Origin of the sequence: Pseudomonas moraviensis subsp. stanleyae, from assembly GCF_036283065.1 — a bacterium.
In the GTDB taxonomy this organism is placed as follows: domain Bacteria; phylum Pseudomonadota; class Gammaproteobacteria; order Pseudomonadales; family Pseudomonadaceae; genus Aquipseudomonas; species Aquipseudomonas stanleyae.
This window is the reverse complement of the sequence record NZ_JAADJI010000012.1, coordinates 112,500-225,003: the sequence shown is the minus strand read 5'-3', so window position 1 is coordinate 225,003 and position 112,504 is coordinate 112,500. Positions and strand designations below refer to the sequence as shown.

Here is a 112,504-nt window from a genome sequence, read left to right as displayed (position 1 = left end):
ATCAGTGTCGGAGTTTGCAGACCGGCTACGTCATCGCGGTTATCCGACATGAACGTCACTCGGGCAAATTGCTTGGCGATTTCCGGATCAGTCCGGCAAAAGCTGTTCGTCAGGGTTTCAGCAAGAGCCGGTTGGCCGGGGGCGCCCATGATCACGGGGGCCATGGTGCTCGACCAGCCGAGGTAATTGCTGTCGAGTGTATCGAGCAATGAGTGGATGTCCTCCAGCTTGAACCCCCCGACGTAATCCCCGGAGTCGACATAGCAAGGCGAGGGGCCAATCATCACATGAGCTGCGATACGAGCCTGATGCGCTCTGTCTGTCAATGCGCCGATCATGGCACTGACAGAGTGGCCGACCACTATGACCGGGCCGATCGCGAACTCATCGATGATTTCAGCCAGATCTTGCGCGTAGCCGTCCAGCGAACTGTACTTCTGCGATTGATAAGCCGTGAGATCAGACTGTCCCGCACCGACAAGATCATAAAGGACGACCCTGAAGCGATCGGTAAAATGCTCGACGAGGTAACACCACATGGTTTGATCGCAGCCAAACCCGTGGGAAAAGACCAGCGTTGCCGGGCCATCGCCTACTACTTGCACATTATTGCGATGCTGGACAGACATGCGGGACGCTCCGAATGACCCGAAGGACTTTCAGGCGCAGCGCGCAGTGTAGACGGCTGCGCACTGCGCGTCACCGACAAGGGCTTGCCCAGCACGAAAGTTCAGATTCAGACCTGCTGACACGGACCTTGACTCCAGGCCAGAGCGGCCCTCCGATAGCTCAACCGCTCGTCTGAGAAAGTATTGAAGTCTGTGCAGCGAATGGCTTGCTGGAGAGAACAAACACGTCAATTGATTGTTGCAAACGATCAGGCGCTCCATCTTGTGTATATGCTGCTGTCTGCAAAATCAGGATAGATATCTCCTAAACGTTCGAGACAGTAGCAATGATCTCCGATCCCGGAACACCAACGCTTGATCAACTCAAAGTATTCCTGACGGTTGTCGAAGTGGGCAGTTTTGCCGCTGCGGCCAGGAAACTGCATCGCGCAACATCGGTGGTGAGCTATTCCATTTCCAATCTTGAGATGCAGCTCGGGGTGACACTGTTTGATCGCAAGACAACGCGAAAACCGCAGCTGACGGACGCAGGTCGAACCGTCCTTGCTGAAGCACGCACTATTACCAATGGCGTGAATGGACTGCGCGCAAAAGTCTCCGGTTTGCTGCATGGACTTGAGGCAGAAGTTCACCTTGCGCTGGATGTAATGCTCCCTGCCGAGCGAGTAGTCGATGCGTTAAGGACCTTCAGGGAAGAATTTCCTACAGTCACTCTGCACTTGCACATGGAAGCCTTGGGGGCAGTGACCCAACTAGTGATGGAGAAGAAAGCTGGAGTCGGCATCAGCGGTCCGCTGGATATTGGCCTGGACGGCATCGAGCGCATCGGCGTCGGCAGTGTTCCGTTGATACCGGTCGCAGCGCCTGCACACCCGCTGGCAACCGAGTGTTCCAAATCGCCTGGCGCTGCCAGAGAGTTTGTTCAATTGGTGCTATCGGATCGCTCAACACTTACGGGCGACAAGGACTTTGCCGTCGTCAGCAATCGCACTTGGCGACTGGCGGATCTGGGCGCCAAACACATGCTTCTCAAAGAGGGCATCGGATGGGGGAATATGCCCGTGCCCATGGTTCAGTCTGACCTGGACGAAGGACGCCTGGTCGAACTTGATATGCCCGACTGTAAAGGCGGCACCTACACCTTCGACGCGATTTATCGAACCGACTCGCCGCCCGGTCCGGCTGGGCAGTGGCTGATCAAACGGTTCGGCGCACAGCCTTTTGCGACTTGAAAGTGGCGATTCAGAGAGAAAAGAACAAAAACCCGACAGCCTGAGCAAGGCCGCCGGAGAGGTGCACGTCAAGAAGCAGGAAAGTTGAATCGTCGACAGCGACTGACAACAACTGTTTATGCTTTTTTGACCCACGGAGGCGCCATGACCGCATTTCGAAAATCCGACTTCCCTCTGAGCGAGGTTCGCCAGCACTTGGAAACCGGCCCCATCGTGCTGGTGACCTCTGCGTGGCAAGGTGAAACCAACATAATGACCATGGGCTGGCACATGATGATGCAGTTCTCCCCCGCCCTGTTTGGCTGCTACATCTGGAGTGCAAACCACAGCTACGAGTTGATCCGCAACAGCGAGCAGTGCGTAATCAACGTGCCCACCGTCGAGTTGGCCGATCAGGTTGTTGCCGTGGGCAACAGCAGCGGTGGCGCCATCGACAAGTTTGCCCAATTTGCCCTCACCGCCGCCCCCGCAGAACGGGTGACTGCCCCGTTGATCAAAGAGTGCTACGCCAATTTCGAGTGCAAGCTGTTCGACTCGAATCTTATCGGCGAGTACGGTCTGTTCGTATGGGAAGTGGTCAAAGCGCACGTGGCCACGTCGGTGAAAAACCCTCGGACTCTGCATTACCGCGGGCAGGGGAAATTTATGGTGGCGGGCGAAACTCTGGACTTCCGCGAGCAATTCCGCCCGCAGAATCTGTAATACAACACCAATAAAAAAGCCGGAATTTTCATTCCGGCTTATGCGTCAGCGCTCGGGATATAACACCATGCCCGCGTGATACAGCACGTTATTTCGAAACTGTCCGTCTGCGGTGAAGCCAGTATCGTCCACATACTCGATGTGGTCGCCTTCCAGCCAGTAGCGCCCTTGATAAGCGCTTTTTTGCCGACCGCGAGCCTCGTCATATCGCCCTCCTGGCAGTAATTCATGGCGAATATGACCGTCGGCTGTCACCCACATGCCAACGTACTTGCCCTGATCGCCGGCTGAATTTGCCGTGGCGTGTTCTTGCGCATCAGGGGCTACGCGAATTTCGACATCGGACATTTTAGAACTCCTGTTTTCAGATCAGAGTTTCCTGCCGTTCAGCAGGACTTGAAGCAAGAGTAAAAAGTCGCGGCGCGGTGCCGTTATGCAATTCCTGCACAGGTTTTGCCCAATGCTCCAGGCGCTCGCAGAACGTCTAAGCGACGGACTACGCGAACTTCTGCAAAGGAGAGAAGGCCCGCGCATCTTTCAGCGCCCGTGCCCACCAGGCCAGCTGGATCAACAACTGCGCCATCGAAACCCGTGCTTGCGCAAAGTGCTCCAGTCCGAAGCCTTGTTCGAGACGCTCGGCAATCTCAGCGAACTTCACATAGCCACCAACAGGCATGGCCTGCAGCTTCAACAACTCGCATCCAAGCTCGTCGACCTCATCCTCCCCGCCGGTCGTGGTGCCATAACCAACAAATGAACAAGGTCGTCCCTGGAGGTGTTCAGGCCAGCGCGCCATCAAGACTTTCAATCCATGCTGGTAACCAAGGTGACGTGCGGGCACCAAGACGATATAGGCATCTGCTGCCGCTAGCGCTCTCAAGCACACTCGACGACCGGGTTGTTCCGAAAAATCGTCTATAAATCTCAGGTCAAACGGCTCTACCACGCTCAACGCAAATTCGCTGCGGTCTTGCACCACGGCGGTAATCCATTGCACCAACGCCGTGTCTACGCCGTTGGACTGGTTGCTGTTATGGATCAGTACTAATTGCAGTGTGTGAGTCATTTCAGCCTCCGAGCAGCTATCAACTTGGCATTGTTCTACGGTTAGAGAAAACAACGTGACAGCAAGAGCGCGATGGTTGGAACTGGCCACTTCTTTGCTTGCAAAGTCGGCAACCGTTCCATATCGCGTTGGCAAAATATTAGGCGCGCGAAATGGTAGATAAACAGCCCGTGCCCAGGCACACGATTTATGACGTGAGTTCACATGCGACGACTGGATATCAATTGCTTCGCCGAGATGAGCGTGTTCGTTAAAGTGGTGGAACGCGGAGGTTATTCAGCGGCCGCAAGAGCTTGCGCGATAACCCCCTCTGCCGTGAGCAAGCTCATGACGCGCCTGGAAAGCCGTCTTGGCGCACGTTTGCTGAACAGGTCCACGCGCAAGCAACTGCTGACGCCAGAAGGAATGGCTTTTTACGAACGCAGCGTTGCCATACTGGCCGATCTTGACGAAGCGGAACGCGAAGCATCTGCCAGTTCTGCACCGCAGGGCGTGGTCAGAATCAGCTCTAATGTGGGTATCGGCCGCCAGCTTTTTCTTCCCATCATCAACTTGTTCATGAATCAACATCCTGGGGTCAGCGTCGAACTTTTCCTCACCGATGAGGTGGTCGATCTCATCGAAGCACGTGCGGATATCGCCATCCGCACCGGAGCGCTCAAGAACTCCAACCTTGTGGCGAAACGACTCGGGCAATCCAGAGGGCTGATCGTAGGATCTCCTGACTACCTGGCGGCCAAGGGCACTCCGCTGGTGCCTCAAGACCTTGCCGATCACAACTGTCTGGGTTTCACCTTTTCGCCTCCCGCCATGGAGTGGGCCTTGCTCGACGAGAGCGGCGAGCAACGTATGTACCCGGTAAAAGGCAATCTGCGCGTCAGCGATGGCGACGCCTTGCGTGAATTGACGGTGCTGGGCGCAGGGCTAGCCAAGCTGGGGTTCTGCCAGGTTGCAGATGACCTGGCTGCCGGAAGATTGGTTTGCGTCCTGCAACCATTCGTGCCTGCAAGCGTCACGGAGATTCATGCGATTTACGTCGGCCAAGGCGGACATCTGCCCGCACGCGTAAGAGCCCTGATGGATTTCCTCGCCGCCCATTTGCATGTTCATTGAACCGCAACGCGGGCAAAGGGCCGTTCCTTCAATGCATAGGCCAGCTCAAGAGCCGCGGGCAAAGCAGCGCCCAGTAGGCACAGCCCTTCCCAGCCGACATACCGAATACCGAAACTTGCAACTGCGGAGCCAATAGCGCCGCCAACAAAGTTGATACTGATAAACACCGCGGTAATCCGTGAGTTGGCTGCGGGGGCCAGTTTGTAGATGACCGATTGATGGGTGATCTGCAAGCCCATTACGCCAACGTTCAAGGCCATTGCGGCAGCGATAATTATCCAGAGCCCTGTCGCCGCAAAGCTCAGCACTGCCCAGGCCAGTATCATCAACGAGGCCAACCCGAATGCCAGCGCGTGCCGGTAGCCATGATCACAGAGCCGGCCAACCACACCGGGAATCAACGCGCCAGTCACTCCCGTGAGCCCGATCAGTCCGATGCTCGAAGTCGAAAAATTGAACGGCGGTTGCGACAACAGTATTGGTAATCCAGTCCACAACATGCTGAAGCTGGCCATTCCCAGCGCACCGTAAAGCGCCCGGCGAGCAAGCGCTGGGTACTCGAGGATGAGTTGCCACAACGAGCGCATCAACTGCTCATAACGCACGGGCTGGCCTCGGCGCTCGGGCTCGGTTGGCAAGGTGATTCTGAGCAGCATGAGCAGGATCAGCGCCGCGCACCCGGCGCTGGCGTACACCAAGCGCCAACCTGCCGCGTTGCCGATACCGCCGGAGACCAGCCACGACAGCGGTATCGCGAGCAAGGCCCCGGTCATCACCACGCCGATCACTTGACCGCGCCGATGCTCGGCTGCGATGGACGCTACGTACGGCACAATCAACATGGCAGCCGATGCCGTGACTCCACTGATCAACACTGCGGCGCAGAACAGCAAGAAATTCGGGCTGGCCGCAGCCACAAACAGCGCTAATGCGTTGATGGTAAACATCCGGCTCAGAAGCGCTCTTCTTTCGAGGACGTCACCGAGCGGGACGACCAGCACAATGCCCAGCGTGTAGCCAAGTTGAGCGCAACTCACCAGCAGGCCGGACGTGGCGAGCGGAATATCAAATGTCCCCGTTACCAACGACAGGATCGGCTGCAGATAATAGAGATTAGCGATCATGGCCCCCGCTGCGAATGCGCAGAGCCACATGAAAGGTCGGGACGGGGACGACGAATTCATACAAATACTCCTCGGTAAATGCCGTTCAAAATTGGGCGAGTCAACCCACTCGCCCGGTTTCTCCCGCACCGCGCCGTCCCCGTTAACTCACTCCTCTCAGGTGTTTGCCTGATTCTGTAGCGGCCATACCATCAGTGCGGGCTTCGCGTTTCAGGCCGTTGGGAAGTCCGCGCCACGGGCGGTAGATTCCCATGCGCTGAACTCGCGGCCCATGGCGGCAAGCTTCGCCTGCGCTGCCTCATAGGCTTCATTGCCCAACAACAGGCGCGCCGGCGGCGCTGCGCAGCTAACGGCGGCGTAAATTGCCGCTGCCGCCCTGGCTGGGTCGCCGGCCTGATTGCCAACAGATTGCTGGTAGGCGTGCATCGCGGCACCGGCGGTTGCCTGGTAATCCTCAGTCACCGTTTGCGCGGCGCCCGAAGCCCCTGCCCATTGGGTTCTGAAGGCGCTGGGCTGAACGGTCATCACACCGATGCCCAGTGGCGAAACTTCGGCGCGCAGACTTTCCGACAGGCCCTCCACGGCGAACTTCGTGGCGCAGTAATGGCCGACCGCTTCGAACCCGACCAGACCGCCTATTGATGTGAGGTTGACGATCATGCCGGCGCGCCGTTTGCGCATGCCTGGCAGTACCGCGCGAATCATATGGGCCGTGCCGAAGTAGTTGACCTCGAACATCCGCCGAACAGCTTCATCGTCGCTGTCTTCTACCGATGAGAAATAGCCAATGCCGGCATTATTGATCAGCACGTCCACGCGCCCGAAGTGATGCTCGGAGGCATCTACGACCTGCATCGCCTGCGCCGGATCGGTCACGTCCAGAGGCAGAACCAAGGCATCACCCAGCGCGGCCAGATCCTCAATCTGCTGTGTCTTGCGCGCCGTGACCACCACACGCTCGCCCTCATTCAGCAGCGCCGTGGCGATGTGGCGACCGAACCCGGTGGAACAGCCTGTAACCAACCAAACCTTAGTCTCGTTCATTGCAGTACTCCTCTTGATAGGGGCGGTTCAGGATTACGCTGAACCGCGTTCGAGACCAACGTACCGAATCAGCCCCGCGGCTGTTATCTGATTAATCCGCGAGATTTGCCTGATCCTGCTCAGCAACACGTAGCCCGGACCACAGATGAACGTTCACTTCGATTTCCGCTGCATTTCTATTTTTTCGAACCTGATCATCGAAACTTGTCGGCTATTGCGCAAAGCTGCGCGGTGACATCATCTGCTCCACAACGGCGCTTCATGGTGAAGCGCTGAAATCAGCGGAATCCACGTCATGTCCCAGGCAGCCACAATTTCCAGCATCACTGCGTCAACATCTTCCAACCTCAACAGCAGCGTTTCCTTGATCGGGCGGATTCTTCTGAGCGCGATCTTCATCCTTTCGGGCCTGTCGAAAATCGCGGCACCGGCCATGATGATTGGTTACATCGGCTCTGTTGGGTTGCCCTTTCCAGCACTGGCGTTGGGCGTGGCGATTGCTGTCGAGATTATCGGCGGCGTAGCGTTGATCGCCGGTTATCGCACACGTACCACCGCAGCGGCGTTGGCGATTTTCAGCGTACTGACCGCGCTGATTTTCCATAACGCTCTGGCGGACCAGAATCAGTTCATCCATTTCTTCAAGAATATCGCCATGGCCGGTGGGCTCTTGCAGATCGCTGCTTTCGGCGCAGGGCGTTTCAGCCTCGACGCACGTCGCCACTGATCAAATCGCCGGCACGTCCAATTGTTCCGACGAGCCTTGACCATCAAAACGGAGAGAATCATGAAAGCTGTCCAAGTAGCGCAGTACGGCCAGGCAGAAGCGCTGGTGCTCAAAGAAGTTCCGGATCTGAAACCCAATGACGATCAGGTGTTAATCGATGTTGCCGGCAGTGGGATCAATCCGATCGATTGGAAAATCCTCTCCGGTGCCATGCAGCAATTCATTCCTCTGCCACTGCCCTACACGCCTGGCGTGGAAGTCTCGGGCACAGTCGCCGCGGTGGGCAGGAACGTCAGAGACTTTGCCGTTGGCGACAAGGTATTCGGGTTTATCGGGATTACCGGCGGGTATGCGACCCAGGCGCTTTCAACGCCAGATCGTCTGGCCCACACGCCGACAACCCTGTCGCTGCAAGAGGCCGGCGGCGTACCGGCGGCAGCACTGACCGCGTGGCAAGCGCTGTATGAACACGCCGCGATCCAGCCAGGCCAGAAAGTCCTCATTCACGGCGGCGCAGGTGGCGTGGGCAGCTTCGCAATCCAGCTCGCCCACCTTGCCGGCGCCTATGTGATCGCGACCAGCTCTGCGAAAAACCACGACTATCTGCGTTCGCTTGGCGCCGACGTGGTGATCGACTACACCACGGCAAAATTCGAAGACAGCGTTGCTGAGGTCGATGCGGTCATTGATCTGGTCGGCGGCGAAACTCAGAACCGTTCATGGAGTGTCATCAAGCGCGGGGGCGTTCTGGTTTCGCCGGTCAGCGCACCCTCTGCACAGAGGGCTAGTGAGCACGGCGTGAGTGGCAAAAACTTCGCCACCCGCTCCGATGGCAGCCAATTGGCCGAGATCGCCGCGCTCTTCACATCGGGCCAGCTCAGCCTTGCGGCTCAAGTGGTACCGCTGACAGCAGTTGTCGACGCGGTAAAACAAAGCTGGGCCGGGCACACTCGCGGAAAAATCGTCCTCGATGTCAGCGCTCAGGCCGAATCCTGAACCAGATCGCATACATCGCCGGCAGAAACACCAGCGTGATGATGGTGCCAACAAACGTGCCGCCGATGAGTGTGTACGCCAGCGTGCCCCAGAACACCGAGTGGGTCAGCGGAATGAACGCGAGAATTGCCGCGAGCGCAGTCAACAACACCGGCCGCGCCCGTTGCACTGTCGCTTCGACCACGGCATGGAACGGCGCCAGCCCTTCCTGCTCGTTGTGATGAATCTGCCCGATCAGGATCAGCGTGTTGCGCATCAGGATTCCTGACAGCGCAATCAACCCGACCAGCGCGTTGATGCCGAACGGCTGGTTGAAGATCAGCAGCGTCGGCACCACACCGATCAGGCCTAACGGCGAGGTGAGGAAGACCATGATCATGGCCGAGATCGAACGCACCTGCACGATGATGATCAGCAGCGTCATGGCGATCATGATCGGCAGCAATGGCAGGATTGCCTTGCCGGCCTTGCCGGATTCTTCGATGGCGCCCGCCTGTTCAATCCGGTAGCCGGAAGACAGGTTTTCGAGGATCGGCTGCAACTGCTGGATGATCGCGCCTGAGACGTCCGGCGGCTGCAAGCCTTCGGCGATGTCGCCACGCACGGTGATAGTCGGCGTGCGATCGCGGCGCCGCAGGATCGGGTCTTCCATGCGCACCTCGACCTGGCCGATCTGCGACAACGGGATGCGCTGCCCCGCCGCGCCGACCAGGGTGAAGCCTTCGATCTGCGAGGGATCCAGGCGAATATTGCCAGCTGCACGGCCAATGACCTGCACGGAACGGATGTCCTCGCGCACCGCCGTGATCGGCACGCCGCTGAGCAGAAATTGCAACTGCTGGGCCACCGCGCTGGACGTCAGCCCCACCGCCTGCAAGCGATCCTGATTCAGGTTGAAATGCAGCGTCGGCGTCAGCGGCCCCCAGTCCGTGTTGACGGTTCTCATCATCGGGCTGTCCTGCATGACGCTGCGCACCTGCTCGGCGATGTCGCGCAATTTCGCTGGATCAGGCCCCATCACCCGGTAGGCCACCGGGAATGGTGAATACGGACCGAAAACAATTTGCGTCGCCCGAACACGCGCCTCCGAAGCAAGACCTTCAGCCACCGCTTCGCGCAAACGCAACTTGAGGGTTTCGCGAGCGTCCTGACTGTCGGTCAGCACAACGATCTTGGCGAACGATGGATCCGGCAACTCCGGGGCCATCGCCAGGAAAAACCGTGGTGCGCCCTGGCCAATATAGGCCGTGACGATTTTGGCCTCTTCCTGCTTTTGCAGCCAGGCTTCGACCTTGGCCGTAGCGGCGCTGGTCTGCTCGATGGACGTGCCGTAGGGCATCTGCACTTCGATCATCACTTCTGGGCGGTCAGAGGTCGGAAAGAACTGCTTCTTCACCAGCCCCATGCCCGGAATCGCAACGACAAACAGCGCAACGACCATGCCCGCCACCAGCCATTTGCGCGTTATCACCCATGCCAGAATCCGCCGGAAACGGTTGTAGCGCGGTGTGTCGTAAATTGCCGCGTGCCCGCCTTCGACTTTCTTGATGTCAGGCAACAGTTTCACGCCCAGGTACGGCGTGAAAGCCACGGCGACGACCCACGACGCAATGAGCGCGATGCCGACAATCCAGAACATGTTGCTGGTGTATTCGCCCGCCGTGGATTGCGCGAAACCGTTCGGCAAAAAGCCTATCGCCGTGACCAGCGTACCGGCCAGCATTGGCGCTGCGGTATGGCTCCAGGCATAGGCCGAGGCCTTGATGCGGTCGTAGCCCTCCTCCATTTTCACCACCATCATTTCAATGGCGATGATCGCGTCATCGACCAGCAGCCCGAGCGCCAGAATCAGCGAACCCAGGGTAATCCGGTCAAAGTTCTTGCCGGTGGCCGCCATCACCACAAACACGATCGCCAGGGTCAACGGCACCGCCGCCGCAACCACGACGCCGACGCGCCAGCCCATGCTGAGAAAGCACACCAGCATGACCACCAGCAGCGCGACAAAGAACTTGACCATGAACTCGCCGACGGCCGAGTCGATATTCACCGCCTGATCGGTGACTTTCGAGAGGGTCATGCCCAGCGGCATTTCGCCGTTGATTTTGACCGTCTCGGCATCCAGCGCCTTGCCCAGATCGAGACCGTTCCAGCCCTCGCGCATGATCACGCCGAGCAATAACGCTTCCTCGCCGTTGTTGCGTACCAGAAAGGTCGCCGGGTCCTCGTAGCCGCGCTCGACCGTCGCGACATCAGACAGCTTGAGAGTTCGGCCCTGAGCGACAACAGGCGTGTCACGGATTTTCTGCAATGTATCGAACGCGCCATCGACGCGCAGAAATACCTCTGGCCCTTTGGTTTCGACCGACCCGGCGGGCGTCAGCACGTTCTGATTGTTCAGCGCGGCGAAAATGTCCTGCGGCGACAAGCCCAGCGTCGCCAAGCGATCATGGGAAAACGAAACGAATATCCGCTCGGCCTGCTCGCCGATGATGTTGACCTTTTTCACCCCCGGCACATGCAACAGGCGCTGGCGTAACGTCTCTGCGTCGCGCACCAGCAAACGCTGCGGCTCGCCCTTTGCTTTCAGGGCGAACAGCGCAAAGGTCACGTCGGAAAACTCATCGTTGACCATCGGCCCGATGACACCCGCCGGCAGCTTGATTGCTTCGTCGTCGAGCTTCTTGCGTGCCTGATAAAACTCTTCCTGCACTTGCGCTGGCGGTGTGCGGTCGAGCAACGAGACCACGGTGAACGCCAGTCCCGGGCGGGTGTAGGTTTCCGTGCGGTCGTACCACTTCAATTCCTGCAAGCGTTTTTCGAGGGGTTCGGCGACCTGGTCCTGCATCTCCTGCGCGGTCGCCCCCGGCCACGCCGTGATGACGGTCAGTTGCTTGACCGTGAACGGCGGATCTTCCGCACGGCCCAATTTGAAGAACGACAAAACACCTGCCACAGCGATCAGAAAAATCAGAAACACCGTGATCGCCCGTTGGCGAACGGCGATGGCGGAAAGGTTGAACCGGCCCTCGCTCATGGACGACTCCCGGCAACCTGCTTGTCTTCGCGGGCAGGCAATCGTACTTCTTCGCCATCGCGCAGCAGATGCGCACCCAGCGCCACAATCGGCTCACCGACGATAAGCTCGCCAGCGATGCGTGCCGAATCGTCACTCAATCCGAGCACCTCGACCGGTCGCCAGGAGACTTTCGCCGGTGTGCCTGCGATCACCCAAACGCCGGGGCCTTTGCCGGGGTTGTAGATCGCGGCCATGGGCACCTTCAGCGCCTGTTTTGGCGCAGAACTTTGCGGGATTTCAATGGTGACCGTCGAGCCGATCGGCGCATCGGCCAGTTTGCCTTCAAGCACATAGCGCGCTTCAAAGGTGCGAGTGGTGCGGTCGGCCGAGTCGGAGAGCAGACGCAGTTTTGCGCTGACGGCAGCCGACGTATCGCCATACAGTTTGGCCTGAGCGGTTGAACCCGGTGCGGGGCGCAGGGTTTCGGGCAGATGAACGATGGCTTCACGCTGACCGGCGCGCGCCAGTCGCACCACCGGTTCGCCGGGGCTGACGACTTGCCCCGGTTCGACAAGGGTTTCCACCACCACGCCATCAGCGTCCGCCACCAGCACCGCGTAACCGGAAGCGTTGCGCGCAACGTCCGCCTGCGCGACAGCGGCATTGAGTTGCGCCCTGGCGGTGTCGGCCGCGGCTTTGAACTGATCGTAGGCCGATGCCGAAATAGCGCCGGCGGCGACGAGTCGGCGATTGCGCGCTTCGTCACCGGCTGTCTGTGTGGCTCGGGCGCGAGCGGCGGTAACTGCCTCTTGCTGGGCTCGCGCCTGCAGGCCGAGGTCGATCGGGTCGAGGCGCATCAGCGGCTGGCCACGCTTGACCGTCTGGCCGGTATCAACCAGACGCTCAAGCACCTTGCCCGAGACGCGAAAGCCCAGATCGCCCTGCACTCGCGCGGCCACGACACCGGTGAACGATCGGGCCCCGTCCTCTGCAAGTTGCACCGCAGCTGACCTCACCAAGGGCGCCAGGGTGCGCGGGTCTTTTGCGCTGGAAGAATCACCACACGCCGTCAGGGCCAAGGGCAACAAACATACCGCGAGGGGGAAAGGTCGGAGCCGGCGCATGGAATTCCTTCACTGAAATAGGATGATCATCATATTCTCAGTCTTGTGACCGATATCGTCAACAGTCACAAATTCGCCGGCCCGATTTTCAACGCTGAATCAGAAGCGATAGCTGACAGAAGTGCCGAGGCCGCTGGCGCTGTTCTTGTATTTGGCGCTGTACGAACCCTTGCCTGCCGAGGTGTCGTTGATCTCAACGCTCTCTTCCCACAGATAGGAATAGGCGACGTCGATAGTGACGTTCTCTGCTGGGGTCCAACCGGCGCCGACACTGAACACCTGGCGATCGCCCGTAGGAATACGCGGTCCGCGGTTGGTGTTGTTCGCGGGCGATTGATCAACCGAGAACCCGGCACGCAGCACCCACTGGCTGTTCAACTGATACGCCGCGCCGATGGCGTGGGCCCAAGTGTCATGCCAGTTCTGTTCTTCGCTGATCGTGCCCAACTGGCCGCTGAGCAATGGCGGCAATCCGCTGTTCTCGATGGTCAGCTCTTTGAAGCGACTCCAACGCGTCCAGGTGCTGCCGGCATACAGCGTCCAGTCGTTGTTCAGTTGATGGGTGACCGAGAAGTCCACCGACTCCGGGGTGTCGACGTCCAGCGACGCGTCATAGCTGCGACCGCTGACGCCGAGCACATTGAAGATGCCATCGCTGAGTTTGCTTTTCGCGTCGAGGTGGTAACTGACTTTCGAGTGATAAGTCAGCCCCAGACGGGTCTGCTCGGTGGCCTGGACCATGATCCCGGCGTTGAAGCCCAGTGCGGTATCGTCGCCCGTGCTTTTGACTTTGCCGTCGTTGCGCCCGGGACTCAGCGGGTTGGCGACCATCCCCGACAGCTCGCCGCTGATGCGGTTGATGGTCGGGCCGAAGCCGATCGACACTTTGTCGTTGAAGGCATAGCTGATGGTCGGCTGGAACGTCAGCGTGGTGACTTCGCTTTTGTTGGCGTAATAGCGCCCGGCGAAACCGCTGCCGTAGTCGGTGATCAGGCCAAACGGCACGTAAAACCCGACACCGAACGCCCAATGCTCGTCGATCGGCTTGACGTAATAGCCCATCGGCACCGTGGTGGTCGGCACCATGTCGCCGTCTTCCTCGCCGCCAAACGTGCTGCGGGTCTGGCTGATATCGGACTTCGCAAACAGCGTCGCCTGCCCGACGCTGGCCTGCTCGCGCTTGAGCCGTGCCATGCCCGCCGGGTTGCCGAAAACGGTGCTGGCGTCTTCCGCCGAAGAAGAGCGACCGGCGAAACCCGACCCCATGCCGCTGACGCTTTGCTCATTGAGCGCAAAACCGCCCGCCAGAACATTCGATGACGCAAGAACGACAGCCAGCCCCACCGGGCGCTTGAGCATTGTTTTTTTCATTGTGTGGACTCTATGGGTGTCTCGGAAATGGAATACCTGAATGGCGGCGGCCATGTTATCCGAGTGACCATATCAGTCAACAGTCACGTTTTGGGCAAACGAAAATTTGTTGTTCATAGAGAGAGATGAATTGAAGGGAGTGATCCGAGTATTCGGATCAGCAGAAGGTCAAGGCATCAAGCTGCGCAAGATGAGGTTCGAAGTCAGCGTGGGCGCCACTTCGATGAAATCCAGATTGTGCTGCAGCATGAGTGGATTGACGAAGGGCCGCAGCGCCAGGTGGATCGATTCGACGGTCTCGTCCAGCGGCGTCCTGCGCTCGAACTCACCGGCCTCGCGCCCTTCACGGACAATGTCGGTGATAAAGCGCTTGATCTGCGCATCGTAACGCTGCGCACTCGGCCAGTTTTCGCCAGCGGCAAAGGCTGCGATGTCGTAAAGCTTGCGGTCGTTGAAGAACAGGTTCACACCCGTGGCGATCACGGTTTTCACCAAACGGCGGAAACGCTCGGTGGGCGTCAGGTCTGCTTCGTTGATCGCCTGCTCGACTGCCGCAACGATTTGCGCCAGACAGTTCGAGCAAATGGCCTCGCCAATCGCCTGCTTGGAATCGAAGAATTTATAGATGTACGCCTTGGAGAAACCGATGGCCTTGGCCAGATCGGACACCGTGGTCTTGGCGTAGCCGTACTGGCTGAAATGCTCGTTGGCAGCCGCGACAATCTGATCACGAATGTCGTGATCGACTGGCCCACGCGGGCCGGGGAAGGATGGGGAAACTGAAGTCTGATTCATGTCGGCAGCTTACTCACCCGACCGCCGACTGACAATGCGTGTTGGTTTATGAATGTTGCCAGCTCGCCCACCACTGTGGGAGCGAGCCTGCTCGCGAATACGCCCGCCCAAACAACACCAATCCCCCAAACTGCCGCACTACCCGGCCTTACTGATCGCAGAAAATTTGATACGAGAAAAGCCATGCAGCAACATCCCAACAATGATCAACGCCCCCGCCCGCAACCACGTCTCCCACCCCTGCTGACTGAGCAACACCAGACACGACACGATCGCCAGCACGGGAACGAAGGTCGGCACGCGAAAGTGATCCTCCTCGACCCTGTCGCGACGAAGCATCAGCACCGCCACATTGGTACTCAGAAAAACGAACAGCAACAGCAACACCACCGTCTCTGCCAGCGTGGCCAAAGTACCCGTGAGTGTCAGCGCAATGGCCACCACCGTAGTTGCAACAATTGCGGCCCATGGAGTTTTTCGTTCAGGCAGCACCGCGCCCAGAACGCCCGGCAACAGCCCCAGGTTAGCCATGCCATAAGTCAATCGGCTGGCCATGATCATGGTTAACAACGCACCATTGGCCACAGCGATCAGCGCAATAAAGGAGAACAGCGCCGGCGGGATTGCGAGGGTCGATGCGCGGACAACTTCAAGCAAAGGCGCTGAAGTGGCCACCAGTTTCTCAGTAGGCAAAACCGAAGAAGCCGCCACACCCACCGCCATGTAAACCACGCCAGCCGTGAGCAAAGCGGCGAACAAGGCGCGCGGGTAGACCTTGCGCACGTCCTTGATTTCCTCGGCCAGATTGGCCGAAGTTTCGAAACCGACGAAGGAATAGAACGCTAGCAATGCCGCTCCCAACACCGCCAGCATGGGACTGACGCCAGGCTTGAACGTGAGCGTCCGCCCCAGATCCGCCTCTCCCGTGCCGAAATACCAGACAGCAGCGACGATCACCAATAGCAACCCGGACAGCTCAATCACAGTCATCACCAGGTTCGCCCCAAGCGACTCCTTGATCCCCCGCGCGTTGAGCAGGCCGATAGCCAAAAGAAACACCAGCGCGGCAATCTGCGGAGATACGTCGACGAAGGCGTTCAAATAATCACCGGCAAACGCCAGCGACAAACCCGCAGCGCTGGTGACCGCAGCCGCCAGCATGCAAAAACCGACCAGGAAGGAAATGAGCGGTGACTTGAACGCCTTTTCCGCGAACACCGAAGCCGCGCCGGCGTGGGGATATTTTGTCACCAGCTCCGCGTAGGAACCCGCCGTCAACATGGCGAAGAACAGCGCAATCAGCAGCGGCACCCAAATCGCGCCGCCCACCTCCCCCGCAATTGTTCCGGCGAGTGCATAAACACCCGCCCCCAGAACATCGCCGAGAATAAACAGAAACAGCATCGGGAAAGTGATAGCCCGGCGCAGAGAAGTTTTATCAGTGGGAGCCGTCACGGTCATTCCTTGGTTCAGGTGTGGAGGAGCTGTAGGGTTGTCACCTCAAACAATGGAAATGGAGCGCAAAGCAAAGTTCAAAATCTGTGACGGCCCGATTGGCACGGCGCTATAAACATTGCCCACTCGACACTTGTGGGAGCGAGCCTGCTCGCGAAGCCCCCAGCCCGATCAACACCAAACCTCAGCCAAAACCATTTCCCTAAACACCTCGTTTAAAACCGATATCCAGACCATGCCAGCAAGCTACAACGCCTTGCGCCATTGCCTACGACTACGCCAGAATCCGCCGGCTTGTGCGCCTCGGGCCGGGGTTCTACCGTTGGCCGGTCACTGAAAAACAGTGATCGGGTTTGGTAGCCCGGGTATACGAGGTGCGCAATGACACCGTTTGGCGAAGTCTTCGCCTGGCTTCTATGGTGGCTATGCGCAGGGCGCTTTCGAGCGCGCCGGTTTTGCCTCGTGTCCCGGTCTACCAACCTGTGCATGGCCGCCACCCTTCGTTTGGTAGCGAACGGGTGATGGCTCCTTTTAAGCGGCATGAGGAGAAACATCATGTTCAAGGTCACACCAAATCCCCCGAACACCGACACCTCCCCCTACGAATCCCTCGACTCAAAAAAACTCCACGAAGCCGCCGACCGCGCCCTCGACCACTACCTCAAACCCACCGACACCATAAAAACCACGCCCTACCAAACCAGCAGCATGTTCCTCGCCAACCCGAAAATCGCGACTGAAGAATTGCTGGTCAACGCCAGCGAATCGCTGGGCTCGGCCTCGGTGATGTTGAGTGATGTGATTGGGATGGTTGAAGGATCGGCTCGCAAGACACTGCAAGGTATCGCGCAGGTAGTGATGCTCGGCGAGCTGGCGGTTAATCAGGCGTTGGATAACGTCGTTCCGGTGGATTAATCGATACCGCCCTGTGACGGCTATGGACCACGTCCCCGGACGCCAACCGCTTTAGCCAGCAGGGCAACCGTCGCCCGGACATGCGCTCGACACCTCAACCGCCCTGCGCAGCCGCCAAGCGTCCTTCGCCGGCGGCATACCGAACAGGCGGGCGTAGTCTCGACTGAACTGCGAGGGACTTTCGTAACCGACTGCATATCCCGCCTCTGCGGCATCTACTGCTTCGGTGACCATCAGTCGGCGTGCTTCCTGTAGCCGCAACTGGTTACGAAATTCCAGCGGGCTCATTGAGGTGATCGCCTTGAAATGCGCATGAAACGAGGAACGGCTCATCCCGGCGATACCGACGAGGTCATCTATCCGGCACGCTTCGTTGTAATGGCTGCGCAGCCAGGCAATGGCCTTGGCGATCTGGTTCAAGCGGCTGCCTGCCTGCGCCATCTGCCTGATGATGCTGTTGCCGTTCTCGGTGAGAAGGCGATAAAGCATTTCGCGAATCACCAGCGGGGCGAGCGCTTCGATATCCCGTGGTCTGTCGAGCAGCCCGACCAGCCTAACCGCGGCATCCAGCAGTTCTGGAGTCGTATCGTTGAGCGTAATGCCTGCCGGCGGTGCACTGACGCTCTCTTCTCTTAGCGGATGGCGCAGCACAAGTTCGGTCAACACAGTGGTATCGAGATCCAGCGCCAGGCACAGATAGGGAACTGCCTCACTCGCCTCGGTGACCGAGCCCATCACCGGAAGGTCTACCGATGCAATCAGGTACTTGGCCGGATCGTAAACATAAGCGGTAGTACCCAGCATCGCCTGTTTTCGTCCCTGAGCCACAAGGCAAAGCGTTGGCTCGTAAACCACCGGCATAGGCATCGTGGGCGTAGCCGAGCGAATCAGGCTGACACCCGGAATCGCGGTGCTGTGAATGCCGTCATTCCGGGCGTGACGACCAACGATATCGACAAGCTTGGAAAGGGAATTCAAACGCAACTCCATAACGAGGGCATGCGGCGGTTAAACAACTGGTATCGGATAATCAAGCAAGAAATCAGGACGATCCTGCAACAGCCCTCCTCCGCTCGTAAGTCACACTTCAGATGAAGCCCAGAGGTACTGCCGTCCACTCCATGTCCCGCGTCGATGGCTCTTTGCCGATGCCCCATATAGAGCAACGGCGCGGGAAAACGCAACTAGCGGCTTACAGATAACAACAACCGCCCATCCAACTCGACGGGGCTCATCCGACAGATTAAGGAGCACAGGAAATGACGCTTGTTCAACGCCTCTCTACAGCGCTAGCACTAGTCCTCACTACACTCATTGCAGGGCCGGCGCCCGCCGTGGCCAGCGAACCGACTACGGAACGCAACCGCCAATTCATTGCGCAAGCGTTCAACCAGTGGGCTCAAGGCGGCCGGACGTTCTTCACAGATGTCCTGGCTCCCGATGTGATTTGGACAATTAAGGGCACGAGCCCCTCGGCGGGTACTTATCGGGGCCGAGATGACTTCCTGAAACGCGCAGTCCAACCCTTCGCAAAACGGCTCGCCTCGCCAGTTCGCCCGACGGTGGCGGATATCTGGGCTGAAGGCGATGACGTCGTCGTGCACTGGGACGGCACCGCCACCGCAGCCGACGGCGCGCCTTATCGCAACAGCTACGTATGGATCATGCGCATGCGAAACTTGCAGGCAGTCGAGGTCGTAGCCTTTCTCGACCTGGTGCCTTACGACGACGTTATCAGGCGAATTCCGCTTGAAGCAGGCGATGGTGAATAAATAAGCCCGCCAAGAGCGACTGAAGTATCTGCCCGCAAGAAGCTACAAGATATACGCAGGGGCCAGCTACCGAATGTCGGGTTTCGGCCAAAAGCAGACGTTCGTCTCGGTTAGCTCGAAGCTGCCTTTGGAATAGATTTAGCGAATGTTTGGTGTAATTTCCTGGAAATTGCTTCGGTGGAGATAGACGCTTTCTAACCGCGCCGTAGACCCATTGCTGCTTACAATCTCGATTGGACGACATTACACGGCAGAGTGAAGGACCGCTAGCAAGCAGGCTGAAACACATACACCCTTTGTTTTTTCGACTAGCCTTACATAAGCACCGTGAAATCATCCCCACCTAAAATTTCAGAGCAAATGCAACAACACATTGTTTGTTTTACCTAGACACCCACTCGCAGCTAGGTTCGCAAATTTAATTAGGATGGCCCACATGGCAGCAGAGGAATTCGCTCAGACTCAGTTGGTACTAGCCCAACTCCAGCTATGGGTAACGGCTATAGCTATTTTTGCCGGACAGATCACTGGAGTCTTCTTCACAATCTGGTTCCAATCAAGAAAAGACAAGCTTGAGGCAAAACGAAAACTATTTCTCACTCTTGTTGGCGAGAGGAAAGGTTTGATTATATCGCAGCAAGTTGCTCAGGCGCTCAACATGATAGATGTGGTGTATGCGGACAGCGCAAGCATCAAAATCCTCTGGCACAAGTACTATGCGTTATTGTCTCACCCCCCTAGCCAGGAACGCGACCATACTTGGATTGAGCTAATCGGTACAATGGCAAAAGAGTTAAAATATTCAAATATTAGTCAGACTGACATAGACAAATTTTACATCCCTCAAGGCCACGCGGACGATATCGAATTCCAAAGAAAAATATCACAACAATGGTCTCGAGTGTTGGAAAATCAGAGCATTTTCTCGTCGCCAAAAGAGAGGAAAATAACACCCCTTCTGATGGGCAACTTTAAAAATTAAATAAATGGTTTCGAATATCAGTCTCGTTGAGATTGAGTCAATATCATTCCGTAGTAAAGTTTGCGCAATAAAGGAGTATGGAGATGGGCGGTGTAGGCATAGAGTTACGCATGGGAATTTTACGTGATGCAGCCAAGCAACAAATACTTGGCCCTCTCTTATCCCATGGCTGGGTAGCTGCCATAAAAACCGAGTCAGAAGATGGTGAGTATTTAGTCATAGATGCTGAGAAAAAGAGCATTAAGCACTCAATAGCTCTCATGTATACGTCAGCTACAGACAATCGGCACTACAAGAATTTAGAAAAAACGGTCAGCCACATCTTCACTAATGGACAGCTGTATAATGTTGAAGCCTATGCAAGAGGCATAACTGTTCCAATCGCTTCGATTGGTGATTTTTTTCCGTTGCTTGTAGAGTGGAATAGTGAAATTGCACCGGCCAAGCCAATTAAACGAATAAAAACCACCAGCACTATTCTAAGAATTGTTTCAGAAAATCCGTTGGCAGGAATTTGGTCTCGACTCAGCCAATTCTCAAGCGCAGAACTCGCAAAAAAGCTAGTTCTGAAACGTGCCAATGCTGATGGAATTTTGCTTACAGACGTGCAAGTCCACTCAAAAGCTTCTGGAATTGCGTTTTCTTTGAGTAATGCTTCAGATTACTACAAGGGAGCGCCCAACGAAAGCTTAAATAAACGTGTTCTAAGTCTATATTATGGCACTCTGAGTCTTGCTTTTGCGGAGATGCTTGCGTCCCCCAATGGACCAGCCAACCTTGATGAACTAGAGGGCATGACTAAACAAGGCCACGGTCTCTTTGCTCTACCATCAGTGACTGGCAACTTCGGAGACTTGAAAGTAGGGGTTATCGCCACCGGATTCTATCCAAACTGGGTTAGCTTTCTGGGATATGACACGAGCTTCTATCCTCGAGCCAAAGCGAAATCAGTAAGCGATTTAGAAAATTTAACTAAGTATCCGTCACAATCTTTTGCAAACATGTCGGCTCTATTATCAGCGATACCAGAATTGGGTGACCTTTTTACGCGGGTCTACGAAGATGAGCCTGCATGGTTGATACCATATATTGATATGGCATCATACCGCGCGCTGAAAGGCTCGGCACCCTCAAGTAGCTACATATTGCTCAAGGATCGATCAAATAAAATTTCAGAGTCTAGAATCGTTTCGCAGGATTGGCCATTTTCTGAGTTAACAAAGATGGACACAACAGATGATGGTGAGGTTTTCCGAGTTCGAATTGATCATTCAGGATTGGAAACTTGGCACGAGGCACTGCTATTACACAAGAGTCCTTACTTGAGTAGTTCGACATTGATCATGCCTGTATTAGGCGGAGTGGCTGACTATAGAGTTACATCTCTTGCGATTCTATATTCTTTATCAATTCTAGTGAGATATATGCCAGGTGCTTGGCGTCGTGTAGAGGGAGGAGACTGGGATCAACATTTAAGTGTCATGCGCGCCGTACTTGATGTCTTGGAGAGGATTCTACCGCAGCAATTCCTAGAAAGTATTTCAGGAGAACGTGTTCATACGAGTATGCCAGGTTCGCTTATTTGAAGACTCTTCATAGCGCATTGCACCAGAGGAGCGTGATCATGGGAGCTAATTTTGCTAGCTTTGAGCCTTATCTGTGAGTCTGCCCTCGGCCGAAGCGGCTCCACACGAGCGACTGCTAATGGCCAGCAGCGGTCGCTTGTTAGAGGTCGCTAACGGCCAATAGCGGCCCCCCGGGAAAATGGCTGACGCGTCGCCACTAGGAATGGCAACCGCCCCGGAGCATACCTGCCACAGTCTGTTATACGTACAAGCAAAGCGTATCTCGTTTGCGCCTGCCCGCCTTATCTTATAAAGACAAACTCCTATAATCAGAGAGGGCTAATTTTTTCTCTTTCCGTTTTGAACCCCTAAGCGGGACATACTTGAATAGTGAGCGACCAGCAGATCTTTATGTGATCGGCGGTAGTCATAGATCACTATTCGCTTTTCCTGTTGAGCAGCTTTCGTCAAAACATCTGCCAGCAGACCTGTTATGGTGCCCGGCAGACCTGTAAGCACCTTATCTGCCAGATTTTTGGTTATAGGCATCAGCGCAAGGGTTAGACTCTTAAGATCAACGGTGTTAGAGAAGCGCTGCCAAACGGATTTAGCTTTTAACGAGACGTTATTCAATACAGCCACGTCCGACTCTCGATTATTCTCAAGACTGCTATGCGCATTAGAATATACAGAAAAAATTTGGCTTCCCAGAAGCTCTTCAAATATTCCCACTTCGCTAGCCTTCACGCTTAGTTGTGGAATAGGTGTTAGCACTTCTATGGGGGTGACGCCGGGCAACAGATTCCCAACAGCTGAAAGTATATGAGGCGAAATTATTCCATAGTAGTCTTCGAGTTTAGGGATAGGCAGAACAACCAGCATCGCCGAATTAGTTTTCAGCGCGTAAATAAGGTCAGTCAGAAAAAGGCTCAACGAGATATATTTACTCTGCTCTTTTCCTAGGATCCCGCCAATAGCGTGCTTTTGTAGCATTTCTTGGATGGTATGGAGAATATTGTAATACTCAGTGCCGTCATGAGCAGTAATGCGCTCCTTACCAACCAAGCCCGGCAGATCTGAACTCACACCATCTATGCTTCTGATGGAGTGCACGCCAGCCTGAATCAGAGCATGGTATACGACCTTGTCATGATACTGGCCAACCTCTATACCGAAGCTATCCCTTATCCCACTTTCCAAACCAGCCAAACCAGCTAGGTGGACCATACTGACGTTCGCCGTTCGCTTTAACACAGACGTCCTCCCACAACTGAAGCAACAGAAATTAGGTGCCGCAGACAGAATACTCGATCCTTACGCTCAGCTCTCCCGAAAGTCATTTTAGCTAATCGCGCGAGTGGCGAGAGGCTGTTGCAGCCGACGCGTCTGACCCAGGCTGCCGAAACTCATTGATCTACCCAAATATTCAGCGGATGACGTCTTTACGTGGGGTTTCACAGGCCGCATATAGTCAGGCAAAATCAACGTCCTGGCTCAAGTCGTATCAGCGCCAACAGGTCGATACCTTCGAGGACGAAAAGGGGACGGATTTATTTTTTCGGACAATTAATCCTTCCCCATTTTCTGAGCCTTAAGCTGCCAAGCCCCCCCGTTTATAGCTGAAAATGGTCGGTGGGGGCATTACGCGTGCAGAGGTTGTCAGGGAACAGATAGTCCTCTTTTCCATTGCTCAGAAAATAAATCAGCCCCCTTTTTTCCTCTGGGGCCTATGAAGGTAAAAGCTTCAGGAGGATTTGCAGTTGCCGCTCGCTGGTTGCATAGACGTCTAAGTCTGAGCTTTTCACACGGAGCCTATTCAATGAGAGAACCCTTTGCTTATCCAGAGTACCGAATTCTATTCGTTCACTGCCATCAGATGATAGGTATAAACGCATGTTTATTTTTGGGGAGAGAGCTATTTGCCCTTTGAATGATCTGATGTCATCGCGATGCGCCCGAGGCTCAGAAAACCCTAATGTTGGCGAACTACTGGTGGCTAAATCTATGTTACTAACGTTATAGTCAAGTGAGATTCTGAATTTTGATCGGGATAGTTTGTCGGCAAACCTGATCGACTCAACATAAAGGTGGATTTTTGTAACAATATCAACTTGTTGAGGTGAGAGTTTGTGTTTTTCATCTTGGCCACGTTGAAGATACATGTCTTTTGTTATTTCATTTATTTTTTTTCGTGCCTGCATGGTTCTGAAGTGTTGGGTTGCAAAAAAAGTATAAGGTTGTTGTAATGTTTTTCTTCATCCTCTTCTAAAGCTTTCGATAGCTTGCTCTTGCTGCCGGTTTCGGAAACTTTCTTTAGAGTGTGATTGAACAAGCTTTCAAGGTCTGCGTAGAGATCTTCTAAGAGGTTTGTTTCTATTACGACCAGCTTTTCGTGGTTTTCAGGCTTGTTTTTCCGGTATTGGTTTATCAATAGTAGTGGGTTGAGTGTGCGCATAGTCCTCGCTACGAAAGGCTCGTGCTCTAGCGGGGCTAGCAAATATTCCAGCATGTCCCAAACGATGTCATCAATGACAACCTTATAAAATCGGTTTTTCTGGGAGATATTAGAAAGGTTAGTAGTTTTAAAAATATTTCCCCTGATTTTATTTAGTGACCATATAGATATGTTTTCAGTGGCTTCCACTGTTGTCCAACTGTCAAGGTAGAACCGACTCACATAGTGCTGCCTGATTTTTTCTTCAAGATGCATCAGAGAATTATCCGTGTCCAGCGCCAGGTAGTGGCATAGTGGCAGTGCTTTATAGCCTACACTAGGTTCTGTTGAAAACCTCGGCGTCACCGTCTGCTTATGGCCGAAAGCAGCCATCGAACTGTGCCCTACTTTTGACCGAAGCAGAGCTATAGCTATCGCTATTCGAGATCCAGAGTCAACTCTAGGCTCCTGATCCACTCCTCAGATGCGGAATATCTTGCGTAATAAGCGGTTCTTTCTGCTGGACTTAGCGATGAAAAAAACGGAAAGAAATAGTTGTCGTTGTAAAAACCTTGTGCCCCCTGCATGTCACCTCCCCACCAAGACGCCTCGTATCCATCGAAGACCAACCACGGAGGAGGAGCCGCAATTTTTGTTTCGCTTAACAGGGACAATAGCTCAGAACTGTTGGTGACCAGCCGAATCGTAGCGCTATTGAATTCTTTATATGAAATAGAAAATATAAGCTGCTCACCACTCAGTCGATGTTGAAAGCGGGTAACGACCAATCCATTGAACACTCTTTCATTGATAGGTGTGAACCGTTCTTTAATGAGGCTTTCAAGATCAGCTACCTCAGCTTTGCCGATGACAAAACTTGAGTAATAGGCTTGTATTCCTGCAGGAGTCAACGCTGAGTAAACAGGGTAATTTCGATGTCCTGCTACAGCCTCAGTGACCGTGATTCCAAATATAGATTTTAACTCTACCACCGAATAACCAACGATTTGCTCCTCGGGGGTAGTCTTGAACACGTTTTTCATACGACCTAACCAGCTCATATACTTTTTCACTCTTGTAGGTAGTCAGCGAGCCAGGTCGCGCCCAGGTACCCTGCAGTGCCAAATATTATTCCACCGATTGCACCACTTACAAATGCACCAGGCCCGGTTTCTATACCAACCGCAGCACCTGCAACGAACCCTATCCTTGCACCGGCCATCGCGCCTCCCCAGCCGCCTGCTTGTTTCACCACTTCGACAGAAATAGGTTTAACGCTTTTCTGCTTAATTGATTCTTCTGTGGCTAATTTTAGGTCATACGCAGTAAATCCAATGGCGAAAACCCTTACGACTCTTGCACCCTTCATGAGCGTATTGGTCACTTGATAAGACCTTGGTGTGAAAATCGCATTAGCTGGTACTTTTTCTGCTTTCACCAGTACTTCTTTGTCGATATCTCTCACCCAGCTAGCAATCTGGTCGATTCTCGCCGAGTTCTTCGGAGCTACTTGTTTATAGTCTTCTAACGACTTAAGGATTTCCTCCGTCGTAACTAACTTTGCTCCAGCCGCCTTCGCTTTCTCAATGTCGATATAGACAACTTTCCCGTCGAACCTTGGAGAGCCGCCGGGAAACTCGGAGCTTGTTGAAAGATAGCTTGATGGATATTTCCTGCTGCTAAATACGTGCTCTGCTACGGTGGCATTTGAGTTTGGAGCGACGGGGCGCATACCATATTTTTCGGGCCAGACTTCGTGTTTCATCTGGAATTCCGGTAAATTTTTTGCAACAAGATGAGGATTGTCCGGAGACGAGTAAATTTTTCTAACTAAAAATCCATCCTTTCCGATTTCATCGACTGCGACGAAAAGATGAATATTCGCCGGCATCGCATAGCCAGGTACGTTACTTACCGAGCCGGCTTCCTTGTTTGTGGGTACTTTGCAAGAAAATTCCGTCATGCTTCAACCCACTTCTCAAGGGCCGCAACTCCTGTAGTAATTTCCAGAGTTTCTTGTTTGCTCGTAGCAATTCTCGGAGTACGTCCTGACTCATCTGAAAACCCGGTATAGACCATTCCTGACTCATCTTTGATGTGGTAGGGAACGTTAGCTAATGGCTGACCATCAGTACCAACGATACGAAACTGCTCATCGAAGACCAGTGCCCAAAGCGGCATTGCGGAAGGAGGTGTGAAATCCGCTGGAGTATGCGAGTTACCAATTATTACGGTACTGGAGCCAGTTATGACGTTATTCCCATGGGCGCCAGTGCTACCAACGGTTGCTGCAGGTAATCCATTGATGAGCACGGTCGAAGCTACATCTCCGACGATAGGGCTGCCACATGCGCTCTTATCAGTTTGCCGAGCGGCAGCTAACCCATCGAAAAAAACGTCTGGAGACCCAGAGGCAATTGGATTAACGCCATGACCAGGCAGAGGGCAAGAAGTAGGATCGGTAACGCGAGCGGCAGGCTTGCCTGACATTTTTAACATCCTTGTAAAATTAGAATCAGAGGAATTCTGGCATAAAAGAAGGGTCGCCAACCATATGTACGCCAGATTGGGGCATTGGGGGTTTGATGCTGAGTTCGATTGAGGGCTGATTGGCCTTACGAAACGATGCTAAAGACACCTGAGCTCTCCGCAACCTGCCCTTCCCCCCGCAAAAAATCCACAAACGCCCTCAGCGGCGAAGGCATGTGACGGCGTCCGTGGTAGTAAAGAAACGGACCGTCGAAGGCCTGCCACCAGTCTTCGAGTATCGGCACCAGTCGACCATCGGAGAGCGGCTCGCGTAGAAAATCCTCGAAGGTATAGACGATGCCCAGCCCGTTGATGGCCGAACGAATTGTCAAATCGTGGGACGACGTCAGCAGTTGCCCCTGAGGCGGGATACGCACGATACGGCCGTCTCGATGGAACTCGAATACGCCCACTTTTCCACTCTCAAATCGATGACCAAGCAGGTCATGGCCCGGGAGCTCTTCGGGGTGAGTGGGTGTCCCACGTTCAGCAAGATAGCGCGGGGCGGCGGCTGCAACGAAGCGCTGGCGACGGGGGCCGATGGGCACGGCGATCATGTCTTTGGCCAGGCTCTCTTCATAGCGCACGCCGGCGTCATACCCGCCAGCGTTGACGTCGACGAAGGTGTTGTCCATCACGACTTCGACGCTGACCCCTGGATAAAGACGCAGAAAACGCGCCAGCAGGTCGGGCAACAGAAAGCGTGCCACCGGCACCGGCACATTTAGCTTGAGCGTGCCGACCGGGCGCTGAGCGTCGTCGTCCAGATCGTTGAAAGCGGCGTCGATTTCTTGCAAGGCCGGGCGCAGGCGCTCGAGCAATCGCTCGCCGGCCGCCGTCGGCGTGACGCTGCGGGTGGTTCGATTGAGCAGGCGCACGCCCAGGTCGCCCTCCAGCCGACGAATGCAGTCGCTCAGCGACGAGGCGGACAGCCCCCGCTTTTGCGCGGCGGCACGAAATCCCCCCGCCTCGACCACCGCAGCAAATATCGACACATCGGTAAGGTTTGGTTTACGCATGAATGCTTCCTCCGCAGGCGCCTGACTGTACGCCATACCGTACGGGCCATCCACCAATGCCCGGCTTATCCTCGCGCATTCGTACACCGATACTGCTCACTCGCCCCGCCAACCGGGACCTGTAACGCGAATGAGACTTCCCCGATGAGCCATGTACCCGCTACGCCGAGCAATACCGCGACTCAACGTATCTTCAAGGCCGCCCGAACGCTGTTCGCCATTTCCGCGCTGACCGGCACACTGGCTGCGGAGGCGACTCCCCGAACAGAGCCGAAGCCGGACTGGTCCACCAACGACATGCCCAGCCAGAAAGGCCGCATCGTGCTGGTGACCGGGGGGACCAGCGGCATGGGCTATGAAGACGCGCTGGCCCTGACGCGAGCCGGTGCCGAGGTGATCATCGCCGCACGCAACGCCGAGCGCGGCCGCGAAGCGATCGCAAACATCAAGCAAGCCGTGCCAGAGGCGCGCGTGCAATTCGAAACGCTGGACCTTGCCAATCTGCAATCCGTGCGCGACCTCGCCAACCGTCTGCAAGGGCGCCTGCCAAGGCTCGACGTGCTGATCAACAACGCCGCGATCATGTCGCCGCCGGTTCGAGGCGTTTCGGCCGACGGCTACGAGATGCAACTGGCCACCAATTACCTGGGGCATTTCGCCTTGACCGGCCTGCTGATGCCTCTGCTACGCAAAAGCGACGATGGTCGGGTGGTCAGCCTGTCGAGCATCGCCGCCGGGCGCGCAATCCTGAACTTCGATGACCTGCAGGCTGAGCGCGCTTACGACCCTTTCGCCAGCTACAGCCAATCGAAACTGGCGATACTAAAGTGGAGTATTGAGCTGCAGCAGCGCAGCGATGCCGCCGGTTGGGGGATACGCAGCATCGCCGCGCACCCCGGTGTTGCCGTGACCGAGCTGATCGCCCGTGGGCCTGGCCTGGACAGCGAATTCGGCAAACAATGGGCTGTGGAGCGGGACCTGTATCATTCCGCAGCGCAGGGCGCGCTGCCCACGCTGTATGCGGCAACGGCGCTGGAGGCTGTTGGCGGCGCCTACTATGGGCCCACCGGAAACAACGAGAAGCGCGGACCGCTGGGCTTCGCCAAGATGCCTGCGGCCGCTGCCGATCGCTCGAACTCCGACGCGCTGTGGCAACTTTCTGAGCGACTGACCGGCGTCACTTACCGCTGACCGCGCCAGCACGGGTAAACCCCGTGCCATTGCCTCGACACTCCTATAGGAGCGCAACATGGATATGTCCCTTCTCGCCCACCGCGCGGGCGCCATCATCAATGCCGAGGCTCATGAGTTGCGCCCCGCGCTCAATGGCTTTCTGCTGTTCGTTTGTCTGTTCGCCGGCTATTTCATGCTCCGTCCGATCCGCGAATCGATGGGCATCACTGCCGGCGTCGAGAACCTGCAGTGGCTGTTCACCGCGACCTTCTTCGTCATGCTGGCGGCCGTTCCGCTGTTCGCCTGGCTCAGCGCACGCGTGCCGCGCCTGCATTTCGTGGACTGGGTGTACGGATTTTTCTGCGCCAACCTGTTGTTGTTCGCCGTCTTGTTCCTGGGCGAGGAAAGCCCGTGGCTGGCGCGCGTGTTTTATGTGTGGATATCGGTCTACAACCTGTTTGTCGTATCGGTTGCCTGGAGCCTGATGGCCGACGTGTTCGACAGTGCCCAGGCGAAACGCCTGTTCGCTTTCATCGCCGCGGGCGCCAGCGTCGGCGGCCTGAGTGGCCCTGCGCTGAGCGCCTTGCTGATCGGTCCGCTGGGTGAGTCCGGCCTGATGTTGCTGGCCGCTGTTTTGCTCGGCGCTGCCATGTTGTTCAAGCGCAGGCTGATGCACTGGCGTGAACGGGGTGGCGCAGGACGCCCCGATGCCGCACCGAGCGAAAGCCCCCGCCGGCCGTTGTCGGGCAATCCGTTCAGCGGTATGACAGCCATTTTGAAATCACCTTATCTGTTCGGCATCTGTGGCTTTGTGGTGCTGTTGGCGACAGTCTCCACCTTCCTTTACTTCGAGCAGGCACGTGTCGTCGCCGAACACTTCCCGGACCGCGAGGCGCAGGTACGCGTGTTCGGCATCATCGACTTTGTCGTGCAGGCGGGCGCCCTGCTCTGTCAGCTGTTCATCACTGGACGCGTCGCCCAAAAGCTCGGCGTCGGCGTGCTGTTGGCAATCGTGCCGCTGGTGATGTGCGCTGGGTTTATCGGTCTGATCTTCGCCCCCAGCTTTGGCCTGATCGCCGCGCTGATGATCGTGCGTCGCATCGGTGAGTACGCTCTCGTGCGCCCAGGCCGGGAGATGCTGTTCGCCCCGCTCGATGCCGAAAGCAAGTACAAGGCAAAGAACGTCATCGACACCGTGGTCTACCGCGCCGGCGATGCCATCAGTGCCTGGGCGAAAAGCGCGCTGGACGCCCTCGCGCAAGGTGCAGGCATGGCAGCGCTGGTCGGCGCGTTGTGTGCACTGCTGTGGGGTCTGCTGGGATGGCGGCTCGGCGAACGGGCGGACCGACGATCCAGTGTGTCGGCAGCGCGACAAACCCACGCCTAGCGTTCAAGGGTCATTGACGGAGACCGGCATTGCCGTAGAATCGCCCGCCCAAAAAATCAGCTTGCAGAGCGAGAAGGAGCTTCGATGCAACGGGTGATGATTGTTGGTCAACCAGGGTCTGGCAAAAGTACCTTGGCGCGCAGGCTGGGTGAGCGCACGGGTTTGCCGGTGGTGCATATCGACACGATCCATTGGCAGCCAGGCTGGAACGAGCGCAGCCCGGATGAGAAGACGCGACTTTGCCTGGAGGTCGAGGCGCGTGATCGCTGGATATTCGAAGGTGGTCATTCGACCACTTGGGAAAACCGCGTGGCCCGTGCTGATCTTTTGATCTGGATCGATCGTTCGCCACCGCTTCGATTCTTGCGCGTCCTGCGTAGAACTCTGCTTAACCACGGTCAGTCTCGGCCGGACTTGCCGGAGAACTGCCCCGAGCTGCTGGCGAACCTGCCGGAGTTTCTCAGGTTCATGTGGCAGACAAGAAAAACCTCGCGAGCGAAAATCCGCCATTTCGTATCAACGGCGCCCTCAGCTTGCCGGGTGGTTCATCTGCGGTCGAATCGGCAGACGAGGATTTTTCTCGAAAGTATCGGCCATTCAAAGGGTCAGGCTTTGCAGATTGACTGACGGTTGAGCGCTTCACCAGGGAACTGCCGGTGCCAGCCATCGTCCGAGCCTAAGCGTTTAAGCAAACTGCTCGCCACGAGGTTTCCGTCTGAAAGCTGCCATCGTCAAAAATATCGTCTGAAAGCGCTGTGCGAAACCATCGAAAAGAATCATTGGTGGCGGTGCGACCTGGCGGTTCTGACCGCTGAGGGGGTGGACCTCTGCCTCAGCGTGGGAACAACAACGTCACGGCGAAGCGAAACCCCCAACCCTGTGGGCCGTCATCCGGGCTGTCGAGCCAGTAGCGTGGGCCGGCTTGCACCGTCAGTGGCTGCCCGCCGATTTTCAACAGTTGCGTAACGGTAAGATTGATCGGCACTGACCATTCACGCGCCTGCCAGTTGTAGGTCGACTCAGTGTTTACACCCCATGTAGTAAAGGTGCGGGTGGTATAGGAGAGGAAGGGTTGCAGGAAAGTCTGATCAACCTTGTCCTTGTCATCTGGCGGACTGCCGTCCAGACCCCAGATGTGATTCGCCAGAATGCCATGGGTCCAGCCATTTTCCTGCTTCAGGGCAACGGCGGTCGGGCCGACGCCCCACTGTTCATTACCCAGCAACTCATCGCTGCCGGTGGGAATCAATACCGCCGGGCCGGCGCCGAGAATCCAGCCACTTGCCGTGGGTTCTTTCGGAGAAAAGAAAAAGCTCTGGGTGATATCACCCACACCGGACTTGTCTGCCGCACCATTGGGGGCCAGACCATGTTGGTCGATAACCGGCAGGATCGTGCGCGAAATGAGGTTCCAGTCATCGTTGAGTGTGATTGGCAGGACCGGTTGGATATTGGTCACGCTGCGCATGCCTTCTCCGGTCGGCCCCATTTTCTGATCCCAGTTGTACTGCACCGGCAAGCTGTACATGGCTGCGACAGGGTTAAGAGCTTTTTTGGCCAGCTCGGCCGAGTCTTCAGCTTGAGCGATGGACACAAAGCACTGCGAAACGGACATTGCCGAGAGGAGATAACGCCAGCGGCTTTTCAGATTCATTTGCTTATCCCCCGAAATCAACCAAGCAGGGATGAGAGTAGGCAACAGTGATCAATATGCAATCTTGAGCGACCATTGGAACCGTGCGGTCATTAGTGACCGGCTGTTTATCTCGGGGCGAACCTCTTGTAATGACTCCGGCCTTGTCGAGCTGATGGTCCGACAAAACGGTCATCCTTCGTGCGCAAACCGAACCTTTACCCGCAAGCATCGTCCGAGCTTAAGCGTTTAAGCAAACTGCTCGCCACGAGGTTTCCGTTTGAAAGCTGCCATCGTCAAAAAATACCGTCTGATCATCAAGACCCTTGGCTACGTGGGCTGGTCGTTGTTCTGGCTGTTGCTCTGGGACATTGCCGTCACCGTGGACTTCATGCTGTTTCTCAACGCCAAGCTGAACCTGCCGCTGATGCCGCTGACCTTGCTCGGTTCGGCGTTGATCGTGTTGATCAGTTTTCGCAACAGCAGCGCTTACAACCGCTGGTGGGAAGCGCGGACGTTGTGGGGGTCGATGATCAACAATTCCCGCAGCTTCGCCCGGCAAGTGCTGACGCTGCTGGATGACGCCGGCGGCGAGGTGAATCCGGTCAAGTCGACGCTGTTGCGCCGCCATGTCGCCTATGTGAATTGCCTCGCCGCGCATCTGCAAGGCCAGCCGTGTCCCGACGAGGTGCGGGCGTTTATTCCCGCCGAAGAGTTCGCCCGCAGTGGTACAACCAATAACTTTGCCAACGATATCCTCACCGGCTCGGCGACCCTGCTCGCCAAGGAATACAAGGCCGGGCATCTGGACAGTATTCGCCTGGCGCGGCTTGAGTCGACGCTGGTGGATTTGTCCAACAGCCAGGGTGGCATGGAGCGGATCGCCAATACCCCGCTGCCCTACCCTTACGTGTATTTTCCGCGGCTGTTCATTTCGCTGTTCTGCCTGATCGTACCGATAGGACTGGTGGAATCCCTCGGTTGGTTCACGCCGCTGGCGTCGACCGTGGTCGGGTTCATGCTGCTGGCCATCGAACGCATCGGCACCGATCTGCAAAGCCCGTTCCGCCACAGCGAACACCAGATTCAGATGGAAGCGCTGTGCGAAACCATTGAAAAGAACTTGCAGTCGATGCAGCGTGATTCCTTGGGGGATGTGCGCAGGCTTGAAGAGCCCGCTTAAGGCGCTGCTTTAGCAGCAGCGCTTTTCATCGGATGCAGAGCAATTATTGATAAGTGTCCGCCTCCTCGGCCGGATAAAACTCGCCCTGCTTGCCCAGCTCTTCCAGTCGTTCGCGCGCGATCACTTCAACGCGAGCCACTGCGGCCTGATCGTCAGGATCCACCAGTTGCAAACACAGGCGTCGGACATTCTGATCATGGGTGCCCTCGCTGAGCATTTCGTGGGTGAAGACCTGTTCAGCACGCCATAGGCATAACTGGGTATGAGTCCCGCCGAGCCATATCTCGTTGATTGATCCAAGATCAGTGGTTGCCAATTGATCCACGGTAATTGTCTTATCCATTGCGCCGTACCTTGAAAATGCTTGTGTACAGGTACGACTTGCAGGCATAGCGAGTCGTTCAAGTCGTCGACAGTCCCCACGCCCCTGTCTCACTTATTCGGAAGATTCCTGTGAAATCGCCAAAAATCGAAGATTACATCGCTCAATGGCCATTACTGGGCGTGGACTCCGCTGCCCCTTGGGCGGTGGCTCAGGATTGCGAGAGCCGGATTCTGGAATTGCTTGAAACGCTCGGCCCGGGATACCGGCGCCACGACTATTGTGCGATTCATGAAACCGCCATCGTTGAGCAAGGCGCCGTTCTCAAAGGCGCAATCATCATCGGCGCGGGCTGTTTCGTAGCAGCGGGCGCTTACCTCCGTGGAGGCGTTTACCTAGGCAGAAACTGCATCGTTGGCCCCAGCTGTGAGCTGAAAAGTACCTTCATGCTCGATGGCAGCAAGCTTGCCCACTTCAACTTCGTCGGCGACTCATTGATTGGCGAAGCGGTGAATATTGAAGCCGGCGCGATCATCGCCAACTACCGCAACGAACTGGACGGGGCTTATATCAAGATCCGCCACGAAGATCAGGTGATCGAAACAGGTGTCAGCAAGTTTGGAGCGCTGGTGGGTGATGGCTGCAAGATTGGCGCAAACGCTGTGATTGCTCCTGGCGCTTTGTTGCGGCCCCACACACGTGTGCCTCGTCTGGGGTTGATTGATCAGTTTGCTTACGAGTAACACCAGATAGTGGCGAGCGTCAGTTTTCGACCAGAAGCAAAAGTGCTTACTTTTGCCGCGTAATTTGTCTTCGCGGCATTCTCAGAAACTCGCCTTCGACATTCGCTCCGGACTGATGACTGACCTTCGCCACAGACAGCCAAAGGCGCACATTCCCACCGCATGCCCGCTATATCGGCCTATCGGTACGTCAACTCTTCCGAGCCCAACTCCCGAACATCACATCACCGACGTAGATACCCGAAGAAGCTGATCGCTCCTGATCCAGACGCGCCTGCAACGTGTCAATGTCGACCTCTTCTGCACTGGCCACCCCTAACGCAATGATTCGTGGCAAGCATGCTCGAACGATGGCGCCAAGGCTGTAGGGAGCATCCGGCGTCTGTACCAGGCACTCAGCGCGCACGCTTTCAACGGTCAAGCCTGCCTGGGTGAAAATGCCGTGCAGGTTGAACCCGATGTGCAAATCCGCGCCTTCGTGAGCGAGCATTTGCTGTAACCAGCGTTGCGCTCTTGCATGCAAAGGGAAAGGCTCGACGCTGGCAGGCGCCAGCGTCGTATCGTGTTCCTGGAAGACCATGATTCCGCCGGGACGCAGACACTTCGACAGCGCCCGGATCGTCGCCACCGCATCCGGTTGATACATCAGCACGCGTCTGCCGACGATGCCGTCAAAAGTGCCGATAGAGTCAGGCAATTCCTGGAGATCTGCCTCGAGAAAATTCAGCGCATGTCCTGCGGTGCGCTGGCGAGCAATGGCAATCGCAGCGGCGTCGTGATCGACCCCGATGACTTCCCCGTTTTCCACTAGATCACACAGCAGCAAAGAAACATCACCCGAACCGCAGCCTACGTCGAGGATCCGCATTCCTTTGCCGATGCCCGCGTCGATCAGCAAGCGTGTGGTGAAGTCGAGTCGGTTGAGCGGCATTATCAAATTCCCTGAGTTTTCCGAAAAATCATGGCAGGCACGTCAGTCATCTGCCACCCAACAGCGCTTCATCTTTCGCCACCGCACGTTGATAGGCGTCGCGGCTGGTCAACTTCTCGGCATAGGCGAGAAACGCAGGCCTCGGCGGCAAGGTTTGCAAGCCTAACCCCCAGCCAATGTGGGAGCCAACATAAACGTCTGCAGCGGTGAAGCGTTCCCCGGCGATAAACGGCTGCGCCAATACCGCGCGCTCAAGCTGATCGACCGTGCGCTCATAGCTTCCGTATCCAAAGAAAAACTCCTGATCCGGCGTTGGGTTGAAACCGGCACGGTGGTTGGTGACCGCCTGCTCCAGCGGCCCCGCAGCGAAAAACATCCAACGGTAAAAAGCGGCCCGTTCCGTCGCCAGTGGGGCCAGCCCGGCTTCGGGAAATGCCTGCGCCAGGTACGCACAGATGGCGGCAGTTTCTGTTATGGTTTGGCCGTTGTGAACCAGGGCCGGGATCTTTCCCATCGGATTCACGTCGCGAAAAAAGCCGACACGCCGATCATCAGCATCGGCCATCGTTGGCACTGCCAGCGCAGCACCACCCCAACGGTCAGCCTGACTGGTCGACTGATAATCCATCACCACCGTCTCATACGCGCAGCCGATTTCTTCGAGCATCCAGCGCACCATGCGTCCACGCGAATTGGGATTGGTATAGAACGTCATTGTCATCGTGAGCTCCTTTTGGCTCGGTGTGTTGACGACAATGTTAAGAGCGAATTGATGTCAGCCCGTGGGCAACTTCCGCCAGAATACTTGCAGAACGCGCCATTCGCGGCGTGTTGCATCACGCATTACCGCCATCCTGCGGTTCGGAGCCTGGAAATGTCGTACCTTCACACCAGCGCCGAGCGGTGCAAATTGCCCAAGGTGTTCTGGGAATCAATAGCGCAGCTGGGCCTGGATCCGTCGTTGATTGAGCAACATGCTCAACTGCCCCACGACCTTCATCTGAACGAATCGACCTTTGTCAGCACACCGCAGTTGTTCGCTGTCTGGAACGCCATTGAGGCGCTTTCGGCAGATCCCGCTTTTGCGATAAAAATGGTTCGCGACACGCCCAGTGCGAAGCACAAAATGGCGTTCATCACGGCGTTATATGCGGCTGATTATCGCGACGGACTTGCGCGGTTGGCGCGCTTGCAGCGCCTGTGCAGTCCCGACAAATTATCCATGGTCGAGCGCCAGGACACTGTGTCATTTACGATTCAGTGGCCATCCGGCTCCGGGCCTGCGCCCTATCTTTCAGTGGAGGCGTGTTTTGCCTTGGTACTGGAACTCGGTCGACGAGGCACCGGTAAACACATCAAGCCTCTGTCATTGAGTTTGAGACGGCCAAAGCCACCGCTGGAAACCCATGCAGATTATTTCGCCTTTCCCATCAACTACGGCGCCAGCCATGACGAGATGGTCGTGAGCGCCTCTGATCTTGAGCGGCCGTTTCTGCACCACAATGCGCAGGTGCTGCACATGATGAGCCCCGGCCTCGATGCCGCATTACGCGCAATCGAAGCGCCGGTTGGCTTCTGTGAGCAGGTCATTGAAATACTCAAGCGCACGCTGGCGAATGGACGGCCAAGTTTGCAACACCTGGCCCGAGAACTGTTGCAGAGCGAGCGAACCTTGCAGCGCCGCTTGGCGTCCGAGGGCACGACCTTCAACGCACTGCTCAACGAGGCGAGGCGTCAAGTGGGGTTGCACCTGCTGGCTGATACGAGCCTGGAGCTCAAAGAGGTGGCGTATCTTCTGGGTTATGACGACGTCAACTCTTACTATCGGGCTTTCCGGCAATGGGAAAAGGTTTCGCCCAGTCAGTGGCGTCGTTCGTTTAATAGCTGATATGAACCAGGTCTGAAGCCGCCGGCTCTCAAAATGATGTCCGCTCTAGTTGGCGATAAATTTGTTGTTGGTTTTATTTGTCGTACTGTCAACAAACCAAATCGAGCCCCCTTCTGTTAAAACCTTACTGCATTCCTTGCCGTATTTTTGATAGGTAATGCAGATCACATCCTCTGTAACAACCCAGCTTCCCGACTGCATGGACTCGCTTGAGATGTGAATCTGTGCAGTTCCGTCAGCGCTTAATACTTGAGAAAAAGGATAGCCAGTGGAAGTTACGCTGGAATGTTTTCGGCCTATGACCGTAGTTTTTATTTCGCTGCCCGTTAGCTGCCTTGCGTTCGCCGGTGCGTCCGCATGGGCGTCGAGTGCAGCTTGATGACCAGACGATGCGCAGCCAACCATGAATAGAATGGCAAGCGCGCAGAAAATTATCTTTTTCATAACTTTCATCCTTTCACTTGTTGAAGCGCGATTGGAGTACCGGTCTGATATTAGACAAACACTGGATCAACAATATATTCGATCACGATAAAACCAATCGCACTCGCTTCTATATTTCGTAAACTTGTAAAGTTATCGGACACAGTCATAGTTAGTTTATAGCGTCGGCGCCATTCGTTTTTTGAGAATTCCTGCACGATTCACCTTGACCATATATTTACTGGCGCCCGATTGCTGAATTTTTCAATGCTCACCGGCAAATTCCCAGTCGCGCCGCAAGTCGCCTACGACGCATATCGTTCCATCAGAAATGACCGTTGAAAGCCTAAAGCAGACGAATCCCAAGCCTTGTCACCAGACAGTCATGCCGGTCTTCTAATCTTCCTGCCTCAACTGATGACCCAAGAGCCCGCATTTCAAAATGCCGCCCATCACCGCCACCTCCGCATCCCGCCAAAAAATCATCCTGCGCTCCGACAACCTCACCTCCGCCGACTTCGGTGCCCTCTTCTCCAGGCTCTTCGGCAATCGCTACGCCGATACCCCGCCGCCGCCCTCCAACATCATCATCGGCGGGGTCTACGGGCGGCACGACGGGGTGAGTTTTCGGCGCATGCATTACCACGGCGATTTCAGCGTCACCCTCCCCGATCAGCAAAACGAAATCACCTTCGTCATTCCCACCGCTGGCAAGATCGTTTTCAACCACGTCACTGAATCCATCGGCATGGCGCACGTCGGTCTGGCGATCGACAAGGCGGATATCCGTTCGATGCGCTTTGTTGACGATCACGCGCATCACGGCATTTCGATCAATCGTCAGCAGCTCACCGAGCGTTTGTCGACGCTGCTGGAGAAGCCGATCGTGCAGAAGATTGCGTTTGCGCCCAGGGTTGATCTGCATTCACCGGCATTCCAAGGCCTCAAGGCGTTGATCGATCTGGCCACCGGCACCGAGTTCGATGCCTTGATCAACAGCGGCACGTTGATGCCCTCGCGTTTGCGCGAGATGTTGATCGATGCGGTGCTGGAGGCGTGGCCGCACAATTTCACCGAGGCGTTGCGCCGGCCCGCGCCGAGTGTGGCGCCGCGGCATGTGAAGGTGGCGATGGAGTTTATTCAGGCGCATCCGCAGCAACTGGTCAGCGGCGTGGAGCTGGCGCGGTTGAGTCACGTCAGTCAGCGCGCGTTGCAGGAAGGTTTCCGGCGTTTTGTCGGGATGTCGATCGTGGCGTACCAGCGCCAGGTGCGTTTGCAACGCGCGCATGAAGCGTTGGTACGGGGGCATGCCGGATCGGTGACGGAAGTGGCGCTACGTTTTGGCTTCAGCAATGTCGGGCGCTTTTGTCAGTATTTTCAGGAGGCTTATGGCGTAAGCCCGGCGGAGTTGAAAGCCAGGCGTTGACCATTCGCTCCGGTGACATCTGCATTTGATTGAACAGCAGGAATCTCAGGGCGACTAACCCCAGACAGGCCACTTGGCGAAAAAGGGGGTTTCAATGACCGAGGATTTCATCGGCTTTTTCACGACGCACACAATTTTGGGAATTTCACTGGCGAACTGGGTGCTGGCGTTTCTCGCCGCGACGCTCAGTTATCTGCTGACCACCACGGCGATCCGTTTCGTGTTCCGCAAGGTGCAGGCGCGGGCCAGCGCCGGCAATGGGCATCTGACGTACATGGCCAGCGAAGTGCTGGCGGCGACCAGCACCACGTTGCTGCTGTTGGCGTCGATCCTGGTCGGCATCGGGTTGCTGGATTTGCCGGAGCGCTGGCTCGGGCGGGTCAGCAGTTTGTGGTTCGTCGTCGCGGCATTGCAGGTCGGCCTGTGGACCAACCGCGCACTGGCACTGGGGCTGCATCGCTATTTCTCGCGGCACAACGCGACTGGCACCTTTCAAGCAAGTGCCTTGGCGACCCTGAGCCTGTGGGGCGTCAAGGTGTTGCTGTGGGCGGTGATTCTGCTGGCAATGCTGTCGAACCTCGGCGTCAACATCACTGCGTTTGTCGCCAGCCTTGGTGTCGGCGGTATCGCCGTGGCGCTGGCGGTGCAGAACATTCTCGGCGACGTGTTCGCCTCGCTGTCGATTGCCGTCGACAAGCCGTTCGAGGTGGGCGATTTCATCGTCGTCGGCACGTTGGCCGGTACGGTCGAGCACGTCGGCCTGAAGACCACGCGCATCCGCAGTCTCGGCGGTGAGCAGATTGTCATGGCCAACGCCGACATGATCGGCAGCACCATTCAGAACTACAAACGCTTGCAGGAGCGTCGGGTGGTGTTCGAGTTTCGCCTGACTTACGAGTGCACGACCGAACAGATCCGCCAGATCACCCAGCGCGTTGAAAGCATCATCAAGAACGAAAAACAGGCGCGCTTCGACCGCTGCCATTTCCGCAGTTTTGGTGAGAGCGCGCTGGAATTCGAGACGGTGTATATCGTTCTGGACGCCAGCTACAACGTCTACATGGACGTGCAGCAACGCATCAACCTGGCGATCATGGAAGCGGTCGCCGAGCTGGACGCGACGTTCGCCTTCCCGGCGCGCACGGTGCATGTCGCCTCGCTGCCCGAGCCCGCCGCGCAGCCGGCACGCACACAACAATCGTCGCGTGCGCAGCATGCCTGAGGCCGAAAGTAACCTGTGGCGAGGGAGCTTGCTCCCGCTTGACTGCGCAGCAGTCCCGTCTTTTTAGGGCCGCTTCGCGACCCAACGGGAGCAAGCTCCCTCGCCACATTGATATGTTCGCCGGGGTTAGAACGCGTAACTGGCCTTGAGTCCGCCATTGAAACCATGGCTATCACCGCCACCGTTGGCGCCAACCTCAGCGCCCACACTCAGGGCGCCGAGGTTGGCCATCAGATTAACGCCGCCGCTGAACTGATCTCGGTTATCGAAAGCCGCGCGCTGCTCGATATCCAGCCCCAGCAGATGACCTTCGCTGTCGACTTGCTGATCCCCGAGCGCACGTTCATAGCCCACGCGGACGCCCGGAACCAACTGCCACGCACCCATCGCCACTGGGGCGAATGACACGTCGAGATTGACCACTGCGCTGTGGCGGGTTTGCTTGATGCTGTCGACGTCGAGCGCCAGTTCACTGCCCTTCTCCTGGAAACCCTGCAAGTCGAGATGACTGACGCGAAAGCCCAGGCTTGGTTCGACGATCACTCCGCTGAGCGGTGCGCGATAACCCAACGCCAAGGTCGCGCCGGTGAGATTGCCGTGGGTGTCACCTTTGGCTGTGCCTAGGCCACCGCCAAGCTCGCGCTGGCTGTCGTAGTCGACGTAACCGGCACTGGCGCTGGCGTCGACAAACACGCCGCGCTCAAGGCTGGTCAAGCCGTAACGCGCCCCGAGATTGAGGAAGGTGAAATCAGTATCGGCCTCGCCATCGGCCCCGCCGACGTTGCCCTTGCTGTAGCCGAAACCGCCACGCGCGCTGAGTTGCTCGCTGAAGCGTTGAGTGATGCCGAGCATCAGGCCCTGGCTATGCTCGTTGCTGCTGTCGGCGTGGGCCGAGCCGTCGGTGCCGAGGTAACTCGCGAGTGCGCTGCTCCAGAGGCGGTATTGGCCGACCTTCAGATCGCTGCCGCTGGCGAACGCTGCGGCGGCTTGTTCGATCATCGCGTTCTGGCGCAGCAGATAGCTGGCCGCATCGGCGTGGACTTGGCCGCCGACTTGAGATTCGACACCGCCCAAAGTGCCGGCGTCGATCGCCGATTGCAGGTAGTAGTTGTAGGCGCTGTAGGTGCCGGACAGCTCGCTGTCCTGCAACTGCCGCAGCAATTCGGCGCCAGCGGCGGCATTGCCGATCAGCCCGGCCTGCCCCGGCAAGCTGTTGTACTCGACCAGTTTGCCGCGCAGCACGTAAATGGTCTCCTGCGACAGACCGAGGCCCTGCTTGAGGTAGTTGTCCATGCTGCCGTACTCGGCGGCGACCTGGTCGAGGCCGGCCTGCAAGTAACTGGCCTGCACGCCGAGCAGCGGCTCGTACACGGCAGCCATGCTCGGCGGCAAGGCTTTCAGAGTCGCAGCGACGCGGGCGGCGGTGTAGTCGTTGGTCGCCAGATAGTTGGCCATGATCGTCGCCTCATCAACGCCGGCGATGCTCTGCAACACAGCGGCGGTCCAGCCGGTGCGATCCTTGCCGGCGGTGCAATGGAACAGCTGCGCGGCGTCGACACTCGCCAGTTCATTGAACAACTGGCCGAACTGCCCGCGCATGCCGGCATCGCTGACGAAAGCGCGGTTGGTCTGTTCCATCATCGCCACGGCTTCGGCCGCGCTGTGGAACGAAATGTTGGTGATGTCCGCACCGGAGGTGGTGCTGCCGATAATGTCGATGTTGCGATAGGCCGCGCCGCTGATCAGGGTGTCGGGCGTGGTGGCAATTTCACCGGGCGTGCGCAGGTCGTAGATGACTTTGATGCCCAGACCATTGAGCGTCGCCAGGTCCGCCGCCGACGGCGTCAGCGCATTGGAGCGGTAGAACACGCCGCTGCGCATAGTGCCGTCATGGGCGGTGGAATACGCGGTCGTAATGCCGGCGATATCGCGGAAGTTGTCGATACCGGACAAGCGCGGCGTGTCGAGGGCGACAGGCTCGGCCGCGTGGGCAGCAGCGATGGACAGGCTCAGAACGGACAGCGAACACAGAAGACGTTGGAACACAATGCAGCCTCATGAAATCAGCGTTGGGCTGGTCACTATGGGCAGGCGAGTGGGAAGCAATATGACAGTTTCGGGCGGCAACAAAATGCCTGCGCGAATGGGCCGTGGGATGCGTGATCTGTCCAAAAATCTCGAAATTGTTGAGGACCCTGTGGGAGCTAGCCTGCTCGCGAAAGCGGCGTGTCAGGCAACTCGATTGAAACCCCAAAAAAGCGTTCGCGAGCAGGCTCGCTCCCACAGGGGTATTACAGTGGACGTGGGAAAGTATCCGGTTTTTGTACTTGTCGCGCGCAGCGACAACGCCTTATAAGACTGCCATCACTTTCAAGAACAAGAGGCTGTACCCATGAGCAACGCCTGGAACGAAGGTTATTTCACCGACGAAGGCTACACCTACAGCTATAGCCGGGAGATCAATCCGGTATTCCTGCGTTACTGCCTGTTGTTGCGAGGTTTTGCCACGCTGGACAGCAGCGACGGCGTGCACTGCGAACTGGGCTTTGGCCAAGGTGTGTCGATAAACATCCACGCCACAGCCAACCCGGGCTCGTTTGTCGGCACGGATTTCCACCCGGGCATGGCCGCTCACGCCATCGACCTCGCGGCTGCCGCTAACAACGGCGCCCGCCTGTATGACGACAGCTTCGAACAGCTGCTCGCACGCAACGATCTGCCGCAGTTCGACAGCATCAGCCTGCACGGCATCTGGACCTGGGTCAGCCGCGACAACCAGAAACTGATCGTCGAATTCGCCCGCCGCCACTTGAAACCGGGTGGCATGCTTTACGTCAGCTACAACTGCTTCCCCGGCTGGTCGCCATCGGCGCCGCTGCGCAATCTGTTCAGCCTGCACGATCGTTTTGCCAATGCCTCGTCGCGCTCCGATCAGCGCATCGAAGCCGCGCTGCAATTTTCCGAAGCACTGCTCGCCGCCAACCCGAAATACGCCGCTGCGGCGCCGAGCCTCGGCGCGCGGCTGCAGAGCATCAAAGGCCAGGATCGTCACTACGTCGCCCACGAATATTTCAACCGCGACTGGAATTGCATGTATTTCACCGACATCGTCGATGCGCTGGCCCCGGCCAAGCTCGACTACGCCACCACCGCCGTTCCGCTGGACTCGGTCGACCCGCTCAATCTGAGCGCTGAAGGCATGGACTTCCTGGAAAGCATCGAACACCCGATCATGCGTGAGCAAGCGCGCGATTACTTCGTCAACCAGCACTTCCGCCGCGATCTGTACGTGCGTGGCGCCACCCGGCTATCGGCTGCCGAACGCCGCGCGCGGATGCTGCACAGCCGTTTCGTGCTGCTGCAACCCTGGGAAACCGTCGCGGGCTCGGTCACCGGTCCTGCCGGCGAAGCGACCCTGCAAGCGGAGATCTACGACCCGGTGCTCGATGCGCTGGCGGCGCAGGACTATGCAGCCAAATCGATGCGCCAATTGCTCTGCGAAGCTGCCCCGCTGAGTTACGACGACCTCGAACAAGCCCTCGCCGTGCTGATCGGCATGGGCGCCGTCGCACCGTGCCAGAGCGAGGGCGCCGAATCGCAGGTCAGCGGGCGCTGCGCTGCACTCAATCTGCAACTGTGCAAACGCTCGCTGTACGGCGCCAACATCCAGACCCTGGCCAGTCCCGTCACCGGCGGCGGCGTGACGGTCAGCCGCTTTCAGCAGTTGTTCCTGATCTCGATCAAGCAAGGCAAACAGCAGCCGGCCGAATGGGCGCAATTGGCGTGGGGGGTGATCAGCGAACAAGGTGAAGTACTGGTCGACAATGGCCAGCCGCTGCTCACTGCCGAGGCCAATATTGCCGAACTGACCAGACAGGCTCAGGTGTTCGCCGAGCAGACGCTGCCTGTGCTCAGAGCACTGAAAATCGCCTGACGCGTCAATCGGGTCTGTTTATCTCTACAGAACGACCCAGTCTGCTCCCTCTCCCTCCGGGAGAGGGCTGGGGTGAGGGGCTTTTGATTCTGGATGTCACGGGTGAACCCTGCCCCCGAGCCAACCGTCCTGTTTGCGGAACTTTCCGCCCTCTGCCGTCCGTCCAGCACACCTGCGAAAAACGAAATTTCCGCTCCAGCCGCTCCTCACAACTATGCATGCGCTCACACCCACAAGGGTGACTGCGCGATAGCCTGGTCTGAGGAAAATTTGAATGTTCATACATAACAAGCGACTTCAGTACACCGTTCGAGTGGCCGAGCCCAACCCGGGTCTGGCCAATCTGCTTTTGGAACAATTCGGGGGAGCCAATGGCGAACTGGCCGCGGCAGCGCGCTACTTCACTCAAGCCTTGGCCGAGGAAGATCCGGGGCGAAAAGATCTTCTGCTGGACATTGCCACCGAGGAGTTGAGCCACCTGGAGGTGGTCGGTTCGATCATCGTAATGCTCAACAAAGGTGCCAAAGGCCAACTAGCCGAAGGCGTTCAGGAAGAAGGCGAGCTGTACCGCGCGCTGAATGGCGCCGGCAATGACTCGCACATCACCAGCCTGCTCTATGGCGCAGGCGCGCCTCTGGTCAATTCGGCCGGTGTGCCGTGGACGGCGGCGTATGTGGATTCGATCACCGAGCCGACCGCCGACTTCCGGTCCAACATCGCTGCCGAAGCGCGGGCGAAAATCCTCTACGAACGCCTGATCAACATCACCGATGATCCGGGTGTTAAAGAGGCGCTTGGCTTCCTGATGACACGAGAAATCGCCCATCAACAGTCGTTCGAAAAAGCCCTGCATTCGATCCAGCCAAACTTCCCGCAGGGCAAACTGCCGGGCATGCCTGAGTTCACCAACAAGTACTTCAACATGTCCGGCGAACCGAACGTTCGTGGTCCGTGGAACGAGGGCGGTGCGTGGGAGTACGTGGAAAACCCAGAGCCGGCAGTCGACGGCGGCGATGGTCTGGCGACCGTCACCCTTCCCGCTGAAGACGAACAGGTGCTGGAAGCCATGAAGATCCGCACGGCCTCTGACCCACTCAGCGAACCGGTGACCGGCGCTGATCTGGGCTCGGGTTACGTGCAAGGCAAAGATGTCTGAACCCAGTCCGGCGGCCCCGCACCGGGGTCGCCACTTGCTCAAGGAGAACCCCATGAAAAGCAGCAAAGTCCTGGCACTGACCTCTGAACATTTTCAACACTTGATGGAGCAGGCATCCGCTGGGTTCGAGCTCGACTGCAAACAGGCCTGTCGAGGACTGAAAGTCAGCATGGCGGTGAATGTTTTCGGCCTGGGCACGCTGATGCCGAATAATTTCGCCGATGAAGCCACCTTCCAGCCATCGGACGAACAGCCCCCTCTCGACGACGACTTCCCTGCGATGCGCATGGTTGCCAAGCGCACATTGACTGAGCGAAGCCGCTCAATCGACATGGCTGAACATTTTCATCGGTAACAGGAGGCTGACATGAGAACGCTTAAAAATCCGGGTCTCCCGATCGTCGCCCCTGGGCTGCCGTTTCTGCTGGGCTGTGCGATATTCGCCGGCGGGACGCTGATCATGATCAGCGAACTGGCGGGGAAATTCATTGCGCTATGAACCTTATGTCGCTGCTGCGTGCGCAGCTGATCCGAACGTTCAAAACAACACCGCAGCCGCTTCCCTCATGAAGATCTCGACCGTCTTCGGCCCTATCCCCTCGAACTCGGACAGGCGCTTTTCCAGCGCCTTACGGTCCGCGCTCGCTGCCACGATGTTGCTGACCTTGCCGGCGTACTCGCTGTTGAGCTTGTTGGCCAACGCGAGCAATCGCGACGCCGTGCTCTCGTCGTAGCGCACGTAACGCGCCTGCCCCAGCATCGACACCAGTTGACGGTGAGTACACTGCGCGAGCTTTTGCGGCGTGTCTTTTTGATGCTGCTCTACTATGACTTGATACGCCTTGGCGGCGATCGCGCCCTGAATCCTTTTGCCCATCAGAAAACTGGCAAGCAGCCATTTGAACAGGCCGGTTTCGCTGGCGTTGTGCAGATCGATGTTCAAGTCACCAGCCGTGATGATTTCACTCACAAGTCTCACCTTAACGCGCGCTTCAATTACAGATGTTGACCCGGCACACCTTTGAACGATCCAATGACCGCCGCCTGGCCAAGGCAATAAATTGAATCCCCAGTGGAAAAGGATGGTCATCTTTCAGGAGATGAGAGATGACAAGCATAAGGACCTTCAAATGCTCGGTCGCAAACTGCCCGACAGCAAAGGGCATGACGCCGCAGAAACCGCTCCCATCAAAGCTGCCAGCGAGATAGCCGCGTTCCGCCTGACCGTGATCTTCATGCTGACGGTGATTCTGGCGTTTCTGGGAGTGGAAGGATGGCGGACGTGGCGTGACTACCACGCCGCATTTTCGTCCGCGCGGGATTCGGTCACCAACCTCGCCCGGGCAACGGCGCAGCACGCCGAGGACGCCATTCGCCAGGTAGACGTATTGACCGCCGCGCTGGGCGAGCGCGTCGAAGGCGATGGTTTGCAGAACATTGACGTGCCGCGCATTCACAAGTTGCTGGTCCAGCAAGCCAAGCTGATGCCGCAGTTGCACGGCCTGTTCATTTACGGCCCGGACGGGCACTGGATCGTCACCGACAAGGAAAACATCCCGGACCCGGCGAACAATGCCGACCGCGATTACTTCCAGTACCACCGCACCCACACCGATCGAAACGTGCGTATCGGTGATGTCGTCAAAAGCAAATCCACCGACGACCTGATCATTCCGATTTCGCGCCGCCTGAATAACCCGGACGGCTCCTTCGCCGGCGTGCTGCTGGGGACGATCAAGGTCAGTTACTTCGTCGACTATTACGGCGATTTCAAGATCGACGACAAAGGTGCACTGGTACTGGCGTTGCGCAACGGCACCATCCTCGTACGACGCCCCTTCATCGCCTCGGTGATCGGTCAGAGCCTTGCCGACAGCGAAGTTTTCAAGAACTACCTGCCCTATTCCAATCAAGGTATCGCCGAGGTCCGAGCCATCGTCGACGGCACCCAGCGTTTATACGGTTACCGCGCCTTGACCACGTACCCGTTGGTGGTGGAAACCGGACTTTCCCGCGAATCGATCATTGCCCCGTGGCGCTGGGACCTGATCAAAACCGGCTTCGTGTTGTTGTCGGTGATTACCGCGTTCACGGTCTTCGGATTGATCGTCTTGAGGCAATTGCGCCAACGCATGGTGATGGAAAAGGATCTGCGCAAGGCCCACCAGGCCATGAAGGACATGGCCTTGACCGACAGCCTGACCGGGCTGGCCAACCGGCGTCGCCTGGATACCGCACTGGCCGACGAGATTCGTCTGGCCAGACGTCAGGGCTCGTCGATTTCATTGATCATGCTCGATGTCGATCACTTCAAACTCTACAACGACACCTACGGGCACGCGGCGGGTGACGATTGCCTGAGCGCCGTCGGCCAAGCGATTGCGCACGCGGTGAAACGACCGGGTGATCTGGCCGTGCGTTATGGCGGCGAGGAATTCTCCGTGTTGCTACCCAACACGGATATTCGAGGGGCGGCGCTTGTGGCAGAGGAAATACTTGAGGCCATTCGCTCATTGCGCATCGAGCATAGAGCTCATCCGCTGGGCCACGTCACCGCCAGCGCGGGTATTGCGGTTGGCAAACCGGCTGAACACGAGATGAGCCCCGCCATGCTGATCGATTCGGCTGACAAGATGCTTTATGCGGCGAAGCAGCAGGGCCGTGATCGTTATTGCACTGGCGGGGGCAGTGGCCTGGAGTGCGATGGATCGTGAAGGTCAGTTAGTTCGACTGACCACCCGGATATCTGTAATCCCTACCCGCTCGGCCTGCTCGATAATCTGCTCTGGCGTCGAATCCGCCGTGGGCATGACCAGGCTGTTTTCGGCATCGCCCAAATGCAGTTCCAGCAGGTGCATCGCCGCGTCGTGCCCGGCCAGTTGCGCGTCTTTGAGTTCGAGCAGATAGGTCCGAGGCTCGCCGTTGAATCGGTATTCGATGTGATAGGTGTACATGATGTCGTCCGCGTCGGTGGGAAAAGGCAGTGTTTATCCTGACGCGATGGTCAGCTTTTAGTTCAGCCGGAATGCCAAATTGCATTTGCAAACAAACTTTTTGCGCAGCGAAGCGTCCTCTTCTTAACTCTCCACAACAGCTGATCACAGCTAAGGACCGGCAATGACCTTTTTCATTTTCCTTTTGGCCTGCGCGGCGGCGGCAACCACTGGCGTGATGTTCAAACCCGGCCCGTGGTACGAAGCGCTGACCAAGCCTTCGTTCACCCCGCCCAACTGGGCCTTCCCCGTGGCCTGGACAATCATTTACCTGTTGCTGGCCTGGGCCGGTTATCGCCTGAGCCTGATCCCCGGCAGCCAAACGGTGCTGGCCTTGTGGGCCGCGCAGATTGCCCTGAACACGCTGTGGACGCCGGTGTTCTTCGGCGCGCATCAGGTGCTGGCGGCGTTGGTGATTCTGGGGGTGCTGTGGCTGGTGGTCGCGGTGATGGTGGTACTCGCGCTGCAACTGGACGTGGTCACCGGGCTGATTCTGTTCCCGTATCTGGCGTGGCTGTGCGTTGCGCTGGCGCTGAACTGCTCGATCCTGATGAAGAATCGCCTGTGAGCGATTTTCCATGGCCGCAAGGCGAGCGCGAGCTGGCGCAGATTCGCGCGTTCAACAAAAAGCTCGCCTGGCTGCCGCGCTTCAAGGTCCGCAATCGAGTCACTCCTCGTCTGATTCAGGCGTTGCTGCGGGCGGGTCAGATCGGCGGCGCCGGCATGCTGCGCCAGCATGGGCTGACCGCTGAGCGCAAGATCATCGACACGGTGCCGGTGCGCATCATCCGTCCCAAGGGCAAAGCCAAAGGCGTGGTGCTGGATTTCCATGGTGGCGGCTGGGTGATTGGCAATGCGCAGATGAATGACAACTTCAACATCGCGATCGTCAACGCCTGCGACGTGACGGTGGTGTCGGTGGATTATCGGCTGGCGGTGTCGACGCCAATTGAGGGCTTGCTGGACGATTGTCTGCGCGCGACTCGCGGTATTTTGAGCGATGGCGAATTTGCCGGACTGCCCGTAGTCGTCGTCGGTGAATCAGCGGGCGGGCATCTGGCGGCGGCCACCCTGCTCGCACTCAAATCTTCGCCGCAACTGCTGCAACGGATCTGCGGCGCGCTGCTGTATTACGGCGTCTACGACCTGACCGGCACGCCCCGCGTGCGCACCGCGCCAGCCGATACGCTGGTGCTCGACGGCCCCGGCATGGTCGAAGCGTTGCGCCTGCTCACGCCGGATATCAGCGACGAACAAAGACGCCAGCCACCGCTGTCGCCGCTGTATGGCGATTTCAGCGGGCTGCCGCCAGCGCTGCTGTTTGCCGGTGAGCTCGATCCGCTGCTGGATGACACGCGACTCATCGCCGAGCGCTGGCAACACACGGCGCCGGTGGAAATGCATGTGCTGCCGGAGTGTCCGCATGGGTTTATCCACTTCCCCACGGCTACTGCTGAACATGTGCTGGCTTACAGCAGGCAGTGGATCTCGGCCCGAGTGGCAAGCTACTCAGTGAAATCCGCCGAAATCAGCCCGGCGCTTTCGTAGCTGCCGATCAATTCATCAAACAACGCAATATCCCCTCGGCTGCGCGCAATCAACTGCGCGCCGGCCACCGCCGCGTAAATTGCCCGCGCCCGCGCCTTGCAGCTTTCTTCCTCGGCAGCTCCAGCAGCAATCAACACCTGGGTCAGCCATTCGATATTAACCTCTGCGAACTGCTTGACCTGGTCCTTCACTGCATCCGGCAGATCCTGATATTCGGCAGCCATGAAGCTGACCAGGCACAGCCGATTACCGTTTTCCAGCGAAGTGCGAAAGATCGACGGGTACCACTTCAGCGATTGTTCTGGCTCGGGATTGGTCTCGCGAATGTTCTCCAGCGCCTTGGCCGCGTCTTGCCAGTAACGCTCGGCAACTGCCGCGCCGAGGTCGGCCTTGCTGGGAAAGTGGTAGTAGATGCTCGCGTTCTTGATGCCCACCACTTCGCCGATGCTGCGGAAGTTGATGCCGTTGTAGCCGTGGGTCTGCGCCGCTGTTTTGGCGGCGTCCAGAATCGCTTCGCGTGCGTTCACGCTCATGTCTGTGTCCTCGATGACCATCGATCAATGGGCCGGATTGTACGCTCGAAAGATTTACCTGCCAATTGGCAGGTAGGGGATTGACAGGAGAAAATTCTGGCCGCAATCTCTGCCTACCAACTGACAGGCAGGGAAACTGAAATGACCGCTGACTCGACTCACAATGATGCTCAATCCGTTTCGAAACTGAAAATTTATGACTGGTACAACGGCCCCTACCCGGCCCGCGTGCGAATCGCCCTGGCGGAAAAATCGCTGTTGCCGCGCACCGAATTCATCTCGGTAAATCTGTGGAAAGGCGAACACAAGAATCCCGAATTCTTGCGCTTGAACTACTCAGGAACGCTGCCAGTGCTGGAGCTGGAAGGCGGCACCCTCCTCGCCGAATGCACGGCGATCACGCAATATCTCGACGTCCTCGACGGCAACCCTGTGCTCACCGGCCGTACACCGGTTGAGCAAGGACGGATCCACATGCTGAACAAACGTGCCGAGATCGAATTTCTCGATGCGGTGAGCGTGTATTTCCACCATGCGACCCCGGGGCTTGGCCCGGAAGTGGAGCTGTACCAGAACGCCGAATGGGGCATGCGCATGCGGGACAAGGCTGTGCGCGGCATGCGCTATTTCGACAACTTGCTGCGTCATCAGCCATTCGTGGCTGGCGCCAGTTTCTCCATGGCGGACATCACAGTGTTGGCCGGGATGATTTTCTCGGCGCTGGTTGAGCTGGAAGTCCCGGAAGACTGCACGGCACTGCGCGAATGGCACGCGCGCATGCAGCAACGTCCGAGTGTGCAGCAATGGCGCGCAATGGTAGAGCGAGGCGAGCCGTAAAAAACCAGACCAGCAAAAAAGGCGCCTTCACCGGCGCCTTTTTCGTTGTCAGCTCACCTTGATCACCACCTTGCCAAACGCCCCTTTCGCCAGGTGCTCATAGGCCTCACGCGCCTGTTCAAACGGATACACATGGTCGATCACCGGGCGAATGTCGTGCTTGGCGAGGAACACGTTCATCCGGTCAAACGATGAACGCGGTGCCACCGCAATGCCGCGAATGGTGGTCTGGCGGAAGATCAGCGGCATCAGGTTCAGCTCGACGGTCTGCCCTGTCAGAAAGCCAATCTGCGCAATCCGCCCCGAGGCCTTGGTCGCTGCTACCGACTGATTGATGCCATTGCCTCCCGCCACATCGAGCAGCAGATCCACACCCTTGCCCTCGGTAAGTTTCAGCACCTCGTCCGCCCAGTTCGGCGTGGTGCGGTAGTTAATGCCAGCGACCGCGCCCAGACGTTGTACCGCCTGCAGGTTCTCATCACTGCTTGAAGTTGCGATGACCTTGGCACCCAGCGCGGTGGCGATCTGCACGGCGAAGATCGATACGCCGCCGGTGCCCTGCACCAAGACGGTCTGGCCCGGTTGAATAGCGCCGAAATCCACCAGTGCGTACCACGCGGTGAGCGCGGCGATTGGCAGCGTCGCCGCCTCTTCATCGCTCATATTGGCCGGCGCGCCGACGGCGCTGTCCTCGTGGATGATCATGTACTCGGCGAGGCCCCCGGGCAGCGGCGAACCGAAGCAGTAATCCGGCTCGTTCGGCCCCGGTTCGCCGTCCAGCCAGCGCGAGTACAGATGCGAATTGACCCGGTCGCCAACCTTGAAACGAGTAACGCCGTCGCCAATGGCGACCACGGTACCGGCAACATCGCTGACCGGGATCAGCGGTTTCGGCACCATGTGCGGTTCATAGATGCCGTCAACGATGGCCTTGTCGCGAAAATTCAGCGAGACCGCGCCGACCTTGACCAGCAGCTCGCCAGCCTTGGGTTGCGGCGTTTGCGTCTCGCCAAGTTGCAGATTGTCGAGGCCGAAATTTTTCAGTAACCACGCTTTCATGGTGAGTCTCCAAATACACGTTATTGGCCGCAAACCCTCAGCAGGTTTGCCTTGGGCCCATGATTGGCTTTTACACCAGCGCAATAAATGCTTGGAAACAGACAGGATTGTTCTATTCTCGGGCAACAAATCCAAATACTGAAGCTCACCGGAAAAGCCATGGAATTACTGCAATCGATGCGCCTGTTCGCCCGGCTGGCGGAGCTGGGCAGTTTCACCAAAGCCGCCAAGTCGCTGGATATCGGCCGGCCGCAGGTCACTCGCTATATTCAGGAACTGGAAACATCGCTGGGCGTGCGCCTGTTCCAGCGCACGACAAGGAAGGTCGCACTCACCGCCGAAGGTGAGCTTTTCTATCAGCGGGTACAGGAAATCCTCGCCGAGATCACCGCCGCCACCACGATGTTCGATCGCACCGGAGCCACGCTGTCCGGCCGCCTGCGCATCGACATTCCCACGGCGTTCGCGCAGCTGGAATTCATCAGAAGCCTGCGCGAATTCACCGACACCTACCCCGGCATTAACATGGTCCTGGGCGTCACCGATCGCGCGGTTGATCTGGTCGGCGAAGGCATCGACTGCGCGCTGCGCATCGGCGAGCTGCCCGACTCAACCCTGATCGCCCGCCCTATCGCCTTGGCGACCATGGTCACCTGCGCCGCGCCTGAGTATTTGCGCGAGCACGGTACACCGCAGACGCTTGCAGACCTGGCGAACCATCAAGGCGTGAATTTTTTGTCTGGCCAGAACAACCGCACCTTGCCTTGGCAGTTTTCAGTTGAGGGCAAGCAGAAAACCTATGTCAGCCGCAAAGGCATAACCGTCACCGAGTCGAACGCCTACGTGCAGTGTGGCGTGTCGGGCTTCGGGATCATTCAGGCGCCGGGCATCGCGGTCGCCGAGCATTTGGCCAGTGGTGCGCTGGTGGAAATTCTGCAACCGCTTCGTCCGCTGCCTCGACCGGTGTCGCTGCTGTATCCGAGCCGCACGCATCTGCCGGCGCAGGTTCAAGTGTTCATCGAATGGTTGCAGGTGCGGTTTGTGCAGTTGCATGCAGCATGGGTGCAGGACTGAAGTCGGGCCTCCTCACTCCCAGCCATGCGCCTCTTCGATAAAGTGCAGCACTGCACTGGAGCGCTCATCGATGCGTGAAATCAACGACAGCTCACTGACCATTTCCGGTTGCGTCAGCGGGATGATCCGAATGCCCGGCATGCTCAACCGGGTGACCGCTTCAGGCACGATACTCAAACCGATGCCCGCCGCCACCAGGCCCGGGATGCTCATCAGTGACGGTACGTACATGATGTTCTCGGGATGCAGCTGGTTCTGCCGGCATGCCTGTAGCGTATGCGAGGTCAGGCCGATGCCGGCGCTGTCCTGCAACAGCACAAATTTCTCGTGACGCAATGTCGCCAACTCGCCGCTGAAGCTGTCCGCCAGTTCATGGTTATCAGGGATCAACAAGACCAGGCGTGACAGGCTGAAATGATGGGTGCGCAGACGATCCGGCAAGTGATCTTTGAACACACGGGCAAAAGCCAGATCAAGCTTGTGGTCGAGCAACATGTCGAACTGCGCGCGGATCCCGGCATCGACCAGCGACACTTTGACTTCGGGGAACGTGCTGAAGTAATGCCGCAGCAATTGCGGCAGGTTGGCTTCGAACAACGCCGAGTGATAACCGATGTTGATTTCGCCGACTTCACCGCGCCGTGCACGTCGCGCCGCGGCCGTCGCTCGCTCACTGGCCTCTATTGACTGCCGGGCGTGTGGCAGGAATGCCTCGCCGGCGGCCGTCAACACGACGCTACGGTTTTCCCGGCGGAACAAGGCCAGCCCCAGCTCAGACTCCAGCGTACGCATCAATTGGCTCAGCGCCGGTTGCGCGATGTCCAGTTGTTCGGCTGCCCGGCTGAAATGCTGAAGCTCGGCGGCGACCACGAAGGCCTTGAGATGACGCAATTCCATTTCATTGATCCATAAGGCTGGCTTATCTATTTATCGGGATTTCGATAATTATTCTCTAGACCGGATGGGCTACTGTCTACTGACTTCGACGATCTGCCCAGGCCAGCGCTGAGCGCAATCGTACGGGGACCCCGTAACCAATAAAAATAATGACGAGCCCCTCAATGAGCACAACCAGTCACGAGACTCATGATTTGCGCATGCCTCGCAAAGCGGTGACCGCTGCGACCATCGGCACTGCACTGGAATGGTTTGACTTCACCCTCTACGGCGCGGTGTCGGCAACTATTCTGCCCAAGCTGTTTTTCCCCGCCATGGAGCCGACCGCCGGACTGCTGGCGTCGTTGGCCACGTTCGGCGTCGGACTCGCCGCCCGACCATTGGGCGCGATTACCTGTGGCTACCTCGGCGACAAACTCGGCCGACGCAACCTGATGCTCGCCACCGTCACCCTGATGGGCCTGGCATCGGTGTTGATCGGCTTGTTGCCCACCTATGCGCAAGTGGGGATTCTCGCGCCGATCCTGTTGGTGCTGCTGCGCATCATCCAGGGCTTCGCGCTCGGCGGTGAATCCACCGGGGCGCAACTGATGGCGCTGGAACATGCCACTCCTGACCGTCGCGGGCGCTATTCCGGGCTGCTCGGTGTGTGTTCCCCGCTGAGTCAGATATTGGCCAACGGCGTGTTGATGGGCCTGGCTGCCACCCTCTCCAGCGAACAGTTTGAAAGTTTCGGCTGGCGGATTCCTTTCCTGCTGAGCTTCGTGCTGGTGATCGTCGCGATCTATATCCGCCTGAAGGTTGATGAAACCCCGGCGTTCGTCGCATTGCAGAAGAACCCGGTCAAGCAGGAAAAGAGCCCGCTGAAATCGGCCATGGGCAGCCACTACAAGACCATCCTGCGTCTGATGCTGTTTTTCTGCTCGCCCGCTGCGCTGTTCTACCTGATCGTGATTTTTTCCCTCAGCTACCTGACCAAGCATCTCGGTTTCAGCCAGTCGACAGGCTTCATGTCGCTGATGGTCGCCAACCTGTTCGCGATTTTCGGGGCGTTGGCCGGTGGTTACTTGTCTGATCGCTGGGGTCGCAAGAAAGCGCTGACGTTCGGTTCGTGCATGACCCTGCTGATCCTGTTCGTGTACTTCCCGATTCTCAACACGCTGAACGTTGTCGCCATCATGGCAATCATGGGCCTGTTCCTCGGCTTCACCCAGTTTCAAAGCGGCATCCAGCCAGTGGCATTTGCCGAAGCCTTTCCGACCCAGGTGCGCTATTCCGGCTCGGCCCTCGCTTATACCGGCGCCAACCTGGTGATCGGCGGCCCGATGCCGATGATTGCCGTGTGGCTGATGAGCCAGTCCGGCAACTCGCCATGGCCCTTGGTGACGCTGTGCGCGGTGATCAATCTGATTTCGCTGGCAATGATCCTGATCGGCCCTGAAACCCGCGGCATCGACCTGAACGCCGTGACCCCAGACAACGCCGACGCCACGGCCACACCGCCCCTCTCTCCAAATAACGCTGCAGGACGACCATGAACCGCACTGTCTTTATTCTCAACGGCCCGAACCTGAATCTGCTGGGCCGCCGTGAACCGCACATCTACGGGCACACCACCCTCGAGCAGATTCGCCTGAGCAGTGAGCGACTGGCCGAGGAACTTGATCTGCTCTGCGTGTTCCGCCAGACCAACCATGAAGGCGTGATGGTCGACTGGATTCAGGAAGCCTTCGAACAAGGCGCAGCAGTGATCATCAACCCGGCCGGCCTGTCGTTTCACTCCATCCCGGTGCTCGATGCGCTGAAGTTGCTCAGCACACCGCTGGTTGAACTGCATCTGTCGAACATCCACGCACGAGATGAATTGCATCGCCACTCGATCATGTCCGGGGTGGTCAATGCAGTGATCTGCGGCATGGGCGCCGCCGGTTATGCGCTGGCGCTACGGGCGGTCGATGACTTGTTGCGTCGATAGAAAGCGAAAGGGGCTCGTTCAGCGAAATCCAACGAGCCCCACTTCAGCGCGACAGAATCAGGCAAATCGCCAACAGGATCCGCCTAACACCCTCACCGCCCTGCCCCCTAATCTGAACCCATGCAGAACACACCACTGCAAACGGGTTAACCAGATGCTGATCTGAACGACCCGGACCTCAATCTCGATTTGACCGGAGTCACCGCCATGAAGACTGTAAGCCAACTCATCGCCGTCGCCACTTTCGCTCTGAGTGCCAGCGCATTCGCCGTACCGAGCAATCAGGAAGATCGCTTCTTCACCCAGGTCAGCGAACCACAGCAGACCCTTGCTGCTGATGGCTCGGAACGCACGCCCCAAGGCCAGGCTCTGGCTGAAAACGGCCGCAACCGCCTCGAGGAACAAGGCCTGGTTGAAGACGGTTACGACAAGACCCCACAAGGCCAGGCCATCGCTGCCGACGGCTCAGACCGCACCCCACTGGGTGAAGCCCTCGCTGCTGACGGATCGGACCGCACACCGGGTCGTCGCGCAGCATAAGCGCGTGATGCTGAGACAAGAAAAGTCCTGCGGGTTTAAAACCTTCAGGACTTTTCCGCTTTTTGAGGCAAGACCTGGGAAACCCTATTGATAGGAACAGGCAATACTCCGATCCGATTCGGCATCGTCCGCCAGCGTTATCCGCCCTAGCATGGCTTTTCTCATCGGCTGCGGGAGTAAAGATCCATGAAGACCCTATTCATCACTGGTGTCAGCAGCGGCTTCGGCCAAGCGCTGGCCGCCGAAGCACTCGCCCAGGGCCATCGCGTAATCGGCACAGTACGCAGTGAATTCGCGCTGGCAGCCTTCGAGGCGCTGTCGCCCGAGCGCGCGCATGGTGTGCTGCTGGACGTTACCGATTTTGATCTGATCGATACGGTGGTTGCGGCTATGGAAGATCGTCACGGCCCGGTGGATGTACTGATCAATAACGCCGGTTATGGCCATGAGGGCGTTTTCGAAGAGTCATCCCTAGAGGAAATGCGCCGCCAATTCGACGTCAACGTGTTTGGCGCCGTGGCGGTGACCAAGGCGTTCGTCCCGTATTTTCGCCAGCGCCGCGCGGGGCATATCCTCAATATCACTTCGATGGGCGGCCATATCACCATGCCGGGGATTGCCTGGTACTGCGGCAGCAAGTTTGCACTGGAGGGCATCTCCGACACCTTGAGCAAAGAGCTTGCGCCCTTCAATATTTTTGTCACCGCGGTGGCGCCGGGATCGTTTCGCACCGACTGGGCAGGCCGCTCGATGCAGCGCACGCCTCGTAGTATCAGTGATTACGACGCAAGCTTCGATCCGGTGCGCAAGGCCCGCGAGGAGAAAAACGGCCATCAACCGGGCGATCCGCAGAAAGCTGCCCGCGCCATGCTGACGATTATCGACAGCCCAAACCCGCCGGCTCACTTACTGCTTGGCAGTGATGCTCTGGCCTTGGTGCGTGACAAGTTGCAGCGGACAGCGGAGAGTATTGAGCAATGGGCAGCGCTTAGCCGCTCGACGGATGGCTGAAAGATCAAAAGCACCCTCACCCCAGCCCTCTCCCGGAGGGAGAGGGAGCCGATCTCGGGTGGATTCAAATCCTGAGCTTGCCTCGAAGATTTCCGCAGGGCTTATTACGCCAGAACAGCGCGGTCAGCATTCGGCACAATATTTCAGGTCGACATATCCCGACCAAACACCCCGGTCAGTCCCCCTCTCCCTTTGGGAGAGGGAGCCGATCTCGGGTGGATTCAAATCCTGAGCTTGCCTCGAAGATTTCCGCAGGGCTTATTACGCCAGAACAGCGCGGTCAGCATTCGGCGCGATATTTCAGGTCGGCATATCCCGACCAAACACCCCGGCCAGTCCCCCTCTCCCTCTGGGAGAGGGAGCCGATCTCGGGTGGATTCAAATCCTGAGCTTGCCTCGAAGATTTCCGCAGGGCTTATTACGCCAGAACAGCGCGGTCAGCATTCGGCACAATATTTCAGGTCGGCATATCCCGACCAAACACCACGGTCAGTCCCCCTCTCCCTCTGGGAGAGGGAGCCGATCTCGGATCGAGTCAAATCCTGAGCTTGCCTCGTAGATTTCCGCAGGGCTTATTACGCCAGAACAGCGCGGTCAGCATTCGGCACGATATTTCAGGTCGGCATATCCCGACCAAACACCACGGTCAGTCCCCTCTCCCTCTGGGAGAGGGAGCCGATCTCGGGTGGATTCAAATCCTGAGCCTGCCTCGAAGATTTCCGCAGGGCTTATTACGCCAGAACAGCGCGGTCAGCATTCGGCACGATATTTCAGGTCGGCATATCCCGACCAAACACCACGGTCAGTCCCCTCTTCCTCTGGGAGAGGGAGCCGATCTCGGATGGATTCAAATCCTGAGCCTGCCTCGAAGATTTCCGCAGGGCTTATTACGCCAGAACAGCGCGGTCAGCATTCGGCACGATATTTCAGGTCGGCATATCCCGACCAAACACCCCGGTCAGTCCCCTCTCCCTCTGGGAGAGGGCTAGGGTGAGGGCTCTGCCTGACACCCCTCCAATCAGCCAGACACGTCCAAACGCGCCATTCACAGGGAGAACCCACAAGTCCATGCCAAAGCCGAAAGACCAACTCACAACGCGCATGGTCCAGCTGATGAGCCAGCTCGCCCCGCTGGAAGGTTACAACCTCACCCCGCTGGACGATGTGCGCTTCCTGCGTTCCAACCGTCCGCTGACGCGCACGCCGGTGCTGTACGAACCGGGCATCGTCATCCTTTGTCAGGGGCGCAAACGCGGCTATCTCGGCGACGAAATCTACGTCTACGACGCTCAGCACTATCTGGTGGTATCGGTGCCAGTACCCTTCACCATGGAAACCGACGCCAGCGAAACCGAGCCAATGCTCGCGGTGTACCTGCGTCTGGATTTCGCCCTAGCCGGCGAGCTGATTCAGCAAGTGGATGAGCTGTGGGATTTCCCCACAGCCCAGCCGATGGGCATGTACGCCTCGCCGCTCGACGACCCGCTACGCCGCTCGACCCTGCGCTTTCTTGAAGTGATGAGCAACGATGCCGACGCGCGAATCCTCGGCCCTGCGATGCTCCGCGAGCTTTACTACCGTATCCTCACCGGCGAACAGGGTGGCACCCTGCGCGCCGCCATCGCCCAGCAAGGCCAGTTCGGCAAAGTGACCCGCGCCATCCACAAGATCCACAGTTGCTATCACCAGCATCTCGACGTAGAAACCCTGGCCGAGGAAGCGCAGATGAGCGTGCCGAATTTTCATCTGCATTTTCGCAAGGTCACCGACTCCTCGCCGATGCAGTACCTGAAGTCGACGCGGCTGCACCAGGCGCGATTGCTGATGCTGCGTAACGACCTGACCGCGGCAAAATCGGCATTTCTGGTGGGGTACGAAAGCGCCTCGCAATTCAGCCGCGACTTCAAACGCCTCTTCGGCCGCACACCCCTGGCGGAAGTGGCGTGGATGAAACAAGCCTATGCGTTGCCGGCACCGACGACTGCTTCGCCGTTTGTGTCGTCGCACTGACTTCACCCGCGTTTTGAACACACAGAAATCCACATTGAAGGCAAGAAAGTGAATCTGAGAGCTGAGATCGAAAACGCATTTGGACCCCAGGCATTCGCCCGCCCGCTTTTCTATTCCTGGCCCGGAGGATTGCGTTTCGAACTCTCCGAAACGGGCGGAATGATCGAGCAATTCCTAACCGCTATGCGCAAATCCATAACCATCTGCGGCGACATTTTCCAGGGGGACGCATCGTTTGTCGCATGCCTGCGCATTCATTCCGGTCGCAATCGATTCGCCCATCGCAGCACTCTTCGCGCCCTTAAATCTGCTGGCATCGACACTCCATCAGCGCTGTGCATCTGGAGCGAAGAAATAGATAACGAGGAATGGTTCAGTGAGGAAGAGCCGAAATACTGGGTCAACGTCGCCTTCGAAGCGTCTGCCGCCCGCATTCAAGCATTACTCTGGTGCGCATTGGCCAAGGATTTCGCCGACATCCAACCGCGTGCGAACTGTGCTGTCTACCTGTTCAATCTGCACAAGCGAGTCATGGTCTTTCCCTATGACGACAGAGGCATGGACGTGGTTGGGACCAATACCGAGCTACTTTCGCAGCTCTATCAACGACACCATGCCTGGCTGCTCGACCATGACCGCGCAGCGATGGAAGCCTCATTCGGCAGGCTCAAACGTTAGGTGAACGCTATCGTTTCAACTTCTTCGCCATGATGATAGTGCGCTCCGTCTGATGAAATTCATCTCTGATCTTCTTGAAGCCGAGCGAAGCATAAAAGCCTTCTGCGGTGACTGAGGAAGGAACGCGCAGCAAGTTGAAACCTGCGTCTATGGCTACTGATTGAATGCTCTTCATCAGTTGTTTTCCGACACCCATTCCTTGAAAGCTCGGGTCGACGAATACGCTTCGAACAACGTCTCGATCTAGACTCGCCGTTGCGACGATTTGACCGTGGAGCGTGGCGACCAGCACCTGACGCTCAGCCAACAAGCGAAGGATCTTCGAGGGCGAAAAACTTTCAATCACTCGATCAATGATCTCAGGTGGATAGTCGCGGACATTGCTCTCACGGAGCGTCTTGATGATCGTTTCACTGATAGCCGGCGCATCCGCATCTTTTGCGATTTGAATTTGAATATCCATCCGGTAGCTCCTTGCTTGTCAGTTCCATGTCCGCGCACTTATCGCAGCAAATTCCACATTCGCATAGTGCTTGCCCCCTCCTGCGATTCCCCTCTCATATCGCACAGGCAGCCACCTGCATCAGGACGGGATTATGAACACCACGGCCATTCCCGAAGGTTTCGCTCCATTCACCCGCAGCAGTCCGTTGCTGGATCTGCTCGGCCCTATCTACGCCAGGGGCCACGGCCTGCAATTGGAATTGGGCTTGCTGACCGACTCCCGCCACGCCAATGGCCGCGGCACCTTGCATGGTGGTGTATTGGCGACGTTGGCCGATGTCGGCATGGGTTACGCGATGGCCTTCTCCAGCGATCCGCCGCAGCCGTTGATCACGGCGAGCATGACCCTGGATTATCTCGGCGCGGTGCAAATTAACGAATGGCTCGAAGTGCGTCTTGAGCACTCAAAAAAGGGACGTCAATTGGCGTTCGCTAGCGTCAGTCTGCATGTCGGTGAGCGAACGGTCGCGCGTGCCAGTGCGGTATTTGCGGTGCCGATGAGCTGAACAGGTTGGGCGATCAGCCTGAGGCGAATGCATCGCCCAGTTCCGTTACAGCATTGGCCCTTCTCAACAGGAAACAACTTTCAAAGATCATCCGCTCACCGCTCTATTGGCTGGATACATCCTGGCGCTTGGCGTATTCCAGCGAGAGGGCCTGGGCGGTTCGTTGAGCGTAGTCGATACAGGGTTCGATTCTGCTTCGCACGCGAATTTCCTCGATAGCAGCGATGTACGAGCTCTCGGTCAGGCACTTTTCAACCAAGGCGCTCGCAAGGGGCAATGACACTGCTGGCAACGCCGGAAGAAATTCCCGGACAAAATCGGCAGCACTGGCAAGCCGGTTGGCATCGGTTGCGAAAGCCCACTCGCGCAGACTTACGTCATGCAAGTTGCCACCCTGACCCCAACCGTCGGCAAAACGGTCTGTCTTTTCGCAAGCGCCCAGAAGTCCGCAAACCAATAAGACAAGCAATCCATTGAACGTTTTTACAAACATCGCTACTCACTGTATTCAAACTAAAAATGAAGAAGCGCCAATGATAGCAATATGATCTCATCAGCGTGCGCAGAATCGGATCCGGTGAAAGGATGCCACCTCTTACAACCGATGCTGCTCCAACAAAAAATCCACGAACAACCGCACCCGTACCGGCATCGCTGCGCCGCCGACAAACACCGCATGAATCGGTTCCTCATCACCGGCGTTCCAGGCCTGCAGCAGCGGGATCAGCGTGCCGCGCTGCAAGTCTTCCCTGACGCTGAACTCACCAATGCGCGCAATGCCGGCGCCGAGTCTGGCGAACTGGGCCAGTGCTTCACCGCTGCTGCATTCAATGTTGCCGCTGACCTTCAGGGCAAACTCCTTGCCGTCGCGGATGAACGGCCAGTTGGCTTCGGCGCGGCGGAAGTTGAAGCGCAGGCAGTTGTGCTTGAGCAGGTCTTCCGGTTCGACAGGCGTGCCGTGGCGTTGCAGATAGTCGGGCGATGCCACCACGACCTGGCCGGTGTGGCCGAGCCGGCGGGCGGTGAGTGGGCTGTCGGGCAGACGGCCGAAGCGGATGGCGACGTCCGCCTGGCCGGCGAGGATGTCGACCACTTCGTCGCCGAGGCTAAGGTCGACAACGATGTTCGGATAGCGGGCGGTGAAGGCTGTGATCAAAGGCACGATAGCCATCCGTCCATGGACAAGGGCGGCACTGACGCGCAAGCGGCCCTTGGGAACGCCCTGATCGGTGATGGCCTCTTCGACTTCGTCCATGTCGGCGAGAATCCGCCGGGCACCGCGCAGGAATGCCTCGCCCTCGGCGGTAAAAGTCAGTGCGCGGGTGGTGCGCAACAGTAGGCGGGTGCCGAGTCGGTGCTCGGCGCGGGCGATTATCCGACTGACGGCCGAAGGCGTCAGGCCCAATGCACGCGCGGCCGCAGACAAACTGCCCTCCTGCGCCACGGTGACGAACACGCTCATTTCCCCTGATCTGCCGTTGAAGTCCATTCGTGCCTCTTACGCAAAGGTGATTGCCAAAATCGCTATCTACCGCCTGAAAACGATGGATCGTAGCATTGGCGGCATAGATGAGGAGACTTTCCATGCGTATCAATCCACCACTTGTAGCACTCGCCGTCGGCGCCTTTGGCATCGGCGTCACCGAGTTCGCGCCGATGGGCATGTTGCCCGGTATCGCTGCCGATCTCGGCGTTTCCATTCCCGCCGCGGGGTTGTTGGTCAGTGCCTACGCCTTGGGCGTATTGCTCGGCGCGCCGCTGATGACCCTGACCACCGGCAAAATTCCCCGGCGCTACCTGCTGATCGGCCTGATGGCAATTTTCACCCTGGGTAATCTGATGTCGGCGCTGGCCACCGATTACTACAGTCTGATGGTCGCCCGCGTGATCACCTCGCTCAATCACGGTGCATTTTTCGGGGTGGGCTCGGTGGTCGCCGCCAGCGTGGTCGCGCCGGAAAAACGCGCCGGTGCGGTCGCGGCGATGTTCATGGGCCTGACTCTGGCGACCATTGGCGGTGTGCCGCTGGCGGCCTGGTTTGGCGAATTGTTCGGCTGGCGCACGGCGTTCTGGGGCATTACCGGCCTCGGTGTGCTGACCATGATCGCCTTGTGGTTCGCCCTGCCCAACCTGAAAGCACCGCAAGGCGCGGGCGCAATGGCGGAAATCCGCGTACTGGGCCGAGGTCCGGTGCTCGCCGCGCTGGCCCTGACCGTGGTCGGTTCAAGTGCCATGTTCACGGTGTTCACCTACATCGCGCCGATCCTCAGCAGCGAGACTCACGCATCCGCCGCGTTCATCACGGCGATGCTGGTGTTGTTCGGAGTCGGTTTGACGCTTGGCAACATGTGGGGCGGCAAGGCCGCTGACCGTTCGATCGATCGCACCCTGATCGTGTCGCTGAGCGCATTGATCGTGGTTTTGCTGGCGTTCACTGTGCTGATGCGCTGGCCGCTGCCGGCCGCCGTGGCCATTCTGATCTGGGGTATCGCCAGCTTCGCACTGGTGCCGCCGCTGCAGATGCGCGTGATGGAAGCCGCCAAAGACGCGCCGAATCTGGCTTCGGCGGTGAACATCGGTGCGTTCAACTTCGGCAACGCCATCGGCGCAGCACTGGGCGGCGCGGTGATCAACGCCGGGCTGGGTTACCCGGCGATTTCCCTGGCCGGCGCGGCGATGGCCGGCTTGGGATTGCTGATGGTGCTGGCGTTTGCCTGGCGCTCCAGAGTCAGTGCCGCTGCGCTGGCGTGAGCCATTTGCAGCGCTACGCCCCGCCCTGCTGATACTCGCGGGGCGTGCAGCCGAACTCGCGACGGAACACCGTGTGCAGGTACTGTGCCGATTTGAAGCCGCACGCCTGAGCAATGTCGGCAATCGCAGCGTCGGTGTTCTTCAAACCGCTGGTGGCCGCGGCCAGTTTGAAACGCAGAATCTCGTCATGCACGCTGCAACCGCGCTCGGCACGAAAATGCGCTTCCAGCGATGAGCGCGACACGCCGACATAGGCCGCCACCTGCGCGGTCTTGATGCCCTGACAAGCATATTGGCGGATGAACAGCAGCGCCTGCATGACGTAGGGATTGCCCAGCGGTTGGTGCAGGCTCGACACCTGCACATTGACCGCGTCCGGTGGAATCAGAATCTGCGTACCGGTCGACGGCATGCCGTGGAGCATCTGGTGCAGCAACTGCGCGGCGGTGCGGCCCATGGTTTCGGTGCCCTGAATCACTGAACTCAGCGGCACACGGGTCAGGCTGCGGGTCAGCGGGTCGTTGTCGATGCCGATCAGCGCGACCTGCTCCGGCACGGCGATGCCGGCGGTCAGGCAGGCTTGCAGCAACTGCCGGGCGCGGGCGTCGCTGACGGCGATGATGCCGATCGGTTTGGGCAGGCTGTGCAGCCAGGCGATCAGTTGTTCAACGGCGCTGTCCCACAGCGGTGCGCTGGTGCCCATGCCGCGATAGATCTCAGCGTGCAGGCCGTCGCGCTGCATCAGTTTGCGAAAGGCTTTTTCCCGCTCCTGCGCCCAGCGATTGGCTTGCGCCTCGGGCAGACTGAAGCAGGCAAAGCGCTGCAGCCCCGCCTCGACCAGATGCGAATAAGCCAGAGTGATCAATGCGTAGTTGTCAGTGGCGACGTAGGGAATCGCTTTCGGATAGGCGCGCGCATCCTCGTAGGAGCCACCCACCGCCACCACCGGTAAATGAATGTCGGCCAGCGCCTCGCCGATCAGTGGATCGTCGAAGTCGGCAATGATGCCGTCACCCTGCCAGCGCTCGATGCCTTTCAAGCGGCAGAGGAAATCTTCTTCCAGAAACAGGTCCCAGGAAGCGCGGGTGCTGCTCAGGTAGTTGCCGATGCCGCTGATGATTCCACGGTCGTAGATCTTGCTGCCGTTGAACAACAGGGCGATGCGGTGCACGGGCGGTAGGCTTTTCATTCAGGTTCCGGATTTTGCGTCAAGCCATTCGCGAGCAGGCTCGCTCCCACATTTGATTCGTGTCGTTCACAAAACCGTGTGGGAGCGAGCCTGCTCGCGAATGCGGTCTCAAATTTTTTTGTACTGTTCCGGGCCGCCTTGTCGCGACGACGATGGACACAGACTAGGCCGGCAAGCGCAGAAGCTCAATACGCAAAAATCGCACTCGCTGTTGAGGCTTTTCATAATCAGCAGGCACGGGGCCGTTGCTAGTATCGAGACACCGCCAAGAACAACAAGGACAAGGTCCATGCAGTATTTCCCCAATATCGAGCCGGTTCGCTACGAAGGCCCGAACAGTGATTCGCCCCTCGCTTTCCGCCACTACGACGCCGACAAACTGATCCTCGGCAAACCGATGCGCGAACATCTGCGCATGGCCGCGTGCTACTGGCACACCTTCGTCTGGCCGGGTTCCGATGTGTTCGGTGCCGGCACCTTCAAACGCCCATGGCATGGCAGCGGCGAGCCGATGCAACTGGCCATCGGCAAGGCTGAAGCGGCGTTCGAGTTTTTCAGCAAACTGGGCATCGATTACTACTGCTTTCATGACACGGACGTCGCCCCCGAGGGCAACTCGTTGAAGGAGTACCGCGAACACTTCGCGCAAATGGTCGATCGCCTTGAGCAGCATCAGGAACAGAGTGGCGTCAAGCTGCTCTGGGGCACCGCCAACTGCTTCAGCAACCCACGCTTTGCTGCCGGTGCCGCGAGCAATCCCGATCCGGAAGTGTTCGCCTGCGCCGCTGCGCAAGTGTTCAGCGCGATGAACGCGACCCATCGCCTCAAGGGTTCCAACTACGTTCTGTGGGGTGGCCGCGAAGGTTACGAAACCCTGCTCAACACCGACCTGAAACGCGAGCGCGAACAACTCGGGCGCTTCATGCGCATGGTGGTCGAGCACAAGCACAAGATCGGTTTCACCGGCGACCTGTTGATCGAGCCCAAGCCGCAGGAGCCGACCAAGCACCAGTACGATTACGACAGCGCCACGGTGTTCGGCTTTCTCCAGCAGTACGGTCTGGAAAAGGAAATCAAGGTCAACATCGAGGCCAATCACGCGACCCTCGCCGGTCACAGCTTTCATCACGAAATCGCTACCGCCGCCTCGCTGGGGATCTTCGGCAGCATCGACGCCAACCGGGGCGATCCGCAGAACGGCTGGGACACCGACCAGTTCCCCAACAGCGTCGAGGAAATGACCCTGGCCACCTATGAAATCCTCAAGGCCGGCGGGTTCAAGAATGGCGGCTTCAATTTCGACTCCAAGGTGCGCCGTCAGAGTCTCGACGAGATCGACCTGTTCCACGGCCACGTCGGCGCCATGGACGTCCTCGCCCTGTCACTGGAACGCGCCGCTGCGATGATTGAGAACGATCACCTGCAAGCCCTCAAGGATCAACGCTACGCCGGTTGGCGTCAGCCGTTCGGGCAAGCGGTAATGGCGGGCGACTTCAATCTTGAGTCGCTGGCCGAGCACGCGTTCACCAACGCGCTAAATCCGCAAGCCGTCAGCGGCCGCCAGGAAATGCTCGAAAACATCGTCAACCGTTACCTGTATCGCTGAGCGCCAAGGGAGGCTGCCGACGCAACGACGCTGTGACAATCGCACGACAATTCTGTGCCTGCTGCGTCGGCAGATTCTCTACAGTTCTACCAGCCCGATTCATCGTCAGGCCGTGTCTTTCCAACAAAAATAAAAGGACGCACCACCATGAAGAACTTGAAACGTACGCTGCTGGCCAGTGCCCTGGCGTTGTTGGCCCTGCCGGTTATGGCCGACGCAACCCACCCGAAAATCGGTTTTTCCATTGATGACCTGCGTCTGGAACGCTGGTCGCGCGACCGCGATTATTTCGTCGCGGCGGCGGAAAAAATGGACGCCAAGGTCTTTGTGCAATCAGCCGATGCCAACGAGCAGAAGCAGATCTCGCAGATCGAAAACCTTATCTCTCGCGGCGTCGACGTGATTGTCATCGTGCCGTTCAACGCCACGGTACTGACCAACGCGGTGGCCGAGGCGAAGAAGGCCGGGATCAAAGTGGTGTCTTATGACCGGCTGATTCTCAACGCCGATGTCGACGCCTACATTTCCTTCGATAACGAAAAGGTCGGCGAGATGCAGGCCAGCGGCGTGCTGAAAGCGGCGCCCAAGGGCAACTTCTTTCTGTTAGGTGGCGCGCCGACCGACAACAACGCCAAGATCCTCCGTGAAGGCCAGATGAAAGTGCTGCAACCGGCCATCGACAAGGGCGATATCAAGATCGTTGGCCAGCAGTGGGTCAAGGAGTGGAACCCGACCGAAGCGCTGAGCATCGTTGAAAACGCCCTGACCCGGAACAACAACAAAATCGACGGCATCGTCGCCTCCAACGACGCCACCGCCGGCGGCGCCATTCAGGCACTGGCCGCGCAGCAACTGGCCGGCAAAGTGCCGATTTCCGGTCAGGACGCCGACCTCGCAGCGGTCAAACGGGTGATCGCCGGCACACAAACCATGACCGTGTACAAGCCGCTGAAACTCATCGCCTCGGAAGCGGCCAAGCTCTCTGTGCAGCTGGCGCGCAACGAGAAACCCGCCTACACCTCGCAGTACGACAACGGCAGCAAAAAGGTCGACACCATCCTGCTCACGCCAACGCCGCTGACCAAGGACAACATCGACTTGCTCGAACAGGACGGTTTCTACACCAAGGCGCAGATCGCCGGGCAGTGATCCGGTCGTAAATCTTGATCAGACCTGTGGGAGCGAGCCTGCTCGCGAAAGCGGAGTGTCAGTCAGTAAAGCTCTGGCTGAAAAGGCCCCTTCGCGAGCAGGCTCGCTCCCACACAGGTTCAGTGGTGTTTGAGTCCCTGGTATACGAGCCTTTTCCATGTCCGACTATCTGCTGCAAATGAACGGCATCGTCAAAACCTTCGGCGGTGTCAAAGCGCTCAACGGCATCGACATCAAAGTCCGCCCCGGTGAATGCGTGGGCCTGTGTGGCGAGAACGGCGCCGGCAAGTCGACGCTGATGAAGATCCTCTCGGCGGTCTATCCCCATGGCACCTGGGACGGTGAAATCCTCTGGGACGGGCAACCGCTCAGGGCGCAGTCGATCAGCGAAACCGAAGCCGCCGGCATCGTCATCATTCATCAGGAACTGACCCTGGTTCCCGATCTGTCGGTAGCCGAAAATATCTTCATGGGCCATGAGCTGACGCTGCCCGGCGGGCGCATGAACTACCCGGCGATGATCCACCGCGCCGAAGCCTTGATGCGCGAACTGAAAGTGCCGGACATGAACGTTTCACTGCCGGTTTCGCAGTACGGCGGCGGCTACCAGCAGCTGGTGGAAATCGCCAAGGCCCTGAACAAACAGGCGCGTCTGCTGATCCTCGACGAGCCCTCCTCGGCCCTGAGCCGTTCGGAAATCGAAGTGCTGCTGGACATCATCCGTGACCTCAAAGCCAAGGGCGTCGCCTGCGTCTACATCTCGCACAAGCTCGATGAAGTCGCCGCCGTGTGCGACACCATTTCGGTGATCCGCGACGGCAAACACATCGCCACCACCGCCATGGCCGACATGGACATTCCGCAGATCATCACGCAGATGGTCGGGCGCGAAATGAGCAACCTTTATCCCAGCGAGCCGCACGAGATCGGCGAGGTGATTTTCGAAGCGCGCCACATCACCTGCTACGACGTCGACAACCCCAAGCGCAAACGGGTCGACGACATTTCCTTCAGCCTCAAACGCGGCGAGATCCTTGGCATTGCCGGGCTGGTCGGTGCCGGCCGCACCGAACTGGTCACCGCGCTGTTCGGCGCCTATCCCGGCCGCCATGAAGGCGAAGTCTGGCTGGACGGCCAACCGATCGACACGCGCACGCCACTCAAGGCTATCCGCGCCGGCCTGTGTCTGGTGCCCGAGGACCGCAAGCGCCAGGGCATCATTCCCGATCTCGGTGTCGGTCAGAACATCACCCTCGCCGTGCTCGAGAGCTATTCGAAAATGACCCGCATCGATGCCGAAGCCGAACTGGGCTGCATCGACCGGGAAATCTCCCGCCTGCATCTGAAGACCGCAAGTCCGTCCCTGCCGATCACCAGTTTGTCGGGCGGTAACCAGCAGAAAGCCGTACTCGCCAAGATGCTCCTGGCCAAACCGCGCGTACTGATTCTCGACGAGCCGACCCGAGGCGTGGATGTCGGCGCCAAGTACGAGATCTACAAGTTGATGGGCGCGCTGGCCGCCGAAGGCGTGTCGATCATCATGGTGTCGTCGGAACTGGCCGAAGTGCTCGGCGTCTCCGACCGCGTGCTGGTGATCGGCGAGGGCCAGTTGCGCGGCGACTTCGTCAACCACGAGCTGACCCAGGAACAGGTACTCGCCGCCGCCCTCAGTCAGCCGGGCAGCCATAACAATAATGATCGGAAAACCGCGTAAATGAATCAGGTCAAACAACTGTTCACCCGCTACAAGATGCTCGCGCTGGTATTCGCCGTGGTGCTGATCTGGCTGTTCTTCAGCTGGCAGACCGAGGGCGGCTTCCTCACCCCGCGCAACCTCTCCAACCTGCTGCGGCAGATGTCGATTACCGGAATTCTCGCCTGCGGCATGGTGCTGGTGATCATCAGCGGCGAGATCGATTTGTCGGTGGGCTCATTGCTCGGCCTGCTCGGCGGCCTCGCGGCGATTCTCGACGTGGTTTATCACATTCCGCTGCTGGCGAATCTGAGTCTGGTTGCCCTGTGCGGTTTGATCATCGGCCTCGCCAACGGCTACATGGCCGCCTATTTGCGCATTCCGTCGTTCATCGTCGGCCTCGGTGGCATGCTCGCGTTTCGCGGGATTCTGCTGGGGATTACCGGCGGCACCACCATCGCCCCGGTATCGCCGGAGCTGGTCTATGTCGGCCAGGGTTATCTGCCCCACGCGATGGGCACCGGCCTGGGCATTCTGCTGTTCGTGCTAACGATTTTTCTGACCTGGAAACAACGACGCAATCGCGCCCTGCATGGCCTGGCGGCGCATTCACTGGTGCGTGATGTTGTGCGCGTGCTGGTGATCGGCGCGGTGCTGGCCGGTTTCGTCCAGACCCTCAACAGCTATGACGGCATTCCGGTGCCGGTCCTGCTGTTGCTGATTCTGCTCGGCGTGTTCAGCTACGTCACCAGCCAGACCGTGTTCGGCCGCCGCGTTTATTCGGTCGGCAGCAACATGGAAGCGACGCGCCTGTCGGGGATCAATGTGCAAGCGGTCAAACTGTGGATCTTCGGCACCATGGGCGTGATGTGCGCTCTAGCCGGGATGGTCAATACCGCGCGCCTTGCGGCGGGCTCACCGTCGGCCGGCAGCATGGGCGAACTCGACGCCATCGCCGCCTGCTTCATCGGCGGCACCTCCATGCGCGGCGGCTCCGGCACCGTCTACGGCGCCCTCCTCGGCGCATTGGTGATCACTAGCCTGGATAACGGCATGTCGATGCTTGATGTCGACAGTTACTGGCAGATGATCGTCAAGGGCAGCATTCTGGTGTTGGCGGTCTGGGTGGATGTGAGTACGCGCACGGCGCGGCGTTGAAACGTTGCAGGTGAGTTCGTACAACGCAAATGAGGCCTGATCACAGGCCTCACTTTTTCCTATCAATGGCGTGAACCGTCGCTTGCGACTGGCTTAAGCGTGCTTTTCTGCGTTGAAACCATCGGCGTTTTCAAACACCCCCATGAAGCCCGGAACCGTGCTCTCACGCGCCCAATCACGCTGCAGTTCGCAATACATCTGCACCCGGCTGATCAGTTTTGCCCCGGCCTGTTCCATCCGCCGCAATGCGGCTTCATGCGCGGCAACCGAGGTACCACCGACCGCATCGACCGGCACGTAGACTTCATAACCTTCCTGGATCGCATCCAGCACCGGGAAGGTCAGGCACGCCTCAGTCCACAGCGCAGTCATGATCAATTTGCGTCGGCCCATGGCCTTGACCGCTTGTTTGAACTCGACGTCTTCCCAGCTGTTGATCGAGGTCCGGTCGTAGGTCGGCAGATGCCCCAGCACATCCTGCAATTGCTGAATCGGCGGCTTGTTGCGCCCGGTCGCAACGTTGACCGTCGAGTGCACGATGGGCAGGTTGTAGTTGACGGCCGCCTTGGCCACGCTGGTGATGTTGAACACCAACTCATCGCGCGGCATGGAGCGGATCGAGGACACCTGGATCGGTTGGTAATCGATGATGATCAGCGCCGCGTTTTCCGGCGACAGGAGTTGATCGGTGAGCGGGTTGCGGATCGTTTCGCTTGTCATGTGTAGCTCCTGCTTCTAGTTGTCTTTTTACGCGTAGCAAAGCGTGAGAGTCCGCTTGATGGCCTGGCGGGCGCTCACAGCTTTCGCTGGCGCGGGAGGATCACTTCGTTCCGGACCAAGGCCGTTGACCGAGTTGTCCGGAAGCAGGATTGTGCTGTTGCGCGACTCGCCGCAGTAGTAGCATCTCGTGCGTTGCTGTGTCGCACTTTGAGGAACGCCGATTTGGATATCGAAGAGCTGCAAACCTTTGTAGAGGTCGCTGATGCGGGCGGTATTTCGTCTGCTGCGATCCGCCTGGGCGTGTCCAAATCGATTGTCAGCCGCAGGCTCGCGAGGCTGGAAGCCGAGTTGGGCATTCAATTGCTGGCGCGCACGACACGTGGCGCGGCGCTTACCGAGGCTGGAGTTACCTTCCGCGAGCATGCCGCGCGAGTCTGCGCCGAAATCGACCTGGCGAAGGAAACGATACTGCCCTCGGGCGCACTTCGCGGACGTTTGAGAATTGCCGCGCCGCTGTCCTTCGGGCCGACTCACTTCGCGCCCATGCTCGCGGAAATGGCTCGTCGTCATCCGCAGCTGCAAATACAGACCTGCTACAGCGATCGCTTCGTTGACCTGATTGCCGAAGGTTATGACTGTGCGATCCGCGTTGGCTATCTACCCGACTCCAACCTGATCGCCAGAGGCATCGGGCCGATTTTCACCAAACTGGTCGCCAGCCCCGATTACATAAAAACCCACGGCGAACCCGAATCGCCGCAGGCGCTGGGCGACCACGAAGCGCTGATGCAAGCGACCGAAACGTGGCAATTCCTGGATGGCGCCAAGGTGATCTCGGTGCGTCCGCAAGGCCGCTTCAAGGCGGACAACGGGGTGGCGCTGGTCGCGGCGGCAAGAGCGGGTCTGGGTGTCGCCTATCTGCCGGATTGCCTGACTTATGAACATGTCATCTCCGGTGCGCTGGTGCCGATCATGACCCGATTCCCACCGCCGCCCGCCGGCGCCTACGTGGTCCGCCCACCCGGGCCGCATCCGGCGCGCAAGATTCACGCCCTCGCCGAACTGCTGATTGAATCGTTCGGCCAGTCACCACATTTCGCCAAGCCTGTATCTGTGTGATACCCACCTCGGAAGAAGGAACTGTCCGATGCAAACACCTGTGCTCCACCTCTTGTGCGGCAAAATCGCTGCTGGAAAATCCACGCTGGCCCGATCATTACAGGCTGAACACTCAGCCATCCTGCTCAGCGAAGATCACTGGCTGGCCAGGCTCTACCCCGATCAAATCAATTCGGTTGCCGACTACATCCGACATGCCCGGCAGATCCGTCAGGTGCTCGGCCCGCTGGTAACGGACATGCTCGCTGCGGGAGTTGCCGTGGTGCTGGATTTCCCGGCCAACACCCCGACCGACCGGCAATGGCTGCGCGGCCTCGCAGACGCGGCGCAGGTTGCTCATCGGCTGCACTACCTCGAAGTCGACGATGACACCTGCCGGCGCCGACTGCATCAGCGCAATGCACGCGCCGAGCATGAGTTCGCGGCGACCGACGCCGAGTTCGATCTGATCACCAGCTACTTTTGTGCCCCGGAGGTTTCGGAGGGGTTGGTCGTTGAAGTTCATCGACTTCAGACCTGAAGGTGTCGGCTCGCTAATCAAGCAGTCATTTCCCGATTGATCGCAACCATTTGCTCGCGGGTGAACTCACTGTTTGGCGCCATGAATCGGGCCATCAAGGCATCACGGTTCAGCGGCGCGCGGGCCTTGTCCGCAGCATCGAGCGCCTGCTTCAGTTCCGGCAAGGTCAGTTCGGTGCAGTAAGCCGGGGTCCCGGGTTGTTGACGCCATGAGTCCGGAAGGCTGCCCGCAGCGAGCGCTGCGGATAGTAATTGGAGGTGTCGATGACCACGACTTGCTCGGGAACCTGGCTCAGCGTCTGCTTCAAATCAGGGTATCGGGCGAAAGGGATCGACAGGATGATCACGTCGACGTCCGATTCGAGTGTCAACCTGGGCAACCCAATACGGTATCGATCAGTGCCTCTGTCAGCGATCCGGATCGCCAACAGAGGAACACCGCACGCTTGGCGAATTACTTATGCACCAGCAGCGACTTGCGCGCTGCCTTGTCCTGCTTCATGGCGGCGATTTCCCGCTCGCACGCTTCGACATCGAACGACTTGTCCCATTTGGCGATAGCAATTGTGCCGATGCCGTTACCGATCAGGTTGGTCACGGCTCGCGCCTCGTTGAGGAAGCGGTCGATGCCCAGCAGCAACACCAGGCCCACCAGAGGTATCGAGTGAATGGTGGTGAGGGTGGCCGCAAGTGTCACAAAACCTGCTCCCGCCACTCCGGCCGAGCCCTTGGACGTGAGTAGAAATACGCCGAGCAGAATCATCTGATCCATGAAGGTCAGCGGCGTGTTGGTCGCCTGGGCGATGAAGATTGCTGCCATGGTCAGGTAGATGCAGGTGCCGTCTGCGTTGAAGGTGTAGCCCGTCGGCAGGACCATGCCGACCACGGATTTCTTGCAGCCGAGTTTTTCCAGTTTGACCATCATTCGCGGCAGCACCGCTTCGGTCGAGCAGGTGCCCAGGGTGATCAGGATTTCATCCTTGAAGTAGCGCAGAAACTGCATCAACGGCATGCCCGACCATCGCGCCACCGCACCCAGCACCACAACAATGAAAATCAACGTGGTGATGTACAGCGCCACCAGCAACTGCCCCAGCGACAGCAAAGTGCCGATCCCATATTTGCCGATGGTGAATGCCATGCCAGCTCCGGCACCCAGCGGCGCGAGGCGCATGACCATCGCCACGATATTGAACAGGCCCTGCAGGAACAGATCGATGGTGTTGATCAGCGGCTTGCTGGTTTCGCCCATTTGCACCAAGGCGACGCCCATCAGCACCGACAACAGAATCACCTGCAGCATGACGCCGTTGGAGAAGGCGCCGAGGAAGGTATGCGGAATGATATTGAGGAAAAATTCGACCAGACCGCCCTGCTCGCTCGCCGCCTGGCTGTATTTGTTGACAGCACTGCCATCGAGGGTGCCGGCGTTGATGTTCATGCCGGCGCCGGGCTTGACCACGTTGACTACGATCAGGCCGACCACCAGAGCGATGGTGGAAAGAATCTCGAAGTAGATCAGCGCTTTCACACCGATGCGACCGACCTCCTTGATACTGCCCATCTTGGCGATACCGACCACCACCGTGCCGAAAATGATCGGCGCCAGGAGCATCTTGATCAACTTGATGAAACCGTCGGCAAACGGCTGCAGCTTGGCGCCGATGTCCGGAACGAAGTAACCGATGGCAGCACCAATGACGATGCCGATCAGCACCTGCACATAGAGCTGGCTGTACCAGCGCGATTTTGAAGTTTCCACGGAAGCACCTCATTTTATTGTTGTGGTGGGCATGTGGCTTTGGCGTCGAGGATGACGCCTGAAGGTGCGGCCTCGGCAAACGAGGCCGCAGATGAAACTGAATCAGCCCTCGCCCAGTTCACGCATGACGGCATACAACGCAGACTTGGCTTCGAAGCCGACACCTGGGATATCCGGCAGACCGACGTAGCCGTTTTCGACGCGGATGCCATCGGCAAAACCACCGAATGGCTGGAACACGTCCGGATACGATTCGTTGCCGCCCAAGTGCAGACCGGCAGCGATGTTCAGCGACATCTGGTGACCGCCATGCGGCACGACGCGACGCGAAGACCAACCCAGCTCTTCCATGACTTTGAGGGTGCGCATGTACTCGACGAGCCCGTAGGACAGCGCGCAGTCGAATTGCAGGTAGTCGCGGTCCGGGCGCATGCCGCCGTGGCGCAACAGGTTGCGGGCGTCCTGATGAGAAAACAGGTTTTCGCCGGTGGCCATCGGCAGCTCGTAATGATTGGCCAGCTCAGACTGAAGCGCGTAATCCAGCGGATCGCCGACTTCTTCGTACCAGAACAGGTTGTACTTCTTGATCGCTTCGGCGTACGCGATACCGGTCTGCAGATCGAAGCGGCCGTTGGCGTCGACTGCCAGACGCTGGCCGTCGCCCACCACCTCGAGCACCGCTTCGATGCGGCGGATATCTTCGTCCAGCGGCACCGCGCCAATCTTCATCTTGACTACGTCGTAGCCACGATCCAGATAGCCCTGCATTTCGGCCTTGAGTTTGCTCTGGTCCTTGCCCGGGTAGTAATAGCCACCCGCCGCATACACCCAGACCTTGTCATCGGCGACGCCATCGCGATAACGATCGGCAAGCAGGCGATACAGCGGTTTGCCTTCGATCTTCGCCACCGCGTCCCACACCGCCATGTCGATGGTGCCGACCGCTACCGAACGCTCGCCATGCCCACCGGGTTTTTCGTTGGTCATCAGGGTCTTCCAGATGGCGAACGGATCGAGGTTATTGTTCTCATGATCGATCAGGGTTTCCGGGTCGGCTTCGGTGATCCGCGCCAGAAAGCGATCGCGCATCAACGCGCCCTGGCCATAGCGACCGTTGGAGTTGAAGCCGTAACCGATGACCGGTTTGCCGTCGCGAATCACGTCGGTAATCACGGCGACGACCGAGCAGGTCATCTTCGAAAAGTCGATGTAGGCATTGGCGATCGGGGAAGCGATGGAAACGGTTTTTTCACGGATATCGACGATACGCATGACGGGTTCCTCTTGTTGTGGTGACCCAACGTTATGCTTTGCGACGACACCCGCCCAATGCTATTAATGCCGCGCCCTATGCACAGGAGGCATTGCCCTTGGAACTGGTTTGGCTTGAGGATTTTTCCGCGCTGGCCGAGTACGGCAGTTTTATCCGGGCCGCTGAAGCGCGCCATGTGACGCAGCCGGCGTTCAGTCGCCGAGTGCGCTCGCTGGAGAACTGGATGGGCGTGGAATTGTTCGTGCGCACTCCGCAGGGCGCGACGCTGACTGAGGCCGGCCGGCAGATTCTGCCCAGTGCCCAGGAAGCCGCCAGACGCCTGTACCGCATGCGCTCCGAGGCTCAGGAAGTAGCGGGTATGGCGGCAAAAACCTTGCAGTTTGCGGCCACTCATTCGCTGTCATTCACCTTCTTCCCACGCTGGTTGCGCAGTGCCGAAAGTGGCGCGCCGATCGATGCGGTTCGCCTGCATTCCGACAGCATGGCCGTGTGCGAACAGATGTTGATTCATGGCCAGGTGCAGTTCCTGCTGTGCCATCGCCACCCCGACGTTCCGCCGTTGCTGGCGCCTGATCAGTTCATTGGCAAGAAGGTCGGCGAGGATGTACTCGTGCCACTGGCGAGTGCTTCAGCGCAATTCGGCACTTCGCCTGAAACCCTGCCCTATCTGGCCTACACCCACGAATCGGGCCTGGGCCGAATCGTCGCCCACAGGCTGCACGGCAAGGCCGATTATCTGCACTTGAAACCGCTGTTCAGCAGCCATCTGGCCGCAGTGCTGATGTCGATGGCGCTGGAAAGCAAAGGCGTCGCCTGGCTGCCGAAAAGCCTGACCGAACAGGAAATGGCCGATGGGCGTCTGGTCAGGGCACTGGATGAAAGTTGGGACATTCCGTTGGAAATTCATCTGACTCGCCCGACAGCTCCGATCAGTCATTCGGCGGAGGAATTCTGGGCAAGGCTGGGGGAGTAATCTTACCGGGCTGAAGCGCGATGGCGGTGCGCAGGCGAAATGTTGTGTCTGAGTACGACTTTTTTACAGCGGCGCGGCAGCCCCTCACCCCAGCCCTCTCCCGAGGGAGAGGGAGCCGATGTGGGTGCTGTTCAAATCCTGCGTTCGGCTTGGTTGCAAAGGGTCGGCGTGTTTCGGTCATTTATTGTGGTTCGGCTTGAATGAAGCGCTGTGCTTGACGCGGCAACCCCTCACACCAGCCCTCTCCCGAGGGAGAGGGAGCCGATTTGGGGGCTGTTCAAATCCTGCGTTCGGCTCGGTATTTCAGGTCGGCGTATCTCTACTGAACACCTCGGTCAGTCCCCTCTCCCTCCGGGAGAGGGTTAGGGTGAGGGGCTTTTGGCCTTTGACTCGATTCATGCCACCGTGAGCCCAGTCCATTGCTCCGAAACCGCCCAGAGTCGGTCCGCCAACCCGGCATCCACCGCCCATTTCGCAACACCCTTGCGGCCTGTTTCAGGGTCATTGATCGGCGCAACATTGCAGTCTTCGCAATACACACCACCCAAATCCGCAAGCACTGCACTGGTCGCACACCACAACCCGGTAGCGGCGCCCTGCTCGACAGTTTTCAAACCCTTGTGCGGATCCAGCCGTGGCCGACCCTGTTCATCCAGCGCATCGAATGCGGCGAGTTCCGCCGTGCTCAAGTGCCGTGCCAGATCCGTCAGAATCTGCCCCGGATGCAATGAGAACGCGCGAACGCCATGGTCACGCCCACGCTGATCGAGGGCGATGGCAAACAAGGCATTGGCGGTTTTCGACTGGCCATAAGCGAGCCATTTGTCATACGGGCGCTGCAAGAAATCGATGTCGTCAAAATCCACCCCGGCAATCTGATGCCCGCGTGACGACACCGACAGCACCCGCGCCTGCCCAGACTTGACCAGCACCGGCCAGAGGCCGCAGGTCAGGCGATAGTGGCCCAAATAATTGGTCGCAAACTGGCTCTCGTGGCCATCGGCATCGCGCAGCAACGGCGCGGCCATGACCCCGGCGCAGTTAATCAGCAACGACACTGGCTGGCCCGCGCTGACCAGACTTCGGCTGAACCCCGCCACCGACTCGGCCTGCATCAGATCCATGGGCATTACCCTGACGCCGTCAATCCCGGTCAACGCCGCCTCTGCCCGCGCGGTATCTCTGGCCGGCACAATGACCTGCGCCCCGGCCGCAGCGAGGCTTTTCACCGTCAGCACGCCCAGGCCGGAATAGCCGCCCGTGACCACGGCGAGTTGCCCGCGCAGGTCGATGCCGGCCATGACTTCGGCCGCTGTGCTCGCGGCGTTGAACGGTGATTGCACTGGATGCTGGAGCGTGGCCATGAGACGTAATCCTCAGTGAGCTATCGAAGGTCTCCATTCTTGGCTAAGCTCGACGGACGAACCAGTCCGATTAATCCAGGTTTCTGTCGTGATCATCCAAAATCCTGCTGGCGATCCACTCTCCGCCGTGTTGGCGCTCTCCGAACTACAAGCAGCCTGCTCGGTTCGTTTGCAGGCGGGTGGCATCTGGGCGCTGCGTTTCCAACCCATCGAACTGAAATTCAACGTCGTGCGACGAGGCGAATGCTGGCTGCGCATGCAGGGCATGCCGGCGCAGTTGCTGCAGGCCGGCGACTGTTTTGTGGTATCGCGCACGCCGTTCATTCTCGCCAGCGGCGTCGATGTCGAGGCAGTGAACGCAGCGGATGTTTTCGCCCATGACGGTGCCTCGGCGACGTTCGGCGTCGGCGAGGGAGTCGAGTTGCTGGGAGGCAGCGTGTCGTTGTCGGGTCCAGGCGCGACGGAGCTGTTTGAGGTGCTGCCAATCTCGCTGATCATCCGCGCCGAGACCGCAGGTGCTTCGTCGTTCGGCTGGCTGCTCGATGAACTGGGCCGCGAATGGCCTTCGCAGCAGGCCGGCTCGCAGGCAATGTGCAACGACCTGCTGCGGCTGATCTTCATCCATGCGCTGCGTCATCACATCAACAGCGCCGATGCCGGACAACTGGCCTGGCTGGGCGGGCTGCGGGAGCCAGCGATTGCCGGCGTGTTGCGCGCCATTCACGCTGCTCCGGAACAACCCTGGCGACTGACGCAAATGGCCGAGATAGCCTGCATGTCGCGATCGGGTTTCGCTGCGCTGTTCAAGACACGCATGGGCCTGGCACCGGTCGAATACGCCACACGCTGGCGGATGCGCGTGGCTGCGTTTCGCTTGCGCAATGGTCGGGACAATGTGGCGACTGTCGCCGCTTCGCTGGGCTATCTGTCCGACGCTGCTTTTGGCGCCGCCTTCCGCCGGGTGCATGGAATATCGCCGGGGCACTACCGCCGCGATCCGTCGCTATAGAACAAGCGCCGGTTGATCGGGGTTATGATCGCGACAACCGCCGCCAAGGATATGCCTGCCATGAAGACCCGCCCTGCCCCCGCACCATTGCTCAAGCCCGGCGAAACCGTGGTGCTGTTCGACGGCGTGTGCAAGCTCTGCAATGGCTGGGCACGCTTTCTGATTCGGCATGACCGTCAGCGTCGCGTGCGTCTGGCGGCGGTGCAATCGCCCGAGGGCCAGGCCTTGCTCGCGTGGGCCGGTTTGCCACTGGATGAGTTCGACACCATGGCGGTGATCCGCGACCGGCAGTACTGGGAACGCTCGGATGCGTTTCTCGAAGTGGTCGGGCGATTGCCGCGGCGCTGGCAGCCGCTGAAACTGCTGCGCATCTTCCCGCGCCGGCTACGCGACTGGGCTTACGATCGCATCGCGCTGAATCGCTATCGGCTGTTCGGCAAGTACAACACCTGCCTGCTACCAACAGCGGATCACGAAAGTCGTTTTCTAAAGGCCCACGGCTGATCCGATCAGTTGCAGCGGCGTCATCTTCGTCACCATCATCAGCACGATGACAAACATCCCGGCGAACCCGGCAATGCCCATCCAGAACCACCAGCGGTACGTGCTCGCGTAGCGATCATCCAGAGCCAGGTCACCCTCGTCCGCGCTCAGCGCCATGCTCTGCAAACGCTTTTGCAACACCAGCACCGGCAGCCACAATGCGCCGACACAGAAGAAAATGATCAGCGAAGTCAGCAGCCACTCGGTGCTCATCGGCAGCCCGGAAAGGCGCATCAGCAGATACCCGGTAATGACCTGAACAAACCCCGCCGGCGTGGTGATCCACGTATCAAAGCGCACCACCATCCGTGCGACATGGGCGATCACTTGCGGGTTGCCGGTGCGGCTGGCGGCGATCAGGTAGAGGTAGGAGCCCATGCCGAAACCGAAGAGGAAAATCGCCGCGATTACATGCAGGTACTTCAGGCAGAGATAGAGCATCTCAACGCTGCCCTTCGGCGAACTGCACCGACAGACTCAGATTGGCGGGATCGTTGATCGCCGTCAGATATTCCTCGACGCTGATCTCGCCAACACAGGGTCGCGCGCCAGATTGCAGCACGTACCCCCGGGCCATTTTGATTGCGAGGGCGACGGCGGCGCAGCTGGGGATTTCCGGGCCTTTGTCATTCAGCGCGGTGAGTTGCGCGGTCATGCTCAGCGGCTGGCCATCGACAGCGATGCCGCGAACATCAATGTACATCGCGCTCTTGCCATCGCCGAAGCGTTCAAACCACGTGCCCAATCGATGCAAGCGCGCCGCCCAGCGCCGATGATCGCGCACCACACCGAAGCGCAAGGCTTGCGCCAGCAAGGCGTTGGCGACACCGCCGAGTTTCAGGCCGGCGCCGGCCTTGAAGCGCAGCGTGTGTGCTCCATAGCGGCGGGCGAAAATATCCATGTCCGGCACATCGACATTGGCCAGCACCCGCGTGCCCAGTTGCGGCATCGTGCGCAAGGTCAGATCGAGCCAGCCCAATACTTCGTGAACCTGGCCATTCTTCAATTGCCTGATCGGTTTGCCGGCGTAGGCGAGCACGCCCTCGACCGTGGACAGCCCCGGCATCTTCGCCGAGGAAGAAATGCCGTGCTCGATCGAATCGATTCGCGCAAAGCGCTGGCGCTGCTGATCGATGATTGCCGAAGACAGGGTCGGCACCGAACTGCAACCGCTGAGCAGCGCCACGCCAGCCTCCTTGGCGCGGGCGTCGAGTACATCAATGCCGTTGACGAAGGTGCGGCAGTCAGCCAGATCACAGTAATTGACCCCGGCGTCGATGCAGCTTTCAGCAACGGCGTAGGACTGCCCCTGAAACGGTCCACCGGTGTGCACCACCAATTGAATATTCAGCTCGCGTAACGCCGCTTGAAACTCCGCGCCCAGCGCATCGCCGCACCAGCCTTCGCACGGACGGCCCGCTTGCGCCTGCAGCTCAGCGACCTTGCGCTGCAACTTGCGCGCATCGCGGCCGGACAACACCAACTCAATCTCTGGCATCTGCGCCAGATGCCGACAAACGATGCTGCCAAAATTGCCGTAACCACCGACGACCATCACCCTGAATGCCATTGCCCTGTCCCTGTTCCAGCCTAAACATGTGGCGCAGAGGATATAGGCCGCAGCGGCATTCAGAAATTTATTTTGAAACCCAGCATTGCGTCATAACCATGGCTGTCGCCATCAAAGCCCTGCCGATAACCGGCCGACGCGGTAAATGTCGTGCGTTGGTTGGCTTGATAATCGACCCCGACATTGACCTCGCCCCACGTGCCCTGAATGTCCGACTCGAACGGGATGTAACCCGACTCAGAGGAAAATTCAGTCTTCGGCTGGCCCTTGAACTCATGCCAGACGCTGGGGCGGATCCACGCGTTGGTGCGCCGCGCGCTCTTGTCGACGCCTTCGGTTTCCCAGTCCCTGGCGATGCGCACGCCGGCGCGGCCAACCAGCGAATCGACGTCCTTGAAACGCACCTTGGCGCCGGCGTCGTCGCTGCTGTCCAGATCAACGTAGCTGTAGATCGCCTGCAACTGCGGCTCGACGTACCAGTTTTTATCAAACTCATAGGGATAGCCGTTTTCCAGCGAGGCGGTGTAGCCCCAGCCACGGGTTTTCAGTTTTGCCAGGTCATTGGGCTTGGCTTCGATGTCGAAACGATTGACCTGCACCACGCCGTCCAGGTACCAGCCGGACGGGCCGAAGTGCGTCCAGTAGGCGCCGACACCATACGCGCGCAGTGTGTCTTCGCCGGCGGCGCGGCGTGTGTAATGGCTGACGCCGGCATTGATGGTGCCCGCCGACAGCGACAGGCCCGCCTGTTCGTGACTGCCGTCAGGGCGGACTTTGCGATAGAGATCGGTGCCGACCTGAAACGCGGTCAGGTCGTAGTTGTACTCCGGGGTGTTGCCCAAGGCATTCTTGCGATCTCCGTCCTGTTTGCCGCTGCGATAGATCACCCGGCCCCAGCCCATTGATGGCGCCAGGGTCGACTCATCTTGTTTGGGCAGCGGCTCGCCACGGTTCAGGCGTTCTTCGCCGACCCGTTCGTGAAGTGTGTCGACCATGGTCCGGCCGTAAACCAGTGCCAGCGCCGGCACGGCGCCGTAGAGCGAGACTTCGGGACGGTAATTGGGTACCGGCGCCGGGCCAGGGTCGGGAGCTGGATCAGGCCCCGGACCGGGTGGACCGGGGGGTGCCGGCGGTGTCAGCGCATCCGATCGCAAGAACCAGGTATCCCGAGCGCTGCCATCCTCGGCGCCTTGTTGCAGACGATATTCATATGGCCCGGCGACCACACGGCGGGCGAGGCGGAATGCGTTGGCGTCGCTCGCGGCTTCGGTTTTATTCAGCAACTCGACCACGGCAATGCCATTGCCCTGAGTCAGATCGCCCTGCCCGCCGACATTGCGCACGACGACACCGGTGCCGCCGCCGCTGGCGGTTGCCGTCGAGTCCACCACCAGCATGTCGGACAGGCTATTGGTTCCGCCGCCGTTGAGCGTGGTGTTGAGCAGCACGCGCCCGCCGTTCGACACAAACACCCCGCCGCCATCGGTGCCAGCGCTGTCGGCGCCGCTGATCAGCAAGACATTGCCAACCGTGTTGCCGCCCGCCGCCAGATCCAGCGTGCCGCTGTTGCTGAAACGACTGACGCCGAGTATCTGTCCCTGCACCGCGCCGCCCGGTGTCGGCGCGTTGGCGGTTTGCCCCAACGGCAGATAAGCGCCGCTGCTGCTGAAGTTGACGATGCCGCTCGCCGGTTGCGCCGCCAGTTGAATCAGGCCGCTGTTGTCGATGCTGCTGGAGCCGGCCGTGCCGAGGTTGCTCACGGCGACGTTCCAGCTGTCGCGAGTGCCACTGCCGGTGCTGTCGAAGAAGTCGCGCAGAATCCACGTGCCGCTGTTGGTGATGGTGCTGCTGGCGCTGACCGCGCTTACCGAGCCGGTGATCAGCCCGGTGTTGTTGAGCGCGAAGGTGCTGCCCGGCGTGGTCGCATCGGCGCGCACCGCCGAATCGCTGAGTGCGCCGATGGCTCCGGCGTTGCTCAGGGTTTGCGTGGCGCCGCCCAAGGCAACCCCGCTGCTGTCGGCCCAGCCACCTTGCAGGCTCGCACTGTTGCTGACGCTGACGTTGCCGCCCTCGGTCAGCGCATCAATGGCCGAGGAACCGGTCCCGTGTGCGCTGATCGCGCCGCTGTTGCTCACCGTCACATCCGCCGCGCCGCCGGCCTGGGCGACAATGCCCTGACTGTTGCTGGCCCCGAGCGTCTGGATCGTCCCGGTGTTGATGATGTTCTGCGCGCCACTGACCGACAGCGTGCGAATGCCGCGCTGCTGATCGCCGCGTGCAACCAGCTCACCGCTGTTGCTGATATTGATCGTGCCGAGGCCGCTGCCACCGTTGAAGGCGTTACCGGCGAGCAGCGCTGCGCCCGCGCCGTTGACGTCGATCAGCGGGCCGGTGAAGCGGATACCGACGTCGCCGCCGAGGGTCAATGCCTGAATTCCGAAGGCGCCAATGCCGCTGCCATCGCCCGTTCCGGCGTCGGAATGGGTGATGATCGTGCCGCCAGCGTCGACATTCACTGTGCCGGTCGGCAACTGCGTCGAGGCGTAGATGCCGTTGCCATTGCTGTGCAAGGTCTCGATGCGATCACCGCGATAGTTGACCTGGACGTTGCCGCCGGTCGAGTCCACACGGATGCCGCCTGCGCCGAAGCCGCTGGCGAACAGATCGCCGGAATAATCGATCAGGGTGTTGTTCTCGGCACTGACGATGATTGCGTAGGCGCGGGTAGTGTTGGGGCTGCCGAAAACGTTGATATTGCCGCTACCGGTGACGGTGGCCTCACCTGTCCCCCGTTTGATGATGTAGATCGCCCGCGAGCCGGCGGTATTGGCCGCGCTGCCAACGTTGAGTTCGGCATTGTTTTCGATACTGATCGAACCGGTAGCGCCGACGTTGTCGTTGGCATAAATGCCGTGAGCAGCGCCACCGGTAGTAGTGATCGCGCCGTTATTGACGATGGCGATGCTGCCCACCGTCGAGAACGAACGAATGCCAAAACCGTTCAAGCCGTTGGTGCTGATCGTTCCGCTATTCGTCAGGCTGGTGTTGCCGCTACCGCCCTCGGTGAAGATCCCGAATGCATTCATGCCGACACTCTGCACGCTGGCGGCGTTGACCACGGTGGTATTGCCGTTCACCGCGCGGGTGTGCACGCCGGCGTGGTTGCCGATGCCAGCGGTCGGCAAGGTTTCATCGCCGATCGGCGGGCCGGCGGACAGCGCATCGTCGTTGTTGACCAGGATGTTCACCCCGGCGCCGACATTGACGTTGGTCTCGCCAGTCCCGGTGGCCTTGGTCCAGATGCCGTTGCCACCGAGCAAGGTGATCTGACCGCTGCCTTGGTGGTTGACGTTGATCGCCCCGCCGCCGCTGCCATTGATGTCGATGCCGTCGTGCTCGTTGCCGACCACGGTGTTGAGAATATTCAGCGTGGTGCCGGGGGTGACCGAGAACGTCGACGAGCCTGTGCCAGCGTTGGTGATTGCCAGAGCGTCCAGCCCGCTGCCAGCGACGTTGACCGTGTTGCTGCCGCCATCGAGCGTCAGGCTGGCATTGCCGCTGCTGCCGATCACGTTGGCGAACACGGCATTAGCTGCTGTCGGCGGCGTGCTGTTGATCGTGGTGCCGCTGAGGCTCAGCGTCGAATTGGCGTTGTTGCCTCTGCTCAGCAGCGAAGAGCCAGCGGTCGTAGTTATGGTCGTGCCGGGTTGGGTGGTGATGGACGCGTCGACGCCGGCGGCGGGAAGGCAGGTTTGCGAAACGTTGTAAGCCCCGGCAGCCAGCGGCCCGCATGCGGCCTGTGCGTCGCTCAACAGCAGGGCATTGGCCATGGCGACCAGCAACGCGCTGCGCATCAAGTGCGGGGTGCCATATCCATGAATACCGTCCATTGAAAACCTCCCTGTTTCACGCTGAATGCCTGCGCCAACTGTGGGAGCGAGCCTGCTCGCGAAAGCGGTGTGTCAGTTACAAATAATGGTGGCTGACACTGCGCTTTCGCGAGCAGGCTCGCTCCCACAGGAACGTGCGTTGTCTGCGCTATCAACTCTAGTCGGTATTTTCAGGTGAGCGCAGCCGGGCAAAAAGAATGAACCCAACGCCCCTCTCGTCGCCTAACGCACAGACCATCAGGAGTTAAGCCTATGCAAATCGAAACCGTGTGGATCGTATTGGCGGTCATTCTCGTGCTGATCGAGCTTTGGGCCATCAACCGGGTGCGCAAAAGCCAGGGGAAATCCAGTAGTAAAGGCGTGTGGATCGTGCTGATCGTGTTCGTGCCGCTGTTCGGCCTGATCGCCTGGGCGTTGGCAGGGCCCAAGCATGTCGGGCGGATTTCGCCTTCACAGGCCAACCGCTGAAGCACGAGCGCAGGCCTGTCTCAAGCATAATCCACAGCCCGGCATTTGCCGGGCTTGTTATATGCAATGTCCGCTGAGCGGAAATCTTGCAGGCTGCACGAAAGCATTGTGCCTGCTTGCGCTTCAGCCCTTGATTCAAGCGGGTTGCGCTTGATCGGCGAGTTGGCATGAGTCCTGCGAAAGCCTCTCCCTGAATACACAGCAGCGCAAAAAAAAGACAACGCTGTGTTCAATCCCGTGAAAAGCAGAGGCGACAAAAAATGAATGCCATCGACCTTCTCAAAGCCGACCATGAAAAAGTAAAAGCCATCCTCAGCCAACTGAGTGAATCCACCGACCGCGCGCTGAAAAAACGCGTCGAGTTGCTGGGCAAACTGGAAATGGAAATCACCATCCATACCCGCCTGGAAGAAGAGATTCTCTACCCTGCGTTCAAGGAAGCCGGCAGCAAGGAAGAAGACATCATGTATTACGAAGCCAAGGAAGAGCACCGCACCGTGGATTCGCTGGTGCTGCCTGATCTGAAAGAGACGGATCCAGGCACCCCGGAATTCGCCGGCCGGGTCAAAGTGGTCAAGGAACTGCTGGAGCACCACATCGAAGAGGAAGAAGAGGAAATGTTCCCCAAAGCGCAGAAGCTTTTGGGCAAAGCCAAGCTCGAGGAACTGGGTGCGCAAATGGAAGCCATGAAGGCAAGCCACAAAAAGGAAATGGCGGCCAACAACATCGCCGCCTAAAGTGCGGAAGACACCAAGGCCCGGCAGCGATGCCGGGCCTTTTTTGCGCCCAAACCGGCGCTCGCTCTCACATTGGATATGTGGGTGTTGGGGCATTCCTGAGCAAGCCACGAAACCTGTGGGAGCGAGCCTGCTCGCGAAGGCGTCAGGTCAGCCGGATCATCTATGCCTGACACTCCACTTTCGCGAGCAGGCTCGCTCCCACAATTGGATTTGCGGTGTCCGGAAGTTGCTGAGCCAACCGCTAAACCTGTGGGAGCTGGCTTGCCGGCGATAGCGTCAGGTCGGGCAACCAAGCGCTGACTGACACTCCGCTTTCGCGAGCAGGCTCGCTCCTACAATTGGATTTGTGATGTTCGAAAATTGCTGAGCAAACCACGATCCCTGTGGGAGCTGGCTTGCCGGCGATAGCGTCAGGTTGGGCAACCAAGCGCTGACTGACACTCCGCTATCGCGAGCAGGCTCGCTCCCACATTGGATATACGTATGTTCGACAATTCCTGAGCAAGCCACGAAACCTGTGGGAGCGAGCCTGCTCGCGAAGGCGTCAGGTCAGCCAGATCATCTATGACTGACACTCCGCTTTCGCGAGCAGGCTCACTCCTACAATTGGATTTGCGGTGTCCGGAAGTTGCTGAGCCAACCGCTGAACCTGTGGGAGCTGGCTTGCCAGCGATAGCGTCAGGTGGGGCAACCAAGCGCTGACTGACACTCCGCTTTCGCGAGCAGGCTCGCTCCTACAATTGGATTTGTGATGTTCGAAAATTGCTGAGCAAACCACGATCCCTGTGGGAGTTGGCTTGCCGGCGATAGCGTCAGGTCGGGCAACCAAGCGCTGACTGACACTCCGCTTTCGCGAGCAGGCTCGCTCCCACAGTGTCAGTGTCGGTCTTGATGCAGACTGTGCTCAGACGGCCCAAGGTGGCCCGTGCTCGAATTTCGCTTCGATCCATTCCTTGAACGCCACCACTGCCGCCGCGGGAAATCGCGACGAAGGCCTGACCAGATAGACGCCGCCCGCCGAATCCAGCTGCCAGTCGGGCAGCACCTGGATCAACCGCCCTGCCGCCAGATCGCGGCTCATCAGCCAGTCTCCGGCACCGAGTATGCCGGCGTCGGCGCGGGCGGCGGCGAGCAGGGATTCGCTGTCGCTGGCGGTCAGGTTGCCCTGTGGCGTGATGGTCTGCAGTTCATCGCCGCGATGCAGGCGCCACAACGGGAACGACGCCAGCCCGCTGAAGCGCAGGCAGTTATGCTGCAGCAGATCCTGCGGGGTTTGCGGCATGCCGTGCGCGTCGATGTAGGCCGGCGATGCGCAAAGAATCCGCCGATGGTCACTGAGCTTTTTTGCGATCAGTCGATTGTCGTCCAGCTCGCCAATACGAATGGCCGCGTCGAAGCCCTGCTCGATGATGTCGACCAGGCCTTCGCTGTAATCGGCGACCAGCGAGACCTGCGGATGGGCCTTGAGAAATTCCGGCAGCAGCGGCCCCAGCCATAACCGCCCCATCGCTGCCGGCAAGGCCAGGCGCAGGGTGCCACGCACTTCGCTGGCGCCCTGCACCGCCTGTTGCTGCGCCTCGTTCATCAACTCGACGGCTGCGCGCAGGCGCTGTTCGAGTTGCAGGCCGGCCTCGGTGATGCGCACATGTCGCGTCGAGCGCTCGACCAGCCGTACGCCCAAGCGTTTCTCCATGGCGGCGAGACGCTTGGACACGATGGTCGGATGGCGTTGCAACAAACGGCCCGCCGCGACGAATGAACCTTGCGCAGCGACGGCGAGAAAGGCAGCGATCTCATCGCTGTGCGGATTGCTCAGAACATCCAGATTCATGGTTTTAGAATGATCGCCCCTGAGGATCGCCCCCACTCCAGATCGGCATGCGCTTGTGCCGCGTCGGCCAATGGGTAACGCGCGCGGATTTGTGGCGCGATGATACCGGCTGCCACGGCGGCCAATACATCTTGCGCACGTTCCTGGTATTCGGCAGTGGTGGCGGTATGTGCGGCCAGCGATGGACGGGTCAGGAACAGCGAGCCCTTGGCGTTGAGCGTGGCCATCTCCACCGCTGCCGGCGCGCCGGTCTGAGCGCCGAACGAGACCATCAGCCCACGCGGGCGCAAGCTGTCCAGCGACGCCTGAAAAGACACCCGGCCAATCGGGTCATACACCACGTCGACCTTGCGCCCTTCGGTGATACGCAACACATCGGCGGCGAGGGTCTCGGCATTGAACACCAGCACTTCGTCACAGCCCGACGCGCGAGCCTTGTCGACACTGGCCTGTTTCGACACCACACCGATCACCGTCGCGCCAAGGTGTTTGGCCCACGGCACCATGATTTCCCCCAGACCACCCGCGACGCCATACAGCAGCATCGTCGTTCCCGGCCCGACCGGGTAAGTCGCCTTCAGCAGGTACTGCGCAGTGATGCCTTTGAACAGCACCGCCGCCGCGTCTTCGAAGGACAGCTCATCGGGGATTTTCACCAGACGCTCTGCCGGAAACAGCCGCGCCGAGGCGTAACCGCCTAAAGGACCGGTGGCGTAAGCGACCCGATCACCGACGCGGACATTGCTTACACCGGCACCGACAGCCGCAACCCGGCCCGCGCCTTCCAGACCCAGCCCCGATGGCAACACCACCGGCACCGCCCCTTTGCGCTGGCTGACATCGAGGTAATTGACGCCAACCGCCTCTTGCTCCAGCCAGACTTCGCCAGGCCCGGGGGCTTGCTCGCTGACGGTTTGCAGTTGCAATACATCTGGAGCGCCTGTTTCGCAGAAGCGGATCGCGTTGGCCATGTTCATCTCCATTCATTCATTTATCGTTGAGCTGAGTCTGAAAGCTCAGTTATCGACGAACAAGCCGGGCTGAATGCAGTTCATTGCTGCACAGTTTGCAGCAATAGGCGCGTAAAAAAAGGAGCGGCACATGCTGCCACTCCTTACTGGAAGTTAATCGAATGCGCCATTGAGAATTTCGTAAACCAGCCCGGTAGCCAGCGCAACAAGAATCAGGTCGGTACCTACCTGCCGCCATTCGTAGCCGTCATAGCGAGGCAAATGGCCCAGCATGCGCCCGTCCAGCTTCTTGGCGATGCCCGGCGGCAACGGCTTGCCCCGCGCCAGATTCTTTTGAATGCCGGGTGGTAGCGGCGGTCCCGGATTCCAGTATTGGCCGCGATAACCATCGATGATGCCGAGAATATTGCTGCGATCCACGCTCGGACCGCCACCGCGATTGCCCGAGGATTGCTGGCCCTTGTTGCCATTGCCTTGGCCGCCCCCGCCCTGTTTACCGTGATCCTGCACGTTCTGCGGTTTGCCTTTGCCATTGCCCTGGCCGCCCTGGCCACCCTGCCCCTTGCTGTTGCCGTTGCCGGGGTCGGCCAGTGCGGTCGTGCTGCCGATTACCAGCGCGAGGCAAGACAACGCGACAATCAACCTGCGAGCTTTTCTCATGTGCGATTCCTTCGGTTTGGGATGCTCTTGAGCATGGGGTAATGTGCTCAGCTTAGTGGATTTCTGCTTGCTGACCACTCGGCCTTGCGTCAGGATTCCCACCCATTCCACCCGCGATCGAAAAATCATGAATCGTCAAAAGAAGCTGCAGCAGTTGTTCAAGGAAAAGGCCAAAAAGGCCAACGCCAAACTGGCGCCGAAAAAGCCCAAATACATCTGCAAGGCCGATCGCCTGAAGCTGGAAGCCGAAGCCGCGCAGACGTCGGCCGAGAATATCGAAAGCTGACTCAAGCTGTCTGCCGCGACGTCAGCCAGGTCACCAGCGCCGCCATCACCAGCAATGCCGCGCTGGCGAAAAAAGTCAGCCGATAACCGCTGCCGTCGAACAGCAATCCGCCAACGGTCGACCCCGAAGCAATCGACAACTGCACCACCGCCACCATCAGCCCACCGCCCGCTTCGGCATCGTCGGGCAACGTGCGCGCCAGCCATGACCACCAGCCGACCGGCGCCGCCGTGGCGATCAATCCCCACAAGCCCAGCAACACGAATGCCGCCACCAGAGAGCTGCCCAGCCCGATCAGCGCCACAGCAATCATCGCCATCAACAACGGGATGGCGATCAGCACGCGATACAGGCCGTGCTTGAGCACCGAACCGATGATCACCGTGCCAATGAACCCGGCCACTCCAATGGCCAGCAAAATCATCGACAACACTGAAACATCGACCCGGGTCACAGTTTCCAGAAATGGTCGCAGATAAGTGAACAGCACAAACTGGCCCATGAAGAACAGCCCGGCGCCGAACATGCCCAACGCCACCCTCCGGCTGTGGAACAGGGCGAAGACATTCCCGGCATTCGCCTTGCGCGGCGCGGCCGGCAGCGCGGGCAAGCTGATCCACTGCCAGAGCAGCGCAATCAACGCCACCGGTATCAGGCAGAAAAATGCCCCGCGCCAGCCAATCACACTGCCGAGATAACTGCCCAGCGGCGCCGCCACCACCGTGGCCAAAGCATTGCCGCCATTAAAAATCGCCAGTGCCTTGGGCACGCTGGCGGACGGCACCAGACGCATGGCCAGCGCCGCCGACATCGACCAGAAACCGCCGATCACCACGCCGATCAATGCGCGGCCGATCATGTACACCGTGTAGTTGGGCGCCAGACCGACCACTAGCCCGGACGCGCACATCAGCGCCGTCAATACCAGCAACAGGGTTTTGCGATCCATCGAGCCGGCGAGCCTGGTGATCGTCAGGCTGGTCAGCACTGCGAAGGCGCCGGAAATGGCGATGCCGTAGCCGGCCAGGCCTTCGCTGATGTGCAGGTCCGTCGCCATCGGCGTGAGCAGACTGACCGGCATGAACTCGGAAGCGATCAGCGCGAAGACGCACAAAGTCATGGCGAACACGCCGCTCCAGTACGCCGGCTGCTCGCCGGCTGCGGATGCGCCCATGGGCTGGGCTGTCGGGTTGTCGATTGCTTGGGCTGTCATGCAAAACCTGCTTTGGAGAAAAATCGGTCGGCATTTCTGCCGCGCTACTCAGGCTGCAAAGCTTGACGGATCGGACTTAACTTGATTAGTAGCGGTAATCTTCATGTGCTTTTGAGAAGAACTCAGCAATGAACAACGCCAAAACCAACGACCTGCAGGCCTTTCTGGCGGTGGCGCAGGAGCAGAGCTTCACCAAAGCCGCGGCCCGCCTCGGCGTCACGCCGTCTGCGTTGAGTCATACGGTTCGCGCACTGGAGCAGCGCTTGGGTATTCGCCTGTTGGCCCGGACCACGCGCAACGTCTCGCCAACCGAGGCTGGTGAGCGCTTGATGCGTTCGATTGCGCCGCTGTTCGAACAGATCAGCGCCGAACTCGAAGCCTTGAGCGAATTGCGCGACAAGCCCAGCGGCACGATCAGGATTTCCTGCACGGACGATCAGATCGAGCTGTGCATTCGGCCGATGCTCGCCGGGTTCCTGAAGGACTACCCGGACATTACCCTGGAGTTCTACGTCGACTACGGATTTACCAATGTGGTCAAGGAGCGCTTCGACGCTGGCATCCGTCTCGGTGAATCGATCAGCAAAGACATGATCGCCGTGCGCATCGGCCCGGACTGGCGCCTGGCCGTGGTCGCCGCGCCCGGTTACTTCGCTCGCCACCCGGCACCCGCCACGCCGCATCAGTTGATGGAGCACACCTGCATCAATATCCGCCACCAACCGGCCGGCGCGATTTACGCCTGGGAGTTTGCGCATCAGGGTCAGGATTTCAGCGTCAAGGTCGACGGGCAACTGGTGTTCAACAGCATCATGCATGTGCTCAATGCCGCCGTGGATGGCATTGGCGTGGCGTACGTGCCCGAGCAATTGGTCGCGCCGTATCTGGCGGACGGGCGATTGGTGGAAGTTCTGGAAGAGTGGTGTCCGACCTTTCAGGGCTATCACCTGTATTACCCGAACAGACGCCAGGGCTCGGCAGCGTTTGCGGCGTTTGTCGAAGCGTTGAAATACAATCACTGACATAACAAATCACCTAAGCCAAACACCGAGTCCCTGTGGGAGCGAGCCTGCTCGCGAAGGCGCCAGATCAGTTACATCCGCGTTGAATGACACACCGCTTTCGCGAGCAGGCTCGCTCCCACAGGGGATTTGGGTTGGGATGAAGATTGTGGCCTTGCCCCGGATCATTGTGGGAGCGAGCCTGCTCGCGAAAGCGCTGGGTCAGGCGATGATGATGTTGAAGGTGCCGACGCCTTCGCGAGCAAGCTCGCTCCCACAATGATCCGAGGCAAATCGACAATCGGTAGCGCAACCCAAATTCCTGTGGGTCTGCATGTGAATCAGCTGGCAAAAACCGATCTGAATTTTCCCGCCAATCTGCCCCCTAAAACCCTGAGCGGTCGATACACGTCCGCCGATGCAAGGAGGGTCAGAACGCATGTCGGAACATCAGGCGCCATCGCCGCGCAACTCAGAGGAATCTGCCCAAGCGCTATTGAGCCGCTTGCTCATGGCGCGCGGGCCCGGTGGTCAGGAGGACGAGGTCCGGGCGATCTGCCTGGAAGAACTGCGGCGCCATTGCGATGAGGTCCGGACCGACCGGGCCGGCAATGTCATCGGCCTGCTCAGGGGCGGCGAACCCGATCCCGACGGCCAGCACGCCGTGCGCATCATGGGCCACATGGATGAGATAGCCATGGTGGTCAAACGCGTCGAGCCGGACGGCACGTTGCGGGTGGTGGCGTTGGGTGGGGCGAACCCGGTGAATTTCGGTGTGTGCCCGGTGGATATTCTCGGCGATGCGCAAACTTTGCCGGGCGTTCTGTCATTCGGTTCGATGCACGCTACGGCAGGCTCGCCGCAGGGCCAGGATGTAATGAGTGGCGCGGTGGAATGGAAAGACGTGCACATCATCACCCGTCATGATCCACAAGCTCTGCAAGACATGGGCGTGCGTCCCGGCACTCGGGTTGTGCTCAGCCAGCATTGGCGCACGCCGTTCCGGGTGGGCGATGCCACCGCTGCGCATTTTCTCGATGACCGCGCGCCGGTGGTCGCCATGCTCCTGGCCGCCGAGCGGCTCAAGCACAGCGGGACCCAATTGCCGCACGACACCTATTTCGTCTTCACCACCCTCGAAGAAGAAAGCAACGCCGGCGCTATGTATGCTGCCGCGCACTTGCCTGGCGATACCACAATCGCGGTGGAAGTCGGCCCGGTGATGAGCGAATACGCAACGCGTTTGAGCGTCGACCCGATCATCGATACCGGCGACCAGAAAGGCTATTACTCGCGCGGCGTGGTCATGGCTTTGGCCGATGCGGCCAAGCGCTGCGGTTTCGATCCGCAGTTCGCCCTGCTGGTGGATTTCGCCTCCGACGCCAGCGCGGTGATGAGTTCAGGCATCAGCGCCCAGGCCGGCTGCATCGCGATCCCGACCGAAAATACCCATGGTTTCGAACTGGTGGTCGACGGCGCGATTGAAGCGTGCGCGCAGACGTTGGTGGAATATCTGCAAGGCGTGCAGAACGAGGTATCGACTTGACCTAAGCATAAAAAAGGGAGGCCCATTACAGGCCTCCCCTCACTCTCAGCGTCAGGACGTACCCAGGCCCTGCGACAGGTCCGAAGAAGAGGGCCGCGCCGGATCCGGCCTGGTCTCAACTTCGTTTTGCTCGGTGGTCCGGGTCACCGTGTCGCGCACGGCTTCGTACCCTTCCTGAGCTTTTTGCTTGGCCTTGTCGACCATGCCAGCACTGGTGCGGCCCATGTAGCGCTGCTCGGTGGAAGTGGTCGGCAATGCCGCGCCGAGCAACGCACCGAGCGCAACCCCAGCGGCAGCCACCATCAGCGGTTGCTCCTTAAGCAGGTGACTGAACTGCTGGCCGAGCACTTGCGAATTGCGCGACAAGCGGTCACCGGCGTCATGCATCGCATGGCTGAGGTTTTCCTTCGCCGCACCGACATTTTCACCGAGGTGGCTGGCCTTGCCTTTCAGCGACTGGTAGCCCTCCTTCAGCGAGTCGGTGGTCGAGTGCAGGTGCGCGCGGGCACTATCGATGCCGTCGGCCAAACCGTCGGCCCATTCGCCAGCCTTGTCCTGATCCGGCCCGCTGCGATAGGTCGGTTGCGGCACTGGTGGGCGGTTCTGGCTGATCATCAACCAGAGCAGGCCGACAGACGTCAGCACTGCCGGCACCGGGTTATTGCGCACGCTGGTGCCGAGGTTGGTGAAGAACGTCGAGCCGTTGCTCTGCATCATGCCCCAGGCCTGATCGATCATCTGCCCGGGGGTGAATTTGCTTTCCAGTTGATCAACGATGTTACCGATGCTCGCACGCTGCGCATCGATTTCGCGCTCTATCTGCTCCGGGCTTTTTTCCGCTTCGATATCCAGTTCGCTTTTCATGAGACTTTCCTCCGCAGCGCTTCCTGATCCTTGTTCAAGGCGTCGAGGGTGCGATCAGGTTTGAAGTGAGATGGCTCGAATTGCTTTTTCCCGGATTGCAGCATGGCGAAGCCGATGATCATCACCACCACGCCCACGATCAGCGCGGCCAGCCACGGCGCCATGAACAGGCTCAGGCCGTACACCGCCGACATCAGCAGAATGATGAAGCCGGCGAGGAACACAATCGCACCACCGGCCACCGCGCCGATGCCAGCCTTCAGGGTGCTGAGGCTGTTCTGCAGTTCGGCTTTGGCCAGCGCCAGTTCCTTGGTGAACAACGCCGGCACTTCGCGCGACAGTTGTCGCAACAGGCCAACCACCGAAGCGTCATCCGTTTGGCCGAGGGGTCTTGCCCCGCTCAGATCAGATTCATCTCTGTTCATCACAGTTCTCCTTTGGCGTCGGGTGCATGCGGTACGGAAGCCGCCGCGAAATCAGAGGGGTGATCATGCTCATTGGGTGAGGTCGGAGTGATGCCGGTGGCCAGCCCCGGATTGGCTTGGGACGAGGACGGCACTGACGAGTCATAGGGTCGCTGAGCACCGTAATCGGCTGGCGGTGGCGTCGATGTCGTGCCTGCCGCCGGATCGTGTTCGGCGCTGACCGTTGCCGCCGCAGCCGTGCCCGCCTTGAGAAACCGCGACAGGCCGAAACCGATGGCAATGCTGCCGGCGATAAACAGGCCCGGATTGTTGCGCGCCAGATCCGCCGCATCGTGCAATAACTGCTCGGCGCTCTTGCCGCGCAGATTGCCCGCCAGGCCGGTCATGGAATCGGCCATGTCGGTCAGGTAGTCGGACATGCCCAGGGTGTCCTTGTCCTGCAGTTCCGAGACGAAGCTTTTCGCACCTTGCGCCAAGGCTTCGATCTGCTCGGCCGCTGTATCGCGATACTGACCGAATTGTGCATCGGCCTGTTGCCGCGCACCGCCAAGTGCTTCGCTGACGTTGTCCTTCAAATGGTCAAAACCCTGCTCAGGCTTGCCGTTTGGATCGCCTGATTCGTAACCTGCCCTGCTGTCTGAAGTATTCATGTCGCCCCTCGCCTTCTCACTGAAAACGGAAAAACGGGACTGCACGGCAAGAATGCCTCGAGCCCCCACATAGAGAGGACGGAGTAGCTGGCGCCAGAGTTCAAAGAGGTTGATGAGCGTGCAACGTCAGGCGCGGATCACCGACGAAAGGTTGCGCCTGGCAGGATTGCGTTGAGCTTCCGCGCCCTTCTGCGGTCAAGACAAGGCACAAGGGTTCGTCCTGATAATGGCGGTGAAACCCGCAACGCCGCCGATAGATGGCAGAATCCCCACACCCTGATCACTTCGGAGACCGCAATGCTTCGCCTGTTCGAACAAAGGCTCGACCCCTTCCCACCCGACGAGGCGCCGCCACCGCCAGTCGGCCTGATGCGATTTCTGTGGGCCTGCACCCGGGGCGCGCGCGGCTACATTCTCGCCTTTGCCCTGCTCAGCGCCAGCGTCTCGATCTACGAGGCATGGCTGTTTTCTTTCCTCGGGCAAGTGGTGGATCTGCTCTCGACGTGGCAATCCGGCGGCGCCGCTGGTGCAGAGGAAAGCCGCGTGTTGTGGGGCATCGGCATTGTGCTGGTGGTCAGCATTGGCCTGGTGGCGCTGCGCACGATGGTCCAGCACCAGATCCTCGCGATCAACTTGCCGCTGCGCCTGCGCTGGGACTTCCATCGGTTGATGCTGCGGCAAAGCCTGTCGTTCTTCTCCGATGAATTCTCCGGCCGCGTCACGACCAAGGTCATGCAGACCGCATTGTCGGTACGCGAGGTGCTGTTCACCCTGATCGAAATCCTCCCCGGCATCGGCGTGTACTTCATCGCGATCATCGCGCTGGCCGGCGGCTTCGCGCTGAAGCTGATGCTGCCGTTTCTGGCATGGATCGTCCTGTTTGGGCTGGCGATGGTGTATTTCGTCCCGCGTCTGGGCAAGGTCGGCCAGGAACAGGCCGATGCACGCTCGTCGATGACCGGGCGGATTGCCGATGCCTACACCAATATCACCACGGTCAAACTGTTCTCGCACTCCAAGCGTGAAGCGCACTTTGCCCGTGCGGCGATGGAGGATTTCAAGCTCACCGGCTTCCGTCAGATGCGTCTGGTCAGCCAGTTCGAGATCGTCAATCAGGCGCTGGTGGTGGCGTTGATTCTCGGTGCCGGCGGTTATGCGTTGTGGCTTTGGCATCAGGGCGAAGTCGGCACCGGCGCTGTTGCGGCGATCACCGCCATGGCGTTGCGCATCAACGGCATGTCGCACTGGATCATGTGGCAGATGACCTCGCTATTCGAAAACATCGGTACCGTGCAGGACGGCATGGCCACCCTGACCAGCGGCCCGAAAGTCCAGGACGCACCGGATGCCAAAGTGCTGGAGCCGGCCGGTGGCGAAGTGGTTTTCGACAACGTCAGCTTCAACTACAACGGCGAACGCCAGGTGCTCGATGGCCTGACGCTGCACATTCGCCCCGGCGAAAAAATCGGCCTGGTTGGCCGCTCCGGTGCGGGCAAGTCGACGCTGATCAACCTGCTGCTGCGTTTCTATGACGTTGACCGCGGCGAGATTCGCATCGATGGGCAGAACATCGCCAAAGTCACTCAGGACAGCCTGCGCAGTGTGATCGGCATGGTCACTCAAGACACGTCGCTGCTGCACCGCTCGATCCGCGACAACATCGCCTACGGTCGCCCGGACGCCACCGACGCAGACATCCACCGCGCGGCGGTGAACGCCCAGGCCAATGGTTTCATCAGCCAGTTGAGCGACAAACAGGGCCACAGCGGCTACGACACGCTGGTCGGCGAGCGCGGCATCAAGCTCTCCGGCGGCCAGCGCCAACGCATCGCCATCGCCCGGGTGATGTTGAAAAACGCGCCGATCCTGCTGCTCGACGAAGCCACCAGCGCGCTGGACTCCGAGGTCGAAGTGGCGATCCAGGAAAGCCTTGATGAAATGATGCAGGGCAAAACCGTGATCGCAATCGCCCACCGCTTGTCGACCATTGCGGCGATGGATCGGCTGATCGTCATGGACGAAGGCCGCATCATCGAACAAGGCACCCACGCGCAACTGCTGGAGAAGAACGGCACCTATGCGCGGCTGTGGCAGCACCAGAGCGGCGGCTTCCTTGGTGAGGATCGCGGTTTGGTTGAGGTGATGGAGGAGTAATCAGGCTGGAGGGCCGGCGTCGGCCCTTCATCGATTCGCCTATGAGCTGACGGTGCCTGCGGCATCCACCGCAAGCTTGACGCGAAACACGGTTCCGCCCTCCAGGTCAGAGCTGACTTCGATCGAGCCGGCATGCGAGGCGACGATTTCCGAGGCGATAAACAGGCCCAGACCCAGCCCTGCAACCGGCCCGTGATCAACCACGGAGCGCTGCGAGAACCGCCCCATCGGGTTGAAAATGAACGGCAACACATCTTCCGCAATCGGCTCGCCGCCGTTGTGCACGGTGAACACCGCGCAATCCTGCCCGGCCTGCAACCCGACCGTGACCGGTAGTTGATTGTCGCCGTGGGTCACCGCATTGCTGATGATGTTGGAAAAGACCTGTTCCATCCTGGCGCCATCGAACGCTCCCATCACCGGCTCCTTCGTCTCGAACACAACGTTGGCCTGCGGGTGAAAGGCGCGGATTTCCTCGATAACCCGCTCGCACAAGGGGCTGAGATCGATAAGGGCTTTTTTCACCGGAATGCCCGGTCCCATCTGACAACGCGTCAGATCCAGCAGGTCGCCAACGATCTGGCTGGCGCGCTGCACGCTCGCGTAGATCTGCCTGGCCACTTTGCTGGAGCGCGGGTCGGCGCTTTCGGTACGGCGCAACCTGTCGGCACCCAGCAGAATCGCCCCCAACGGCGTGCGCAAGTCATGGCCGAGAATCCCCAGAAACACGTTGCGCGAAGCCTCGACGGCGCGTGAATAGCTGGCAATCGACTCGGCCAGTGCCTGATCGATGGCTTCATTGAAACGCGTCATGTCGTCGACATTCACCGATTTTCCATCCTTGACCTGACGCAGCCATTGGCTGAGCACACTGGTGCGCAGCGCGCGGTATTCGGAAACCATCTGATCAATGGTGAAACCGGCCATCAATCGCGTCACCGCGTGGGTTTCCGCAGCCGTTTCCTCATCGTCGCGCGGCGCCTGGCCATGAGCCTTGGCCAGTTGCTCGCTGACCGTCTGCCGGGTGCGCAGATCGATGACGATGGCACGCAACATCTGCTCGGCGTGATCGCGCAGCGCGGCGTTATCGAGCTCCGCGCCAGGTGTCTCGATGGTGCGGGCGAAATCTTCCCAGGCCTGCAGGATCGGCTCTAGGTTTTCGAGAATGAAATCTGGCAGGCGCATGGCTGTAGTCCATAGAGGAAATCCATCTGCGCCGACAGGCGCGCCGGCGCAGACAGTAAAAGAACAAACTCAGGAGTACAGAAGGTACGGCTGACCTCGTGCAGCCTACCATCATTGCAGTGGTTCAACGCGGGAGGAAAATCGGCAGCAGCCGCTTGTGACGAAAGCCATCAGAACACTCAACTCCCTGTGCTTGAGCTGCTGCCTGCAACGCTCAAGTCGCCACCAGGAAAAGCACCACCCTCAATGTGATAGACCCTCGGCTCAGCCGAAAAATAATCCTCCAGCCCCAGCATGAACCGCTGGTGATCTTCACTTTCTTCAAATCCCGGCGAGTGGTCCTCGAGTGACTGCCAGCGCACGATCAAATTGAACTGTTCGGGGGTTTCAATACCTTGCGCCAGCAAGTGACCGCCGTATCCCTTGGCGCGGGTGAGCAACGGTTCGACCTCGGCAAATGCGCGTCGGAAGGCTTCAGTCTGTTGCGGGTGAACGGGCAGCACAGCGATCTCGTATACCATGATGTTTCTCCAGAATGGACGGGGTCAGGCGATGAGCGAAGGGTCGACGGCGATGGCGATTTTTCCCAGCAGGCCGTTGTTGAGGCTCTCAAGTCGCGCGTGGGCCAGGGGGATGTCGGCGAGTGAGTAGACGGCGCCAACATGGGGCCGCAACTGACCGCGCTCGACCAACGCGCTCAATTCATCGAGCTTGCCTCGATTCTGCCGGGTGAAGACGAAGTGATAGCTGGCGTTCTTGCCCCAGGCTTGCACAAGGTTTTGTGGCTGCGCGATGTCGACGATCGAGACCACGCGGCCAAGCTGGGCGAGCGCGTCGGCGCTGCGAGACAGGGTATCGCCGCCGATGGTGTCGAACACCACATCAACGCCATGCCCGGCGGTTTCGCGCATGATTGCTTCGACGTAATCCTCTTGGGTGTAATCGATGACCACATCGGCGCCAAGGCTGCGGACGAAATCGGCGTTGGCCTCACGCACGGTCGTGAAGACTCTGGCGCCCATGGCCTTGGCCACCTGAATCGCCACATGCCCGACCCCGCCAGCGCCGCCGTGGATCAGAATGCTCTCGCCTACTCGCAGCACGGCGCGCACGGTCAGCGCTTCCCAGACCGTACCGCCGACCAGGCTCAAGCTGGCTGCCTCAAGGTGACTCAGCGCGGCGGGCTTTCTGGCGATGATGCTTTCGGCGGCGACGTGATACTCGGCATAGCTGCCCTGCCCGTCGAATATCTGCGGGGTGTACCAAACCTCGTCGCCCGGCGCGAAGGCGCTGACACCCGGGCCAACGGCTTCAACCACGCCCGATACGTCGTGGCCGGTGATGGCCGGCAGGGGTACCAGATCAGGATAGTCCCCGCGGCGCACCTGGTAATCCAGGGGATTGATGGAAGTGGCGTGCACCCGGACCAGCACTTGGCCCGCTTGCGGAACAGGTTTGGCAACATCGCTCAGTTCGAACGAATCAGGACCGCCGAAAGATTTCAGAATCATCGCTTTCATGGAAACACCTCGTATCGATAAAGAGGGATATCGAGATTTCTCGATATCCTGCGGTAAAAAAATTTACAGCTCTTTCCCTATGATCTCTGCAAGCGCGCTGATAGCAGCCTCATTGCGTTTGTAGTAGGTCCATTGACCGATGCGCCGCACTTCAACCAGCCCCACCCGCTGCAACGTGGCCAGATAACTCGACACCGTCGACTGCGACAGGCCGATGCCTTCCTGGATGCTGCTGACGCAGACGCCCTCAACAAGCACGTCACCCTCATCCTGCGGGGGGAAGTTCTTGACGGGATCCTTCAGGCCTTCAAGGATCTTGAGGCGCGTCGGGTTCGAGAGGGCTTTGAAGATTTCGATCAGTTCCATGCGCCGAGGATATCGAGATTCTTAGATATGTCAATGCGGGATGTTGAGGCGATTCGCAGTCGGCGACGGGCGGCAGGACATCAGGATCTGCGACCCGTCGGCCCTACTCACCTTGTGCTTCCCGGACTCATTCGTTAGCCATGTTTCACGAGATTCAATGCCGGCAACGGTCCGCCCGGGAATTGCGCAAGCACGCCCTGCTGCACACCGCCCAGATCGATGCCGTAAAAACCCAGTTGAGTAATCAGTTCTGCAACCCTGGTTTTGCTCGCAGCATCCTCACCGGAATAAAACAGTACCCGCTTGCCGCCCTCGGTGGTGGGGTCGGTCAGCAAAGCCGCGAGCAAATGATTGAAGGCCTTGACCACGTGCGCGCCGGGCAGCATCTGCGCCACCACTTGTGAAGACGGCTGGCCGCCCAGATCGACCGGTTTGAACAATGGCGCCTCGATCGGATTGTTGGCGTCGATCACGATGCGCCCGTCCCAAGGCCCGAGATCGCGCACGGCATCGGGAATTTTCGACCAGTTCACCGCCAGAAAGACGATGTCCGCCTGACTGGCTTGCTGAGCAGTTACGGCTTGCGCGAGTGGTCCCAATTCGCCGACCAGATCGGCAAGGCTCTGCGGCCCGCGGCTGTTGGCCAGGCTGACCGGCAGGCCGGCGTTGACGAGCAAGCGAGCGATAGCGGTGCCGATCGAGCCAGTACCAATGATGCTGATGTTCATGTCTCTTTCCTCAAGTAGTTGGTGAGGCTATGAGACGCTTTTTGATCTTCCACCAGTAGTGGAAGACAAATAGAATCACTTTCAATTATTCGTTGAAGGTGCGCAGATGGAAACGCTAGGTAATTTGCTGTCATTCGTGCGCAGCGCCGAGGCGGGCAGCTTCTCTGCCGCCGCGCGACGCCTGGGCCTGACGCCCGCAGCGGTCAGCCGCAATGTCGCGCAACTGGAGGCCAACCTCGGCGTGCGTTTGTTCCAGCGCAGCACACGCAAGCTCACCCTCACCGAGGCTGGAGAGCGCTTTCTGGCCAACGTCGGTTCGGGACTGGAAACCGTTCAGGCGGCAATCGCCGATGTGGCGGGCAACGCTGGCGAGCCTTCAGGCGTTCTGCGCCTGAGTGCGTCACCGGGTTTCGCCCGGGATTTCCTGCTGCCGCTGATGCCCGAATTTCTCAAGCGATACCCTTCGGTAACTCCTGAATGGCACCTCGACAATCGTCAGGTCGATCTCATCGCGGATGGATTTGATGCGGCCATCGGCGGCGGCATCGAGCTGGCGCAGGGCGTGGTCGCCAGAGCCATCGCCCCGGCGCATCTGATTTTGGTGGCCTCGAGGGAATACCTCTCGGCGCGCATGCGCATCCGGCGCATCGAAGAGCTTTCGACGCTGGATCATCTGGCCATGCGCTCGGTGCAGACCGGCAAGGTGCGCAGCTGGATGCTGCAAGGGCCCGAGGGGCAACGAGCGCCATTGGAGTTGACGCCGCGCCTGTTGGTCAACGATCCGCAAGCGCTGTGTCAGTGCGCGCGGCTGGGATTGGGAGTTGCGCTGTTGGCGGTTCCGGATGTGCTGTCGTATCTGCAGAACGGTACGCTGGAAAGGGTTTTGCCGGGGTGGTATGTCGATGCGGGGCAAATCCATTTGTATTTCTCCAGCCAGAAACTGTTGCCAGCGAAAACCCGGGCTTTTGTAGATTTCCTGGTCGCTGAGGCTCGAGAGGATGGGTGGATGACTCGGCTCGATGCTGGGGCTTAGCAAGCAAGTTATACGACCTCTAAAACCTACGCAGCACCACAACAGAGCAGTTTATCGAGCCTTTCAAGCTTGCCGCCCCGGCTCGACTACGGTACAAATCGGGAAGTTGTACGACAACATAATAAAAAACTGAGCCACCCTGAGTGGCTATCACTTTTGAGATCTGCCATGTCCCGCCCTGAATTTGCACCTACCGTACCGCCACCCTTCCCCCGCTATCTCGCCGTGATCATTCTGTTGTGCATGGGTTGTGCGTTCGCCGGCAACCATGTCGCGGCACGTGTGGCTTTTGATGATGGCGCGGGGGTGTTGCTGGCGATCCTGATGCGTTCCGGCGGGACCCTGCTGGTGCTCGCCATTCTGGTGCTGTGGCAACGGCAGAGTTTGCGTCTGCCAGCGGGCGCCTGGCGCTGGCAATTGTTGTTGGGCCTGCTGATCACCGCGCAGAGCTTGTGTCTGTACTCTGCTGTCGCACGGGTGCCGGTCGCTTTGGCGCTGCTGGTGGCCAACGTGTTTCCGATCCTGCTCGCCTTGTTGACCTGGGCACTGGGCGGCCCACGACCGAGCGCGCGCACGGCGATGTTGATGGGCTTGATCCTTGTCGGGCTGGTATTCGTGCTGGACGTCCCGGGACGTCTATCAGACGGCGCCAGTGTCGGCCCGGAATGGCTGCTGGGCGTCGCGCTCGCCTTCTGCGCCGCCAGCGTATTCGCCTGCGCGCTGTGGATCACCGATCACAAGCTGTCGCAAGTGCGCGGCTCGGTGCGCAGCCTGCTGACCATCTTCATCGTCTTCAGCAGCGTCAACCTGGCCGGACTGACCGGCGCCCTCCCCGGCGGACTCAACCTCCCCGCCACCTCAACCGGCTGGCTGGCCCTCGCCACGCTCGTGGTGCTGTATGGCACCGGTTTTATCGTCCTGTTCATCTCCGTACCCCGACTGGACATGCCGCGCAACGCCCCGGTGATGAATATCGAACCACTGGCGACGTTGTTGATGGGCTGGATCGTGCTGGATCAAATGCTCAGCAAAGGGCAGATCGTAGGTGGCGTGATTGTGGTGAGCGGGATTGTTTTGCTGACGTATCGCAAAGCGCCGGTGAAGGTTGGGGTGAAGGCTGAGGTTTGAGGGGGTGTGGTGGCGGGGTTTTTGTTTGTGAGTCCTGCTTATCGCCGCCAGCTCGATATCGGATCAGCAGAATCGCTCCTGTTAGGGTGATTGCATTCCAAGGCAAGGCACTTACCAACTACCGTACGGGATGCCGAACTTGTCGATATACCGTTTGGCCTTTTCACTCACCGGATAGGCATAGCGCCCGCCATGCTTGCCCTGCTCCGGGCCGAGAGGTTCGAGTTCGCCTTGAGCATGGGAAACTTTTATCGGGCGGTGGCATGAGTCCCTGACCCACGCCTGGAGCGCTCCCCCCGGGGCGAGACCCACGAGTAGCGTTGCCGAGTAACGTGCGGTTCTTTCGGGAGTTTTCGGGCACCGCTGGTGTGTGGACTGCACCATCAGTTGCCTCGCTTCTTCTGGAATCTCTATGAAGCCTTTATAGGTTTTTTGCTCCGATATCGACTGCCAACGGACAAAAATCATTCGAGGAAGGTCAGCACCGGTTACCGAAACTCCAGAACCACCGACGGTTCCCCAACCGCGGGCAGACTCCGTCCCATCTTCTGGTTCGCCTCCGGGAGCAGATTTTCCGCCGATTCTGAAAAACATTCTGTTATTGATATCCAGCACCGAGCTGTCTTCAACCCAGATTTTCATGTAATTCGGCTCAACGAATCCTATTTGCCACCAAGGAGACTTGGGGTCGCTTTCTCCACTTTCCAAACCTCCGTTCTGGCAGCCCATTAACAATAAAGCGCCAAGCAGAGCAACTACAGACTTCATTACCAGAGCTTCCAATCAGCTACGTGAGGATGTTGTACACGGATCGCGTCTTCCGTCGGGGCGTTGATGTAAACCGCGTCGATACCGCTCCCGTCTCTTCTTCCGAGGGGATGATTCCAGTTTGCAGAGGTATGAATGTACTTTAGCCTGAGCAAAGCCTCTTCTTCTGCAGTTGTTCTGTAGTTTCCTGTGAGAAATCGATCACAAAGAGATTGGAGTTCTGCCGGCACGGAGTATTCGTCATCTTCGGGTATGTCGATGAATTGAATGCCCTTTTCTTTTGCCAGCTGATGCATGACTCTCAAATAAACCCGCGACAGTTTTCCGCTCACCGGACGTTTCAGTTGTAGAGCGGCATATACGCGCTTCTGCCCCGGTGAAAGCCTGTCTTGATGCTCTTGCGGGATTTCGAAGGAAGCCGGGGTGACAATCTCCAGCAGATGCGCAGGCCATCCTTTAGCAATCCACTCGCTTTTTACGCGCGCAGCGTCGTGATAAATCGACGTCGTTGAAACGTCTACGTACCGAGGTACAGCGAGAGTTTGCATAGGGCTGACGAGCACGCATTCCTCTACTTCATCGAGATAGCTGCCGCCAATGTCCGAATGAACCCCGGGGAGAGTGTACTCAGGGTGCGCAGGTTTCACTCGACTGAGCGCAAAATTAGCGCGACATTCATCACGCGCTACGAGATGTACGACATCGGTGAAGTATTTACGGTCGAGGTAAAGCCTCACACCGGGAGCTATAGGACTTTTCACCCGGCCGAGATTGGTGAAGCCGGCAATCGAGGGCACCGTGTCAAAGAGCCCGATAAAACCCATTTTGATGCCGTTTCCGTATTGATTATCAAAGGTGCGACTGAAATCTCCGGCGTTCCGGTTTAGGAGATCTCCTAAAGCTCCCCGCTTACCCCGCACCACTTCATTTGCGAAGTGCCGTGCAGCAGCAGCCCCACGACTGAAGCCAAATGTATCAAACGTCAGGGACGCAATTTCACTGTCGGGGTTCTCTTGCAGTGCCTCTTCAATAGCTTGTTTTATCTGCGTGAAGGACGCTTGTACGCGACTCGTAACACCGGTCTCACCTCGCCCCGTTCCAGAAGCCACGGCGCTATCCTTCTGATTGCTTTCCGTGCCTATACCCTCGACGTATATTGGACTTGAGACGTACTTAAGAACGCCATCGCCTTCGGCTTTCTGGGTCTTTTTATATAGAGAATACAATTTCTTGATATTGGATGGCCCGGCTCCATAACTACTGTCCGGATCACTCATGTAAGGCATACAGCTAGCCGGAATATCCTCCGGCGCAATCGGATGCTGAGCACCACACAACAACCCCGCAGCAGAGTTATTGGCATTGTTGCCCGTGCCATCAAAGAACACCCCGATCCTCAACGCGATGCCAATCTTCTCTGGCTCGCGCGCAGGTTCTTTCCCATGTTTCTCATACTCGGCCCAGTGCTGGGCGTGTATGTCGACGGGTTTGGCTTGTTCGTAGCGGTAGTTTTTCGGCGGGTTTGGTACGTAGCCACTCAATCCTTGATTCCTTGTTCTGATCCTTGAAGAACGGCCCGAAGGGTGACAGTCGGGGCCGGGTGGTGCAAGCCGTGGCGGTGTGCCAGCCATGGCACGACCGTGGGATGCGACGAGGTTTAGCTCTCGTCGCGTTGGGGGTTATTTGGCTATTTCGACTTTATCCAAAGCTTGGTTCACGGCGATTTCGCCGAGCATGACGACTTGGGCGATGCCCAGCAGGGTTTTGCGGCGCGGGTTGTCGAGCAGCGCGGCGAAGTCGTAGAGCATGGTGGTGGCCGAGCCGAGGGATTCGCTCGCGTTGGCCAGCAGGGATTCGGTGTCGTATTTCGGGTTGGCGAGGAACATCTGTTCCGGGATGTTGGTGCTGGCCAGTATGTCCGCCGGGCCGAGGTAGTGATCGAGGGCGCGTTCGGCGGCTTCGTGGAGTTTTTTCGAGGCGCTGGATTCGTAGGGGGATGCGGGGTCGGTGGTTGGCGGATTGGGTGTGACTTTGAACATGGTGAAACTCCTAGTTAGGAAAAGGAGCCTTCACATTCGCTACCAAACGAAGGTGGCGGCCATACGCGGGTTGGTAGACCGGTAACTAGGAACCGGCACACCCGAAGGTGTCCTGCGCATGGCCACCATTGAGCAGAGACCTGAAGCAGGTCCGCGAACGGCGCGCGATGCGACTAGTTATGGCGGGCTACCAAACCCGATCGCTGTTCTGCAGCGACCGACAGACGATAGAACCCGCGACCTAGACGCACAAGCCGGCGGATTCTGGCGTAGTCGTAGGGAATGGCGCAAGGCGTTGTAGCCGTTTGCTTAAGGCTGGAGTTACTGTTTAAACGGGCTGAGGGTTTTCTGTTTATTTGGTGGTGAATGGGCTGGCGTCATCGCGAGCAGGCTCACTCCTACAAGGGATTGGGGCTCGTCCAACATCATTGGTGTTTGGGCAACTCAAATCCTCTGCCGCTAGTTATCCTTGGGCCTTCAAAACCTCACTCAAAAACCCCAGTGCTCGACGAAACACAGGGTGGCAATCGTCATACGGCAAGTCATCGAGCGGGGCCCAGAAAAAATCGAAAACATGCCCATGATCATCCAGTGTCTGGTGAGACCATCGTTCCGGCAGTGGCCCAAGCACCGCGCAAAGTTGGAACGACCAGACCTGTGCTTGGTGGCCAGACTCCCAGCATCCCAAATCCTGAGCGATTGTCGCGTCGTCTATGCCGGACTCTTCCGCCAGTTCTCGCAAAGCGGCCTGAGCGGGTGTTTCTCCGCGCTCGATGGATCCTTTCACCAGTTGCACCCCAGCCTGCGGATGACGAAACAAAAGAATCCTGGGACGCAGCGCTAAACACAGCACGACCGAGCAGGCCTTATCGGGATGCATAGCGATTTCCTTATCGGTAGTAAAACGATCACCCGCGAAATGCGGCATCAACCCTGCGTCAACTTCGGCCAGATCTCGAACCATCTCTTTGACTGCACGCGCTCCACAAACATCGCGTATTTATCACTTTCAAATCGGGCGGTCGGCCGCACTTTCAGCGCGAACAGATCCTCAAGCCCCAACGGTGCCAAAACCTCTATTTCGTCATTCTGGCCAAACCTGACCCCGACTGCCGTCGCAGTTTCAGGCCAGAACGTCATTGCATCGGCAACTGCTCCATAAGGCGCATCGGCGTTGCGCTGGTGCATGCGTGCCTGGTTCTTTACCGACCAGTTGACGCCGCTACACAGCGTCGCAAGCTCGGCTTCCAAGGCTGAGTCCGTTTGCGCACTGGGACGTGTTTTGTCGAACCAGATGACATCAATGTCCTCTGGCAACGGCGAGGGTTCGCGCTGGTGCAGATGATCCCAGACCAGGCTGCGCACAAACCCGGCGGCAACCCAGCTGTCCGGCAATTTCAGATTCCTGACTGTGTGCAGGATGTGCATCCGGACGGGATCCCGGGTAATCAGATCCCGCAGTTGCGCTTCAAGATTCAATTTGTCCAATCCATTGCACTTGAGTGGAAGAGCCTATCAGACGTATCGGTAAGACATCGCCGGCGCCGGCGTTGCCCCGCTTCCTCACTCCATCAGCCGCAATTCGCTCGCTGCAAGTTGATGCAATGGGGCATGGTGACCGCCGTTGAGCCGGAAGTCTGGGTGCTGCACGTTTCCCGTCGGCTCGCCGCGCCCAAGGTGTGCGCTTTTTTCGATTTCATTTGCGCGCGCTACCCGAACAAGTCCCTTGTGCTGAATGACTCGCGCAGGCGAGCTTTGCACGATAGGGTCAACTGGCGCTCACTGCTCAAACCTTGAACTCTTCCTTGAGCAAATCGGCAAACTTGTCTTTTGCACGATGAGATTCAACGTGCTTGTTCCAGATAAAGTAGTTTTGCACGGGCGTTAGATCTTTGAAGAAGAATCCTCGAATGCCGCCGATTTGCTGGAACTGATCAAATATTCCTTTCGGTACCAACGATACCCCCGCGCCCGCACTGACGCACCCAAGGATGGTGCCATAACTGGCTATGCTTGTTATCGGGTTGGATATGTTGTGCCGCTCCAGCCAGGCAACCAACGTCCTCCGGTAGGGGCATCCTTCAGGCCACATGAATAAATCCATGCCATGCAAATCCTCTGGATGGTTTAGTGGCCCGGCGGACGGCGAAGCAATCAGGACCAGATCCTCCTCATAGATCTCGATACTCTCGATATCCGAGTGTTCCGGCCTCACGGCAATGATTGCCCCATCCAGTTTATGACTGACTACCTCAGCGGATAAATGCGACCAGTCGCCAGTGCTGAATTGCATCTGCACCGCCGGGTAAAGTTGATGATACCTGGACAACAGCTTGGGTAACCTGCCCGTAGCAGACGATTCTATGGCGCCAATCCTGAGATCCCCCGATGGCGCTGACGACAGATCAAGCGCTCGGTGCGACTCCTCGCACAAAGACAGGATTTTGTTGGTATAGCCGAGAAAAATCTGACCGGAAGGGCTGATGATCAATCCCCTGCCTTTCCTTATAAAAAGATCAACCCCGAGTTCTCGCTCCAATTGTCTGATTCGATTGGTGATATTGGACGGCACACAGTGCAGCTCTTCAGAAGCACGAATAATACTGCCTCGATCAGCGACCTTTTTGAACATGACGAGCTGCGACAATTCCATCCCAATACTCATTGAAAGTGAACAATCGAATCAATATAAGTCAGTTGTTGTATGCCCTCAATGAGGTTTATTTTCCTGACTGGTCATCGCCTGCGCCCTATGAGCAACCATGCCTTCACCCCCAAAAATCGAAGTTCTACGAGGATTCAATGCATGGATGTTGAACACGCTGTTCTTGCATTGGGTTTCTTCGCGTTTTGTGGTGGCCTGATAGACGCTGCGGTCGGTGGCGGAGGCCTGGTACAGGTGCCAGCACTTTTACATGCTCTGCCCCAGTACAGCCTTGCCACCGTTTTCGGCACCAACAAACTGGCGGTTCTGGCTGGCAATATTTCATCAATATCGGGTTATCTGAAGCGCATAAAAATCCGCTGGAATTTAATGCTTCCGACCATGCTCGCTGCTTTTTTATCTTCTTTTCTCGGAGCTCTCTCAGTATCCCTTGTCCCTAAAAGATTGATGGAGATCGTTGTCTTTTTCATATTGATAGTCATGGCTATCTACACATTTATGGAAAAAAAACTTGGTTTGGCAGGCAAAGACCGACACTTTGGAACGAAAGACATTTGCCTTGGAATTTTCTTTGGCAGCCTGATCGGTTTTTACGACGGTGTCTTCGGCCCGGGCAGTGGCAGCCTGCTGCTGTTTATCTTCGTCAAGGTCTTTGGCTTTGATTTCCTCAATGCATCAGCCTCTGCAAAACTGGTCAATCTGGGGACGTTCAGCGCGGCGCTTATATTTTTTATCCCCTCCGGTAATGTCTTGTGGGCGATTGGCGGCGTGGTTGCTTTATGCAATATGGCCGGCGCGCTGACCGGTGTCTTCTTGGCATTACGTTATGGAAGCAGCTTCATCAGAGTTTTTTTCCTGATTCTGCTTGTATTTCTGATAGGAAGAATGGGCATCAATATATTTTCGTAGACATTAGCCAGCTCAGACAATCCGTCGTGAACCCCCGAGGATCGCCTGCCCTGGCAAGTCAAAACTGATACCTGGTAGCCTTGCTAGCGGTCAGGCTCTTCACAACGCGGCAAGCCAAACACCACCCGCGCGCCCCTCGGTTCATTGCGCTCGGCCCACAACCGCCCGCCATGACTTTCAATGATCGTGCGGCAGATCGACAGGCCCATGCCCAGCCCGGTGGATTTGGTGGTGTAGAACGCCGTGAACACCTGCTCTGCCTGTTCGCAGGCGAAGCCTGGACCTGAATCGCTCACGCTGATTTGCACGTTGTCGCCTAACGCTCTACTGCGAATCAGCAGTCGCCGCTGCCCTTCTTCCATGTTCGCCATGGCTTCGAGGCTGTTGATGATCAGGTTGAGCAACACCTGTTGCAGCTCGACTCGGTCGACTGACACCAGAGGCAAATCTGCGGCCAGCTGAGTGCTCACCTCGGCGCCGTGTTTGAGCGCTTCACCACGGCTGAACCCGACCATCTCTTCCACTAGCGCATTGAGGTTGGCGGGCTGACGCTGCGGCGGCGTTTTGTGGATCAGCGCGCGGATGCGTCCGAGAACGTCTGCCGCCCGGTTGCCATCGACAATGATATGCCGCAGGCCCTGCTCCACCTCGTCGAGGTTCGGCGGTTGCGCACCGAGCCAGCGTAGCGCGGCGTTGGCATTGGTTACCGTGGCGGCGATCGGCTGATTGACTTCGTGAGCGATCGACGCGGCCAACTGGCCCATGGTTGCCACGCGATTGGCGTGGGCCAGTTCCGTTTGCACCTGGCGATAACGGCGCTCGCCTTCGCGCACTTGTTCTTCGGCGAGCTTGCGTTCGCTGATATCCAGCACGAAGGCCAGCCCCTGCTGCTGACTGGCTTCGAATGCGGCCAGACCGACAATCACCGGCAGCCGACTGCCATCCTTGCGGACGTATTCCTTTTCGAATGGCTGGGCGCGGCCGGTGCGGATGGCGGTTGCCAATGCGGCGTCGCTGTTGGCGCGCATCGACGGCGGGGTCATGTCGCGCCAATGCACGAGACCCGACAGCAGCTCATCCCGGGCGTAGCCGACCATGCGCAGGAACGCGTCGTTGGCCTCGATGATCTTCCCCTCCACACTCCACACAATGATGCCGATGATGTTCGCATCGACCAGCCGACGGATTTTCGCTTCGCGCTCGGCGAGGTCGCGGTACAGGCGCGCGTTGTCCAGCGAGATCGCGGCCTGCGATGCCACCAGCCGCAGCACGGCCAGACGCGCCGGGCTGAATACCCCGGCGGACAGGTTGTTTTCCAGATACAACGCCCCGGCCACCCGTGCCTGATTCATCAGCGCCAGGCACAGGATCGAGCGCGCGCCACGCTGCTGAACGTATGGATCAGCAGCGTATAGCTGATCCGCAACGGCGTCGTCCAGGCACAGGTTTGCACCGGTGCGCAGCGTCTGGTAAAGCACCGACTCAGCCAGCCCCACCGCGTGCAGTGGTTCGTTGCACAGCTGCGTGGCACCGTCGCCGATGCGGGTTTGCGCGGCGATATAGGGCACGTCGGCATTCAGCAGAATGAGCAGGCCATGCTCGGCCCCGGCCTGTTCGATCGCGATGTGCATTATCGTCTCAATCAAACGGTCAAGGACGATTTCGCCGGCGACCGCTTGAGAGACCCTGAGCACCGTCGCCAGGTCCAGTTGTTCCACCGCTGTGATCAGGGTGGTGGTCGGACTGGGCAGTGCTTCTTCAGTGCGCAGAAAACGGTGGCGTCGTTCCAGCTCCCGCACTTTGCCGGCGGCGCCCCAGCGCAGATAGGCGTAACGCGCGTCGCGCAGGTAGACGCGGGATATCTTGG

At 58.6% G+C, this 112,504-nt stretch carries 110 protein-coding genes and 1 pseudogene (2 of these 111 only partly in view); 52 read left to right on the top strand and 59 right to left on the bottom strand.

All coding sequences use genetic code 11. The annotated features are described in order from the left end of the window. Nucleotides 1-629, bottom strand: the 5' portion of a protein-coding gene (locus GXB78_RS22540) for an alpha/beta fold hydrolase (protein ID WP_329517061.1). It extends 190 nt beyond the left edge of the window; 629 of the gene's 819 nt are visible here — the first part of the coding sequence; its start codon is at nt 627-629; its stop codon lies off the left edge, out of view. 326 nt (nt 630-955) lie between these two features. Between GXB78_RS22540 and GXB78_RS22535 the strand changes: the two genes are divergently transcribed. Further along, nucleotides 956-1,861: a LysR family transcriptional regulator gene (locus GXB78_RS22535; protein WP_329517060.1), complete on the top strand. Its 906-nt coding sequence runs from the start codon at nt 956-958 to the stop codon at nt 1,859-1,861. A gap of 144 nt (nt 1,862-2,005) precedes the next feature. Further along, nucleotides 2,006-2,563 (top strand): flavin reductase family protein, encoded by a 558-nt coding sequence (locus GXB78_RS22530; protein WP_329517059.1) that lies wholly within the window; start codon nt 2,006-2,008, stop codon nt 2,561-2,563. 45 nt (nt 2,564-2,608) lie between these two features. On the opposite strand, the gene GXB78_RS22525 is transcribed toward GXB78_RS22530, so the two are convergent. Then, entirely contained in the window at nt 2,609-2,824 is a 216-nt protein-coding gene (locus GXB78_RS22525; protein ID WP_329517090.1) for an Atu4866 domain-containing protein, read from the bottom strand. Nucleotides 2,825-3,059: 235 nt separating this feature from the next. Further along, a complete protein-coding gene (locus GXB78_RS22520) occupies nt 3,060-3,629 on the bottom strand; it encodes an NAD(P)H-dependent oxidoreductase (RefSeq protein ID WP_122610071.1) in 570 nt (189 codons plus the stop codon). Nucleotides 3,630-3,833: 204 nt separating this feature from the next. Between GXB78_RS22520 and GXB78_RS22515 the strand changes: the two genes are divergently transcribed. Beyond that, nucleotides 3,834-4,742, top strand: a complete 909-nt coding sequence (locus GXB78_RS22515; protein ID WP_122708084.1) for a LysR family transcriptional regulator — start codon at nt 3,834-3,836, stop codon at nt 4,740-4,742. Here GXB78_RS22515 and GXB78_RS22510 read toward each other — a convergent pair. Further along, nucleotides 4,736-5,926, bottom strand: a complete 1,191-nt coding sequence (locus GXB78_RS22510) for an MFS transporter (protein ID WP_329517058.1) — start codon at nt 5,924-5,926, stop codon at nt 4,736-4,738. The genes GXB78_RS22515 and GXB78_RS22510 overlap by 7 nt on opposite strands. Nucleotides 5,927-6,076: 150 nt before the next feature. Continuing rightward, nucleotides 6,077-6,910, bottom strand: coding sequence for an oxidoreductase (locus GXB78_RS22505; protein ID WP_329517057.1), 834 nt, complete (start codon nt 6,908-6,910; stop codon nt 6,077-6,079). Between the two features lie 295 nt (nt 6,911-7,205). Here GXB78_RS22505 and GXB78_RS22500 point away from each other — a divergent pair, with 295 nt between their 5' ends. Both GXB78_RS22500 and GXB78_RS22495 read left to right on the top strand, forming a co-directional pair. Beyond that, nucleotides 7,206-7,637 carry a DoxX family protein gene (locus GXB78_RS22500; protein ID WP_329517056.1) on the top strand — a complete coding sequence of 144 codons (432 nt, stop codon included), beginning with the start codon at nt 7,206-7,208 and terminating at the stop codon, nt 7,635-7,637. 60 nt (nt 7,638-7,697) lie between these two features. Next, nucleotides 7,698-8,633: an NADP-dependent oxidoreductase gene (locus GXB78_RS22495; protein WP_329517089.1), complete on the top strand. Its 936-nt coding sequence runs from the start codon at nt 7,698-7,700 to the stop codon at nt 8,631-8,633. Here the strand turns inward: GXB78_RS22495 and GXB78_RS22490 are convergent. The 5 genes from GXB78_RS22490 to GXB78_RS22470 all read right to left on the bottom strand — a co-directional run bounded on the left by GXB78_RS22490 (nt 8,611) and on the right by GXB78_RS22470 (nt 16,403). Further along, a complete protein-coding gene (locus GXB78_RS22490; RefSeq protein ID WP_329517055.1) occupies nt 8,611-11,670 on the bottom strand; it encodes an efflux RND transporter permease subunit in 3,060 nt (1,019 codons plus the stop codon). The genes GXB78_RS22495 and GXB78_RS22490 overlap by 23 nt on opposite strands. After that, nucleotides 11,667-12,776 carry an efflux RND transporter periplasmic adaptor subunit gene (locus GXB78_RS22485; RefSeq protein ID WP_329517054.1) on the bottom strand — a complete coding sequence of 370 codons (1,110 nt, stop codon included), beginning with the start codon at nt 12,774-12,776 and terminating at the stop codon, nt 11,667-11,669. The genes GXB78_RS22490 and GXB78_RS22485 overlap by 4 nt, the downstream gene beginning before the upstream one ends. A 99-nt stretch (nt 12,777-12,875) precedes the next feature. Next, nucleotides 12,876-14,147: an OmpP1/FadL family transporter gene (locus tag GXB78_RS22480; RefSeq protein ID WP_329517053.1), complete on the bottom strand. Its 1,272-nt coding sequence runs from the start codon at nt 14,145-14,147 to the stop codon at nt 12,876-12,878. Nucleotides 14,148-14,315: 168 nt separating this feature from the next. Beyond that, nucleotides 14,316-14,942, bottom strand: a complete 627-nt coding sequence (locus GXB78_RS22475; protein ID WP_329517052.1) for a TetR/AcrR family transcriptional regulator — start codon at nt 14,940-14,942, stop codon at nt 14,316-14,318. A gap of 138 nt (nt 14,943-15,080) precedes the next feature. Next, nucleotides 15,081-16,403 (bottom strand): APC family permease, encoded by a 1,323-nt coding sequence (locus GXB78_RS22470; protein WP_329517051.1) that lies wholly within the window; start codon nt 16,401-16,403, stop codon nt 15,081-15,083. A 549-nt stretch (nt 16,404-16,952) separates the two neighbouring features. Between GXB78_RS22470 and GXB78_RS22465 the strand changes: the two genes are divergently transcribed. Continuing rightward, on the top strand, nt 16,953-17,312 hold the full coding sequence (locus GXB78_RS22465; RefSeq protein ID WP_329517050.1) for a DUF6124 family protein: 360 nt from the start codon (nt 16,953-16,955) through the stop codon (nt 17,310-17,312). Between the two features lie 51 nt (nt 17,313-17,363). On the opposite strand, the gene GXB78_RS22460 is transcribed toward GXB78_RS22465, so the two are convergent. Further along, the gene (locus GXB78_RS22460; RefSeq protein ID WP_329517049.1) at nt 17,364-18,290 is read right to left on the bottom strand and encodes an AraC family transcriptional regulator; all 927 of its coding nucleotides are present in this window, start codon (nt 18,288-18,290) and stop codon (nt 17,364-17,366) included. A 281-nt stretch (nt 18,291-18,571) separates the two neighbouring features. Here GXB78_RS22460 and GXB78_RS22455 point away from each other — a divergent pair, with 281 nt between their 5' ends. The 3 genes from GXB78_RS22455 to GXB78_RS22445 all read left to right on the top strand — a co-directional run bounded on the left by GXB78_RS22455 (nt 18,572) and on the right by GXB78_RS22445 (nt 21,652). Next, nucleotides 18,572-19,084 (top strand): nuclear transport factor 2 family protein, encoded by a 513-nt coding sequence (locus GXB78_RS22455; RefSeq protein ID WP_329517048.1) that lies wholly within the window; start codon nt 18,572-18,574, stop codon nt 19,082-19,084. 436 nt (nt 19,085-19,520) lie between these two features. Then, entirely contained in the window at nt 19,521-20,066 is a 546-nt protein-coding gene (locus GXB78_RS22450) for a DUF6680 family protein (RefSeq protein ID WP_329517047.1), read from the top strand. Between the two features lie 83 nt (nt 20,067-20,149). After that, complete coding sequence (locus GXB78_RS22445; RefSeq protein ID WP_329517046.1) at nt 20,150-21,652, top strand: YaaC family protein; 1,503 nt, start codon at nt 20,150-20,152, stop codon at nt 21,650-21,652. A gap of 318 nt (nt 21,653-21,970) precedes the next feature. Here GXB78_RS22445 and GXB78_RS22440 read toward each other — a convergent pair whose 3' ends face one another. The 6 genes from GXB78_RS22440 to GXB78_RS22415 form a co-directional block, all read right to left on the bottom strand. Then, the gene (locus GXB78_RS22440; protein WP_329517045.1) at nt 21,971-22,858 is read right to left on the bottom strand and encodes a hypothetical protein; all 888 of its coding nucleotides are present in this window, start codon (nt 22,856-22,858) and stop codon (nt 21,971-21,973) included. Nucleotides 22,859-23,810: 952 nt separating this feature from the next. Beyond that, entirely contained in the window at nt 23,811-24,458 is a 648-nt protein-coding gene (locus GXB78_RS22435) for a DUF4238 domain-containing protein (protein WP_329517044.1), read from the bottom strand. A 44-nt stretch (nt 24,459-24,502) separates the two neighbouring features. After that, nucleotides 24,503-25,108, bottom strand: a complete 606-nt coding sequence (locus GXB78_RS22430) for a hypothetical protein (RefSeq protein WP_329517043.1) — start codon at nt 25,106-25,108, stop codon at nt 24,503-24,505. Nucleotides 25,109-25,134: 26 nt separating this feature from the next. Then, on the bottom strand, nt 25,135-26,028 hold the full coding sequence (locus GXB78_RS22425; protein ID WP_329517042.1) for a glycine zipper family protein: 894 nt from the start codon (nt 26,026-26,028) through the stop codon (nt 25,135-25,137). Further along, nucleotides 26,025-26,555: a PAAR domain-containing protein gene (locus GXB78_RS22420; protein ID WP_329517041.1), complete on the bottom strand. Its 531-nt coding sequence runs from the start codon at nt 26,553-26,555 to the stop codon at nt 26,025-26,027. Before GXB78_RS22420 ends, GXB78_RS22425 begins: the two co-directional genes overlap by 4 nt. Nucleotides 26,556-26,680: 125 nt before the next feature. Next, nucleotides 26,681-27,613 (bottom strand): LysR family transcriptional regulator, encoded by a 933-nt coding sequence (locus GXB78_RS22415; protein WP_329517040.1) that lies wholly within the window; start codon nt 27,611-27,613, stop codon nt 26,681-26,683. Between the two features lie 144 nt (nt 27,614-27,757). Between GXB78_RS22415 and GXB78_RS22410 the strand changes: the two genes are divergently transcribed. The 3 genes from GXB78_RS22410 to GXB78_RS22400 all read left to right on the top strand — a co-directional run bounded on the left by GXB78_RS22410 (nt 27,758) and on the right by GXB78_RS22400 (nt 30,800). Continuing rightward, the gene (locus GXB78_RS22410; protein WP_329517039.1) at nt 27,758-28,804 is read left to right on the top strand and encodes an oxidoreductase; all 1,047 of its coding nucleotides are present in this window, start codon (nt 27,758-27,760) and stop codon (nt 28,802-28,804) included. Nucleotides 28,805-28,862: 58 nt separating this feature from the next. Beyond that, nucleotides 28,863-30,173 (top strand): NTP/NDP exchange transporter, encoded by a 1,311-nt coding sequence (locus tag GXB78_RS22405; RefSeq protein ID WP_329517038.1) that lies wholly within the window; start codon nt 28,863-28,865, stop codon nt 30,171-30,173. An 84-nt stretch (nt 30,174-30,257) separates the two neighbouring features. Beyond that, nucleotides 30,258-30,800, top strand: a complete 543-nt coding sequence (locus GXB78_RS22400; protein WP_329517037.1) for a P-loop NTPase family protein — start codon at nt 30,258-30,260, stop codon at nt 30,798-30,800. A gap of 205 nt (nt 30,801-31,005) precedes the next feature. Here GXB78_RS22400 and GXB78_RS22395 read toward each other — a convergent pair whose 3' ends face one another. After that, complete coding sequence (locus GXB78_RS22395; RefSeq protein WP_329517088.1) at nt 31,006-31,788, bottom strand: transporter; 783 nt, start codon at nt 31,786-31,788, stop codon at nt 31,006-31,008. A gap of 298 nt (nt 31,789-32,086) precedes the next feature. Here GXB78_RS22395 and GXB78_RS22390 point away from each other — a divergent pair, with 298 nt between their 5' ends. Beyond that, nucleotides 32,087-32,989 (top strand): bestrophin family protein, encoded by a 903-nt coding sequence (locus tag GXB78_RS22390; RefSeq protein ID WP_329517036.1) that lies wholly within the window; start codon nt 32,087-32,089, stop codon nt 32,987-32,989. Nucleotides 32,990-33,032: 43 nt separating this feature from the next. Here the strand turns inward: GXB78_RS22390 and GXB78_RS22385 are convergent, their stop codons facing one another. Beyond that, nucleotides 33,033-33,332 (bottom strand): hypothetical protein, encoded by a 300-nt coding sequence (locus tag GXB78_RS22385; protein WP_329517035.1) that lies wholly within the window; start codon nt 33,330-33,332, stop codon nt 33,033-33,035. Between the two features lie 110 nt (nt 33,333-33,442). On the opposite strand from GXB78_RS22385, the gene GXB78_RS22380 reads away from it, so the two are divergent. Next, nucleotides 33,443-34,054 carry an LbetaH domain-containing protein gene (locus GXB78_RS22380; RefSeq protein ID WP_329517034.1) on the top strand — a complete coding sequence of 204 codons (612 nt, stop codon included), beginning with the start codon at nt 33,443-33,445 and terminating at the stop codon, nt 34,052-34,054. Nucleotides 34,055-34,244: 190 nt separating this feature from the next. Here the strand turns inward: GXB78_RS22380 and GXB78_RS22375 are convergent, their stop codons facing one another. Together GXB78_RS22375 and GXB78_RS22370 are read right to left on the bottom strand one after the other, a co-directional pair. Then, complete coding sequence (locus GXB78_RS22375; RefSeq protein WP_329517033.1) at nt 34,245-34,985, bottom strand: methyltransferase domain-containing protein; 741 nt, start codon at nt 34,983-34,985, stop codon at nt 34,245-34,247. A 46-nt stretch (nt 34,986-35,031) separates the two neighbouring features. After that, entirely contained in the window at nt 35,032-35,706 is a 675-nt protein-coding gene (locus GXB78_RS22370) for a glutathione S-transferase family protein (protein ID WP_329517032.1), read from the bottom strand. Nucleotides 35,707-35,859: 153 nt separating this feature from the next. On the opposite strand from GXB78_RS22370, the gene GXB78_RS22365 reads away from it, so the two are divergent. Further along, a complete protein-coding gene (locus tag GXB78_RS22365) occupies nt 35,860-36,873 on the top strand; it encodes an AraC family transcriptional regulator (protein ID WP_329517031.1) in 1,014 nt (337 codons plus the stop codon). A gap of 45 nt (nt 36,874-36,918) precedes the next feature. Here the strand turns inward: GXB78_RS22365 and GXB78_RS22360 are convergent, their stop codons facing one another. Continuing rightward, nucleotides 36,919-37,317: a hypothetical protein gene (locus GXB78_RS22360; protein WP_329517030.1), complete on the bottom strand. Its 399-nt coding sequence runs from the start codon at nt 37,315-37,317 to the stop codon at nt 36,919-36,921. 421 nt (nt 37,318-37,738) lie between these two features. Here GXB78_RS22360 and GXB78_RS22355 point away from each other — a divergent pair, with 421 nt between their 5' ends. Then, on the top strand, nt 37,739-38,722 hold the full coding sequence (locus tag GXB78_RS22355; protein WP_329517029.1) for a helix-turn-helix transcriptional regulator: 984 nt from the start codon (nt 37,739-37,741) through the stop codon (nt 38,720-38,722). Nucleotides 38,723-38,816: 94 nt separating this feature from the next. Continuing rightward, a complete protein-coding gene (locus GXB78_RS22350; protein ID WP_042610236.1) occupies nt 38,817-39,944 on the top strand; it encodes a mechanosensitive ion channel family protein in 1,128 nt (375 codons plus the stop codon). Between the two features lie 126 nt (nt 39,945-40,070). On the opposite strand, the gene GXB78_RS22345 is transcribed toward GXB78_RS22350, so the two are convergent. After that, a complete protein-coding gene (locus GXB78_RS22345; protein WP_329517028.1) occupies nt 40,071-41,990 on the bottom strand; it encodes a tyrosine-protein phosphatase in 1,920 nt (639 codons plus the stop codon). A 346-nt stretch (nt 41,991-42,336) separates the two neighbouring features. On the opposite strand from GXB78_RS22345, the gene GXB78_RS22340 reads away from it, so the two are divergent. The 4 genes from GXB78_RS22340 (at nt 42,337) to GXB78_RS22325 (ending at nt 45,533) form a co-directional block, all read left to right on the top strand. Then, entirely contained in the window at nt 42,337-43,878 is a 1,542-nt protein-coding gene (locus GXB78_RS22340) for a class I SAM-dependent methyltransferase (RefSeq protein ID WP_329517027.1), read from the top strand. 274 nt (nt 43,879-44,152) lie between these two features. Continuing rightward, complete coding sequence (locus GXB78_RS22335) at nt 44,153-45,034, top strand: manganese catalase family protein (RefSeq protein ID WP_329517026.1); 882 nt, start codon at nt 44,153-44,155, stop codon at nt 45,032-45,034. 52 nt (nt 45,035-45,086) lie between these two features. Then, nucleotides 45,087-45,389, top strand: coding sequence for a hypothetical protein (locus tag GXB78_RS22330; protein WP_329517025.1), 303 nt, complete (start codon nt 45,087-45,089; stop codon nt 45,387-45,389). Nucleotides 45,390-45,401: 12 nt separating this feature from the next. Beyond that, nucleotides 45,402-45,533: a hypothetical protein gene (locus GXB78_RS22325; protein ID WP_329517024.1), complete on the top strand. Its 132-nt coding sequence runs from the start codon at nt 45,402-45,404 to the stop codon at nt 45,531-45,533. Between the two features lie 39 nt (nt 45,534-45,572). Here the strand turns inward: GXB78_RS22325 and GXB78_RS22320 are convergent, their stop codons facing one another. Further along, nucleotides 45,573-46,004: an HhH-GDP family DNA glycosylase gene (locus GXB78_RS22320; protein ID WP_329517023.1), complete on the bottom strand. Its 432-nt coding sequence runs from the start codon at nt 46,002-46,004 to the stop codon at nt 45,573-45,575. 160 nt (nt 46,005-46,164) lie between these two features. Between GXB78_RS22320 and GXB78_RS22315 the strand changes: the two genes are divergently transcribed. After that, nucleotides 46,165-47,748, top strand: coding sequence for a sensor domain-containing diguanylate cyclase (locus GXB78_RS22315; protein WP_329517022.1), 1,584 nt, complete (start codon nt 46,165-46,167; stop codon nt 47,746-47,748). A gap of 3 nt (nt 47,749-47,751) precedes the next feature. Here GXB78_RS22315 and GXB78_RS22310 read toward each other — a convergent pair whose 3' ends face one another. Continuing rightward, on the bottom strand, nt 47,752-47,988 hold the full coding sequence (locus GXB78_RS22310) for a hypothetical protein (protein ID WP_329517021.1): 237 nt from the start codon (nt 47,986-47,988) through the stop codon (nt 47,752-47,754). A gap of 163 nt (nt 47,989-48,151) precedes the next feature. On the opposite strand from GXB78_RS22310, the gene tspO reads away from it, so the two are divergent. Together tspO and GXB78_RS22300 are read left to right on the top strand one after the other, a co-directional pair. Continuing rightward, on the top strand, nt 48,152-48,595 hold the full coding sequence (gene tspO, locus GXB78_RS22305) for a tryptophan-rich sensory protein TspO (RefSeq protein ID WP_329517020.1): 444 nt from the start codon (nt 48,152-48,154) through the stop codon (nt 48,593-48,595). After that, nucleotides 48,592-49,575, top strand: coding sequence for an alpha/beta hydrolase (locus GXB78_RS22300; protein ID WP_329517019.1), 984 nt, complete (start codon nt 48,592-48,594; stop codon nt 49,573-49,575). Before tspO ends, GXB78_RS22300 begins: the two co-directional genes overlap by 4 nt. On the opposite strand, the gene GXB78_RS22295 is transcribed toward GXB78_RS22300, so the two are convergent. Next, the gene (locus GXB78_RS22295) at nt 49,533-50,108 is read right to left on the bottom strand and encodes a TetR/AcrR family transcriptional regulator (RefSeq protein ID WP_329517018.1); all 576 of its coding nucleotides are present in this window, start codon (nt 50,106-50,108) and stop codon (nt 49,533-49,535) included. The two genes, GXB78_RS22300 and GXB78_RS22295, sit on opposite strands and share 43 nt — an antisense overlap. Nucleotides 50,109-50,294: 186 nt before the next feature. Between GXB78_RS22295 and GXB78_RS22290 the strand changes: the two genes are divergently transcribed. After that, nucleotides 50,295-50,945 carry a glutathione S-transferase gene (locus tag GXB78_RS22290; protein WP_329517087.1) on the top strand — a complete coding sequence of 217 codons (651 nt, stop codon included), beginning with the start codon at nt 50,295-50,297 and terminating at the stop codon, nt 50,943-50,945. Between the two features lie 48 nt (nt 50,946-50,993). Here the strand turns inward: GXB78_RS22290 and GXB78_RS22285 are convergent, their stop codons facing one another. After that, on the bottom strand, nt 50,994-52,004 hold the full coding sequence (locus GXB78_RS22285; RefSeq protein WP_329517017.1) for a zinc-dependent alcohol dehydrogenase family protein: 1,011 nt from the start codon (nt 52,002-52,004) through the stop codon (nt 50,994-50,996). A gap of 159 nt (nt 52,005-52,163) precedes the next feature. Here GXB78_RS22285 and GXB78_RS22280 point away from each other — a divergent pair, with 159 nt between their 5' ends. Continuing rightward, entirely contained in the window at nt 52,164-53,078 is a 915-nt protein-coding gene (locus GXB78_RS22280) for a LysR family transcriptional regulator (protein ID WP_329517016.1), read from the top strand. A 12-nt stretch (nt 53,079-53,090) separates the two neighbouring features. Here the strand turns inward: GXB78_RS22280 and GXB78_RS22275 are convergent, their stop codons facing one another. Beyond that, entirely contained in the window at nt 53,091-53,975 is an 885-nt protein-coding gene (locus GXB78_RS22275) for a LysR family transcriptional regulator (protein WP_329517015.1), read from the bottom strand. Nucleotides 53,976-54,139: 164 nt separating this feature from the next. Between GXB78_RS22275 and GXB78_RS22270 the strand changes: the two genes are divergently transcribed. The 6 genes from GXB78_RS22270 to GXB78_RS22245 all read left to right on the top strand — a co-directional run bounded on the left by GXB78_RS22270 (nt 54,140) and on the right by GXB78_RS22245 (nt 60,189). Continuing rightward, nucleotides 54,140-55,513, top strand: coding sequence for an MFS transporter (locus tag GXB78_RS22270; RefSeq protein WP_329517014.1), 1,374 nt, complete (start codon nt 54,140-54,142; stop codon nt 55,511-55,513). After that, entirely contained in the window at nt 55,510-55,950 is a 441-nt protein-coding gene (locus GXB78_RS22265; RefSeq protein ID WP_329517013.1) for a type II 3-dehydroquinate dehydratase, read from the top strand. Before GXB78_RS22270 ends, GXB78_RS22265 begins: the two co-directional genes overlap by 4 nt. 207 nt (nt 55,951-56,157) lie before the next feature. After that, nucleotides 56,158-56,490 (top strand): hypothetical protein, encoded by a 333-nt coding sequence (locus GXB78_RS22260; protein ID WP_329517012.1) that lies wholly within the window; start codon nt 56,158-56,160, stop codon nt 56,488-56,490. Nucleotides 56,491-56,676: 186 nt separating this feature from the next. After that, nucleotides 56,677-57,501, top strand: a complete 825-nt coding sequence (locus tag GXB78_RS22255) for an oxidoreductase (RefSeq protein WP_329517011.1) — start codon at nt 56,677-56,679, stop codon at nt 57,499-57,501. 1,068 nt (nt 57,502-58,569) lie between these two features. Continuing rightward, nucleotides 58,570-59,511 carry an AraC family transcriptional regulator gene (locus GXB78_RS22250; RefSeq protein ID WP_329517010.1) on the top strand — a complete coding sequence of 314 codons (942 nt, stop codon included), beginning with the start codon at nt 58,570-58,572 and terminating at the stop codon, nt 59,509-59,511. A 48-nt stretch (nt 59,512-59,559) separates the two neighbouring features. Further along, nucleotides 59,560-60,189, top strand: a complete 630-nt coding sequence (locus GXB78_RS22245) for a DUF3885 domain-containing protein (protein ID WP_329517009.1) — start codon at nt 59,560-59,562, stop codon at nt 60,187-60,189. A gap of 7 nt (nt 60,190-60,196) precedes the next feature. On the opposite strand, the gene GXB78_RS22240 is transcribed toward GXB78_RS22245, so the two are convergent. Then, nucleotides 60,197-60,652 (bottom strand): GNAT family N-acetyltransferase, encoded by a 456-nt coding sequence (locus GXB78_RS22240; RefSeq protein ID WP_329517008.1) that lies wholly within the window; start codon nt 60,650-60,652, stop codon nt 60,197-60,199. A gap of 133 nt (nt 60,653-60,785) precedes the next feature. Between GXB78_RS22240 and GXB78_RS22235 the strand changes: the two genes are divergently transcribed. After that, entirely contained in the window at nt 60,786-61,199 is a 414-nt protein-coding gene (locus GXB78_RS22235) for a PaaI family thioesterase (RefSeq protein WP_329517007.1), read from the top strand. A gap of 103 nt (nt 61,200-61,302) precedes the next feature. Here GXB78_RS22235 and GXB78_RS22230 read toward each other — a convergent pair whose 3' ends face one another. Beyond that, nucleotides 61,303-61,692: a hypothetical protein gene (locus GXB78_RS22230; protein WP_329517006.1), complete on the bottom strand. Its 390-nt coding sequence runs from the start codon at nt 61,690-61,692 to the stop codon at nt 61,303-61,305. A 102-nt stretch (nt 61,693-61,794) separates the two neighbouring features. Then, on the bottom strand, nt 61,795-62,688 hold the full coding sequence (locus tag GXB78_RS22225) for a LysR family transcriptional regulator (RefSeq protein WP_329517005.1): 894 nt from the start codon (nt 62,686-62,688) through the stop codon (nt 61,795-61,797). Between the two features lie 95 nt (nt 62,689-62,783). On the opposite strand from GXB78_RS22225, the gene GXB78_RS22220 reads away from it, so the two are divergent. After that, nucleotides 62,784-63,950, top strand: coding sequence for an MFS transporter (locus GXB78_RS22220; protein WP_329517004.1), 1,167 nt, complete (start codon nt 62,784-62,786; stop codon nt 63,948-63,950). Nucleotides 63,951-63,963: 13 nt separating this feature from the next. On the opposite strand, the gene GXB78_RS22215 is transcribed toward GXB78_RS22220, so the two are convergent. Next, nucleotides 63,964-65,139: a XylR family transcriptional regulator gene (locus GXB78_RS22215; protein ID WP_329517003.1), complete on the bottom strand. Its 1,176-nt coding sequence runs from the start codon at nt 65,137-65,139 to the stop codon at nt 63,964-63,966. Nucleotides 65,140-65,428: 289 nt separating this feature from the next. Here GXB78_RS22215 and xylA point away from each other — a divergent pair, with 289 nt between their 5' ends. From xylA to GXB78_RS22195, 4 genes are all read left to right on the top strand, one after another. Then, nucleotides 65,429-66,745 (top strand): xylose isomerase, encoded by a 1,317-nt coding sequence (xylA, locus tag GXB78_RS22210; RefSeq protein ID WP_329517002.1) that lies wholly within the window; start codon nt 65,429-65,431, stop codon nt 66,743-66,745. Between the two features lie 147 nt (nt 66,746-66,892). Then, on the top strand, nt 66,893-67,894 hold the full coding sequence (gene xylF, locus GXB78_RS22205) for a D-xylose ABC transporter substrate-binding protein (RefSeq protein ID WP_329517001.1): 1,002 nt from the start codon (nt 66,893-66,895) through the stop codon (nt 67,892-67,894). Nucleotides 67,895-68,051: 157 nt separating this feature from the next. Continuing rightward, nucleotides 68,052-69,608, top strand: a complete 1,557-nt coding sequence (gene xylG / locus GXB78_RS22200) for a D-xylose ABC transporter ATP-binding protein (RefSeq protein WP_039758957.1) — start codon at nt 68,052-68,054, stop codon at nt 69,606-69,608. Beyond that, nucleotides 69,609-70,745, top strand: coding sequence for a sugar ABC transporter permease (locus GXB78_RS22195; protein ID WP_329517000.1), 1,137 nt, complete (start codon nt 69,609-69,611; stop codon nt 70,743-70,745). Between the two features lie 93 nt (nt 70,746-70,838). Here GXB78_RS22195 and GXB78_RS22190 read toward each other — a convergent pair whose 3' ends face one another. Continuing rightward, on the bottom strand, nt 70,839-71,465 hold the full coding sequence (locus GXB78_RS22190; protein ID WP_329516999.1) for a hydrolase: 627 nt from the start codon (nt 71,463-71,465) through the stop codon (nt 70,839-70,841). Nucleotides 71,466-71,687: 222 nt separating this feature from the next. Here GXB78_RS22190 and GXB78_RS22185 point away from each other — a divergent pair, with 222 nt between their 5' ends. Continuing rightward, on the top strand, nt 71,688-72,584 hold the full coding sequence (locus tag GXB78_RS22185) for a LysR family transcriptional regulator (protein WP_329516998.1): 897 nt from the start codon (nt 71,688-71,690) through the stop codon (nt 72,582-72,584). A 28-nt stretch (nt 72,585-72,612) separates the two neighbouring features. Beyond that, a complete protein-coding gene (locus GXB78_RS22180) occupies nt 72,613-73,104 on the top strand; it encodes an AAA family ATPase (protein WP_329516997.1) in 492 nt (163 codons plus the stop codon). Between the two features lie 17 nt (nt 73,105-73,121). On the opposite strand, the pseudogene GXB78_RS22175 reads toward GXB78_RS22180, so the two are convergent. From GXB78_RS22175 to GXB78_RS22165, 3 genes and pseudogenes are all read right to left on the bottom strand, one after another. Continuing rightward, nucleotides 73,122-73,489: pseudogene (locus GXB78_RS22175) on the bottom strand (3-hydroxyisobutyrate dehydrogenase); the annotation flags it as partial. A gap of 68 nt (nt 73,490-73,557) precedes the next feature. Then, nucleotides 73,558-74,865 carry a C4-dicarboxylate transporter DctA gene (gene dctA, locus GXB78_RS22170; RefSeq protein ID WP_329516996.1) on the bottom strand — a complete coding sequence of 436 codons (1,308 nt, stop codon included), beginning with the start codon at nt 74,863-74,865 and terminating at the stop codon, nt 73,558-73,560. Nucleotides 74,866-74,967: 102 nt separating this feature from the next. Continuing rightward, a complete protein-coding gene (locus GXB78_RS22165; RefSeq protein ID WP_329516995.1) occupies nt 74,968-76,137 on the bottom strand; it encodes a mandelate racemase/muconate lactonizing enzyme family protein in 1,170 nt (389 codons plus the stop codon). A 98-nt stretch (nt 76,138-76,235) separates the two neighbouring features. On the opposite strand from GXB78_RS22165, the gene GXB78_RS22160 reads away from it, so the two are divergent. Continuing rightward, on the top strand, nt 76,236-77,111 hold the full coding sequence (locus tag GXB78_RS22160; RefSeq protein ID WP_329516994.1) for a LysR family transcriptional regulator: 876 nt from the start codon (nt 76,236-76,238) through the stop codon (nt 77,109-77,111). 395 nt (nt 77,112-77,506) lie between these two features. Here the strand turns inward: GXB78_RS22160 and GXB78_RS22155 are convergent, their stop codons facing one another. Further along, nucleotides 77,507-78,475, bottom strand: coding sequence for an oxidoreductase (locus GXB78_RS22155; protein WP_329516993.1), 969 nt, complete (start codon nt 78,473-78,475; stop codon nt 77,507-77,509). Between the two features lie 88 nt (nt 78,476-78,563). On the opposite strand from GXB78_RS22155, the gene GXB78_RS22150 reads away from it, so the two are divergent. Both GXB78_RS22150 and GXB78_RS22145 read left to right on the top strand, forming a co-directional pair. After that, nucleotides 78,564-79,484 carry an AraC family transcriptional regulator gene (locus GXB78_RS22150; RefSeq protein ID WP_329516992.1) on the top strand — a complete coding sequence of 307 codons (921 nt, stop codon included), beginning with the start codon at nt 78,564-78,566 and terminating at the stop codon, nt 79,482-79,484. A gap of 51 nt (nt 79,485-79,535) precedes the next feature. After that, nucleotides 79,536-79,988, top strand: a complete 453-nt coding sequence (locus GXB78_RS22145) for a thiol-disulfide oxidoreductase DCC family protein (RefSeq protein ID WP_329517086.1) — start codon at nt 79,536-79,538, stop codon at nt 79,986-79,988. On the opposite strand, the gene GXB78_RS22140 is transcribed toward GXB78_RS22145, so the two are convergent. Genes GXB78_RS22140 through GXB78_RS22130 form a run of 3 tightly spaced genes read right to left on the bottom strand, consistent with a single transcriptional unit; the run spans nt 79,971 to nt 85,487 of the window. Next, the gene (locus GXB78_RS22140) at nt 79,971-80,468 is read right to left on the bottom strand and encodes a DUF2269 family protein (RefSeq protein ID WP_329516991.1); all 498 of its coding nucleotides are present in this window, start codon (nt 80,466-80,468) and stop codon (nt 79,971-79,973) included. The genes GXB78_RS22145 and GXB78_RS22140 overlap by 18 nt on opposite strands. 1 nt (nt 80,469) lies before the next feature. Further along, the gene (locus tag GXB78_RS22135) at nt 80,470-81,597 is read right to left on the bottom strand and encodes a saccharopine dehydrogenase family protein (RefSeq protein WP_329516990.1); all 1,128 of its coding nucleotides are present in this window, start codon (nt 81,595-81,597) and stop codon (nt 80,470-80,472) included. Between the two features lie 59 nt (nt 81,598-81,656). Beyond that, a complete protein-coding gene (locus GXB78_RS22130) occupies nt 81,657-85,487 on the bottom strand; it encodes an autotransporter outer membrane beta-barrel domain-containing protein (RefSeq protein ID WP_329516989.1) in 3,831 nt (1,276 codons plus the stop codon). 252 nt (nt 85,488-85,739) lie between these two features. Here GXB78_RS22130 and GXB78_RS22125 point away from each other — a divergent pair, with 252 nt between their 5' ends. Continuing rightward, a complete protein-coding gene (locus GXB78_RS22125; RefSeq protein WP_042609659.1) occupies nt 85,740-85,955 on the top strand; it encodes a PLD nuclease N-terminal domain-containing protein in 216 nt (71 codons plus the stop codon). Between the two features lie 260 nt (nt 85,956-86,215). Further along, on the top strand, nt 86,216-86,692 hold the full coding sequence (locus tag GXB78_RS22120) for a hemerythrin domain-containing protein (RefSeq protein ID WP_329516988.1): 477 nt from the start codon (nt 86,216-86,218) through the stop codon (nt 86,690-86,692). Nucleotides 86,693-87,599: 907 nt separating this feature from the next. On the opposite strand, the gene GXB78_RS22115 is transcribed toward GXB78_RS22120, so the two are convergent. The 3 genes from GXB78_RS22115 to GXB78_RS22105 form a co-directional block, all read right to left on the bottom strand. Continuing rightward, nucleotides 87,600-88,526 carry a LysR family transcriptional regulator gene (locus GXB78_RS22115; protein ID WP_329516987.1) on the bottom strand — a complete coding sequence of 309 codons (927 nt, stop codon included), beginning with the start codon at nt 88,524-88,526 and terminating at the stop codon, nt 87,600-87,602. Beyond that, a complete protein-coding gene (locus tag GXB78_RS22110; RefSeq protein ID WP_329516986.1) occupies nt 88,523-89,497 on the bottom strand; it encodes a quinone oxidoreductase family protein in 975 nt (324 codons plus the stop codon). Before GXB78_RS22110 ends, GXB78_RS22115 begins: the two co-directional genes overlap by 4 nt. A 153-nt stretch (nt 89,498-89,650) precedes the next feature. Next, nucleotides 89,651-90,157, bottom strand: coding sequence for an anti-virulence regulator CigR family protein (locus tag GXB78_RS22105; RefSeq protein ID WP_329516985.1), 507 nt, complete (start codon nt 90,155-90,157; stop codon nt 89,651-89,653). Between the two features lie 127 nt (nt 90,158-90,284). Here GXB78_RS22105 and GXB78_RS22100 point away from each other — a divergent pair, with 127 nt between their 5' ends. Beyond that, entirely contained in the window at nt 90,285-90,443 is a 159-nt protein-coding gene (locus GXB78_RS22100) for a DUF2986 domain-containing protein (protein WP_329516984.1), read from the top strand. Nucleotide 90,444: 1 nt separating this feature from the next. Here GXB78_RS22100 and GXB78_RS22095 read toward each other — a convergent pair whose 3' ends face one another. Further along, a complete protein-coding gene (locus tag GXB78_RS22095; protein WP_408005146.1) occupies nt 90,445-91,656 on the bottom strand; it encodes an MFS transporter in 1,212 nt (403 codons plus the stop codon). 128 nt (nt 91,657-91,784) lie between these two features. Between GXB78_RS22095 and GXB78_RS22090 the strand changes: the two genes are divergently transcribed. Next, nucleotides 91,785-92,678, top strand: a complete 894-nt coding sequence (locus tag GXB78_RS22090) for a LysR family transcriptional regulator (protein WP_329516983.1) — start codon at nt 91,785-91,787, stop codon at nt 92,676-92,678. Between the two features lie 418 nt (nt 92,679-93,096). Beyond that, nucleotides 93,097-94,203, top strand: a complete 1,107-nt coding sequence (locus tag GXB78_RS22085; protein WP_329516982.1) for a M20/M25/M40 family metallo-hydrolase — start codon at nt 93,097-93,099, stop codon at nt 94,201-94,203. A gap of 51 nt (nt 94,204-94,254) precedes the next feature. On the opposite strand, the gene GXB78_RS22080 is transcribed toward GXB78_RS22085, so the two are convergent. From GXB78_RS22080 to GXB78_RS22070, 3 genes are read right to left on the bottom strand one after another with little or no spacing between them, the layout of a single operon-like run. Beyond that, nucleotides 94,255-95,067: a DUF3618 domain-containing protein gene (locus GXB78_RS22080; RefSeq protein ID WP_329516981.1), complete on the bottom strand. Its 813-nt coding sequence runs from the start codon at nt 95,065-95,067 to the stop codon at nt 94,255-94,257. Beyond that, entirely contained in the window at nt 95,064-95,492 is a 429-nt protein-coding gene (locus GXB78_RS22075) for a phage holin family protein (RefSeq protein WP_101162531.1), read from the bottom strand. Before GXB78_RS22075 ends, GXB78_RS22080 begins: the two co-directional genes overlap by 4 nt. After that, entirely contained in the window at nt 95,492-96,142 is a 651-nt protein-coding gene (locus tag GXB78_RS22070; protein WP_329516980.1) for a hypothetical protein, read from the bottom strand. The genes GXB78_RS22075 and GXB78_RS22070 overlap by 1 nt, the downstream gene beginning before the upstream one ends. 297 nt (nt 96,143-96,439) lie before the next feature. Here GXB78_RS22070 and GXB78_RS22065 point away from each other — a divergent pair, with 297 nt between their 5' ends. Beyond that, nucleotides 96,440-98,296 (top strand): ABC transporter ATP-binding protein, encoded by a 1,857-nt coding sequence (locus GXB78_RS22065; RefSeq protein WP_329516979.1) that lies wholly within the window; start codon nt 96,440-96,442, stop codon nt 98,294-98,296. Between the two features lie 39 nt (nt 98,297-98,335). Here the strand turns inward: GXB78_RS22065 and GXB78_RS22060 are convergent, their stop codons facing one another. From GXB78_RS22060 to GXB78_RS22040, 5 genes are all read right to left on the bottom strand, one after another. Next, nucleotides 98,336-99,481 carry a sensor histidine kinase gene (locus tag GXB78_RS22060; protein ID WP_329516978.1) on the bottom strand — a complete coding sequence of 382 codons (1,146 nt, stop codon included), beginning with the start codon at nt 99,479-99,481 and terminating at the stop codon, nt 98,336-98,338. Nucleotides 99,482-99,660: 179 nt separating this feature from the next. Beyond that, nucleotides 99,661-100,002 (bottom strand): antibiotic biosynthesis monooxygenase family protein, encoded by a 342-nt coding sequence (locus GXB78_RS22055; RefSeq protein ID WP_122610139.1) that lies wholly within the window; start codon nt 100,000-100,002, stop codon nt 99,661-99,663. Between the two features lie 24 nt (nt 100,003-100,026). Continuing rightward, entirely contained in the window at nt 100,027-101,001 is a 975-nt protein-coding gene (locus GXB78_RS22050; RefSeq protein ID WP_329516977.1) for a zinc-dependent alcohol dehydrogenase family protein, read from the bottom strand. A gap of 63 nt (nt 101,002-101,064) precedes the next feature. Next, nucleotides 101,065-101,367 carry an ArsR/SmtB family transcription factor gene (locus tag GXB78_RS22045; RefSeq protein ID WP_024012559.1) on the bottom strand — a complete coding sequence of 101 codons (303 nt, stop codon included), beginning with the start codon at nt 101,365-101,367 and terminating at the stop codon, nt 101,065-101,067. Between the two features lie 134 nt (nt 101,368-101,501). Next, complete coding sequence (locus GXB78_RS22040) at nt 101,502-102,095, bottom strand: NADPH-dependent F420 reductase (protein WP_329516976.1); 594 nt, start codon at nt 102,093-102,095, stop codon at nt 101,502-101,504. Between the two features lie 106 nt (nt 102,096-102,201). Between GXB78_RS22040 and GXB78_RS22035 the strand changes: the two genes are divergently transcribed. Beyond that, nucleotides 102,202-103,128 (top strand): LysR family transcriptional regulator, encoded by a 927-nt coding sequence (locus tag GXB78_RS22035; RefSeq protein WP_329516975.1) that lies wholly within the window; start codon nt 102,202-102,204, stop codon nt 103,126-103,128. A gap of 168 nt (nt 103,129-103,296) precedes the next feature. Beyond that, the gene (locus tag GXB78_RS22030; protein ID WP_329516974.1) at nt 103,297-104,256 is read left to right on the top strand and encodes an EamA family transporter; all 960 of its coding nucleotides are present in this window, start codon (nt 103,297-103,299) and stop codon (nt 104,254-104,256) included. 111 nt (nt 104,257-104,367) lie between these two features. On the opposite strand, the gene GXB78_RS22025 is transcribed toward GXB78_RS22030, so the two are convergent. From GXB78_RS22025 to GXB78_RS21995, 6 genes are all read right to left on the bottom strand, one after another. Next, a complete protein-coding gene (locus tag GXB78_RS22025) occupies nt 104,368-105,024 on the bottom strand; it encodes a DUF2931 family protein (protein WP_329516973.1) in 657 nt (218 codons plus the stop codon). Beyond that, on the bottom strand, nt 105,024-106,565 hold the full coding sequence (locus GXB78_RS22020; RefSeq protein ID WP_329516972.1) for a T6SS phospholipase effector Tle1-like catalytic domain-containing protein: 1,542 nt from the start codon (nt 106,563-106,565) through the stop codon (nt 105,024-105,026). The genes GXB78_RS22025 and GXB78_RS22020 overlap by 1 nt, the downstream gene beginning before the upstream one ends. A 138-nt stretch (nt 106,566-106,703) precedes the next feature. Beyond that, nucleotides 106,704-107,063, bottom strand: coding sequence for a DUF6124 family protein (locus GXB78_RS22015; protein ID WP_042609640.1), 360 nt, complete (start codon nt 107,061-107,063; stop codon nt 106,704-106,706). Nucleotides 107,064-107,526: 463 nt separating this feature from the next. Further along, the gene (locus GXB78_RS22010) at nt 107,527-107,943 is read right to left on the bottom strand and encodes an NUDIX hydrolase (RefSeq protein ID WP_329516971.1); all 417 of its coding nucleotides are present in this window, start codon (nt 107,941-107,943) and stop codon (nt 107,527-107,529) included. Between the two features lie 47 nt (nt 107,944-107,990). Further along, on the bottom strand, nt 107,991-108,542 hold the full coding sequence (locus GXB78_RS22005; RefSeq protein ID WP_329516970.1) for a nucleotidyltransferase family protein: 552 nt from the start codon (nt 108,540-108,542) through the stop codon (nt 107,991-107,993). Between the two features lie 307 nt (nt 108,543-108,849). Then, entirely contained in the window at nt 108,850-109,716 is an 867-nt protein-coding gene (locus tag GXB78_RS21995; protein WP_329516969.1) for a LysR family transcriptional regulator, read from the bottom strand. A gap of 153 nt (nt 109,717-109,869) precedes the next feature. On the opposite strand from GXB78_RS21995, the gene GXB78_RS21990 reads away from it, so the two are divergent. Then, nucleotides 109,870-110,637, top strand: coding sequence for a sulfite exporter TauE/SafE family protein (locus tag GXB78_RS21990; RefSeq protein ID WP_329516968.1), 768 nt, complete (start codon nt 109,870-109,872; stop codon nt 110,635-110,637). A gap of 83 nt (nt 110,638-110,720) precedes the next feature. Here GXB78_RS21990 and GXB78_RS21985 read toward each other — a convergent pair whose 3' ends face one another. Continuing rightward, nucleotides 110,721-112,504, bottom strand: the 3' end of a protein-coding gene (locus GXB78_RS21985) for a trifunctional serine/threonine-protein kinase/ATP-binding protein/sensor histidine kinase (protein WP_329516967.1). The gene runs 3,691 nt beyond the window's last position; only the last 1,784 of its 5,475 coding nucleotides appear in the window; the start codon falls outside the window, past its right edge — the gene reads right to left on this strand; its stop codon occupies nt 110,721-110,723.

What these genes read in the sequence shown, in the direction of transcription:
- GXB78_RS22535 (WP_329517060.1), top strand. Translation starts at nt 956, where the DNA reads ATGATCTCCGATCCCGGAACACCAACGCTTGATCAACTCAAAGTATTC.
- GXB78_RS22530 (WP_329517059.1), top strand. Translation starts at nt 2,006, where the DNA reads ATGACCGCATTTCGAAAATCCGACTTCCCTCTGAGCGAGGTTCGCCAG.
- GXB78_RS22525 (WP_329517090.1), bottom strand. Translation starts at nt 2,824, where the DNA reads ATGTGGGTGACAGCCGACGGTCATATTCGCCATGAATTACTGCCAGGA.
- GXB78_RS22520 (WP_122610071.1), bottom strand. Translation starts at nt 3,629, where the DNA reads ATGACTCACACACTGCAATTAGTACTGATCCATAACAGCAACCAGTCC.
- GXB78_RS22515 (WP_122708084.1), top strand. Translation starts at nt 3,834, where the DNA reads ATGCGACGACTGGATATCAATTGCTTCGCCGAGATGAGCGTGTTCGTT.
- GXB78_RS22510 (WP_329517058.1), bottom strand. Translation starts at nt 5,926, where the DNA reads ATGAATTCGTCGTCCCCGTCCCGACCTTTCATGTGGCTCTGCGCATTC.
- GXB78_RS22505 (WP_329517057.1), bottom strand. Translation starts at nt 6,910, where the DNA reads ATGAACGAGACTAAGGTTTGGTTGGTTACAGGCTGTTCCACCGGGTTC.
- GXB78_RS22500 (WP_329517056.1), top strand. Translation starts at nt 7,206, where the DNA reads ATGTCCCAGGCAGCCACAATTTCCAGCATCACTGCGTCAACATCTTCC.
- GXB78_RS22495 (WP_329517089.1), top strand. Translation starts at nt 7,698, where the DNA reads ATGAAAGCTGTCCAAGTAGCGCAGTACGGCCAGGCAGAAGCGCTGGTG.
- GXB78_RS22490 (WP_329517055.1), bottom strand. Translation starts at nt 11,670, where the DNA reads ATGAGCGAGGGCCGGTTCAACCTTTCCGCCATCGCCGTTCGCCAACGG.
- GXB78_RS22485 (WP_329517054.1), bottom strand. Translation starts at nt 12,776, where the DNA reads ATGCGCCGGCTCCGACCTTTCCCCCTCGCGGTATGTTTGTTGCCCTTG.
- GXB78_RS22480 (WP_329517053.1), bottom strand. Translation starts at nt 14,147, where the DNA reads ATGAAAAAAACAATGCTCAAGCGCCCGGTGGGGCTGGCTGTCGTTCTT.
- GXB78_RS22475 (WP_329517052.1), bottom strand. Translation starts at nt 14,942, where the DNA reads ATGAATCAGACTTCAGTTTCCCCATCCTTCCCCGGCCCGCGTGGGCCA.
- GXB78_RS22470 (WP_329517051.1), bottom strand. Translation starts at nt 16,403, where the DNA reads ATGACCGTGACGGCTCCCACTGATAAAACTTCTCTGCGCCGGGCTATC.
- GXB78_RS22465 (WP_329517050.1), top strand. Translation starts at nt 16,953, where the DNA reads ATGTTCAAGGTCACACCAAATCCCCCGAACACCGACACCTCCCCCTAC.
- GXB78_RS22455 (WP_329517048.1), top strand. Translation starts at nt 18,572, where the DNA reads ATGACGCTTGTTCAACGCCTCTCTACAGCGCTAGCACTAGTCCTCACT.
- GXB78_RS22450 (WP_329517047.1), top strand. Translation starts at nt 19,521, where the DNA reads ATGGCAGCAGAGGAATTCGCTCAGACTCAGTTGGTACTAGCCCAACTC.
- GXB78_RS22445 (WP_329517046.1), top strand. Translation starts at nt 20,150, where the DNA reads ATGGGCGGTGTAGGCATAGAGTTACGCATGGGAATTTTACGTGATGCA.
- GXB78_RS22440 (WP_329517045.1), bottom strand. Translation starts at nt 22,858, where the DNA reads ATGGTCCACCTAGCTGGTTTGGCTGGTTTGGAAAGTGGGATAAGGGAT.
- GXB78_RS22435 (WP_329517044.1), bottom strand. Translation starts at nt 24,458, where the DNA reads ATGGCTGCTTTCGGCCATAAGCAGACGGTGACGCCGAGGTTTTCAACA.
- GXB78_RS22430 (WP_329517043.1), bottom strand. Translation starts at nt 25,108, where the DNA reads ATGAAAAACGTGTTCAAGACTACCCCCGAGGAGCAAATCGTTGGTTAT.
- GXB78_RS22425 (WP_329517042.1), bottom strand. Translation starts at nt 26,028, where the DNA reads ATGACGGAATTTTCTTGCAAAGTACCCACAAACAAGGAAGCCGGCTCG.
- GXB78_RS22420 (WP_329517041.1), bottom strand. Translation starts at nt 26,555, where the DNA reads ATGTCAGGCAAGCCTGCCGCTCGCGTTACCGATCCTACTTCTTGCCCT.
- GXB78_RS22415 (WP_329517040.1), bottom strand. Translation starts at nt 27,613, where the DNA reads ATGCGTAAACCAAACCTTACCGATGTGTCGATATTTGCTGCGGTGGTC.
- GXB78_RS22410 (WP_329517039.1), top strand. Translation starts at nt 27,758, where the DNA reads ATGAGCCATGTACCCGCTACGCCGAGCAATACCGCGACTCAACGTATC.
- GXB78_RS22405 (WP_329517038.1), top strand. Translation starts at nt 28,863, where the DNA reads ATGGATATGTCCCTTCTCGCCCACCGCGCGGGCGCCATCATCAATGCC.
- GXB78_RS22400 (WP_329517037.1), top strand. Translation starts at nt 30,258, where the DNA reads ATGCAACGGGTGATGATTGTTGGTCAACCAGGGTCTGGCAAAAGTACC.
- GXB78_RS22395 (WP_329517088.1), bottom strand. Translation starts at nt 31,788, where the DNA reads ATGTCCGTTTCGCAGTGCTTTGTGTCCATCGCTCAAGCTGAAGACTCG.
- GXB78_RS22385 (WP_329517035.1), bottom strand. Translation starts at nt 33,332, where the DNA reads ATGGATAAGACAATTACCGTGGATCAATTGGCAACCACTGATCTTGGA.
- GXB78_RS22375 (WP_329517033.1), bottom strand. Translation starts at nt 34,985, where the DNA reads ATGCCGCTCAACCGACTCGACTTCACCACACGCTTGCTGATCGACGCG.
- GXB78_RS22370 (WP_329517032.1), bottom strand. Translation starts at nt 35,706, where the DNA reads ATGACAATGACGTTCTATACCAATCCCAATTCGCGTGGACGCATGGTG.
- GXB78_RS22365 (WP_329517031.1), top strand. Translation starts at nt 35,860, where the DNA reads ATGTCGTACCTTCACACCAGCGCCGAGCGGTGCAAATTGCCCAAGGTG.
- GXB78_RS22360 (WP_329517030.1), bottom strand. Translation starts at nt 37,317, where the DNA reads ATGAAAAAGATAATTTTCTGCGCGCTTGCCATTCTATTCATGGTTGGC.
- GXB78_RS22355 (WP_329517029.1), top strand. Translation starts at nt 37,739, where the DNA reads ATGCCGCCCATCACCGCCACCTCCGCATCCCGCCAAAAAATCATCCTG.
- GXB78_RS22350 (WP_042610236.1), top strand. Translation starts at nt 38,817, where the DNA reads ATGACCGAGGATTTCATCGGCTTTTTCACGACGCACACAATTTTGGGA.
- GXB78_RS22340 (WP_329517027.1), top strand. Translation starts at nt 42,337, where the DNA reads ATGAGCAACGCCTGGAACGAAGGTTATTTCACCGACGAAGGCTACACC.
- GXB78_RS22335 (WP_329517026.1), top strand. Translation starts at nt 44,153, where the DNA reads ATGTTCATACATAACAAGCGACTTCAGTACACCGTTCGAGTGGCCGAG.
- GXB78_RS22330 (WP_329517025.1), top strand. Translation starts at nt 45,087, where the DNA reads ATGAAAAGCAGCAAAGTCCTGGCACTGACCTCTGAACATTTTCAACAC.
- GXB78_RS22325 (WP_329517024.1), top strand. Translation starts at nt 45,402, where the DNA reads ATGAGAACGCTTAAAAATCCGGGTCTCCCGATCGTCGCCCCTGGGCTG.
- GXB78_RS22315 (WP_329517022.1), top strand. Translation starts at nt 46,165, where the DNA reads ATGCTCGGTCGCAAACTGCCCGACAGCAAAGGGCATGACGCCGCAGAA.
- GXB78_RS22310 (WP_329517021.1), bottom strand. Translation starts at nt 47,988, where the DNA reads ATGTACACCTATCACATCGAATACCGATTCAACGGCGAGCCTCGGACC.
- tspO (WP_329517020.1), top strand. Translation starts at nt 48,152, where the DNA reads ATGACCTTTTTCATTTTCCTTTTGGCCTGCGCGGCGGCGGCAACCACT.
- GXB78_RS22295 (WP_329517018.1), bottom strand. Translation starts at nt 50,108, where the DNA reads ATGAGCGTGAACGCACGCGAAGCGATTCTGGACGCCGCCAAAACAGCG.
- GXB78_RS22285 (WP_329517017.1), bottom strand. Translation starts at nt 52,004, where the DNA reads ATGAAAGCGTGGTTACTGAAAAATTTCGGCCTCGACAATCTGCAACTT.
- GXB78_RS22280 (WP_329517016.1), top strand. Translation starts at nt 52,164, where the DNA reads ATGGAATTACTGCAATCGATGCGCCTGTTCGCCCGGCTGGCGGAGCTG.
- GXB78_RS22275 (WP_329517015.1), bottom strand. Translation starts at nt 53,975, where the DNA reads ATGGAATTGCGTCATCTCAAGGCCTTCGTGGTCGCCGCCGAGCTTCAG.
- GXB78_RS22270 (WP_329517014.1), top strand. Translation starts at nt 54,140, where the DNA reads ATGAGCACAACCAGTCACGAGACTCATGATTTGCGCATGCCTCGCAAA.
- GXB78_RS22265 (WP_329517013.1), top strand. Translation starts at nt 55,510, where the DNA reads ATGAACCGCACTGTCTTTATTCTCAACGGCCCGAACCTGAATCTGCTG.
- GXB78_RS22260 (WP_329517012.1), top strand. Translation starts at nt 56,158, where the DNA reads ATGAAGACTGTAAGCCAACTCATCGCCGTCGCCACTTTCGCTCTGAGT.
- GXB78_RS22255 (WP_329517011.1), top strand. Translation starts at nt 56,677, where the DNA reads ATGAAGACCCTATTCATCACTGGTGTCAGCAGCGGCTTCGGCCAAGCG.
- GXB78_RS22250 (WP_329517010.1), top strand. Translation starts at nt 58,570, where the DNA reads ATGCCAAAGCCGAAAGACCAACTCACAACGCGCATGGTCCAGCTGATG.
- GXB78_RS22240 (WP_329517008.1), bottom strand. Translation starts at nt 60,652, where the DNA reads ATGGATATTCAAATTCAAATCGCAAAAGATGCGGATGCGCCGGCTATC.
- GXB78_RS22235 (WP_329517007.1), top strand. Translation starts at nt 60,786, where the DNA reads ATGAACACCACGGCCATTCCCGAAGGTTTCGCTCCATTCACCCGCAGC.
- GXB78_RS22230 (WP_329517006.1), bottom strand. Translation starts at nt 61,692, where the DNA reads ATGTTTGTAAAAACGTTCAATGGATTGCTTGTCTTATTGGTTTGCGGA.
- GXB78_RS22225 (WP_329517005.1), bottom strand. Translation starts at nt 62,688, where the DNA reads ATGGACTTCAACGGCAGATCAGGGGAAATGAGCGTGTTCGTCACCGTG.
- GXB78_RS22220 (WP_329517004.1), top strand. Translation starts at nt 62,784, where the DNA reads ATGCGTATCAATCCACCACTTGTAGCACTCGCCGTCGGCGCCTTTGGC.
- GXB78_RS22215 (WP_329517003.1), bottom strand. Translation starts at nt 65,139, where the DNA reads ATGAAAAGCCTACCGCCCGTGCACCGCATCGCCCTGTTGTTCAACGGC.
- xylA (WP_329517002.1), top strand. Translation starts at nt 65,429, where the DNA reads ATGCAGTATTTCCCCAATATCGAGCCGGTTCGCTACGAAGGCCCGAAC.
- xylF (WP_329517001.1), top strand. Translation starts at nt 66,893, where the DNA reads ATGAAGAACTTGAAACGTACGCTGCTGGCCAGTGCCCTGGCGTTGTTG.
- xylG (WP_039758957.1), top strand. Translation starts at nt 68,052, where the DNA reads ATGTCCGACTATCTGCTGCAAATGAACGGCATCGTCAAAACCTTCGGC.
- GXB78_RS22195 (WP_329517000.1), top strand. Translation starts at nt 69,609, where the DNA reads ATGAATCAGGTCAAACAACTGTTCACCCGCTACAAGATGCTCGCGCTG.
- GXB78_RS22190 (WP_329516999.1), bottom strand. Translation starts at nt 71,465, where the DNA reads ATGACAAGCGAAACGATCCGCAACCCGCTCACCGATCAACTCCTGTCG.
- GXB78_RS22180 (WP_329516997.1), top strand. Translation starts at nt 72,613, where the DNA reads ATGCAAACACCTGTGCTCCACCTCTTGTGCGGCAAAATCGCTGCTGGA.
- GXB78_RS22165 (WP_329516995.1), bottom strand. Translation starts at nt 76,137, where the DNA reads ATGCGTATCGTCGATATCCGTGAAAAAACCGTTTCCATCGCTTCCCCG.
- GXB78_RS22155 (WP_329516993.1), bottom strand. Translation starts at nt 78,475, where the DNA reads ATGGCCACGCTCCAGCATCCAGTGCAATCACCGTTCAACGCCGCGAGC.
- GXB78_RS22145 (WP_329517086.1), top strand. Translation starts at nt 79,536, where the DNA reads ATGCCTGCCATGAAGACCCGCCCTGCCCCCGCACCATTGCTCAAGCCC.
- GXB78_RS22140 (WP_329516991.1), bottom strand. Translation starts at nt 80,468, where the DNA reads ATGCTCTATCTCTGCCTGAAGTACCTGCATGTAATCGCGGCGATTTTC.
- GXB78_RS22135 (WP_329516990.1), bottom strand. Translation starts at nt 81,597, where the DNA reads ATGGCATTCAGGGTGATGGTCGTCGGTGGTTACGGCAATTTTGGCAGC.
- GXB78_RS22130 (WP_329516989.1), bottom strand. Translation starts at nt 85,487, where the DNA reads ATGGACGGTATTCATGGATATGGCACCCCGCACTTGATGCGCAGCGCG.
- GXB78_RS22125 (WP_042609659.1), top strand. Translation starts at nt 85,740, where the DNA reads ATGCAAATCGAAACCGTGTGGATCGTATTGGCGGTCATTCTCGTGCTG.
- GXB78_RS22120 (WP_329516988.1), top strand. Translation starts at nt 86,216, where the DNA reads ATGAATGCCATCGACCTTCTCAAAGCCGACCATGAAAAAGTAAAAGCC.
- GXB78_RS22115 (WP_329516987.1), bottom strand. Translation starts at nt 88,526, where the DNA reads ATGAATCTGGATGTTCTGAGCAATCCGCACAGCGATGAGATCGCTGCC.
- GXB78_RS22110 (WP_329516986.1), bottom strand. Translation starts at nt 89,497, where the DNA reads ATGGCCAACGCGATCCGCTTCTGCGAAACAGGCGCTCCAGATGTATTG.
- GXB78_RS22105 (WP_329516985.1), bottom strand. Translation starts at nt 90,157, where the DNA reads ATGAGAAAAGCTCGCAGGTTGATTGTCGCGTTGTCTTGCCTCGCGCTG.
- GXB78_RS22100 (WP_329516984.1), top strand. Translation starts at nt 90,285, where the DNA reads ATGAATCGTCAAAAGAAGCTGCAGCAGTTGTTCAAGGAAAAGGCCAAA.
- GXB78_RS22095 (WP_408005146.1), bottom strand. Translation starts at nt 91,656, where the DNA reads ATGACAGCCCAAGCAATCGACAACCCGACAGCCCAGCCCATGGGCGCA.
- GXB78_RS22090 (WP_329516983.1), top strand. Translation starts at nt 91,785, where the DNA reads ATGAACAACGCCAAAACCAACGACCTGCAGGCCTTTCTGGCGGTGGCG.
- GXB78_RS22085 (WP_329516982.1), top strand. Translation starts at nt 93,097, where the DNA reads ATGTCGGAACATCAGGCGCCATCGCCGCGCAACTCAGAGGAATCTGCC.
- GXB78_RS22080 (WP_329516981.1), bottom strand. Translation starts at nt 95,067, where the DNA reads ATGAAAAGCGAACTGGATATCGAAGCGGAAAAAAGCCCGGAGCAGATA.
- GXB78_RS22075 (WP_101162531.1), bottom strand. Translation starts at nt 95,492, where the DNA reads ATGAACAGAGATGAATCTGATCTGAGCGGGGCAAGACCCCTCGGCCAA.
- GXB78_RS22070 (WP_329516980.1), bottom strand. Translation starts at nt 96,142, where the DNA reads ATGAATACTTCAGACAGCAGGGCAGGTTACGAATCAGGCGATCCAAAC.
- GXB78_RS22065 (WP_329516979.1), top strand. Translation starts at nt 96,440, where the DNA reads ATGCTTCGCCTGTTCGAACAAAGGCTCGACCCCTTCCCACCCGACGAG.
- GXB78_RS22060 (WP_329516978.1), bottom strand. Translation starts at nt 99,481, where the DNA reads ATGCGCCTGCCAGATTTCATTCTCGAAAACCTAGAGCCGATCCTGCAG.
- GXB78_RS22055 (WP_122610139.1), bottom strand. Translation starts at nt 100,002, where the DNA reads ATGGTATACGAGATCGCTGTGCTGCCCGTTCACCCGCAACAGACTGAA.
- GXB78_RS22050 (WP_329516977.1), bottom strand. Translation starts at nt 101,001, where the DNA reads ATGAAAGCGATGATTCTGAAATCTTTCGGCGGTCCTGATTCGTTCGAA.
- GXB78_RS22045 (WP_024012559.1), bottom strand. Translation starts at nt 101,367, where the DNA reads ATGGAACTGATCGAAATCTTCAAAGCCCTCTCGAACCCGACGCGCCTC.
- GXB78_RS22040 (WP_329516976.1), bottom strand. Translation starts at nt 102,095, where the DNA reads ATGAACATCAGCATCATTGGTACTGGCTCGATCGGCACCGCTATCGCT.
- GXB78_RS22035 (WP_329516975.1), top strand. Translation starts at nt 102,202, where the DNA reads ATGGAAACGCTAGGTAATTTGCTGTCATTCGTGCGCAGCGCCGAGGCG.
- GXB78_RS22030 (WP_329516974.1), top strand. Translation starts at nt 103,297, where the DNA reads ATGTCCCGCCCTGAATTTGCACCTACCGTACCGCCACCCTTCCCCCGC.
- GXB78_RS22025 (WP_329516973.1), bottom strand. Translation starts at nt 105,024, where the DNA reads ATGAAGTCTGTAGTTGCTCTGCTTGGCGCTTTATTGTTAATGGGCTGC.
- GXB78_RS22015 (WP_042609640.1), bottom strand. Translation starts at nt 107,063, where the DNA reads ATGTTCAAAGTCACACCCAATCCGCCAACCACCGACCCCGCATCCCCC.
- GXB78_RS22010 (WP_329516971.1), bottom strand. Translation starts at nt 107,943, where the DNA reads ATGCATCCCGATAAGGCCTGCTCGGTCGTGCTGTGTTTAGCGCTGCGT.
- GXB78_RS21995 (WP_329516969.1), bottom strand. Translation starts at nt 109,716, where the DNA reads ATGGAATTGTCGCAGCTCGTCATGTTCAAAAAGGTCGCTGATCGAGGC.
- GXB78_RS21990 (WP_329516968.1), top strand. Translation starts at nt 109,870, where the DNA reads ATGGATGTTGAACACGCTGTTCTTGCATTGGGTTTCTTCGCGTTTTGT.